This window comes from Stenotrophomonas oahuensis (genome assembly GCF_031834595.1).
In the GTDB taxonomy this organism is placed as follows: domain Bacteria; phylum Pseudomonadota; class Gammaproteobacteria; order Xanthomonadales; family Xanthomonadaceae; genus Stenotrophomonas; species Stenotrophomonas oahuensis.
On sequence record NZ_CP115541.1, the window covers coordinates 3919554 to 4034047 of the forward strand.

Consider the following 114494-nt stretch of genomic DNA (forward strand, 5'->3'; position numbering starts at 1 on the left):
GTGGGGTCCGTGCGCCGCGCCGGGCGCCCAGTACAGCAGGAAAGGTGCATCAGGCGCGTAGGCTTCGTGCTGGCGCAGCCAGGTGATCGCCTTGTCGGCAAGGTCCTCCGACAGGTGGTAGCCCTCGTCGCGCGGCGGCTCGACCGGATTGGTGTTTTCGTACAACCTCGGCTCCCACTGTGAGGTCTCGCCGGCAATGAAGCCGTAGAAGTGCTCGAAGCCATGCCCTGTGGGCCATCGATCAAACGGCCCCATCGCCGTGGTCTGGTCGGCCGGGGAGTTGTGCCATTTGCCGAACGCGGCGGTCTTGTAGCCGTAATGGCGCAGCACTTCGGCGACGGTGGCGGTGTCTTTGCCGATCACGCCGGTGTAGCCGTTCCAGTCGACCGCGCGCTCGGCGATGGTGCCGGAGTGGACGCGATGATGGTTTCGACCGGTCAGCAGTGCTGCCCGCGTAGGCGAGCAGATCGAGGTGGTATGGAAGCAGTTGTAACCCAGCCCGGCCTCCACCACGCGGCTGAAGTTGGGCGTATGCACCTCGCCGCCCACCGTATCGGCCAGGCCGAAGCCCACATCGTCCAGCAGCACGATCAGCACATTGGGCGCATTTTCCGGCAGCCGCCGGGGCACGGCGCGACGCTTGTGGGTGGACTCGGCCAGCGTGTAGCCGGCGGTGCTGGCCGAAGGCGTGGGCGGGAACGGCAGTACCGACCCATCTGCTGGCGACATATCAGACATTGGCCTTCCGCTCCCATGGTGTCATTGCTTGCGCAGGTACGCTTTCATCTCGGCCTGCTGGTCGATTACGGGCTCGCCGCTGACGTCCACGATCACCCGTTCGAGTTGTCCGGTGTAACGGAATGGCGGGGTGTACTCGGGATTGACCGGTGCGCCGCTGTCCTGTCCGACCAGCATCGCCCCGCCCTGCCCCAGCCGGATCCGAACCGTATACGGCAGTTCGCCCAGCATCTCGAAGTACTGGGTGAGGTGGACTTCCGGTGCGCCGACATCGTTGAAGGTCGACAGCAGGCTGACACCCTCGATCTGCGATTGGCTGATACCGCGCAGCGCGGCAGGGGCGTCGATTCCCAAGGCGTCCAGTGCGGTGGGCACCATGTCGATCAGGTGGCAGTACTGCGTGCGGATCTCGCCCTTGGCACGGATGCCCTTCGGCCAGGCGATGATGAACGGATCGGAGCTGCCGCCGCGATAGGTCTCCCGCTTCCAGCGCCGGAACGGCGTGTTGCCGGCATGCGTCCAGCCCCAGGGGAAGTGGTTGAAGGTGGTCGGGCCGCCGATCTCGTCGATGTGTTTCAGGCCATCTTCGACGGTGTCGGCTTCACCGATGTAGTAATCGGTGTGCTCCAGGAAGCCAGCGAACACCTCCATCATCCTCGCATACAGGCGGCGCTCGTCCTGCGACAGCGCGCTCCACTGCTGCACGTCCGGATCGTCGGCGGGCAGCTGGGTCTGGGCCGGAATGATGCCCAGCGCTTTCTGCCGCGCAAAGACCTGCTCGCGGTATGCCTGCCAACCCGAATCGAACGCGCCTTGGTAGCGGTCGGCCCATTCCTTGGGCACGTGATGCGGCGAGTGCATCGCGCCCAAGGCGAAGTAGCAGAAGAACGGCTTCTGCGCTGCGATCTGCTTGGCGTCGGCGATGAAAGCCTCGGCCTTTTCGACCAGGTCCGGGGTCAGGTGGTAGCCCTGCTCCGGCGTGGTCGGCGGCTCGACCTGGTGGTTGTCGTGGACCAGCTCCGGATAGTACTGGTGGGTGTCCCCGCCCAGGAAGCCGTAGAAGCGTTCAAAGCCGCGTCCCAGCGGCCAGCGGTCATAGGGGCCGGCCGCGGTGTTGGTTTCCTCTGGCGACAAGTGCCATTTGCCCACGCAGTATGTGCTGTAGCCAACCTGCTTGAGTATCTCCGAGAGCATGCCGTTCTCAAACGGCATGTAGCCATCCGTGCCGGGGAAGCCGGTCGAGCCGTTGGACAGGCAGCCCATGTGGTTGGAATGGTGGTTGCGCCCGGTCAGCATCGAGGACCGCGACGGCGAGCACAGCGCCGTGGTGTGCATGTTGTTGTACAGCAGACCATCGGCGGCGAGCGCGTCGATGTTGGGCGTTCGGATCGGGCTGCCGTAGCAGCCCAGGTGACCGTAGCCGGTGTCGCCCAGCACGATGAACAGGACATTCGGTGCGCCGTCCCTCGCGCGCACCAGCGCCGGCCAGGCCGGCGAGGATACCTCGGGAGTGCGGCCGATGATGCCGGGAAAACGGGTTCCGGCGGGATACTCCCTGAGTGCCATGGCTAGTCGTGGCCCTTGGCCATGAACTGTTCCACCACGTTGGACATGTCGAAGCTCTTGCCACCCTGCACCGGCGGGTACCTGGCAAGCGTGCCCAGATGTTCCTTCATCAGTTCACCCAGCGGGCCGGTCTGCCACGACACTTTCTGGATGAGATGACCGTACGAGTCGCTGTTGTCGTAGCTCTCGAACGGGTCCATGCGGATATTGAACACCAGGGGTTTGCTGCGGCCGGTGATGGTTCCGTAATAGTCCTCGGAAGTGGAGAAGTGCCACTTCCAGGGGCCCATCCTCAACGCGGTCAGCTTGGACTCGTTGTAGTGGAAGATGTGGTTGCGCGCGGACTGATCCGACTTGCCCAGCCAGTAGTCCAGGTTGTCCACGCCGTCGATGTACTGTTGCTTCTCGTCCAGCACCTGCTCACGGACATCCTCGACTCCGGCGGCGGCAGCCAGCGTGGTGAACATGTCCTGATGGGCCTGGATGCCGTTCTTCAGCTGCAGGGGCGCAATGACGCCCGGCCAGCGCAGCATCGAAATCACACGCACACCGCCCTCATAGGTGGTCATTTTCTCGCCGCGCCACGGCGTGGTGGCACCATGCGGCCAGGACGAGTGCTCCGGCCCGTTGTCGGTGGAGTACCACACAATGGTGTCCTCCTCCAGGCCGTTCTCCTTCAGCCAGTCGAGCACGATGCCGATGTCGTGATCGTGCTGCAGCATGCCTGAACCATGCAGGTCGGCTTCGGACGTGTACTTCTCGGCCGCGTAGCGCCACTTGTCGTTCAGGCGGGTGTACAGGTGCATCCGGCTGGTATTGAGCCATACGAAGAACGGCTCGTCCGCATCCCGGGCCTGCTGCATGAACGCCAGCGCCGGGGGGATGAACTCCTTCTCGTCCACTTCGTGCATGCGCTCCTGGTGCAGGGGTCCGGTGTCGACGATCTTCTGCTTGCCGACCCGTCCAAAACGCGGGTCCTCGGTGGCGTCGTCCTCGTCGGTGGCCCAGCTGTGGATCACCCCGCGCGCGCCGAACTTCTTCTCATAGGCATCGAGGCTGCCGGCATACTTCTCGGCAAAGTTCCGGTAGTCACGCTGCTCGTCTTCCTCGGACACGTTCAGGTGATAGAGGTTGCCGAAGAATTCGTCGAAGCCGTGGTTGGTGGGCAGGTGCTCGTTACGATCGCCCAGGTGGCTCTTGCCGAAGTGTCCGGTGCGATATCCAACCTTCTTCAGCACCTCTGCCAGACACGGCGACTCGCGCTTCAGACCAAGAGGATCGCCCGGCTGGCCGACCGTGACCATGCCCGAGCGGATCGGGTACTGACCGGTGATGAAGGCCGCACGCCCGGCCGTACAGGACTGCTGTGCATAGTGATCGGTGAAGCGGATGCCCTCGTAGCCGATGCGGTCGATGTTGGGCGTGGTGTATCCCATGGTGCCAAGGCCGTAGGCGCTGACGTTCTGCCAGCCGATGTCGTCGCCCCAGATGACCAGGATGTTGGGCTTCTTGCGGGTTTCAGATTTTCCGTTCATGGGAGCACCCTGGAGATGTGTGGCGGATGGACGTCCCTCCATTCTCAAGACCAGATCCGGTTGCTCCTACGGTAAATGCACCAAGGGGATAGCCAGTACTTTTACTGCAGCGCCCTGCGGGGCTGATGCCACGATATGCAGACACCTAGCTGTCTGGAAACGCGCGCCGTGACTGACCTTCGGGATGTAAAAGAAGCGCTGGCACTTGAACCTCTTTCCTTTCTGGGGCTGGGCGTCAGCGTGGGTGATGCATTGGCAGGCCTTGTGGCGCTGCTGGTCACCTGGCTGCTTGCCAGCATGGTCCGGCGCGGTATCCGGCGCTATGGCACCCGTCATCCCGACGCGAATCAGGCCACCCTGTATACGTTCTCCCGGCTGCTGCATTACGTGATTCTCGGGTTTGGTGCCCTCGTGGCCCTCCAGGTGGCAGGGGTTCCGCTCAGCCAGTTCGCGGTGTTCACCGGGGCCATCGGCGTGGGTCTGGGCTTTGGCATGCAGGCCATCTTCAGCAATTTCGTGTCCGGGCTGATCCTGCTGTTTGACCGCTCGTTGAAGGTCGGCGATTTCATCGAGCTGGACAAGGACACCCGGGGTGTCGTGAAGTCCATCGACATCCGTTCCACCCTTATCACCACCAACGACAATATCGATGTGCTGGTGCCGAACTCGGAATTCGTGACCAAGCGGCTGGTCAACTGGACCCACGGCTCGCTCAATCGCAGGATCCGGATCGCGTTCTCGGTGGATCTGGACGTGGACAAGGAACTGGTCAAGAAGGCCGCATTGGATGCAGCCCTGCAGGTGCCCTTCACTCTTGCTGCTTCTGGGCCCAAGCGGCCGCAGCTCTGGCTGATGGGGGGTGAAGGCAGTTCGATGGACTACATCCTGGCGGTTTGGCTAACGGAGGCGGCGTCGCGACGGAACTCGGCGGTGCGGGCGGCGTACCTGTGGGAGCTGGATAGTGCCTTCAAGCGGCATGGGGTGGTGAATGCCCTGCCCCGTAGTGAGATTCGTTTTTCGAGGGGTGCTGGGCGTGGGGCTGATGGGATCGTTGAGGACCACGAAGCGATTTCTGTGAATGACGCCAAAGAAGAAGCCCAGCGTGCGGTTGAAGAGGATGCACGACGGACGTAGAGCCGGGCTTGCCCGGCTGCTCTTGGCGGTTTTGTGCGACGTGGCGTGGCGATTTGGCAGTTAAAAGCAGCCGGGCAAGTCCGGCTCTACGCTATATGTAACGCTGTGTGTTACATATTGGGCATCGCACCTTTTACCGAGCCCTTATGTCCACGTTCCAAGACGCCGCCGCCGTCAGCCGCTATCAAGAAACCGCCCTGGCCAAGGTGCCTGGCATGGCCGCCCTCCACCGCATGACCCATATGCTGCTCGCCGAATCCGTCCCGGCAGACGGCGAGGTGCTGGTGCTGGGTGCAGGCGGCGGATTGGAGCTCAGCGCCTTTGCCCAGGCGCATTCTGGTTGGCGATTTGTGGGTGTGGACCCCTCCGCGCCCATGCTTGAACTTGCGCAGGAGACGCTAGGGGCTGGGGCTTCGCGCGTTGAGCTGGTGGAGGGGTTTATCGAGGACGCGCCGGTCCGCCAGTTCGATGGGGCGACTTGCCTGCTGACGCTTCACTTTCTCGACCGCGAGGGACGGTTGCGGACTTTGAGGGAGCTGTTCCAACGGTTGAAGCCTGGCGGTGTGTTGGTGGTCGCTCACCACAGCTATGCGCCCGAAGAGAGCCTGCATTGGCTTCGTCGCTCTGCTGCCTTTGCTTCGGCAAGCGGTGTGGTGAGCGAACAGGATGAGGCGGGGATTGCTGCGATGGCGGCCAAACTGCCGGCGCTTTCCGCGCAAGATGAGGTGGCGTTGCTTGAGACGGCTGGGTTTGTGGATGTGGAGCTGTTCTACGCTGCGCTGAGCTTCCGGGGTTGGGTGGCGCGGAGGCTCTTGTAGAGCCGGGCTTGCCCGGCTGCTCTTGGTGGTCATTCCTGGCGTGGCGAATTGTCAGCGAAAAGCAGCCGGGCAAGCCCGGCTCTACGGGGCAGGTCACGCGTGACAGACACCGCGGGTCACTTGTTTTCAATCCGGGCATAAAGCTCGCTGACCCACTCCACAAACACGCGCACCTTCGTGCTGAGCTGCCGGCTCGGGGCGTACGCGATGTACACGTCCAATGGCGCGGGCCGCCATTCCTGCAGCACAGGCACCAGTTCACCGCGCTCAATGGCCGGCCGGACCATGAAATCCAAGGTGTGGATTACCCCAAGCCCAACCAGTCCCGTCGCCAGATGGGCGTTGCTCTCATTGACCATGACCGCACAGTCGGGAGCGACCTCCAGCGGCACGCTGTCGTCCAGGAAATGCAGCGGCGGTGCCCTGCCCGTGTGCGCGGAAAAGTACCCGACAACTGGAAACCGAGGTTCCAGCAACTCCTCAGGATGAGTCGGCACCCCATAGCGTTCGAGATACGCGGGACTGGCGCAGGTAGTCCAGTCCAGGCGGCCGATTTTGCGGGAAATCAGTGCACCATCGTCCGCGTTACTGCGGATCGCACAGTCGATGTTCTCACCGATGACATCCACGGTCCGGTCGGTCACACCCAGATGCACCTGGATGTCCGGATAGCGGGCCCGGAACTCCGGCAGTGCCGGGATCAACAGCCCGCTGGCGGTCGAGCCGCCTGTGTCCACGCGCAATTTGCACTTGGGGCTGCGTTGGGCGCGGCCGAGGGTGGCCTCCACATCATCCAGTTCCGTCAGCAGGTGCCGGATGCGCTCGTAGTACGCGGCGCCATCGTTGCTGACACTGACCCGGCGCGTGCTGCGCTCCAGCAGCTTCACCCCAAGGTGCTTCTCAAGCGCGGTGATCGACTTGCTCAAGGTGGCGTTGGGCATCTGCAGCGATTCCGCTGCGCGATTGAAGCCGCCGGTCTCCACGACACGGGCGAAGGCGCGTATTGCCTGTAAGTGGTCCATGCTGGGCTCCGGGTAGGTAGCTGATTATTCACCCGGGGAAATAAAGAATCAACGAAACATGTATTTATATCCGAATGGCACCCCAATAGAGTGGCACCCATCGCGGCACTCGCCGTCCACTCAAGGCAAAGACATGCAAACCCAGGAACTGGTCAACGTCCACACCACGAAACATGCCGGCAAGGTGGCCCTGGTCACCGGCGGCAGCTCGGGCATCGGTCTGGCCACCGCCAAACGCCTCGCACTCGAGGGTGCAAAGGTGATCATCAGCGGGCGCCGCCAGTCGGAGCTGGATCGCGCGGTCGCCGAGATCGGGCATGGTGCGGTTGCCGTCCGCGGTGACATCTCGGTGGCTGCAGACCTGGACGCCCTGATGGAGAGCATCCGCGCGACGCACGGTCGCCTGGATATTCTGATTGCCAACGCGGGCGGCGGTGAGTTCACCCCGCTTGATGGCATTACCGAAGCGGGTTTCGACAAGTACTTTGGCATCAACGTCAAAGGCACCTTGTTTACGGTGCAGAAGGCGTTGCCGCTGATGACCGCTGGCGGTGCCATTGTGGTCACGGGGTCTATCGCCGCCAACCAGGGCGTGCCTGCCTTCGGTGTTTATGCCGCCACGAAGGCTGCGCTGCGTTCGTTCGTGCGGACATGGGCTTCCGACCTCAAGGGTCGGGATATCCGGGTCAACCTGGTGGCACCCGGTGTGGTGGTGACCCCGGCCTACAAGTCCGAGCTTGGCATGAGCGACGCGGACATCAGCGCCTACCTTGCTGATGTTGCCCAGAAGGCGCCGCTTGGCCGTGGGGGTAGTCCGGATGAGATTGCCAAGGCGATGTCGTTCCTGGCGTCGGAGGAGGCGTCGTACATCAGCGGTGCGGAGCTTGCGGTGGATGGTGGTTTGACGCAGGTTTGACCATTGGTCATTGCACGTAGAGCCGCGCCCTGCTTGGCTGCGCTTTGATCTGGTGCCGCGAAGCCACGCAGGGCGTGGCTCTACGGGGGCAGCACGTGTAGAGCCGGGCTTGCCCGGCTCTACGTCCAGGGCGACCCGATGTATCCGTGGGCGGCCATGCTACGCTGGGCTGTTGCGTCTACCCTGCCCCGTCAATGACCGCCAAGCAAAAGCCCCGCTTTGATTCCCCCAATGCCGGAGCTGCCTTCCGCACGCTTTGGCCTCTGTTGGCGGTCATGCTGTTCTTCCTGGGCAGCGGCTTCCTGGCCAGCAAGAACATCAGCACCATCCGCGAGGGCAGCGCCGCGGTCATCCGCTCCCAGGAAACGATGACGGCCCTGAGTGACGTCCTTTCCTCGGTCCAGGATGCCGAGACCGGTCAGCGTGGTTACCTGCTGACCGGCAATGAAAGCTATCTGGAGCCGTACGAGACCGCACTGCAGAGTGCCAAAACCCAGCTGCAGGCCATGGAGCAGGCGCTGGGGTACGACCCGGCCCAGACCGAGCGGCTCAAGCTGCTGGCCCGCGGCGTTCAGGCCAAGCTGGAAGAACTGCACGAAACCATCGAGCTGCGGCGCACCCAGGGGTTTGAAGCGGCCTTGACCGTCGTCAACTCCAATCGCGGCAAGGCCGCCATGGATGACATCCGCGCACGCCTGACCGCCATGCGCACCATCGAACTGGACAAGCGCGCCGAGCGCCTGGCCGAGATGGACAAGGCGTACAGTGCGGCGCTCACCACCGGTGCCGCCACCGCCGTGCTGGGCATCGTGCTGACCACCCTGATCGCCTTCCTGCTGCGTCGCCATGCCCGGGCGCGCGACCGCAGCGCCTGGCTGCAGCAGGGCCGGCTGGAGCTGACCACGGCCACCGGTGGTGACCTCGACAACGCTGTGCTGGCCAAGGCCAGTCTCGGATTCCTGGCCCGCTACACCGGTGCCGAGGCCGGCATGCTGTTCGTGCCGACGGATTCGGGGTTCCAGCGGATTGGTGCCGTGGGTACCACCTCGGTCGTGGACATCATCGAAGGCGGCGCGCTGCGCCCGGCCGAGTCCCTGCTTGGCCGCGCCGTGGACGAGAAACGCGTCCTGCTGGTGTCGGACGTGCCGGCCGGCTACTTCACGGTCGGCTCGGGCTTGGGGCAAAGCCAGCCACGCCATCTGGTCATCGCCCCGGCGGTGCACGAGGGCGAGGTCACCGGGGTCATGGAACTGGGCTTCTTCGGCCCCGTGCCCAGTGAGGTGGTCGAACTGCTGGAGCTCGCCTCCGGAGATATGGCCGTCGCCCTGCGCTCGGCCGCCTACCGGGCCAAGCTCTCCGAACTGCTCGCCCAGACCCAGGCGCAGTCCGAAGCCCTGCAGGTGCAGAGCGAGGAACTGCGGGTCTCCAACGAAGAGCTGGAGGAGCACAGCCGCGCCCTGCGTGCTTCCCAGGCCGAACTGGAAGAGCAGCAGGCGGAGCTGGAACAGACCAACAACCAGCTGTTCGACCAGTCGCTGCAGCTGGAAGAGGAACGCGACAAGCTCGCCCGCGCCAATGCCGGCATCGTGGCCGAAGCCAGCAAAGTGCAGCGGGCCAGCCAGTACAAGTCCGAGTTCCTGGCCAACATGTCGCACGAGCTGCGCACGCCGCTCAACTCCGCGCTGATCCTGTCCAAGCTGCTGGGCGACAACCGCGACGGCAACCTCACCGAGGAACAGGTGAAGTTCGCGCGCACCATTCACTCTTCCGGCTCGGACCTGCTGAACCTCATCAATGAGATTCTGGACCTTTCCAAGATCGAAGCCGGGCATATCCAGGTGCATGCCGAGCCCTTCAGTGTGGAAAAGCTGCTGGCCGACATCGGCACCCTGCTGGGGCCGGTTGCTGCCGAGAAGGGTTTGACCCTGAACGTCTCCATGGCGGACGGCTGCCCGCCGGTGATCGAGTCCGATCGCCAGCGCCTGGAGCAGATTCTGAAAAACCTGCTGTCCAACGCGCTCAAGTTCACCGAGCACGGCGGCGTTTCCGTGACAGCATCGGCGGCGCGCGACGGCTTGGTGGTGTTCTCGGTGACCGACACCGGTATCGGTATCGCACCAGACCAGCAGACGCGCATCTTCGAAGCGTTCCAGCAGGCCGACGGCTCGATCAGCCGCCGTTACGGCGGCACCGGTCTGGGGCTGTCCATTTCCCAGGAGCTTGCGCGACTGCTGGGCGGCCACATCACCGTGGACAGTGAGCTCGGCAAAGGCAGCAGCTTCCGGGTGCTGGTTGCAGCACGACTGGTCACCGCAGAGCACGCAGTTGCGCCTGTGGCAGAGCGCATGCCGGTGCCGGCGCAGGAGACCCGCCCGGTGCCGGTGGCCACGCGCAACAACGGACGCGGACTGATTCTGATCGTCGAGGACGATATCGCATTCGGCGAAATCGTCCGCGACCTCGTCACTGAAATGGGCTTCAGCGCGCACCTGGTGCACAACGCCCGCGACGCGCTGGCGGCGACCCGCGCGGAGCTGCCGCATGCGATCGTGCTGGACATCGGCCTGCCCGACCAGTCGGGCCTTTCCGTATTGGATATCCTCAAGCACGACATCCGCACGCGGCATATTCCGATCCATGTGGTGTCCGCGATGGACCACTCGCACAAAGCGCTGTCGCTGGGTGCCGTGGGCTATCTCGGCAAGCCGGCCACACGCGAGCAGCTGGCCGAGGTGCTCGATTCGCTGGAGCGCCGCCTCCTGCAGCGGCCGCGTCTGGTACTGGTGGTGGAAGACGATGTCGTTCAGCTGGACGCCGTACGTGAGTTGCTGGCCGGCGCCGACGTGAAAACGGTGGGTGCCGGCTCTGCCTCGGAATGCCTGGAGGCGCTTTCGCAGCACACGTTTGACTGCATGGTTCTGGACCTGACCCTGCCCGACGCTTCCGGATTCGAGCTGCTGGAACTTCTCAGCGAGAAGAGCACGTACGCCCTGCCCCCGATCATCGTCTATACCGGCCGTGTGCTGTCGCCCGCCGAAGAAGTACGGCTGGGTCGCTACTCCAACTCCATCATCATCAAGGGTGCCCGCTCGCCGGAGCGCCTGCTGGATGAGGTCACTTTGTTCCTGCACCAGGTGGTCAGCAACCTGCCCGAATCCAAGCAGGGCATGATCCGCGTCGCGCAGCGTCGTGATAGTGCGATGGAAGGCAAGCGCGTGCTGGTGGTCGAGGACGACGTGCGCAATATCTACGCGCTGATGAATGTGCTGGAGCCGCAGGGCTGCAAGGTGTCCATTGCGCGTAATGGGCAGGAGGCCATCGATGTTTTGAAGGCTGCTGTCGATGGGCCGGGGGCTATCGAGCTGGTATTGATGGACATCATGATGCCGGTGAAGGATGGGCTGACGGCCACGCGTGAGATTCGGGAGGATGCGCGGTTCCGTGATCTGCCGATTATCGCGTTGACCGCGAAGGCGATGCCGGATGATCAACAGCAGTGCATTCAGGCCGGGGCCAATGACTATGTTGCCAAGCCGTTGGATGTGGACAAGCTGATCTCGCTGGTGCGGGTGTGGTTGATGGCGTGACACCCTGATGCGCGGGTGATTGATGGCCTGACACCGTAGAGCCGGGCTTGCCCGGCTGGCGTGATCATTCGCCAGCAAAGAGCAGCCGGGCAAGGCCGGCTCTACATAACTTGCGCCTGCAGCGCATTGCGGCGACGATGGGCGATGCGCCCTGTCTGGGCGTGCCAAACGGGGATGAACATGGAACTGTTGACGCTGGAACACTTCGCTGGTTGCGTAAACGAAACGTTCGCCGCCGAGTACGACGGCATGTCGATGGAATTTGTGCTGGTGGAGGCCCGTCCCCTGCCCCATTCGCATCCTTCGGCGGAACGCGCGCCTTTCTCGTTGCTGTTCCGCAATGGCGCGCCGGTTGTGTTCCCGCAGAAGATCTACCCACTGCGGCATGCGAGGGTGGGTGAAGTGGGTATCTTCCTCGTACCGATTGCCCAGGAACGCGCCGGTTTTCTGTACCAGGCCGTCTTCAACTAAGCCCTAAGCTGCCAGCGCATCGGCACATACAGGCCGTCTTCCGGTCCGGCTGTGATCTCAAAACCCAGCCGTGCATACAGCCGCTGCGCGGCGATGTTGTGGGCCATTACATGCAGGGTCAGGCCGCGCCCTCGTTGTGCAGATGACCCTTGCTGGCGTTGGATCAACGCGCCGCCAATGCCCTTGCCGCGCCACGCGGGGAACAGGCTGATGTCCACCAGCAGGTCGTCCGTGCCGCTTTCGTCAATGTAATAGCGCCCTGCTGCTTCGCCGTCGTACTCGATGGCCAGGTACTGCGCCTGTGGGTACTGCGCCAGGTAATGCTGGTGCTGCGCGGTGAACTGCTGCGCCAGGAATGTCTGCTTGGCTGCGGCAGGCCAGGGCACGGCCTGCAGTTCCAGTTCGCGGGTGCTGGCGTATAGCGACGGCAACCAGGCCAGGTCGCCCTGCCCTAACGCACGCAACTGCCATCGCGCATCAGGGGGTTCCGTCAGCGCGGGGCAGCGCGCTGACGGAAACGGTGCCAGGTGGCTGAAGGGCGTCATGAGAAGCTGGGAAAGACACCATTCAGCGCGATGCAGAAGTTCACCGCCAGGTAGGGCTGTTGGTTCGGATGCGGCAAACCGCCGTTAGTCACGGGCTTGAGCATGGTGGGCGACATTGGTGTGTTGGGCGCGGCGGTGCTGAAAGGCTTGACTGTATTTGCACCGGGCTGGCACAAACCGCCGCCGGAGGTTGGCGTGCCGCTGCGCTTGGTGGCATCGCTTTGCTGGAAAACGGTGATGTCGTGTTGATGCGTGGGCATCTGGCTCTGGTTGAGCGTCACCGCGAAGTCACCGAAGGTTTCGCCCATGTCGCGTGGGGTCAGACCCGGGCCTTGGCCCATTGAACAGGCCGCACGCGACGTCAGGTTGGGCAGCATGAAGGTGGATGTGCCATTGCCGCCGTAAGCAACGCCCAGCAGGGAATACAGTGCGGTGTTCTGCTGGACGGCCATCGTGGCGCCGTTGCAGTACGCCCACCCGTAAGGATTGTAATCAAAGCCGAACATCTGGATCTCACCAATAAATGGCTCGGTCATAGTGATCTCTCTGCGCGTATGCGGCGGTCAGGACTGCGAAGGGTAAATGCCGGTCCAGGCAATGCAGTACTGCACTGTCAGGGTGGGCATGCAGTTGGGATGGGGCTGGTTGCCGCCACTGAGGGATACGGCCGCCGGCTGCATCTGAACGGCGGTGACGCCAGTGCTGACATCGCCGACATAGAAGGTTTCGCCGCTGACCACGCCGGGCAAGGTGGTGGGCCCCGGTGTATCGAGTGTTGCAGCCGCGGTGGTGGCGACCAAGGCGTGGGTGTGCGCAGGCATCTGCTGTGTGGTGAGCGTTACCGTTTCCGTGCCGCCGCGCTGGCCAAGGGTGCGTGCCGTCAGCCCAGGGCCGGTGCCCTGGTGGATGGGTAATGCACCGCGCAGGTCCGGTACGCCGAAGGTGGTGATGCCATCGCCGCCATAGGTGGTACCCAGCAGGGCGAACAGCACTTCGTACTCGGCAATGGACTTCAGTGTGCCGTCGCAGGTAAACCAGCCATTGGGCAACCGCCCAAACCCGAACATGCGAATTTCACCGACGTAAGGTTGACTCATCTGGTCGTGCTCCTTGTGTGAGACCGGGCCACGGGCCCGTTCAGTGCAATCAACTGCGCGGCGGGAAAATACCGCTGAGCGCGACGCAGAAATTCAACGTGGTGTACGGCTGCATGTTCGGATGCGCCTGGCTGCCGCCTTCCGGGGCCACCGAAGTGGGTGCCAGCACGACCTCTGCGCCACCCTGCGCTGCATAGAACTTGACGCCACCGTTGGTGCTGGCAAAGGTGCGGTTGGTGGGATTGCGGTTGTCGCCAGGGGTGGTCACGCCCCGAACCTCGTGCCCGTGCGGTGGCAACTGGTTGGGAAGCAGGGTCACCGCCTCCGTGCCGCCCAATTGACCGAGCGGTGCTGCCGGCGGCTGCCAACTGGGGTCAGCAGAAGGGCCGTAAGCCACGGGTACCCGGCCGCGAAGATCCGGAAGCCCGAAGGTGACGGAGCCATTTCCTCCGTAGCGCGTACCCAGCAGCGCAAAAAGTGCCATGTTCTGCTGGATGGCCATGATCTGCCCGTTGCATTGCGCCCAGTATTTGGGGGCAAAACTAAAACCCGACATCATTATCTGACCGACAAAGAATTCGCTCATCTGATCCTCCTTGGATGCTGAGCGGTGGCGCGGGAGTAGCGCGCTCCTACTCTGAACGTCATTAACTCTGTTCACAAGTCCCGACGCGCATGCTCTTCCATCGGCCTGATTACTCTGTTCCAATGACGCACAAGGGGGGAGGCGTGGAATGCCTGCCGCTGGCAGCGTCAAAGGATTGACGGAAGCAAGCAGCTTCCGAGACAGCCAGCAAAGGACGCGCACCTCGATGTTGTTTCACATCCAGGTGGAATCTTTCCAAGGGGGAAAGGTCATGGCGTACCTTTGGGGCCGCGCGCGCTTCGCGCGACTGTTCGCAATTTCGATGTTCCTGTTCTGTGCCGCACTTATCTGGCCGGGTGCCGCGTGGGCGGCGCACACCTCGCCGGTGTGTGCGGAGAAGTTCGCCACGGTCACCAACGGCGGCTCGGTCACCGTGGACGTGACCGATTGCGGCCAGGGCGCGCAGAACTTCGGCGATGGCCCGGTAGATGGTCCTGCCCTCCCCCAGAACGGCACCGCGAACCTGCGGATCGTGGGCAACAGCTGGTTTGTCGACTACAGCCACAGCGGCAACAACACTACATCCGACGCCTTCGAGTTCACTGATGGCGAGGCCAGCGGCAATGGCGGCGCGGTGCGGGTGAACATCACCGTAACTCCGGCCAACACGGCGATTGTGGTGGCACCGTCTTCGCTGCCGACCCTGACCTCTGGCGTCTCCTTCACGCAGACCCTCAGTGCCACGGGCGGTACGGCACCGTACTCGTATGCCGTGGTTGGCGGCGCGCTGCCGCCGGGCATCACCCTGACCGGGGACACGCTCAGCGGTACGCCCACCCAGCGTGGTGCATACACCTTCACCGTGCGCGCCACCGACAACGCGTCTGACACGGTCGACAAGTCATACAGCGGCACCGTGCAGAATCCCAATCTCACCCTCACGCCGGCCTCGGCCTCGGCCATCCAGGGCGTGCCGTTCACGCAGACGCTGAGCACCAGCGGCGGCGTGGGCACCATCAGCTACGCCCTGGAAACGGGCAGCTTGCCGGCTGGGATAACCATCAGCCCTGCCGGCGTGGTCAGCGGCACCACATCGGCAGCGACCGGCAACTACCCGGTCCAGATCCGCGTGACCGACGGCAGCACCGGTCCGGGAAGCTACTTCGAGGTGGAGAATTTCACCCTCACGGTGAGCCCTGCGCCCAGCGTCAGCATTGCCGTGTCGCCGGCAAGCGTCTCCGAGGACGGGGCGACCAACCTGGTCTTCACGGTCACCCGCAGCCTCAACCTGAGCTCGCCTACGGTGGTCAACCTGACCACTGGCGGTACCGCAACCAGCGGCGTGGACTACACCGGTGGCGTATCCACCGTGACCATTCCTTCCGGTGCAACCACCGCAACCGTGGTCATCGACCCTGTCGCGGATACCGTTGTGGAGGCCAACGAAACGGTCATCCTCACCGTTGCCGCCGGCAGCGGCTACACCGTGGGTGCCCCGACCAGCGCCACCGGTACGATCCTCAATGACGACGTGCCCAGGGCATCGATTGCCGTGTCGCCGGCCTCGGTCAATGAGGACAGCGGCACGCCGCTGGTCTACACCGTCACCCTGGACCAGCCCGCCCTTGGCGCAACCTCGATCAACTTCAACGTAGGCGGCAGTGCTACCAGCGGGTCCGACTATGTGGCCGTCAGTTCGCCGCTGGTCATTGCCGCTGGTGCCACCACCGGCACCATCACGGTCACTCCCACCACCGACACCACGGTGGAAGGCAACGAAACCGTTGTGCTCACCCTGGCGGCGGGCGCCGGCTACGTCGTCGGCACGCCGTCTTCGGCGACCGGCACAATCCTGGATGACGACCAGCCGACGTTGAGCGTCATTGACGTCACCGCCAACGAAGGCAACAGCGGCACAACCACATTTACTTTCATTCTGTCGCTCAGCGCGCCCGCTGGCCCAGGTGGCGTAACTCTTGACATTGCCACCGCTGATGGCACCGCTGTCGCTGGCAGCGACTACATTGCCAGGGCGCTGACCGGGCAGGTCATCCCGGCGGGTAGCAGTGGCACAAGCCTTAGTGTCCAGGTCAACGGCGACACCTTGAACGAACCGAATGAAACCTTCTTCGTCAATGTCAGCAACGTCAGCGGGGCGACCGTTGCCAAGGCGCAGGGCGTGGGCACCATCGTCAACGATGACCCGCTGCCGTCGCTGTCGATCAACGACGTCTCGGTGACCGAGGGCAATGCCGGGACCACTTCAGCTTTGTTGACCGTGTCGTTGTCCGCCGCCAGCGGGCAGATGGTCACCGTCAACTACGCCACCGCCAATGGCAGCGCCGTTGCGCCTACTGACTACATCGGAGCCGTGGGCACCCTGACCTTTGCGCCAGGTGTCACCACCGGCATCATCACGATTCCGGTCAATGGCGATACCACGCCGGAGGCCAACGAGACTTTCACCGTCAACCTGTCCGGGGCCACCAATGCCACGGTGAGCGATGCGAGCGGTACGGTCACCATCGTCAACGATGACCAGCCGGTGACCGTGGCACCGTCCACACTGCCGGCACCGACGGTGGGCGTGGCGTACAGCCAGACGATCGCCGCCACGGGTGGCAGTGGCAGCTACACCTTCTCGGTGTCAGCCGGCGCGTTGCCGAACGGCTTGACGCTCAGCTCGGGCGGCGTGCTGAGCGGCACGCCCACCGCGAGCGGCTCGTTTGCCTTCACCCTCAGAGCCACCGATACCAGTGTGGCACCGGGGCCTTATATGGGTGATCAGCCTTATGTGATGACCTTGGGGGCACCCACGCTGCAGTTGCCAGCGGGCGCGATGCCTGCTGCAACACGGACGCAGCCCTATAACGCCTCGGTCGGTCCTGCCAGTGGCGGCACCGGGCCGTACAGCTACGCGTTCGCCAGTGGTTCCCTGCCGCCGGGTTTGAGCATGAACACCTCGACCGGCGACGTTTCCGGTGCGCCGACCGCTCTGGGCACCTTCAACTTCATCATCACCGCTACGGACAGCACCACCGGTACCGGCGCGCCTTACATGGTCAGCTCGTCGCGATCGATCACCGTTGTCGACAGCGTGCCGGTGGCTGGCAATGTCAACGCGACCTTTGTTTACGGTGCACCCGCCACGCCGGTGACACTGGCACTTTCAGGCGGTGCAGCCACCTCTGTTGCGGTCGATACCGCGCCTTCGCACGGCACCGCCACAGTGACCGGGCCGACGACCATCAGCTATCAGCCGGCGGCGGGCTTTGCTGGCGCTGACAGCTTCACCTATATCGCCAGCAACGCCAGCGGCGATTCCGCGCCGGCCACGGTGAGCATCACCGTCAACAATCCGTCCATCACGGTCAGCGCCAATGGCGTGCTTTCAGCGGTGGCAGGCACGACATACAGCCAGACCTTCACCTGGGACGGCGGTGCCGCACCGTACAGCGGTTATCAGGTGAACAACCTGCCCGCTGGCGTGTCGGTCAGCAGCAGCGCGGCCAACAGCGTGACGGTCAGTGGTACGCCCACGCAGGCCGGCAGCTTCACCCTGCAGGCTGTGGCCACCGACAGCAGCACCGGCAACGGGCCGTTCACCGTGGGCCAGACGTTCACGCTGACTGTCACCAGCCCGACCCTGGTGGTGACCCCGCCGACGCTTGCACCGGCAACAGCCGGAACGGCCTACCAGCAGGTGGTCACCACCGCAGGCGGCGTGGCGCCCTACAGCTACGTGCTGAGCGGCGCGCTGCCCAGCGGCGTGAGCTTCGATGGCAGCAGCGGCACGTTCTCTGGCACGCCGACGCAGGCAGGCGGCTTCGCGTTGACGGTGACTACCACCGACAGCACCACCGGTACCCCGGGCAGCGTGGTTCAGAACTACACGCTGCAGGTGGCCAGCCCGGCACTGAGCCTGACCCCGGCTGCAGGTGCTCTTCCGGCCACCACCGCCGGCAGCACTTACCAGGTGGCTTTTGCTGCCCGTAACGGCGTGGCACCGTACACCTTCGCGATGAGTGCCGGATCGCTGCCTGCTGGATTGGTGCTGGATGCTGCCAGCGGACGTCTGGCCGGCACGCCGACCGCAGTGGGCAACTTCAGCTTCAGCATTACGGCCACGGACAGCACCACTGGCACTCCGGGCACCGTGACCCAGGCGTACACGGTGAATGTGGCCGCCCCGGTGCTGACGCTGACCCCGGAAACCCTGCCGGCAGGTCTGTTCGCCAATGCCTATCAGCAGCAGCTGTCCACCAGCGGCGGCACGGCACCTTACAGCTATGCGGTCACCACCGGTGCTCTGCCCGGCGGCCTGACGCTGTCCTCTGCGGGTGCGGTTTCCGGCGCGCCGACCGCAGCTGGCGCGTTTGCCTTCACCGTCACCGCGACCGACGCACTTGGCTTCACCGGCACGCGCGATTACACCGTGGAAGTCACCCAGCGCCCGGACCCGACCCGTGATCCGGAAGTTCGCGGGCTGGCCTCGGCGCAGGCCGATGCGGCCCGCCGCTTCGCTACGTCGCAGATCGAGAACATCCAGCAGCGCATGCAGCGCCTGCACGGTGCCAGCCGCAACAACGGCTTCAGCAACAACCTGAGCCTGGCGTACGGTGCGCAGCGCTGTGAACCTGCAGTGGGCAGCCTGCCCGGTGCCGACTGTGATGCACAGCGGCGCCAGCCGTTCGACCGTGAGCCCGGCCTGGACGCGCCGGCTTCAGTGGACAGTGCTTCGCAGGCACCGCTGGGTCTGTGGGTGGGCGGTACCGTACGCACCGGTCGCAGCAACGGGCGTGGCAGTGACGGCGGTGATTTCAACACCGACGGCGTCACCGTGGGCAGCGACCTGCAGGTAACCCCTGCCCTCGCGGTGGGTGCCGGCCTTGGCTACGGCCGCGATCGCACCGACGTGGGCGAGAACGGCAGCCGCAGCGATGGCGAGGCGTTCTCCATGATGCTGTACGCCAGCTACAGCCCGGGCGAGCGTCTGTTCGTGGACGCGCTGCTGGGCTATCAGCTGCTGGACTACGACCTGCGCCGTTACGTGACCAGCGATGGCAGCTTCGCGCATGCTCGTCGCGACGGCAGCCAGTGGTTCGGTTCGCTGTCCTTCGGTGCGGATCTGTTGCGTGGCAACTGGCTGGTGACGCCCTACGCGCGCATCGACGCATCAAGCGGCACGCTGGACCCGTACGCCGAAGATGGCAGCGCTCTGTTTGCCCTGCGCTACGGTGACCAGGATGTGGAAAGCACCACCGGCAACGGCGGCGTCCGCATGGAAATGCGCAACACCACGGTGTGGGGCGCGTGGACCCCGCAGTTGCGCGTGGAATACCAGCACGACTTCAAGGGCAACGGTACGGCGACGATGCATTACGCCGACCTGGTGGGCGTGCCGTTCTACCGCACCTCGGTGGATGGCTTCGACCGCAACCGCTGGATGATCGGTGCCGGGCTGATGTTCGATTTCCGGCGCAACTGGGGTCTGCGGGTGGACTATCGCGGCCTGATTGGCAGCGGTGAAGACCGCGACCATGGGGTGCAGATCAGCCTGGACAAGCAGTTGTAGTTACAGTTTGGCACCGCCCGATAGTGGCGGTGCCAACTCCGCGCGTGACGCAGCGTAGAGCCGGGCTTGCCCGGCTCTACGGAGCGGATGTTTCAAGCTCGCGCGCGAGGAAGGGTGCTGTCCTGCTTTCTGGCGCGCGGGCGACCTCAGGCGGCGTTCCTGTCGCCACGATGGTGCCTCCCTCGCCTCCTGCGCCGGGGCCGACGTCTATCACCCAGTCCGCCTGCGCGACAGACCGCATGTCATGTTCGATCATGACCACGGTGTTGCCCGCATCCACCAGGCGCTGCAGCTGTACCAGCAACCGGTCCGCATCTGACGCATGCAAACCGGTAGTGGGTTCGTCCAGCACGTACAGCGTCCGCCCGCGCTGGCTGCGCTGCAGCTCGGTGGCCAGCTTGATGCGTTGGGCTTCACCGCCTGAAAGCTCAGTGGCTGGTTGGCCCAGCCTCAGGTATCCGAGACCGATTTCCTGCAGCAGCTGCAGCGGACGGGCAATGGCGTCCTCCTCGATGAAGAACGCATGCGCATCGTCCACGGTCAGCTGCAGGACCTCGGCGATGTTGCGGCCGTTCCACTGCACCTTCAAGGTGGCTTCGTTGTAGCGGGCACCGTGGCACGTAGGACAAGGGGCATAGACGCTGGGCATGAACAACAGCTCGACGCTGACAAAGCCCTCGCCCTCGCAGGTCTCGCACCTGCCCTTGGCCACGTTGAAGGAGAAGCGCCCTGCGTCAAAGCGGCGACGACGAGCTGCCGGCGTCGCCGCGAACAGCTTGCGCACATGGTCGAATAGCCCGGTATAGGTGGCCAGGTTGGATCGCGGCGTACGGCCGATGGGCTTTTGATCCACCTGCACCACCCGCTGGATATCGTCCACATCGCCTGTCATCTGGCCTCGCGTCGCCTCGATCACTGACGGGCCTTCCAATGGCGGGTCGCCGGCGGCGTCGTCCACGGGTTCGTGACCCAGATGCAGCAGCATCAGCTCGGGCAGCGCCTGCGCCATCAGGCTGGACTTGCCCGACCCTGATATGCCGGTCACCGCGGTGAGCAGCCCAAGCGGCACCTGGGCATCCACACCTTGCAAATTGTGGCGATGGACTCCCCTCAGCTCCAGCCACCCACTTGGGCTGCGCTGCCTGCTGGCCGGTGCGGGCACCTGGTCAAATAAATAGCGGGCAGTGCGGGAATCCTCAACCTGCCGCAGCCCGTCGGGCTCACCACTGTAAAGAACGCGCCCACCGCGCTCGCCCGCCTCGGGGCCGACATCCACCAGCCACTGCGCGCGGCGCATCAGCTCCAGATCATGTTCGACAACGAATACCGAGTTCCCTCCGTCACGCAGCCGGTCCAGCGCGTCGTACAGCGCCTGGCTGTCAGCAGGATGCAAGCCCGCTGACGGCTCATCCAGCACGTAGAGCACACCGAACAGCAACGAGCTCAGCTGCGTGGCCAGCCGCAAGCGTTGCAGTTCGCCGGCAGAAAGCGTCGGCGTGGCGCGATCCAGCGACAGATACCCCAGCCCCAGGTCGCGCAGCTGCCGTATGCGTGCCATGACCCCGGCGGCGAGGCGCTGTGCGGCCAGGCGTTTCTCTTCGGTCAGGGACGAGGATCGCCGCCCGCGGCTATGCCCAGTGAAATCACCTTCTGCGATGGGTTCCAGCACGTCTGCCAGTCGGTCCAGTGGCAGGCGCATGAACTCACCTATATCAATGCCTCCAAAGGTTACCGAAAGGGCCTCCGGCTTCAGTCGCTTCCCATGACAGGCGGGGCACAGTTTGCCTTCCATATAACGGGAGACGCGCTTCTTCATCAGCGCGCTTTGGCTGGTGGCGAACGTGTGCAGCACGTAACGCCGCGCACCGGTATAGGTGCCCATGTAGCTGGGCTCCAGCTTCCGCTTGAGGGCGGCACGCGTCTCGGCAGGGGTGAATCCGGCATAGACCGGCACGCTTGGCGTTTCCTCGGTAAACAGAATCCATTCCCGGTCCTTCTTTGGCAGCCTCTTCCAAGGCACGTCGACGTCGTAACCCAGCGTTACCAAGATGTCGCGCAGGTTCTGCCCATGCCATGCCGGCGGCCAGGAGGCGATGGCGCGCTCACGGATGCTCAGCGACGGATCGGGAACCATGAGGGCTTCGGTGACCTCGTACACGTGCCCCAGCCCGTGGCAGGTGCTGCAGCTGCCCTGCGGTGTATTCGGTGAGAAGTCCTCGGCGTACAGCATGGGCTGATTGGCCGGGTATGTACCGGCGCGCGAGTACATCATGCGCACAAGGCTGGACAACGTGGTCACGCTGCCCACCGACGAGCGTACGTTGCTGGCCCCGCGCTGCTGCTGCAGGGCGACCGCCGGCGGCAACCCTTCAATCGCGTCCACGTCGGGCACGCCCGCCTGATCAATAAGGCGTCGGGCATAGGGGGCGACGGACTCGAAGTAGCGCCGTTGCGCTTCTGCGAAGAGGGTGCCGAAGGCCAGGGACGACTTCCCGGAACCTGAAATGCCGGAGAACACCACCAGCGCATCACGTGGGATTGAGACATCCACGTCCTTCAGGTTGTGCTCGCGCGCGCCGCGGACCTCGATGCAGCCAGTGGTGGCTGAAGGGCGTGATGAGGCATTGTTCTTCAACATTGTGATTGGTCAGCTTCTGATGCGGGATGACCCGCTTCCGATGCGGGATGACCCGCTTTCGTAGAGCCGGGCTTGCCCGGCTGCTTTTGAACCGAGAAGAGCAGCCGGGCAAGCCCGGCTCTACCCTGCCAGCAGATGGGGTTCCACAACGCCGGCAACAAGATCCATTCCCGTGGCGTTGGTTGCTGCAGCGTCGCCCCTTTGCTTGAAACCGACCCAGTTTGCTTTGGCAAGCCCACTGACCTGGGCGCGGTCAGTCGGAAGCCAACGCATCGGCCAGAATGGAAGCAGCCGACGACCCACCAGCCCTCTCTGCAGTTCGATCACATCATGGTGGCTGCTCGCACCGAGTACGCGCCCATAGGCGACATGAAGGCCATCTTCCGGCCCCTCCATGTACTGGAAGAACCGCCTGCCATCAAACAGCAACACACCCGTAACGCCCGCCTGGCGATTGAAGCGGGCCGCGCCTTCCACCACCGCATCCAGCTTTCCAGAGCCGATCCCAAGTGCATCATGCTCTGCTATTTCGCTGCACGCGGTACTTACGTACGCCACGGCACGGATCGGCATTATCAAAACTCCTCAGTCAATGACTCCACCATACGCTGGAGATTCGTGCACGGTGTTACCTCAGCGTGCAGTAGATCACCCTGCCATGAACACATTTACGCCTGTTCCTGCTTGAGGATGGTGATTTCGCCAGAAGTCTCGAGCACCGCCAGCGCGATCTGATAATGCCCTTTGCATCCAGAACTGCGCATCGCAACATCCAGATCCTCCGGTGAGACATTGCAGCGCCGCAACTGGTCCCAGAACACCTTCCCTTCACGCGCAAGCATGACGGGCGTACCCTCAGTCAACGCGTGAAGCCTTCTGCTGCGGGCGGTAGCAAAGCCCATGAGCCAGTTGAGCAGCAATAATGTGGCGGCGAGGATAAGGCCACCAAGCAATGATGTGTCCTCTCCAATCAGCGAGTTCTGCACCGCCGTACCCAGCAGCACAATGACGAGCATGTCAAAAGGCGTGTGCTGACCCACAGAGCGCTTTCCGCTCATGCGGGTCAGAAGAAACACGACGAGATAGACCGCCGTAGCGCGGATGATGAACTCAAACCAGGGCATTCCCAGATCGAACAGGTCTGACATCGTCATGCCTCTCTCAAGGTGTGAGAATCACCTTTCGGCAGTCCTCTTCCTTCCGATCGAAGATCTCATAGCCGCGCACGGCGTCCTCCAGAGAAAGTCGATGGGTGATGATCACACCCGGGTCCAAAGCGCCCTCGCCGATATAGTCCAGCAACTCGGGCATCAGCCCCTGGACGTGGGTCTGGCCCATCTTGAAAGTGAGCCCCTTGTCGAACGCATCACCCAGCAGGAAGCCGTGGAGGAAGCCGGCGTATACGCCGGGAATGCTCACAGTGCCGCAGCGGCGTGTGGCGGCGATGCATTGGCGAATGGCCACACCGCTGCTGCCTTCGACCTTTAGCGTCGTGAGCGCCGACTCCAACGCGCTGCCTTCCGCTTCAAATCCAACTGCTTCGATCGAGGCGTCCACGCCACGCCCGTTGGTCTGGGTGACGATGTACTCCGCCGGGTCATCAATCTTGCTGAAATCCACCGGCGTCACACCGTACGTCTGTGCGGCAAAGGCCAGTCGGTAAGGGAGATGGTCGACCATGAAGATGGTCTCGGCCCCCAGCAGGCGGCAGCAGGCCGCGCTCATCAGTCCGACTGGCCCTGCACCGAAGATCGCCACTGTGGAGCCCGGCTTGACCCCCGCATTGATGGCGGCCTGGTAGCCGGTGGGAAGAATGTCCGAGAGGAACAGCACCTGCTCATCGGGCAGCGCATCGGGAACTCTCAGCGGTCCCACGTTGGCTTTCGGCACACGAACGTATTCAGCTTGCCCGCCAGATACCCCGCCGTATAAATGGCTGTACCCGAACAGCGCCGCCGGCGGGCGGATGCCCTTCTGGTTCACCGCCGCGCCCTTGCCGGTATTGGTGGTCTCACAGGCGGCATGTTCTGCCAGACGACAGTGGAAACATTCACCGCAGGCAATCACGAACGGCACCACCACGCGATCACCCGGGCGCAGATCTGTCACTCCGCTGCCGACCTCCTCGACGATACCCATGAACTCGTGACCGAGTACGTCACCTGTATGCAGGTCGGGAATCTTGCCGCGATAAAGATGCAGATCGGAGCCGCAGATCGCGGTCGCCGTGACCCGCAGAATCAGATCATCCGCAGCGGCCAATGTGGGATCGGGGACGGTGTCCACCCGGACGTCTTTGCTTCCGTGGTAGGTCAATGCTCGCATTGAGGGGGCCTCGCTTCGTCATGTGGACGTAGCAATAGCCCCACCCACGTCCGGTGAAGGTGACTGTCGCGTAACGGATTTGTGCACCTGATCCACACTTGGCACTCATGACAGGAAGCGCAGCATGCGCACAACCCCAGATGCGGAGCGCAAACATGAACGAGAAACTGCCCCTCAACCCCGGCGCGGACGTCGACGATCAGAAGAAGGCCCATACCCCGGACAAACTGCGCAATGACGAGGCGAAGTGGAAGGAAAAGGACATGCCGGATGCCGAGCACACTGCAGAACCTGATGACTACGAACGTCCGCCCAAGCCTTGAAACCCTGCTCTTGACTTTACGGAGAATGACATGGCTCTGATTCATTCGATTCTGATGGGTGCGGTTGCCGGCATGCGTGCCATGACCCCGCTTGCAGCGGTGACCAACGCAGCCCGTACCGGTCAGCTGCCAGCCGATAACGGTGCGCCCCGCCTGCTGGGCAATAAGTTGGCGTCGGCCGCCATGCTGGCGCTGGCCGGCGGCGAACTGGCGGGCGATAAGATGAGGTCCGCGCCGGATCGCATCGTTCCGGCGGGTATGGTGGCGCGCGTTGGTACCGGTGTGATTGCCGGAGCCGCATTGGCTCCCTATCGCCAGCGCAAGCTGGGGGCGGTGCTGGGTGCTGCTACTGCAGTGGGGATGGCCTACTTCACCTTCAATCTTCGAATGCGGGCGATTGCGCGCTATGGGCAAACCAGTACCGGCGCAGTGGAAGATGCCATCGCGGTTGGCAGTGCGGCGCTGATCACACAATGGGCGTCACGTAGCGAGCAGGCTCGCCGATCCAGGCGATAGCGCCACAATCCGGCAGCGTTGCGTGCACGGTGCATCCACATCATCGGGCCGCCGTGTTTACCTGCGGCCCCGCACACTGGCCTCACTTTCACCGCAGAGGTCCAGACGATGCCTGTTCCCAACTACTCGAAGCCGCCCTTCAAAGCCCAGCAGCAGTCGTTCCCGGGCAAGACCGACAAGATGGAGCCGCGCCCGGATCACGGGGAGAAGAGTTATGTCGGCCATGGGCTGCTGAAAGGCAAGAAGGCACTTATCACCGGTGGGGACAGCGGCATCGGCGCAGCCGTCGCCATTGCCTATGCGCGCGAAGGCGCGGATGTAGCCATCGCCTTCCTGAAGGGTGAGGAGAAGGACGCCCAAAGCATTGCCTTGATGATCGAGGAGGCGGGCCAGAAGGCCGTCCTGTGTCCCTGCGACATCAGCAACGACGCCGAAGCAAAGGCGCTGATCGGGAAGGTCACCGGCGAATTGGGTGGTCTGGATATCCTGGTCAACAACGCCGCCTACCAGCGTTACTACGAGTCGTTTGACGACATCACTCTGGACGACTGGCGCAAGACGTTCGATACCAACGTGCATGCGGTATTCAACCTGACCCGCCTGTGCGTTCCGCATCTTCAGGACGGTGGCTCGGTGATCAACACCGCCTCGGTCAATTCCAAGAAGCCCACCCCCAATATTCTGCCCTACTCCGCCACCAAGGGTGCGGTCGCCAACCTCACCATCGGGCTGGCTGGGCTGCTGGCGGAAAAGGGCATCCGGGTTAATGCCGTGCTGCCCGGCCCGATCTGGACCCCGTTCATTCCTGCCGGCATGGCCGCCGAGGAAGTGGAGCAGTTTGGCAGCCAGACGCCGTTCGGTCGCCCAGGACAACCGGCAGAACTGGCCTCGGCTTACGTGATGCTGGCCGCTGACAGTGCCAGCTACACCTCCGGTGCACTGCTCACGGTGTCCGGTGGCGCGGTCACGCTGTAAGCGGTGGTGACGCCACAGATTGAAGTTGCTGAAGGCGCGAGGCCTATGCGCGACGAGGACGGTTACGCCCCCATCGATTCGTACGCCGCCATCGGTGATGGGCGCTCCAGCGCGCTCATCGCTCCTGATGGCAGCATCGACTGGTGGTGCGCACCCTGCATGGACGCGCCGCCTCTATTGGATCGGATGCTTGACGCGCCGAACGGCGGCCGCTTCGTATTGGAGGCGCGTGAGCTGCTAACCGTGCAGCGACACTACCGAGAAGCCAGCAACGTGCTGGAAACACCGGTGTGCACGACCACCGGGACCGCCTTGGTTACGGAATCCCTCAACAGCGGTCCCGCCGGTCGATTGCCGTGGTCGGAGCTGGCGCGGCGAGTGGAGGGTCTTGAAGGTGAGGTCACCTTTGACCTGGTGTACAAGCCGGGGACACGCGCTGGCACCTGCTCGCCGTGGATGAGCGACACGCCCAACGGTCGTGTACACCACGCCGGTCCGGTGATGACGATGCTGCGTTACCCCGCGCATACCCAGATCACCCACTGCGATGACCGCGAAGTCCGCGGTCATCTCACCCTGCATGCGGGCGAGCGCGAGGTTGTCGCGCTGCTGGCTTCCCAGGACGAGGTTCTGCCGGTGCCGCCCTTGGAGGAGATCGATACACGCATCGACCGCTCGGACCGGGAATGGCAGCAGTGGGTGGATGACCTGCACTGCGCAGCAAGCCGTCGTGCAGAGGTGATCCGCTCGGCGCTTGCCCTGAAGTTCCTGTGGTTTTCGCCCACCGGTGTCATCGCTGCGGCAGTGAGTGCCTCCCTGCCCGAGCGCATCGGCGGCGACAAGAACTGGGATTACCGGTTTGCCTGGGTGCGTGATGCGGCCTATGTCATCAAAACCTTCCTGCGCGTGGGTGCGCTGCCCGACGCCAAGGCCGGCTTCAGCTGGTTGATGACCACCATAGGCAAGCACAGGCCGGGCCTGGCTCCGTGTTTCACTCTACGGGGTGAGCGCGTGGACGAGGAGCGCTTCATCGACGTGCCAGGCTATAGAAACAGCCAGCCGGTGCGCATCGGCAACACCGCTACCGACCAGCTGCAGACCTGCGCTTACGGGGACGTGCTGGAAATGGCCAGCCGCATGCTGGAGGCGGGGCACATCTTCGACCCCACCACCGCCCGCCTGTTGTTCGAGCTGGCCGACGAGTGCGCGGACAGCTGGATGCGCAAGGACAGTGGCTTCTGGGAGCTGGAAGCGGTGCAGCACTACACCATGTCCAAGGTGGAATGCTGGATGGCGCTCCGCCGTGCCTGCGAACTGGCCGAGGCCGGGCACATCACCACGGCACGGCTGCCCCGCTGGCAGAGGGAGCGGGACCGCATTCTGGAATGGATTGACGCGCATTGCTGGGACGAGGCCCGCCAGACTTACGTGATGTACGCCGGCAGCGATCGCCTTGATGCCAGCCTGATGCTTGCCTCGCGGTTTGGCCTGGCTGAAGCGCGACGCGAGCGGCTCCTCTCCACGCGAGAGGCAATTCGTCGGGAACTGGCCGACGAGAGCGGCGACCTATTGTGGCGCTACAGCGGCATGCGCGACTGCGAGGGCACGTTCATCAGTTGCGCGTTCTGGATGGTGGAAGCCTACGGGCTGCTGGGCGACACGGAGGAAGCCGGCCGACTGTTCAGCAGCCTGCTGGCCCGGGTGCAGAACGATGTCGGGCTCATGCCAGAGATGTGGGATCCACTCACCGAACAAGGCCTCGGCAATACCCCTCAGGGCCTGAGTCATCTTGCCCTTGTGCATGCAGCGTTTGCCGTGGATGGGATCTAGCTGCGCTGCTCAATACATGAACAGTTTATGTAAATGCGGTGCGATTACCTTGGCGCGTTATTCGATTTTGTTTTCACTCCGTCTAGCCCTTTGCACTACGCCGGCCGCGATAGGTTATCCACTCACTTTAGAGGGAGCGCCTGTCATGGCCATCAAGACCGCAGAAGACCTGTTCATCCACGAACTCTCCGATATCTACAGCGCTGAAAAGCAGCTCACCAAGGCCCTGCCCCGCTTGGCCCGTGCATCCTCCAACCCGGATCTTGCCACGGCGTTCGAAACCCATCTGGAAGAAACCCAAGGGCAGATCGAGCGCATTGACCAGGTGGTGGAAATCCTGGGCATCCGCCTCAAGCGCATCAAGTGCGCCGCGATGGAGGGCCTGGTGGAAGAAGGCAAGGAAGTCATCGATTCCATCGAGGAAGGCCCGGTTCGCGATGCGGCGCTGATTGGTGGCGCGCAGAAGGTCGAGCATTACGAAATTGCCTCCTACGGCACCATGGCCGCACTTGCAAAGCAGCTGGGCTACAAGGATGCGCTGCCGCTGCTGCTGGAAACTCTGGAAGAAGAAAAGGCCACCGACGAGAAGCTGACCATCCTCGCCAAGAGCGGTGGCAACGCCAAGGCTGTCCAGGCAGCTTGAGCCGGAAAGCACCATGGCGTCCAGAACCGCGCTGCTGATCATCGATGTTTTCAGCCTGTTTGACTTCCCCGGAGCGGACGAACTGGCCCCTGCTGCGATAGACGCAGCCAAAGAGGCGGCGCGCATTCGCCGGGAGTTCGACAAGCGCCAGTTGCCGGTGATCTACGCCAACGACAACTTCGGCGACTGGCAGCGGGACTTTCCACAGCTGGTGCGGGACTGCCGCCACAACGGCGGCAGTTCTGCCGAGGTGGTGAAGCATATTGGCCCTGGCGCGGGCCACTACTTCGTATTGAAGCCAAAGCACTCCGCCTTTCTCGCCACCCCGCTCGCCATTTTGCTTGCCAAGCTGAAGGTCAACCAGCTGGTGCTGTGCGGTATGGCGCTGGACTCCTGCGTGCTCGCCACCGCATTGGACGCCAACTCGCGGGAGTACCGAACCGTGGTTGCCAGACAGGCGGTGGCCGCACTGCCGGATCGGCGCAAAGCGGCACTCCAGGTGCTTGCGCACTCAGGCGCGGCCAAAGTCCTGGATACGCCGGAACTGATCAAGGAATGTCTGGGCTGAAGCAGCCCGACTCTCTCACGGACAAGAAACATGCAGAACAAGCCATCACCCACCTGCCCTTCCGTCAGAATCCTGCTGGTGGAAGATGACCTGCATCTGGCGGGATTCGTGGAACAGGCGATCACCGACCTGGGCCATGAGGTCACCCACGCCTACAGCGTTCTGGACGCGTTGGGGCAGCTTGAAAGCGGAACCTTTGACCTGGCGGTACTGGATGTGGAACTGCGCGACGGTGTGGTATTTCCGGTTGCTGACCGGCTTGCGGCGGCAAATACGCCCTATTTGTTTGCTTCAGCCGTTTATGACCAGCTGGTGCCTGTTCGTCACCAGCATGTGCGATTTGTGGCCAAGCCCTTTCATGTGGAGGAGTTGCAGACGGCCGTGCGGGAGATGCTCATCGCGGCGGCATGATGGCAGTGGATGGCCGCCTGCCGATGTTGATCGCGGCGGATGGCCGGCCGTAGAGCCGGGCTTGCCCGGCTGCTCTTCGCTCGCAGATCATCAAAGCAGCCGGGCAAGCCCGGCTCTACGGGTATTCGGCCAGTTCATCGCTTCCTGGGCGACACCCACATCGAGATGACGGCCTTGAAGACAGCTTCTCCGCCGGCATCCGTAACGGAAACCTCAACCAGGTACTCCCCTGCCACCGCCCAGTCGAACGACGGGTTCATCGGTCGTGCTGTGGCGGTCACGCTTGTGGTGGCCTTCTTCAGGTACTCCACGGTCATGCCGCGTGGAATCCAACGAACACTGGCCGGAATGGACACCTCCGTCATCACCCCGCCCGCCAGTTCGGCCGCGTTGCACATGGCGATGGCGTGGACGGTGCCGATGTGGTTGAGCACGGCGCGGCGCTTGCGGACGGGGACGACGCAGTGACCCGGTGCCAGTTCCTTGAATCTGGGGGCGATGGAGCGGAAGTACGGGGCTTTGAAGCACAGGAGCTGGGAGAACAGCCAGCGGCCGGAGGCGGTGGCTGAGAGGCGGGTCCAGAGGTTCAGGGTGCTTTGGTTTGCCATGGGAGGTCGCCCCGGGTATTTGCCATACGCTTGAGTATGGCAGCCTCTGGGGATTGTGAAAAGCAGCCGGGCAAGCCCGTCTCTACGCGGCGCTGGCGTGCAAGCGGGCTCAGCCCGGCACAATTGTTATGGATCATTATGAAGAAAATCATAATTATGATTTCTCTCATAATTGTTCATAACTTCCGATGCTTTAGCGTCCAACGAGCATCGCGCCTTAGGAATGAAGGCGTTAGCGACAGTCTCCATTGCGGGGCTAAAAACATGGGCGTATACACAGATATACACCTATCTCCGGAAGTCACCATGGGTACCGTTCGTTGGAACGTTGCTGTTTCGGCCGACATTGACAAATCACTGCGAATGTTCTTGGCTAGCCAGGGCGGCGGCCGGAAAGGCGATCTCTCACGCTTCATTGAAGACGCCGTTCGCGCATACATCTTTGACTTGAGCGCGGAACAAGCCAAAGCCGCCAACGCGCATTTGAGCGAGGCGGAAGTCGCCAAAGCTGTTGATGAGGCACTTGCTTGGGCACGTAAGCGCTGATGCGGGTTGTGCTGGACAGCAACATCCTCTTCAGTGCCCTGATTTCGAGCAAAGGTTCCCCGGATGTGATCTACCGTGCGTGGCGTGCCTCGCGCTTTGAGGTTGTCACGTCCCGGATGCAACTTGACGAGATTCGCAGGGCGAGCCGATACGCAAAGTTTCAGGCTACCCTCCGACCTGCCAAGGTGGGTGCCATGATCAACTATCTACGCAGGGCAGTTGTTCTAGAGCGACTGAACAATCTGGCGGAAACAGATGACCCCGATGATGCCTTCCTCTTGGCCATGGCGCTCGAGGGAGACGCGGATTACCTCGTGACTGGAGATCACCGGGCTGGAATTCTGCAGTTGGGGCATATTGGCCGTGCACGGATCGTCACGCCGACGCAGTTTCGCGAAGAGGTGTTGTTATCAGTTCTTCAGCCACGCCCTAGCCGCATGTCCAGCTTTTGGGGGTCACCTCAACGGCGTGGCTCTACGGGATGGTGGCCAGAACCTGGGCGGTCCGTGACAGCAGGTGGCGGGCGGCGACGCGGGTGGATTCGGTCAGCGGCCCGGGCAGGTTGTGCAGGGAGAACCAGCCGAAGTCTGAGTGCTTCTCTGGTTCGATCAGGCGCGGGGTGCCTTCGAACTGCGTTGCCAGGTAGACCGGGGCGACCCAATGCTCAGGACCATCAGCGTCGATCAGGTCAACGACACACAGAAGCTCGACATCTCCCAATTGGATACCAAGTTCTTCATCGACCTCACGCTTCACTGCGTGTTCCACCGTCTCCAGCAAATCCACCTTGCCGCCCGGCAGGCCCCAATGATCTGCCTCAGGTGAGCGTAGGCGCTTGATGAGCAGCAGCTTCCCATCTTGAAGGATGGCTGCACCGCAGCCCAGGCGTGGTTCTTGTGTCATGAGGCGTCATCCATCTGGAAACGCAGCGCCAGTGGCGACGTGCAATGTAGTGATTATCCAGCCCGGGAAGGTTCGGAGCCAACCTTCGACAATGAGCCGATGACATCGGGCGGCGGCGCCACCGCCCCACTCATCGGAGCCCTATCGTCAGCTGGCCGGGATCAGCTTCCAGCGATCCCCCGTTCCCTGAAACCGCACCACGACCTTTGACAGTGCGTCCGGCGAGGGATTCGCCGCCAGCAGGATCAGCTCCTGCCCGGTGCCCAGATACATCCGCCGCCCCGGCTCTACCCCGAGATCGCGAATCCACAGCCCGCGCGTTTTCATGCACGGCACGCTTGGGCAGCCGGGATAGGTCTCCTCCATTCCTTCATGGTGAAGTGCGTTGATCATTACGCTTTTCGGTGCGCGCCAGAAGCGCCGGCGGAAGGCCCGCTGCTCGTCGGTCAGGTTGGCCCAGTCGTTGTCCATCATGGTTCTCCACTTGTGCTGCTCCCCCGCCAGGATGGCGAGGGAGCCGGGAGGTTCAGAACCGTGGTAACGGATACGGTGCGACGTATTTCCGCGAGGGTGTTGTATTTCGTCACCCTCCCGACACAAGCCGTCCAACATGCAAACCGTTACCGGGTTCTGACACCCGGGGCACACCATGCGACAGATGGGAGGATAGCGGAATCGGCAAAGATTCCATCGGGCTCGTGGAGCGTGCAGTGTGTTGTCGCAAACAATCCATATCCGCCGAATGGGATCGAAACAGCGCTATTCATGGGGACTTGCATCACGTTTTCTGTTTCGCGGTGCAGCATGCAGTACACGTTGTGGCCGAGCATGCGCCTGTGTCGCTTCCAGCGCAGATGGCGCTGGGCGTGCACCCCGTAGAGCGGGGCTTGCCCCGCTAGCCGGGCAAGCCCGGCTCTACATGGAGCCGCATCGGCACCAGAAGCCACACCGGCATTCGGACCCGCATCGGCACCCAAAGCCACATCGGCATCCGAAGTCGCATCGGCGTGGCCGCCAACACGCCAATGTTTTCAGGTGCATAATCGGACACCGTTTATATCCCGGATGCATCAATGGGCATCGAGAACTACGACCAGCTGGCCATCTTCGTGCTGGTGGCGCGCGAGCGCAGCTTCACGCGCGCCGCCGCCCAGCTGGGCATGTCCCAGCCGGCCTTGAGCCGGTCCATGCGTCAGCTGGAAGAGCGCCTGGGCGTGCGCCTGCTCGCCCGCACCACCCGCAGCGTGTGCCCCACCGAGGCCGGCGAGCAGTTATTGAACGTGATCGCCCCACGCTTTGAGGAGATCGACACCGAACTGGCCCAGCTCAATGCGTTCCGTGACAAGCCGGCCGGGCGCATCCGCATCACGGCAGGCGAGCACTCGGCGCTGACCGTCATGCAGCCGGTACTGGGCAAGCTGCTGCCTCAGCACCCGGACCTCCACATCGAGGTCACTGTCGACTACGGGTTCACTGACATCGTGGCCGAAGGCTATGACGCCGGCATCCGCCTGGGCGAACAGGTGGCCAAAGACATGATTGCCGTGCGCGTGGGGCCGGAGCTGCGCATGGCGGTGGTCGGTTCGCCGGCTTACTTTGCGCGCCACCCGAAACCGAAATCGCCGCACGACCTTACCCAGCACAACTGCATCACGATTCGCCTGCCCACTTATGGCGGCATCTACGTCTGGGAGTTCGAAAAGAAGGGCCAGGAACTGAAGGTACGAGTGGAAGGCCAGCTGGTGTTCAACAACATCGCCATGCGCCTGGGCGCGGCGCTTGAAGGACTGGGGCTGGCCTACATGCCGGAAGACCTGGTGCGCCCTCATGTGCAGGCGGGCGCACTGGTGCAGGTGCTGCAGGACTGGTGCGCGCCCTTCCCCGGCTATCACCTGTATTACCCGAGCCGCCGGCAGTCATCGCCGGCGTTTACGCTGTTGCGGGATGCGCTTCGCTACCCCGTGTAGTTCTCAAGGCGAGATCGGCGGGGTCTGTTCAAGTGCCTGCAGTGCGCGGGTCGATGCCGCGGTATCACCGCTGCTCGCCAGCAACTGCGCCACGTGCTGCAACTGCGCGCGGCTTAAACCCACGCGTTGGCTGGCTGCCATATGCGAGCGCAGCTGTGATTCCACGCCCGGCATCGCCGCGAGTGCGCCCACCGTAGCCAGCTCGCGGCTTTGCCAGTCCAGGTTGTCGCGTTCGAAGATGTCGCCGAACAAGTGCGTCTGCAGGTACTGGTTGATGATGGGGGCGAAGTCCATCACCGGCCCCTTTACCGGCGCACCGGAGATGCGGGTCTGGTTGGCGGTGCCCACCTTGCGCAGTGCCTCACCCACCGGCACCTCGCCCGTGGGTGGCTTACCGGCCTCGGTGGCCACGCCCCTCGCCTTCCGGTCGTCGACCACCTTCATCAGCTCGGTCAGCGCATTGAGACTCTTCGGGAAGCCGGTGTAGGCATACATCTGCACCAGCACTTCCTTCGCCTCGCTGACGGTGAGACCGGCATCCAGCCCTCGATTCAACGCGGCGCTCAATTGAGGCAGGTTGCTGGTGGCGGCTGCGGCGGCGATCAACGGGATGGACTGCTGTTTGGCGGACAGCGGTCCCGGCACCTTCGCCTCGACGCTGGCTGCGGCCTCGGTGTACTGCGCCTCACTCACCTGCTCCATCCATGTCACCGCCTTGCCGTCGGCGACGCCGGTCACGGTGAGGTGGGTCATGCCGCTGTGCAGCGCGGCGCCGTGCCAGTGCTTCACGCCCGCCGGGCAGACGACGACGTCACCGGCTTGAATCTGCTGTGCGGGCTTGCCCCACTCCTGGGTGAGACCAACGCCGGAGGTCACGACCAGGCGCTGTCCTGCCGGATGGGTGTGCCAGGCGGAGCGCGCGCCGGGTTCAAAGGTGACGTAGGCGGACGAGGCTGGTACTTCGGCATCGGCTGGGAACAGCGGGTCCACTTGTACCTTGCCGGTGAAGTTCGCAGCAGGTCCGGTCGTGGTCGCCTGCGTGCCCGCCCGCGTGATCTGTTGGCCTGGGGTTTCGGCAGCGCCTGCGAACGGAGCGGCCATGGACAGCGCAGCGCCCAGCAATGCGTTGCTGGCAGCTTTGGTACGGCGTGCAGTCATTGCAGAGTCCTTGCGTAGAACGGGGTGAGCTTCGCCACGGCGGCGTCCACGTACTTCGGCACCCAGTAGGTTTCGATGTGGGTGGCACCGTCAATCAGCGCCATTTCCTTGTCGGTGGTGCCGGATGCGGCGGCGTACGCGGCCACGGTCATGTACAGGCTGTCGGCCTTGCTGCCGGCGATCATCAGCAGCGGCTGGTTGATCAGCGCCATCTGCTCGGTGGCATCGAAGCGCATCAGATCGAGCAGGCTGCTGGTGGTGTAACGGAACGTGGACCCAGGATGGGCATGAGTCTTCCAGTAGTACTCGTAGCCCTGCCGGTACAGATCGAACGGCAGCTTGGCGATCTGCTCGTCGCTGAGATTGGCGTCGCCGGAGTACAGCACCTCGCCGCCGGCGGCTTGCTGTGCGCGTGCGGCCGATGCCTGCTGCAGGCGCTGCTGGATTCTGTCCAGCTGGGTGTCCTGATAGCCGTTGCGGCGCACGCGGCCTGAATTGAACATGCTCAGCGTGGCCACGGACTTGAAGCGCTTGTCGGTCTGGGCGGCCGCCAAGGCGTAGCCGCCACCGCCGCAGATGCCCAGTAACCCAATGCGCTCGGCGTCCACGCCCGGGTAAGTAGAAAGGTAGTCCGCCATGCCGTGGATGTCTTCGACGCGATGCACAGGCATGTCCACGTTGCGGGGCTCGCCACCGCTGCCGCCCTGGTAAGCCGCATCGGCGGCAATGGCGATGTAACCCAGCTCGGCAAGGCGCTGCGCGTACAGGCCGGCGACCTGTTCTTTCACCCCGCCGTTGGGGTGAGCCACCACGATGGCCGCGTACTTCTTCGTCGCTGCGTAGTTGGCCGGGGTGTACACATTGGCCGCGATGCGGATGCCATCCAGATCGTAGGTCACTGGGTGGATGTTGACCTCGCCGGGCGCGTTCTCTGTAAGCGCGCCTTCATAGGCCAGGGTAAAAGGGTTGAGCCGGTAATTGGCGGCGGATGCACTGCCGGCAGCAAGGCCGAGCGCGGTCGCCAGCGCTGCAGCCTTCAAGGCGTTCCTCATCGGGAAGTCTCCAGGGTCCAGAGTTGGACCCAAAACTATCCCGTGGCCACTAATAGAAACAGATCATCAGCTGGATATCAGTCATGCGCGTGAGATATGAATGACTGGATCAGGTCAGCATCAACCAGAGGCCGTACAGGCTGATGAGTGCGCCCGCACCCAGCATGGCCCACGCCACGCCATTGAAGCGGCGAAACACCTTCGCCAGGCCAAACCCCAATGCGATGGCGGCAAGGCCGAAGCCCAGCCACACCACTGCGGCAACGTTGTCGGGTGAGTTCCAGAAGGACCCAGGCGCACCTACCGCAGCAAACAGAAAACTCAGGCCCATGGACGGATCCTCGAAGTGGACGACTGGGTGAACACTAGGAAGTTGGCTGTCCGGGCCGGGTGAAGACGCAGCAAGATCCCGCAAACGCCCTGCCCGCCCCTGCGGTACGCTCTTGACCAGTCAACGACACGGAGCAGCCGTCATGGGTGCGGCGCGCAAGGCCCTTTGGTTCATCGAGAGCCACTTTGCCGAGAATCCCTCGCTGGCCCAGATCGCGGCGGCGGTTGAGCTTTCGCCGTTCCACCTGTCTCGGCTGTTCCAGGTCAGTACGGGTACGTCGATGGCGCGCTACCTGCGGGGCCGTCGACTGAGCGAGGCAGCCCGTACTTTGGCCGGTGGTGGCACGGCCATTCTGGATGTGGCCCTGGGAGCCGGTTACGCCTCGCATACGGCCTTTACCCATGCCTTTACCGAGCAGTTCAAGCGGGCACCCGAGCAGGTTCGGCGCGAGGGGCTGGACGGGCTCAGGCTGGTGGAGGCGATGCGGTTGGACGCCCCTCCCCTGCCTTGCGAGGTGAAGCCGGTGCGCCGCCGGGTGGCGGGATTCCGGGTGGCGGGCGTGTGCGCGCGGCATACGTCTGCCACGGTGGCTTCGATTCCTTCGCAGTGGCAGCAGCTGGCGCTGACCCGGGAGCTGGGGCGGGACATTGCGTATGGGGTGTGCTGCAACCGGGATGCTGAGGGGGCGTTTGACTACATTGCCGGGATGGAGATCGGGGCCAGTGCGGCCGTGCCTGTGGCCTGGGGTGCGGTGACTGTTCCGGGTGGTGAGTATCTGGTGGCTTGGCATGCCGGGCATATTTCTGCCATTCGGGAGACGTGGTTCTGGTTGTTGAACGACTACCTTCCGGGGTCTGGGCTGACGTTGGCGGATGCGCCGGACTTTGAGCGGTATGACGCGCGGTTTGATGACCGCAGCGGGAATGGTGGTGTGGAGATATGGATTCCGTTGGGTGAGATGGGCTGACTTCTGGGAGAGATTCTGTGCGGATGATTGCGGCTTTTGTTGCGGTGTTTGGCTTATTGGTTGCGCCGATTGCCGAGGCGAAAAGCAGCCGGGCAGAGCCCGGCTCTACGGGTTCCGTGGCATCCAGCGGGCACGTGGTGGGTGAGGTTCATGGTGTGGCGCATACGCCTAGTGCTGCGATTCGTGATGCGGAGCGCAGTGATGAGGTGCGGTACACGGTGTGGTATCCGGCGCAGGCCGGTGCGAAGGAGGCGCCGATTTCGATCGGGCCGCCGGGAAACCCGCTGTTTGACGTTGGATCTTCGGCTGCGGATGCGCCGGTTGCAGCGGGGCGCTGGCCGGTGCTGCTGCTGTCGCACGGTAACGGCGGCACTGCGCGGATGATGGGGTGGTTCGGTACCGCCCTGGCCCGTGCGGGTTATGTGGTGGTGGCGGTGGATCATCCTGGCAACAACGGCATGGACGCGATGACCGCCGCCGGCAGCATTCTGATGTGGAACCGGGTAGATGATCTGGCGGCTGCCCTGACGGCGGTGCAGGAGGACTCCAGGCTCACCGCGCATGTCGATGCCGAGCGGCTGGGACTGGTGGGTTATTCCGCCGGCGGCTACACCGCGCTGGTGGCCGCCGGTGCTCGGCCGGACATGGCGCGGCTGGTCGCTTTCTGCAAAGCCAATCCCAAGGATGGCGTCTGCGCGCCGCAGCTGGAGAATCCTGAGTTCACCTTTGAACGACGGATGGCGTTGGCGGCCTCGCCGCAAATGGCACCCTGGGTGGCCAAATCAGGGGAAGACCGCCGCATTCCAAACGTGCGCGCCGTGTTCCTGATGGCACCGGCGATTGTGCAGGCGTTCGATCCAGCTGAGCTGGCGAAGCTGGAGGTGCCGGTGTCGGTGCTCGTGGGCGAGGCGGATACGATTGCCTCACCAGGCACCAACGGTCAGGCCATTGCCGCAGCGAACTCCAAGGCGCGACTGGAATTGCTTCCGGCCGTGGGACACTACGATTTCCTGTCAGCATGTACCGAACTTGGCCGACAGCGTGTGGGACCGTTGTGTGAGGGTCGTGCGGACAGGACGGTGACGCATAAGGCGGCAATTCGGCAGGCCGAAGAGCTCTTCAGGTCAACGATGGGATCTGACGGGGCCCGATAGGCTTTGACTTCTGACGCAATGCTTCGGCACGCAGTGCGGCGAATTACTTGAGCATTCCAATCAGATTTCCGAACAGCTTCGCCACCTCGGCACCTTCGCTCCAGGCAAACCAAATGATACCCAGCACGACGAGTGCAAGAAGGTCCCGCCTTCTGAATCTTGCATGGCGCTGTATCTGGCAGGCAAGTGTTACGTCCCAGCCGGGCAAGCCCGGCTCTACGACCTACCGTGCCATGCCACCCATCGCGGGCTCTACCGCGTCTCGAGCCAGTGCCTGCTGACGTTGCTGATCCTGCTGCAGGCTGGTGTCCTGCCCTGCTCTGTCGATCTTCTGGTCGGAAACGGCCACCGGGGTCTGTTTGGCCTGCTCGATATCGAAGGGGATCCGGCGCTGGTCGTGCGCGTTGCTGCCGTTCTCGACCAGGAACGCGTAGCCCTTGGTGCCGATGACCACGGCGTCTACGTGAGACATGTCGCGGCTGTCCTTCATGCTGGCCAATGCGGAACGGCTGAACTGCTCACGTTCGGCGTCGCTGGCAAAACTGATCTGCCCGCCACGCTCGGCGATCTGAACCCCTTCTCGGATGCGCAGCAGTGACGAGTGGCTGGGATGCTCGGGCGAGTCCGGGCTGGGACGTGGCGGCGCTGTCCAGGCCATGTCGCGCTGCACGGCCTGCTGGACCAGGGCCTGCAGTTGCGCCCGCTCGACTGCATCAATCGGGATGGAACGGTACTCGAACTGCGACGCGAGCCTCTGATCGACCGGCTCGGAATCACGGCAGGGATCGACAATCTTGCAGTTGGCCAGCTCATCACGCAGATTGCGCTGACCATCGTTGTCCAGCTTCAGGCCGAACACGGCTGTGGCACCGCCGGCCTGATAGACGGTGATCGACGAAAGGTCCGTGGGCACGGGGCGCCTCTCGAACAGCGGGCGGTCGCTCAGCTGATTGAGGTAGTCGAAGGCTGCATTGCCGGTGAGGATTTCCAGCCCGGGCTCCTTGTTGCCGCCACCTACGTTGGAGTGACCGCCCGGCGCAGCCACGTTGATCGCGAGGCGATCTGGTGTGATGCCTGGATCGTTGATGGTCTGATGCGGGAACAGTTCCCGGCGCTCATCGGCGGCGAGAATGGAGACACGGGAGATGACGCTGGGTGGCAGGCGGGCGTCGTAGTTGGTTGGCATGTGGGTGGCGACGGGGTCCAGATGCAAGGTGGCCTGCACCGCCTGCCCCGGTGCCACCAGCGCGGGGAGCTTGCTCATGACGCTGATGTTGCCGTTGGTGTCCTTGCCAAACTCCAGGCTGGCGGGGTTGGCAATGCCGTACGCGTCAACGAGACGGGCAAGGCCCGCCACCTGCACGGCGCCGCGGCTGTAGCCGGCACTGACCAGTCTGATCTGTGCCTCAGGGTCGCCCTGCTTCCATTGCTGGGCCTGGTCTGCCAAAGCCCGGTAGGCTTCCTTGATGCCGTCGTCCCACGAGTAGGCAAATGCCCCATCCAGTGCACGTCCGATGGCATTCTGCTGGGTACCGATGCCTCGGGAGTAGTGCGTGCCGATGCGACTGTCTGGCTCGTTGGCCTTCTGCTCGACCTGCTTGAAGGCGACCCCGATCGTGGTCGGTTCGCCCAGTTTCGGATTGTTGAGATCCTGCCCGGTGCCATCCAGGAACGCATAGAACAGATATTCATGAGAATTGCTGCGATTCTGCAGCAACGGCACAGAGAGCTGTGCCATCTGCTCGCGCAGCGATTGTTGAAGCCGAAGATCTTCTGCGCTGGCGGGACGGCTTCCGGTGCTGGAGTTCAGCTCACCCATGGGGTCCTTCCTTTGGCTCAGTAGGTATACGTCTTGACCAGAACGGGGTCTCTACGCACCGCCGACAGCGGATTGCCCGGCATCTGCAGATGTCGGGTCGGAACGAACGCCTTCATGTAAACGCGTAGGGTGCGGTCATCCACTTCAAGCAGAATCGCGGGATTCACGCTGATCTGGCCGTTCGGCACTTCGGCCACCTCTTCCCGCGGCACGTAGTGCCGGACGAGTTCGTCGGCGAATATCTGACCGATATCAATCTCGGCCTCGTGCGAGCTGCCGTCCTTGGATGTCCATGCCACCTTGGCCGGCGGCGGGAAGTTGCGGATTCCTCCATGCCCGCCGTTCCAGTCCTTGAGATGATCGGGGCCATAGGAGGCTCCGGACGGCGCTGGCTTGTCGGATCCGTGATGCACGCCGTCGTAAACAACGTTGCAGGACACCGTGTCGAAGCAGCGCGCAGAGAATGTGTGCTTGTCGAAGCGCAGCGGCCATGCGGGAGCCTTCTCGTTCATCGCTGCCGCCTTGGCAGGATCGCCGGCCGGGGCCAGTTCTCCGCTTGTCAGCACCGGTGTCTCCGGGTAGGTATATCGCGCGTGTTCCATGGGCGCACTCTCCTGGATCTGTGTCGTTGCGGGTTCCGCGCTCCCGCTGGTAGCGCAGGCGGACAGGGCCAGACTGGTCACCGCAGCCATCTGCATGGGAAGTCTGCGCATGGGTGTTCCTCCCCGTGGTTCGGGCCCTGGCGGGCTGAATGGCTACCGACGTTATCACAGGTCGCGGACATGGACCGACAGGCAGAGTGTTAACTGCCAATCACGACGCATTGCATCCCAATCGGCGATGATGCGGATCTCGAGCTCGATAAGCAGGAGACTTCCGCATGATGCGTCGCACCTTCGACCGCTTCCGGCACACTCGCTTTTCCTACGCTGCGATGGCTATCGCAGTAGCGCTAGGCGTGGCCACAGGCGCTGCATCCGCGCGTGATGTCGGGGCACCCAGCTCCGCCTGGCAGACGCTGCAGGCCACCGGCAGCGCGCAGGAGCGTCACGAAAGCTCGGCTGTCGTCATCGGCGATCGCCTCTACGTGATGGGCGGTCGTGGCGATCGTGCGTTGCAGGCACTGGACTTGAGTACGCGCAAATGGAGCACCTTGGCGACGCCACCCCTGGAGGTGCATCACGCACAGGCGGTTGCGCATGCTGGGAAGTTGCTGATCATCACCGGATTCACCGGTGGATTCCCGGATGAGACGCCGCTTGCCAACGTACTGATCTACGACCCGAAGGTGGATCGCTGGACGGCCGGGGCGACCATTCCAGAAGCGCGCCGCCGTGGTGCAGCAGGTGTAGCGATTGAAGGGGATATCGCCTACGTGGTCGGTGGCAATGCCAAGGGTCACAACAACGGCTATGTCCGTTGGACCGACGCCTTCAACATCGCGACCGGCGAATGGAAGGAGCTCGCCGACGCGCCCAATGCGCGTGATCACTTCCACGCTGTGGCGATGGATGGTCGCGTCTATGCGGCTGCCGGGCGCGAATCCTCCCACAACACAGGCGAATCCTTCTCCAGAACGGTGAAGCCGGTGGACGTCTACGACATTGCCAGCAATACCTGGCGCACCCTGCCCTCGCCCATTCCGACCCCGCGCGCCGGGACTTCGGCAGTGGCGACTGCCGGCAAGGTGCTGGTGCTGGGGGGCGAAAGCGCCAGCCAGAAAGAGGCGCACGATGAAGTCGAGGCGCTCGACCCCGCGACCGGTATGTGGACCACCGTGGCGTCACTCAGACAGGGACGCCACGGATTCCAGGCCGGACAACACGGTGGTTCCGTGATCGTCGCAGCAGGCAGCGCCAACCGGGGCGGCGGGCCAGAGCTCAACAGTGTGGAGACGCTGCACGTCGAACTGGACTGACAAAGCCCGTCACTCTTCGTCAGGCGCTCGCGCCTGGAGGTGCACCACGCGCCTGCCATGCAGACGGGCATCCACCGAGATCGCACCCGGCCCCATCAATGCAAGGGCGATGAATACACACAGGTGTAAAGCCCAGACTTCCGCCAGTGGCAGCCGCAACAGCGAAAGGAGTGCAAACCCGCATGCAACAAGCGCGGCGACAGTGGTGACCAGACCGACCAGCAGTGCGAATGCAGTCAAGGATGCAAGCATGCACACCAGCAGCGCGGCCGCACCTGACAGCTGCATCGCCAGTACCGTGCTGATGAGTTCAAAAGTGCCCGCCAGGCGCAGGAACACCAAGCCGACGCCTGCGGTGCCGCCGGGGAATCTGTAAACGTATCCAGTCATGCGCCACGATAGCCCGAAAGGCAGGGGCGACAAGACTCGAAAGAAGGGTGCCAGCCTATCTGAACGGGGGTATGATCCGGCGGATGTGGCTGCCTTCGCGCCTAACGCTCTGTCTGTTTCTGCTGGTGTCTGCCTGTGCCCACGCCGGCCAGGGTGCCGGCATGAGTCGTTACGTGCATCAGCGTTGGCTGGAAGGCAATGACGCACCGGTGCCGGTGGTTTCGATAGCGCAGGGACGGGACGGTTTCATCTGGCTGGCAACGGGGGATGGCTTGTACCGGTTCGACGGCCTTCGGTTCGAGCGGATTGACGCCGAGGTGCCCCTGAAAAATGATGCGCCCAGTGCCCTGTTGGCCACCCGGTCCGGCGGCATATGGGTCGCCTTTGAAAGCTCGCATCGGTTCGGTGTGTACCGCAACGGCGCACTTCGTCTAATGAAGGGACCCCCTGCCCCGGACCGGGTGGTCAGCATGGCCGAGGGCAAGGATGGTGCAGTCTGGGCCCTGACGGCCAACTACAATGCGCAGGTGGTTCGGCTGAAGGACGGCGCAAGCCGCGTATTCGACGCGCGCGATGGCCTACCCGAAAGCAATGCGTCGCACCTGCTTGTGGCCGGCGACGGCACCCTGTGGGTAGCCGCCAGTGAAGGGGCTGCCTGGTTGCGGCCCGGTGAGGACCGATTCAAGGTTCTGAACGCGGGGTTGCCCACCCGGCTCTCGCGGGATGCGCAAGGAGCCATATGGGCGTCGGACCGCACGGGTACCTATGCGTTGCCGGCGGACCCCGACCGCAGCACGGTGGCCGCTTTTTCCCCGCGCTACCCCACGGACGAGCTGGATGTCCGCGGCATGCCGGTGTTCGACCGCAAGGGAAACCTGTGGGTGGTCACGCGCTATCAGGGCGTGCGCCGCTATCAGGCGGTGAGCAGCGAGTACCCATTGCAGGCTCCCGCAGAGACCCTCACCACCCAGGAGGGTTTGTCTTCCGACATCGTGCACGCCATCTTCGAAGACCGCGAAGGCAATGTCTGGATTGGCACGGAAGGCGGACTGGATCGACTGAGGGAAGCGGCCTTCGTCCGCGAGCCATCGCTGGCCTCCCCTGCCCGCTTTGGGGACAAGTTGCTCGCAGCCCATGACGGAACTGTGTACATCGGACAGGCGAACACCGTCTTCCGCGTACCTGCGCACGGGGTGCCCGAACCCATCATTGAGAACATCGTCGAGCCTGAAGCTCTGTGCGAATCTGCCCAGGGAAGCGTTTGGGTTGTTCTGCGCACCGAGGTGCTTGCCTGGTCAGAGCGGGCGCCGCTGCGGCGGCTGCAGCGTCCTGATCTGGAAGCCCGCCACAACATCGCCTATGACTGCGCCTTCGACGCCAAGGGCGGGTTCTGGCTGTCGTCCGCTGGCGGTGGCGTGCATGTGCTGCGCAAAGGACAGTGGCAGAAGGTGTTCGATGCTGGCAGCCATGCCGCGACCTACCCGACGACGCTGACGTCCACCCCCAATGGCGGCATTGCATTTCAGTCAGGCGAGCGGCTGATCCGGTATGAATCAGGTCGCATGTCAACAACACCCCTGCGCTTTGGCGGCAGCCCGCCGAAAGTGCTCACGCTGCAGACGACGGAAGGCCATCTATACGCGGCAGGTGCCTTTGGGCTGACCCGTCTGGACGATAAGGAGGGTGTCACCGCCTGGACCCCCGACATCACACCCGCCAGCCGGATCAATGGTTTGGCCCAGACGTCCGGAGGGGACATGTGGGTGACCTACCCGCGCATGCTGGCGCGGATATCCAAGGAGGAGCTGGAACAGGCGTTCGCGAAAGGGAGGCTCCAGCCTCCCGGCTTTTCGCTTGGCCGCGGCGACGGGCTGGCAAGCCGTGCCCATTCGCATTCACAGCGCGCCCTGGTCATGGGAGGAGATGGCCGGCTATGGATTGCCACCCAGACCGGCACGCTATGGCTGGATCCTGCCGCGTTGGAAAATAGCGACGTTGCCCCGGGGGTTTCGATCACCGCCTTGAGGGATGGGACGAACGTGCATCGAGACCCCGTCAGCGTCAAGCTCCCCGCCGCTACGTCCAAGGTCGAGATTGATTACGCGGTGCTGACCTTTTCCGACCCGCAGCGTGCCCAGGTGAAGTACCGCCTGCAGGGTTTCGATCAGGATTGGGTACATCCTGGGCAGCGGCGCCAGGCCTTCTACACCAACCTGACGCCGGGCAACTACCGCTTTGAGGTGATGGCGGCCAACAGCGATGGCGCCTGGACCCCGGCCGCCGCATCGTTGGATTTCGACATTCCGAAGACGTTCTTCCAAACCGGCTGGTTTCCGTTGCTGTGCCTTGCGGCGACGCTTCTTGTTCTGTACGCACTGCATCGCCTGCATCTGCGGCAGACGTCGAATCAGATACGCACCCGGCTTGAAGAACGCAACGCCGAGCGGGAACGCATCGCGCGTGAACTTCATGACACGCTGCTGCAGGGTGTCATGGGCCTTGTGCTGCGCTTCCAGGCGGTGGCCAATACGATGCCCAGGGAAACGCCGGTCGCCCGAAAGCTGGATTCCGCGCTCGTGGCGGCAGACGCGGTTGTGACCGAGGCGCGAAACAGCGTCCACGATCTGCGGGGCGCGGACGAAGGTGAGGACCTGCTTACCACGCTCAAGCGCATCGCGGCTGAAACAGCGTTTTCCCCGCCGGTGTCGGTTCGCCTGCTGATTGAAGGGCGGCCTCGCCGGCTGCATCCGCTGGTGGCTGAGGAGATCGCCAAGATCGTCAAAGAAGGCCTGTTGAACATCGCGCATCACGCCCAGGCCAGCGAAGTTGAGATCGCCGTTGACTATGCGTCCCGCCATCTGGCCGTCAGGTTGCGCGACGATGGCGTCGGCATTCCCGAGGACGTGCTTGAGCAGGGCCGCAAAGCGGGCCACTTTGGGCTGGTCGGCATGCGCGAGCGCGCGGAGCGGATCGGCGGCATCCTCAACATCATCAGTGTGCGCGGAGATGGCGTCGAACTGACGCTGCTGCTTCCGGGGAAGCTCGCCTATGGCGAACGCCATGCACGCAAAGCTGGCTGGTGGAAACGAATTTTTGGGAGAGAATCCAATGACTGAAAACAACGTACGCGTGCTGGTGGTGGATGACCACCCGGTACTGCGAGCTGGCGTGTGTGCCCTGTTTGAGGATCGCACCGATATCACGATTGTCGGTGAGGCTGACAACGGCCAAGACGCCCTTGTCCAGTTCCGGCTACTGAAGCCGGATGTGGTGCTGATGGATCTTCAGATGCCGGGCAGCAACGGGCTGGAAGGCATAACCGCCATCCGCGCGGAGTTTCCTGATGCGCGCATCATCGTGTTGACGACCTATCAGGGCGATGCTTCCGCCGTGGCCGCGCTCAAGGCCGGCGCGATGGGCTACCTGCTCAAGAGCGGCCTGCGGACGGAACTGGCAGATGCGGTACTGAACGTGTCCCGAGGCAAGCGCCATGTGCACAGAGAGGTCGCCGATGAGATCGCGCTGCATGTGGGTGATGGCATGCTTACCGATCGGGAGGTCGCCATTCTGAGGCTGGTGGCCAATGGAAAAGCCAACAAGCAGATCGGGTCTGAGTTGAATCTGACCGAGGCAACCGTCAAGGGACATCTGAAGAGCATCTTTGCCAAGCTGGGCGTGGCCGACCGCACCCATGCCGTCACGATAGCGGCACGGCGCGGCATCATCGACCTGTGACCGGCGTCAACTGGAACGGCGTATGGCATCCAGTGCATGGCGGCCGGGCCCGGTCGCGAGCAGTAGCAGGCTTCCGCCGGCGATGGACAGGTTCTTGTAGAAGTTGACGGTATCGGCGTACTGCTGTGCACCTTCGGTCGCCCAGTATGGGTGGCCGATCAGGGCGGCCACCAACGCGTAGATCGCAAGCAGGCATGCGACCGGCCGGGTCCACAGACCCACCACGAGTGCTGCGCCTGCGCCGAGCTCGATCACGGCGGCTGCCATGGCGGCCAGCTCGCTGGCCGGGACGCCGAGCTGATCCATATAGGCAGTTGTGCCCGATATGTCCATCAGCTTGTTCCAGCCGAACAGCAGGAACAAGGCGGCCAGCAGCAGACGTGCGAGCAGAATCACGGCATCTTCCGCCTTGCCGAGACCGCGATTGGGCGCAATCCATTCGGTATTCATGTCAGTGTCCGTGTTGGATGGGGGTGGTGAGTACGGTGTCTGTCTTGTCCACGACGAAGACCGCCAGCAGGCTGGCCGGCTCGGTCTTGCTTGCATTGGCACTGACGTCGTGGCGATCGCCGGGTAGCTCGGTAAAGTTCTGACCCTTGGTGAAGGTGCGCAGCGGCCCGCCGTTGAGTTGATTCAGAACCGCGCCCTCCAGGACGGTGGCGTAGATCAATGCGGACTTGGCATGGTAATGCGGCGCATTGACCCCGCCCGGCTCGTACTCCACCAGGATGCCGCGCACGACCTTGTCTGGCAGGCCGGGCACTTCGTGCTCGTAGACCTGGGTGACTTTGGTTCCTTTGTATTCCTGCGCTGCTGCAGATGCGCAGAGGAACGCAGATAGGATCCCCGCAAACGCAAGGTTCAAACGAGTGACGACAGCTCGCTTTCTATTCATCTTAGTATCCTGAAGGGTGGGCGCAGGCGGACGCTGTGCCGCAGGGGGAAACGCGCGACAGCCTGAGCGCGTATCGGCGCGGCGTCGTACCAGAGATGCGTCGGAATACCTTGTTGAAGTGGGCCTGGTCGCAGAACCCCAGTTCGGTAGCGAGACCCGCGAGTGGGACCGCCGGATCCCGCTCCAATGCGGAACGGGCGGCTTCAATGCGCCGACGCGCTATGTACTCCACGAAGGTCATGCCCATCGACATCGTAAAGCAGCGTGAGAAGTGGTATCGACTTACGCACGCGGCGTTGGCCACATCGTCCAGGCGTAGTGGAACAAAGAGGTGGTCGTCGATGTAGTGCTGCGCTCGAGCAAGCGCACCGGTCCTCAGCCCTGGGGCGGTGCGGATTGCCATGGAGGGTGCCGCTGCAGGCGTGCGGTGGCTGTGTTCCAAAGTGCTGGACATGGGTCATTCCCAGGCGTTGGACAAGGGTCAAGATGGACTGCCTGATCAGAATGGTCGTGCCGCACCGATTGCGAATCCCCCAATGGCGCTACTGCAGGCGTCTCGTTCGGAGGGTTGGCGACCCCGCCATTTGGGCGGCGGCGCCAGACACCGAGCTTACTTGCCGGGGATGTCAACGCCCTCCCAGCGAGCGCTCAGCTCCCAGACCATAGGCCTGCATGCGGTCGTAGGGGCGCTGGTGGTAGTCAATGTCATCGAAATCAATGTCACTCAGCATGTGGCCGCGAGACGAGAGCACCACCACACGGGCACCGCGCGCGGCGACCAGCGCGGGCCAGAGCCGGCAGACAAGGCGGAAGTGGCCAAGATGGTTGGTTGCAAACTGTCCTTCGTGCCCCTGTACGTCACGGAACAGCGGTGGTGCCATGATGCCTGCGCTGAGCACCAGCAGATGAAAGGGTTCGCGCCGCGCAAGGATGGCGGCGGCGAACGCATCAATGGAAGCGCTGTCCAGCAGATCGAGCGGCATTACCTCTGCCGACGGCACCTCAGCGAGCACATTGGCAGCAGCGCGCTCATTGCGGGCAGGGACAATCACATGTGCACCCCTTGATGCGAGAACACGTGTGGTCTCCAGTCCCAATCCGGAGGCACCACCCGTGATGATGGCAAGGGTGCCAGAACAGTCGATACCTTCGGCGACTTCCTCGGCGCGACTTGCAGCACCGAAACGTGTGCCCAAGGGGTGTTGTTGTGTGCTGTGGTTGCTCATGGGAGGCTCCTCGTTGAAGCACACAGGATGTCAATGAGCGCGCCTTAGCCCAGGCAGCGGTGTCCACCGGATTGGATGCGCGCGGGGCCTGGGCCTTGAGCGTGTCACCTGCACAGGTGCTGAAGTGCAATGTGTCACGAACCGGGCAATGCTGCCTGGATGCGGGCGGCACGCAGTGGCTGCTTGAGGCGGGCGATTGCTTCCTTGTTGCGCCCGGTCAGGTGTTTGTTCTGGTCTCGGATCTGTCACTGCCGACGATTCCAGCCGAGCAGGTGTTCGCCGGTTCTGGCGCTTCCCCGTTTGCCAGACTCGATGGTGGTGCGGGCGCTGACTTCCGAAGCCTGGGCGGGCGAATGGAGCTTCCCGCTGCCGCCGAATTGTTGATCTCGGCACTGCCGTTCGTCGCGGTTCTGCGATCGGACAGCCAGGCGGCCCAGCGCATCCGCTGGCTGTTGGATCGGCTCGAAGAGGAATCCAACCAGGTATCACCCGGTCGCGCAGCGGTGTCATCGGCGCTCATGCAATTGGTGTTCATCGAACTCTTTCGCGGGCTTCCCGATGTCCAGACAAGAGGCTGGTTGGCGGCGTTGGCCGATCCCCGCCTGGGGCCCGCCTTGCAGGCCATCCATCGTGAGCCAGGCAGATCGTGGAAAGTGACCGATCTGGCGGACGTCGCCAGCTTGTCCCGATCACGCTTCGCACGCCGGTTTCATGATGTGGTCGGGCGCTCGCCCATGGACTATGTGCTGCACTGGCGCATGGCGCTTGCAACGCGTCGGCTTGCCGAGCCCGGCAGTACCGTCGCCGAAGTAGCGGAAGAATTGGGATACAGCTCTGAAAGCGCATTTGGTGCAGCGTACCGGCGCGCTACAGGCCATTCGCCACGCGGCCAGCGCATTTCGCGCTGACGGTCGCGCAAACAATTTCTATTTCCGCTGCATCTGCCGGCGGATAGTCGCCCTGTCACCACGAACAGGGCCTATGCCATGAGCGATGTAAATGATCCGGAACTCGCCAATCCTGGGCGCCGCGACGTGATGGCGCTCGGTGCTGGCATTGCGACCTTGATGATGGTCGGCGCGCTGCCGTTCTTCTCTGCTGCCTCCCCCGGCGCTCCCTCCCCCACGATTGGAGACGATGTCATGTCAAGTGTCACCACGAAAGACGGTGTGGAAATCTTCTACAAGGACTGGGGCCCGCGCTCCGGCCAGCCCATCGTGTTCCATCACGGCTGGCCGCTGAGCAGCGACGAGTGGGACACCCAGATGCTGTTCTTCATCAGTCACGGCTATCGGGCCATCGCCCATGACCGCCGCGGGCATGGGCGGTCTTCGCAGGTGAATGAGGGCCATGACATGGACCATTACGCCGACGATACGCTGGCGGTGGTGGAACACCTGGATCTGCGCAATGCGGTTCACGTCGGGCATTCCACAGGCGGGGGCGAGGCGCTTCACTATGTCGCGCGGCATGGCCAGAAGCAGGGGCGCGTCGCGAAGCTGGTGCTTATCGGCGCGGTTCCGCCTACCATGCTAAAAAGCGCCGCCTATCCCGGCGGTCTACCCATGGAAGTATTCGATGGGTTCCGCAGTGCCTTGGCCGCCAACCGTGCACAGTATTACGTTGATCTTCCTGCTGGGCCCTTCTACGGCTTCAACCGCCCGGGCTCAAAGACCATTCCCGGCGTGGTGCAGAACTGGTGGCGCCAAGGCATGGCCGGCGGGGCCAAGGCGCATTACGACGGAATCAAGGCATTCTCGGAAACGGACTTCACTGAAGACCTGAAATCCGTGACCGTGCCGGCCTTCGTCATGCACGGCGACGACGACCAGGTTGTCCCGATCGGCAACTCGGCACCGCTGTCGGCCAAGCTCCTGAAGAACGCGAAGCTGAAGATCTACCCGGGCTATCCGCATGGGATGTGCATGACCCATGCGGACGTCGTCAATGCGGATCTGCTCGCGTTCATCAAGAGCTGAGCTGGAGCAGGCGCTACTTTGCTGCTGGAATCTTGATCGCCTTGACGTTGACGAACTCCTTCAATCCCTCCGGCCCGTGCTCGCGCCCGTAGCCGGAGGCCTTCACGCCACCGAAGGGCATGCTCGGGGACGCGACGTCGAAGCTGTTGATGCAGACCATGCCGGTGTCAAAGTACTTGGTCGCCAGTTCGCGGGCACGCTTCACATCGCGACTGAAGATGCCTCCGCCCAATCCGTAGCGGCTGTCATTGGCGATACGCATGGCGTCTTCATCGTCCTTGGCGCGGATGATGGCAGCGGCCGGCCCGAACAGCTCAACCGCGTAGGCGACCTGGCCCGGGGCCACATCCGCCAGTACCGTGGCCGGGTAGAACCAGCCGGTGCGATCCGGCACTTCGCCACCGACCAGCAGGCGTGCATCCTGCGAGACGCTCTTGCTGACCTGCTCGTGCAACTTGTCTCGCTGCGCTTCAGAGACCATGGGTCCGAGTTGGGTGTCTTCGGCGTTCGGGTCGCCGATCTTGATGGCTTCGAATTTCTTCGCGTAGGCGGCGACGAACGCGTCGTAGTTCTTCCCGGTAACGATGAAGCGCTTGGCGTTGACGCATGTCTGGCCGTTGTTGAACAGGCGGCCCTTGACGCAGGTGTCCACGGCCAACTCCAGGTCTGCATCGTCGAGCACCAGGTAAGCGTCATTGGAGCCCAGTTCCAACACGGTTTTCTTCAGCGCCTCTGCTGCCTTGGTGGCCACGGTGCGCCCTGCGGCCTCGCTGCCGGTGAGGGTGACGGCACGCACAAGGTTGTTCTCCACGATGGCGTTGGACTGGTCGTGGCTGATCAGCAGCACCCCGAACAGGCCCTTGGGGAGCCCGGCACTTTCATAGATGTCACGCAGCAGCAGGCCGCTGCCAGTGCAGCTTTCGGCATGCTTGAGCAGTACGCCATTACCGGCCATCAGGCTGGCAATCGAGTAACGGATGGCCTGATAGGCGGGGAAGTTCCATGGCTGGATGCCGTAGACCACGCCAATGGGGGAATGAGTGACGATGCCGCTGGCACCTTCCACCTTTCGTTCTTCATCAGCCAGCACCGTTGGTCCCTGCTGGGCGGTGTAGTCGCAGATGGCGGCACACAGGTCGATCTCGGTGCGGCTGTCCTTGATCAGTTTGCCAACCTCGTTGGTCATGAGCTGGGCGAACTCTTCCTTGCGGTCACGCAGCGCCTTGGCGATCGCGGCGACAACCTTGGCGCGCTCATCCAGGCTGCGCAGGCGCCACTGCAGGTAGGCTTCGTGACTGGCCTTGACCACGGCAGTGGCTTCTTCATCAGACATGTAGTCATACGTGGCCAGCACCTCCTCTGTCAGCGGGTTGATGGTGGTGAGCTGCTTCTTTGACATGAACAAAATCCTTCGCTTTGGGGGGAGAGGTAGGAGCGCGGCAGGCGCTACAGATGGGCTTTGCGGTGGCGCTCCAGCGTCGGCTCCACGTCTGTCAGGGCGCGTAGCACTTCGCGTTGCCAGTCACCCGGCTGCAGCCGACGCACCGCCGAGTGGGCGGCGCACACGGCCGGGGTGTCGGCCCATCGAGCGGCCAAGGCTCGTGCCCAGCTGGCGAATGCATCGGCTGCTTCTGGAGTAGGCTTGAGCGCCTTGCCTAGCATGGGATGGAACTTCAGCCGCGACTGCGGCAGCAGCTTCCCCAGCCAGCCGGGAGCCGCCAGCACGTTCAGGGTGTCATCCACATGCACGATGCCGGTGCGGCGATGGCGGACCAGCACCGAGGCGGCGTGGACCTTGTCGTCAGATGTGACCAGATCCAGCCCGTCGGGAGTCGAGAAGTCCAGGTCTTCACGAAACTGCTGCTGGGTAGCGGGATCCTCAATCACGGCGGGGTCCCATCGCACCGTCGGAGCGTGTTGTTGATGCCGACGCGTGCCGATCATCCGCGCCCGTGGCAGCAGCTGGTGCATGCTGTAGCAGTGCAGGGTGTGGAACGGGTGCACGTTGATGATGGCTTCAACCAGATCACCGTTGCCTGTTTGTGCCAGCAGGCGGGCGCGGTCATCCTCGTCTACCGCGTAGCTGTCGATCAGCAGATAGCGACCGTTTGCGCGGCGGATCAGCGACATCTGCGTGCCGACATCGAGGACGCCGGCAATGCGATGATGGCCGCGGAAGTTCCAGAAGTCTTCGGCCAGTTGTTGCATGGGAATTGAGATTCCAGCGTGGGGGCTGAGGCATTCGATGATCGGCCTCTGCCGGTTCCCACGTTGTGAATTCTGTGGCGCTGCGTCTCACTTGGGTTTCACCGCATCAGTGCCCTGTCGGGCACCGGGCCACGCACAGCTTGCGTTAGAGTGGGTCTTCGATCTGCTCTGCCCTCGCCTATGCCCACCTGGTTACGACACATTTCCACCCTTCTCATCGCCGCGCTTGCGACTGCCACGGTCGCCAGCGTGCTGCAGACACAGATCAATCTTTACTCGATCACGCAGTTGGGCGTGCCGGTCACCATGATGGAGCGAGCCGAGGTGACCGCGGAGGACCTTGCGCGGTTCGGGCCGGTGATGTTCGGCTTTGCGCTGGCGGCGGGCGTGCTGGCATCCATGCTGCAACCCTGTCTGCGGCGCTTGCGGCTGGGGGCCCTGCCCTGCGTGTTGTTCGCTGGTTTGCTGGGGCTGTGGATCGTACTCGCACTGCTGCGCAGCGTAATCCCAATGCCGGCGATTGCCGCAACCCGCGCGATGTCCGGTTTGGCGCTGATGAGTCTGTGCGGGCTGGTGGGCGGGTATGTGAGTTATACACTTTCCTCGCGCATGTCGCGCCCCTCCTCCGCGGGCGCGTGGGCCTACCTGGTGCCAGTGGCTGCACTGCTTCTGCCGGCGGGCTCGTTCCTGATGATGCGCCCAGTGCCGCAACAGCCTGTGCCGCCTGCGGGAACGGGGTATTCAGTCACGACTATTGCAAAGAACCTGCAATGGCCCTGGTCGATGGCGGAACTGCCTGACGGCCAATTGATCGTCACGGAAATGGCTGGCCGACTGAAGCTGATCGACCGCGCGGGCCTCACGAAAGAGGTCAACACCGTGCAGGTGCCTGCACCCTATCAGCGTGAGCGCGTGATTGGACGGATGGAGGTCGCGCTTTCTCCAGATTTCCAGAATGACCGCTACATCTATCTGACACATGGCTATCGCGACGCACGCGGAGCAGGAGTACTGCTGCTTCGTGGCGTGCTGACCGAGGCTGCTGGCGAATGGTCAGTAGGTCAGGTCAAGATCCTGTTTGAATCCACACCCAAGGCCAGCGATGGCAACAACGGGGGCCGTCTGGCGTTTCTGGACGCCAACACGCTGTTGATGACCGTGGGCGACGGCAGCGAACGACGGGAGGAGGCGCAGAGCCCGGGTAACTCTCTGGGCAAAGTGATGCGCATTGATCTTTCCCCTGCAGCAGGTCGCGCCGTCGTGCACACCTCCGGCCACCGTAACCCGCAGGGCATCGTGCGTGATCCGGTCACCGGGGCGGTGTATGTGAGCGAGCACGGACCGCGTGGCGGTGATGAACTCAACCGGCTGCGGCCGGGTGGCAACTACGGTTGGCCCATCGTCAGTCACGGAATTGACTACCCATTCGCACGAGTAAGTCCGTTCACCCGACTCGATGGTTTCGAGGATCCGGAGCTGGTCTGGTCGCCCTCTATCGCGCCCTCAGGCTTGGCGGTGTATCAAGGCGAACTGTTCAAGAGCTGGCAGGGAGACTTCTTGGTGCCCGCCTTGCGCGAGCGTGGCATCCGCCGGCTCGTCCGCGAAGGTGGCCGTGTCGTGCGTCAGGAGCTGGTTCTTGGTGAGCTGGGCGAGCGCATCCGTGATGTCAAAGTGGCGACGGATGGTTCGATCTACGTGCTGACGGACGGGGTGGACGGGAGGCTGCTTAGATTGGCACCGACTGCGGAAGTTGAATCCGGCTAGCATCAATTCGTCGGAAGCAACCCATCGCTTGGATCTCCGCCGTAGTCCCTTAATCCCGGTCGGCCGAGTAAGCCACATGTCGCCCGGCATGAAGATCCTCCATCCGGGCAAGCAGCGACCGCTCGATGTTCTGAAACGCTGCACTCCCCAACGCCAACCGCCGGCGTGGCGCTGCTTCGTCTGCATACGCAATCATGGCCGCCACCGTCCGCTCTGCATCGCCCTTGATCGCGAAGCTGCCATCTGCCACACCCCGGCGCACGTCCCCCGCTGGTGTGGCGTCATAAGCATCCATGACGGTACCGTGGTCGAGTCCGGCGGCAAAGCCGGTAGCGGTGGGACCCGGCTCGGCAATCAGCACTTCGATGCCGAGCGGCAGCACCTCCTGCGCCACCGCTTCAAGGAAGCCCTCAATACCCCACTTGCTGGCGTGATACAGGCTGAAGTTCGGGTAGGCCACCTGCCCGCCCTCCGAGGATACCTGCAGGATGCGGCCGCCTCCCTGCGCACGCAGATGCGGCAGCACTGCCCGCACCAGTTGGATCGATCCGGTCAGGTTTGTGGCGAGCTGCCGCTCAATCTGGGCGTCGCTCACTTCCTCGGCGGCACCAAACAGGCCGTAGCCGGCGTTGCTGACCACCACGTCGATTCGGCCAAATGCCGCGAAGGCGTCTTCCACCGCCGAACGCATTGCGGCGGTATCGGTGATATCGAAGCGCGCCACCATCAGGCGGTCACCGTGTGCCTGCTGGAGGTCTGCAAACGGCTCGGTGCGGCGGCCAGTCGCCACCACGCAATCGCCACGTTCCAGCAGCACGCGGGTCATCTGCAGGCCCAGGCCGGAGGATGCGCCTGTAATCAGCCAGGTCTTCATTGGGGAAGCCTCGTTTGGTTGGAATGCCCACAGGGTAAGTGGCAGCCGCCTGCGTGATAAGCTGCACCAATTAGCATGGGCTGGTGAGGAATCTGCACCAATGGCGGACGTCAGTCTCTCGGATCTCAAGGCCTTTTCGGCCGTTGCCCGGCACCGTAGCTTTCAGCGGGCGGCAGACGAGCTCGGCGTGTCGCGGTCCTCACTGAGCCACGCAGTACGGGCGTTTGAGCAACGCCTGGGTGTGCGTCTGCTGCATCGGACGACCCGCAGCGTGGCAACCACCGAAGCGGGCGAGGCGCTGTTGCGGCGGCTGAATCCGCTGCTGCAGGAGCTGGACGCCACCTTGGACGAAGCACGCCATGGGCAGGACACTGTGGCCGGCACCCTGCGCATCAACGCCGGTGCTGGCGCAGCGCGCTGGCTGCTGGAACACGTCGTGCCCACCTTCCTGCAACGGCACCCACATGTGGCGCTGGATATCGTCAGTGAAGGTCGGCTGGTGGACATCATTGCCGAAGGCTTCGATGCGGGCGTGCGGCTGGCCGAATCCGTACCCAAAGACATGGTGGCGGTGCCGTTTGGTGGTGCCCTGCGCTTCATTGCGGTGGCCTCTGCGGACTATGTGGCAGCGGCAGGCCGCCCACGTACACCAGAGGATCTGCAGGCGCATCGGTGCATCCGGCAGCGCCTCCCCAGTGGCAAGCGCTACCGCTGGGAGTTCAGCAAGGGCCGCCGTGAAGTGGCTGTCGACGTGGCCGGTGCTCTCAGCCTGGATGACAGCGCGTTGATGGTGGACGCCGCCCTCAATGGATTGGGTATTGCCTTCGTGCCGGAGCCCTTTGCGCGTGACGCGCTGGACGACGGACGACTGGTGCTGCTGCTTGAAGACTGGTCGCCCCCGTTCGAGGGGTTATGCCTGTATTACGCGAGCTGGCGGCAGGTTCCGGCGCCGTTGAAAGCATTCATTGCCGTGCTGCGTGAGAACGACAGTCGCAAACCCTGACAGCGTGCGCGCAACCTGCGCGCGCTATCATGACGCCGATTCAGGAATACAAGGCACAAGGATGAGCAGATACGTTGGCGCAAAAGCACTGCTGTTCATGGCACTCACCCCGTTCATGGCGGCTGCTGCAGAACCTGCGACCTTTGTACTGCAGGCCAGCGGGTTTGAGGATGGCATTGTGGCCAACGAGCAGGGTCGTCTGGTGCAGGACTGGCCCGGCAAACCGCAGTTGCTGGTGCCGGGCCGCTGGGTCGCCGTCGATTTCGAGAGCCAGCGCAGCGTCTGGTTTGATGATGCCGCGGGGATTGGGCGCGCACTGCGCATCCGCAACGCTACAGTTGGCGCGCGCGCACGGCCGGCGAACGGATGTTTGATCAGGACGGCCGCGTACGCCTTCAACTACTGCCGAATGAGATGCGTGCGGCCGGTCCTTTTGCAGGCCGTACGGATTACCTGATCTGCGACATGTCTGACGAGGGTGCGTGTGCCCTGCGCGACGAGGACGGAACCACAGGGCCCGCCGTGGAACTCGACGGCATGTTGCCACTTCAGAACGGCGGTTGGCTCGGCCGTCAGGGCAATGCATGGCGGCACACGGACGCCAGCGGGCAACTGGCGGGCGATCAGACCCGCATCTACACGGACCGCGGGTATTTCGCCCGCCTGCGCGAATGGGCGGATGACGAGGTGCCGTCCTGGCCGCACTGGATGACCGAGTATCGTATCCAGCGCAACAGCGACGATACCCTCGCAGTGCAGGAGGACAGCGCCACCAACGGGCTCATGCAGGCCACTGGACAGTTCGTCCCCGTACCGGGTGCATCTGCGGCCCGCCAGGTCTGCCCCGGGGTGTGGCGCTTCACGATGAAAGATGGCGACCGGCTGGGGGGCGGTGATGGGCAACTGGGCGCGCGTATCGACGACTACGCGTGGGCCGAGATCGAATCGCGGCCGGATCTGAGGGTGTCCATCGCCGACAACAGCCACAAGACGTTGATTGATTGCCAAGGGCGGCGCGTGGTGGATCTGCCAGCACTGAGTGGGCTGACTTCCGACGGCGTGGGCTTCATCGGGACGCTTGCGGATGAGGATCAGCCGCGCCTGTGGCTGGATGCAGCGCTGAAAGCGCACCTGCTGCCTGAGGGGAGTCGCATGGAAGCGTCCAGCGCTGACGGCAGCCTGCTCAGTGTGCGCGACGCTCAAGGTGGAATGCGGCTCTTCAACGTGGCGCATCAGCGCTTTGTCGGCAGCGCGTTCACCGACATGGAAGCGTTGCTTACGGTTGGGGCGGTCTTCTTCCGTGACGGGTACTACGGTTTCATGGACAGCGATGGCAACGAGCGATTGTCCCCGCAGTACAACACGGTCCTGCCTTGGGGCACTGATCGGCTCTGGACGTCGCGTTATGTGGAAGCCGGTGGCGAGAATCGAACGCAGGTCACCCTGCACCGTCTGGATGGCTCAGTTGTTGCGCGCTGGATGGATGCCACGCCGGGCACCAGCCCAATGCTGCGGGACCTGCCTGGCCAGGGTCCGGTTGCGGAATTGCTCGGCCGCACCGTGGAAACAACGCAGGGAAGCTACTTCGGGCAGCAATGGGTGGACCGCGAGGGCCGCACGCTGTTTCTGGCGGTGGATTGCCAGGGAACGAGCGGAGAGGCCAGGGGCGGCGTTATTGAGCCGTTGCAGGGTAAGCCGCGCTACCACGGTGCGCCCTGCGCGATTCCCGATGTGGTCAGGGCGAGTATGGCGAAGCTGCCTGATCCGGCATCGTAGAGCGGGGCTTGCCCCGCTGGGTGGGCGCGCGCGAAGAGCAGCCGGGCAGGCCCGGCATTACGTGGTTGCGTTCTGGATCACGGCGACCGTGCGGTCGATGGTATTCCGGTCCACCTGCCAGTGGGTCACCAGCCGCATCTTGCCGCCATACGGGCCGTTGGCGCGGATGCCTTCGGCGGCCAGCGCGGCGGTGAGCTGGTCTGAATCAACGGATTCGGGCAGCGCAAACCAGACCATGTTGATGTGCACGTCGTCCGAGTCGACGGTGATGCCGGGTATGGCGGCCAGGCGCTCGGCAAGGTAGCGCGCATTGGCGTGGTCTTCGCCCAGCCGCTTTGTCATTTCGGTCAGGGCGAGGATGCCCGGGGCAGCCAGCACGCCGGCCTGACGCCAGCCGCCGCCCAGAAGCTTGCGGTTGTAGCGGGCGCGTTTGATGAAGTCTGCCGGGCCAGCGAGGATTGAGCCTACCGGTGCTGCCAGGCCTTTAGACAAGCAGCACATGACGGTGTCGACGTGCCGGGTGATCTCCTTGACGTCACAGTTAAGGTGGGTGGCGGCGTTGAAGACCCGGGCACCGTCCAGGTGGATGGGGATGTTGTGCCGGCGGGCGATGGCGGCAGTTTCGGCCATGGTTGCCAGCGGAATCACCCGGCCATTGCCGTGTGCGTTCTCCAGGCAGATCAGGCCGGTGCGGGGGATGTGGATGTCCTCCCCTACCCGGATGCGCGCCTCGATTTCCTTTGGAGGGACGACGCCGCGGTCGCTGGCGATGGTGCGCATCTGTACGCCGCTGATCACGGCGGCCGCGCCGTTCTCGTGCCAGACCAGGTGGGAGTCGTCGCCGGCGATCACTTCGTCACCGCGGCGGCAGTGGGTGAACACGGCCAGCTGGTTGCCGAACACGCCGGTGGGTACGAACAGGGCGGCTTCCTTGCCCAGCATGTCAGCGGCGAGCTGTTCAAGTTGGATGACCGTGGCGTCGTCGCCGTAGACGTCGTCGCCGACCTCGGCGCTGGCCATGGCCGCGCGCATCGCGGGCGTGGGTTGGGTGACGGTGTCGCTGCGAAGGTCGATCCACTGCATGTTCGGGGTGTCTGGCTGGGTGAGTACCGTGGAAGTATCGTTCATCCAGACCGGTGGTGGCGGGTGAATTCTGGTGTGGGACGTAGAGCGGGGCTTGCCCCGCTGCCGTTTGCGCAGCGAAGAGCAGCCGGGCAAGCCCGGCTCTACGGTGCATCGGCGATTTACCTAGAAGGTGTACCGCACGCCCAGAACCATGCTGCGGCCGCGCAGGGGTGACTGGTCCTTGACGAACGAGGTGTGCACATAGGCCTCCCTGTTCAGCAGGTTGGTGGCGCGGACGTAGAATTCGGCGGCCTGCCGCTCGGTCAGCTCCAGGCGGTACGCGAAGGTGGCGTTGAGCATGTCGTAGCCCTTGGTTCGCGTCTCGTACGAGGCAATCCGGTTCTGCGCATAGGTGTGGTAGTACTCGGCATCCAGCGAATACGGCCCACTGGACCAGGCATGGCGTACGCCGAGACGCCCCGGCGGAATACGCGGCAGGTTGTCGTCCTCGCTCTTGAGGTCGGCGCGCACATAGTCGCCGAACAGCGTGGTGCGGTGGCCGGCACCGTACTGCAGGCTGATCTGGCCATCGACGCCCTCCAAGGTCGCGTCGGCGGCGGTGTACAGCAGGTAGTTGTGCGGTACGCCGGTTTCGTTCTCGGTCTCGATCAGGCGCGCGAACACGTAATCCTTGATGTCCTGGTGGAACACGCCCACCTCGTACTCCAAGACCCCGCCGACCTTGCAGAAGATCAGATCGACCGATCGGGTCGTTTCCAGTACATCGGTACGGCTGTCCGGGAAGGTGTCGGACACGCTGCCGGATCGGACCAGGCCCACTTCGTAGCTGTTGGAGGCCAGGTTGTTGCCGTAGGCGTAGAGCTCGCGGACGCTGGGTGCGCGTTCGGTGCGGGCGATGTTCAAAGAAGCCGAGTAGCCGTCACGGATGTTCCAGGTGGCACCGAGCGACGCGGAGAACGGATTCTGGCGCGTGGTCGGGTTCCTGGTCTGGAAGATCTCCACATCTGATTCCCGGATGACGTTCTTCCAGTCCGGGCCGTACCAGCTGGCGAACAGCTCCTCATAGAACGGCGTGAAGTTGACCCGGAACTCGGGCACGGGAACCCGGATCTCACGCCAGTCCTTGCGCAGACCGATATCCAGGTCGATGGGACCGAACGAGCGTGATTCGCTGAGGAGGACGGCCTTGTTGCGGGTCTTCTGGTAGTTCGGCGGCACGAAGCCGTAACCGTTCTCCGGGAACGCCACATGCAGGTTGTTGACGTTGAGGCCGCCAAAGGTGCCCTCGGTGTACTGGACCCCGAAGGTACCGGTGAACCCGAACAGCGGCTTGTGGGTCAGTTCGATGCGGCCGTCGTCCACCTCGTTGGTGTAGCGATTGAACAGCGCCGGGCCATCGATTTCGTCGTGCTGGTAATCGGTATGCGACAGGCGCAGGCGGATATGGGCAAAGCCCGGCATCGGGTCGTCGTAATCGGCGCGGATGTCGGTTCGTTCGCTGCGCACCTTGATGTAGGCGGTGTGGTCGTCCGACGACCCGAACGGATCCTCATAGGAACCGTGCGCTTCGCAGTGCAGGTCGATGCCGTGGGTGTGGCAGACGCCGTTCTTGTGTGAGTGCCCCGGCAGTCCGTATTTGCTGTCCTGGCGGGTGAAGGCTGCGCCAATGTAGCCGCGTTCCGTGATCCAGGATGCACCTGCCGAGGCGGTGGTGCCTTCGGCGAAGGAGTCCTGCAGGGTCCCGCCGGGAATGTCGTAGTCATCGGCGTTGTGGCGGGCGACTTCGGCGTGCAGGCCGACCTGCCCTACTCCGGCGGTGATGCGGCCGACACCGGTCTTTTCCTGATCGCCCGAGCCGAGGCGCACTTCTGCGGCACCGGTGACGCCGTTTTCAGGCAGCCGGGTGGGAATGCGGCCGTCAATCAGGTTGACGGCACCGTTCATGGCACTGCCGCCGTACAGCACGGCGGCGGGGCCGCGGATGACTTCGATGGCGTCCAGCAGCAGCGGATCGGTGCCGATGGCGTGGTCCGGCGACACCGAGGAGGCGTCAAACACGGGGGCACCGTCGCTCAGAATTTCGATGCGTGGCAGGGTCTGGCCACGGATGACCGGGCGCGACGCGCCGCCGCCGAAGTTGTCCAGATGCACGCCGGGAAGACCGGCGAGGGTTTCGCCCAGACCGCCCTGGCGCCGGTGCATCAGGGCGTCGCCGCTGAGGATGTCGGTGGGCAGTGGGGCAAGTGCGGTTCTTCTGCCCTTTTCGGCGGTGACGCGTAGTTCGTCGAGTTCTACCGGGGTTCGAGTGACGGTGTCCTCCGCGGAGGCGCAGGCGGGGCGAACATCAGGCTGGCAATGGCGGACGACAGGACGCGGTGCTTCATCGGGCTCGTTCGGGATGATGTGAATGTAATAGCATAACATCACATTCACACGAGCCGCGTAGAGCGGGGCTTGCCCCGCTGGGGGTGCACGCGAAAAGCAGCCGGGCCAGCCCGGCTGGGACAACCTAGCGCGCAGGTTTAAAGAAACATCGCCCGGAGCGGCGTTACAGCTCGCCGCGCACGATGGCGGCACCGGCGGCAAGCGCCTGCAGCTTGCCGCGGGCGACGCTTCGGGCCAGCGGGGCCATGCCGCAGTTGGTGCTGGGATACAGTTTGTCCGCATCCACGAACTTCAGCGCCTTGCGCAGGGTGTTGGCTACCTCTTCCGGGGTCTCAACGGTACTGGACGCCACATCAATCGCCCCCACCATCACCTTCTTGCCCCGCACCAGTTCGATCAGGTCAATCGGTACGTGGGAGTTGTGGCATTCCAGCGAAATGATGTCGAGGTTCGACTGCTGCAGCTTCGGGAACGACTCTTCGTACTGACGCCACTCCGAACCCAGTGTCTGCTTCCAGTCGGTGTTGGCCTTGATGCCGTAGCCATAGCAGATGTGAACTGCGGTCTCGCACTTCAGGCCTTCAATGGCACGCTCCAGCGCGGCAACGCCCCAGTCATTCACCTCATCGAAGAACACATTGAAGGCGGGCTCGTCGAACTGGATGATGTCCACGCCGGCGGCTTCCAGCTCGCGGGCTTCCTGATTGAGGATCTTCGCGAACTCCCAGGCCAGCTTTTCGCGGCTCTTGTAGTGCGCATCGTACAGGGTGTCGATCATGGTCATCGGACCCGGCAGCGCCCACTTGATCGGCTGCTTCGTCTGCCCGCGCAGGAACTTCGCGTCGTCCACGAACACCGGCTTTGGCCGGCTCACCGCGCTCACCACGGTGGGCACGCTGGCGTCGTAGCGGTTACGGATGCGCACGGTCTCGCGCTTCTCGAAGTCCACGCCGCTGAGGTTCTCGATGAACGTGGTCACGAAATGCTGGCGGGTCTGCTCGCCGTCACTGACGATGTCGATGCCGGCGTGCTGCTGTTCCTGCAGCGACAGGCGCAGTGCGTCCTGCTTGGCTTCAATCAGCGCGTCGCCTTCCAGCTTCCAGGGCGACCACAGCTTTTCAGGTTCGGCCAGCCACGAGGGCTTGGGCAGGCTTCCGGCGGTCGAGGTGGGCAGAAGTGTGTTCGTCATGTGCGTGGTTCAGGCCTTTGCGGTGGATGCGGGCCAGGTGGCGGCCCACTGGTTGAGCGTGTTCTGGTAGGGTTTGATGAAGGTTTCCTCGGTGAACCGGCCCTGTTTGACCGCCAACTGGCTGCGCTCTTCGCGGTCATACACAATGCGGGTGGCCGAGTAATCCTCGTGCTTCAAGCTGGGCTGGTAGACCTTCCCCGCCGTGGAATTGGCGTTGTAGATCTCAGGCCGGTAGATCTTCTGGAACGCTTCCATCGTGGCGATGGTGGCGATCAGCTCGGCATTGGAGTAGTCGCCCAGCAGGTCGCCCTGGAAGTAGAACGCCAGCGGAGCCACGCTGCGCGGCGGCATGAAGTAGCGCACGCGCAGACCCATCTTGCCGAAGTAGTCATCGGTGGGCGAGAACTCGCTCTGCTTGTACTCCACGCCCAGAATCGGGTGATGGTTCTCGGTGCGGTGGTAGGTCTTGCTGCTGGAGACGCTGATGCAGATCACCGGCGGCTTGGCGAAGTTGGCCCGGTACGCGTCCGAACCAAGGAAGTGCCGGAACAGCTTGCCGTGCAGGTCGCCGAAGTCATCCGGTGCCGAGAACGCCGCCTTGCCTTCGTTGTGCTGGGGCAGCAGCACGCTGAAGTCGTAATCGCGCACGTAGGACGAGAAGTTGTTGCCGACGATGCCGTCAGTGCGCGCACCGGTCTGCTTGTCGACGATGGTGGTCTTGAGCATTTCGATCAGCGGGAAGGTTTCGCTTTCACTGCCCTGCTCGACCTGCATCTCCACCGTGATGATGTCCAGCTCTACTGCATAGCGGTCCGCGTTGGGGTTGTCCCAGTGGGCCAGGTCGTTGAAGCGGTTGTCGATCATGCGCAGGGTGTTGCGCAGGTTTTCCTGGCGACGTTCGCCCCGGGCCAGGTTGGCGAAGTTGGTGGTGATCCGGGTGCCGTCGGCCGGACGATAGTTCTCGTCGAAGGCGATGCGCTTGATGCTGAAGGTGAAGTCGTGGCTCATGGTGACCTGCCGTGGGGGTTCGTTAGGTTCGGAAAGGCTCAGGCGGCGGCGACCGCGCTGCTGGCGTGGGGTTCAACGCGACGCGCAAGCTCCAGCAAGGGAAGCGCCCGTTGCACTGCAAGGCGGGAGCGCTCCAGCAGCGCCTCGTTGTGCAGGCGACAATCGAGGAAGTCGCTGTCGGTGGCGTACACGCCCAGCGGCAAGGTGCGCGCCTGGAAGAAGCTGAAAAGTGGCCGCAGCTGGTGGTCGATCACCAGCGAATGGCGTTCGCTGCCGCCGGTGGCGGCGAGCAGGATCGGCGTGTCGGTCAGCGCGTCCTGGTCGATGAAATCGAAGAAGTGCTTGAACAGGCCCGTGTACGAGCCGCGATAGACCGGGGTAGCGACCACCAGCACGTCGGCCTGCTCCACCGCCGCCAGTTCCTGCTCCACCGAGGCGGGCAGCTGGCTGCGCCAGGTGGCACCGGCCAGTTGGGGCGCGACCTGGCCGAGCTCGACCAGGTGCCGGTCACAGGGAAGCTGTTCCCCGATCAGGTCCATCAGGTGCTGGCAGAGGGCGGCGGCGCGGGAGGTGCGCTGCAGGCCCCCGGAAACGGCGACTACGCGAAGAGGTTGTGTCATCGAATCGATGCTAGCGACGGGCTCCCATGACGTAAAATGGTATTACTTCACGTATCCATGAGCGGAATTCATCATCATGCTGGAGCGCATCCACCTCAGCATCGTCCAGCAGGTTGAGCAGCAGGGGTCGCTGACCGCAGCGGCCGGCGTACTGAACCTGACCCAGTCGGCCCTCAGCCACAGCATGAAAAAGCTGGAGCAGCAGCTGGGCACCCCGATCTGGCTTCGGGAAGGCCGCAGCCTGCGCCTGACCCAGGCCGGACAGTACCTGCTGGCGGTGGCCAACCGGGTACTGCCGCAGCTGGACCTGGCCGAAGAGCGGCTGGGCCAGTTTGCCCAGGGCGAGCGCGGTGCGCTGCGCATCGGCATGGAGTGCCATCCCTGCTACCAGTGGCTGCTGAAGATCGTCTCGCCTTACCTGGCCGCGTGGCCGGACGTGGACGTGGATGTGAAGCAGAAGTTCCAGTTCGGCGGCATCGGCGCCCTGTTCGGCTATGAGATCGACCTGCTGGTCACCCCCGACCCGCTGCTGAAGCCGGGCCTGCGCTTCGTGCCGGTGTTCGATTACGAGCAGGTGTTGGTAGTGGCCAGGGACCATCGGCTGGCCAAAGCGGCGTTCGTCGAGCCGCAGCAACTGACCCAGGAAGTGCTGATCAGCTATCCGGTGCCAATCGAGCGGCTGGACATCTACAACCAGTTCCTGCTGCCGGCCGGGGTGAGCCCACGGCGGCACAAGGCGATTGAAACCACCGACATCATGATGCAGATGGTGGCCAGTGGGCGCGGTGTGGCCGCCATGCCGCGATGGCTGGTGGAAGAGTACGCGGCAAAGATGCCGGTGGTGCCGGTGCGGCTCGGTCCGAGCGGCATTCCCAAGCAGATCTATCTGGGGGCCCGGGAAGCCGACGTTGATGTCGACTATCTGCGCGCGTTCGTCGAACTGGCCCGGCACAGCGACACCAGCGGTGTTCGCTCGAGCGCGGCCGGGTGACGGCGGCGCCTTTCGTAGAGCGGGGCTTGCCCCGCTGCTTTTCGCGCGCGGCATGGGTCGTCGGTTGTTCAGCGGGGCAAGCCCCGCTCTACGGGGGGGGCGTGGTGTGCCGCGCCGTTTGTTCAGCGGGGCAAGCCCCGCTCTACGGGGTGGGTCGTGGTGTGCAGGGCTGGTAGTCGAAGCGGATTTCGTGTTGTTTGCCGTCCTCGACCGGACCGGAAATAACCGCCTTCAGTGCATCCCCTTCCCTTCGATACTCAATGCGATTGGGGAAATCGTGCGCCGGGTTCTCGAACACCACCCATCCCCTGCCCTGGCTGGAAATGGTGAACAACGTCGCCGGCACACCATTGGGCTGCACATGAAATCCCGCATCGTTGCCGGACGGCACCAGCCGCATGAACTCAAAGGATTCTGTACTGTCGCCGGCCAACGTACGCGACATACCCAGCAGTGCGCCCCCGGCCTGGGGCAGCCAGACTTCCTCGATCTGCCGCTGTTCCGTGCCGCCACACCAGTGACCGGCCAGCCAGTCGAACGCTGGGCCGGCAGCATTGGCCGGCCCACTCCCAAGTGCCAGACCGGCACCCAGCATCGCCATCGTCGTCTTGATCATGTACCCGCTCCCTTGGTCTGGTGAGCGCAGGCTAGCCGGATCCCGCAGGGTCCGCTTGTAAAAAAGCGCAGCCTGCGCTCCGATGGCGCATGGACTACGCCGAGTACCCTGCCCCTACCGACCTGCGCCGCCATGTGCGGTGCCTGTGGCAGTTGCGCGACGACACGCCCAGTGACGAGATCCAGGTGATTTACCCGGATGGCTGTTGCGAGCTGCTGGCCGAACTCGGGACGCCGCTGCAGATGCATGCCGTGGATGGCGAGGTCCGGTCCGATCAGCCGTTCTGCTTCGCCGCACAGCAGCGCGGGCCGGTACGCCTGCAGGCGGTCGGTCCGGTGCTCTGCATCGGTGTCCGCCTGCAGCCGGCGGCCAGCGCATTGGTCGCTGGTCCGCGCCTCCCTGGCCTGCGCGACCATGCGCCGGATCTGCATACGCTTGATGATCCATTCGCGAAAGTGTTTGCAGCGGCTGCCCGGGCCAGTGCCGAGGCGTGTGATCCCGAGCCGCTGTGGCAGTTTCTGCGTCCGTTCTGCAACGCCTTCGCACTGGACGCGAGGATCGAGAAAGCCGTCGCCCTGCTGGACGCGGCGGAGGGCGATCTACGGATCAGCGCACTGGCGAAGACGCTGGGCGTTTCGTTACGCACGTTGCAACCCGGATTTCTTGCCGCCGTGGGCATGACACCCAAGGAGTACGCCCGCGTGCGGCGGCTGCAGGCATTGCTGCGGTCGCTGGATGAAGCGGAGCCTGACATCGCCGCCGCGGCGGCACGGCACGGATACAGCGACCAGGCGCATGCCACGCATGACCTGGTGCGCTGGACCGGCAGCACGCCGGCGGCTCTGGTGCGGGCGTTGCGTGGCGATCGCAACAGCAGCGACGCGCTGGCACTGGCGGCCGCGTTCGTACGCGGCACCAGCGCCGGCCGAGGTCAGGGCGTGTCGCGTCGGATGCCCAAGGCAACCGCCTGGGTGTAGGAGATCCGCAGCAGGTCACCGCGCTTCACATTGGGCAGTTTGGCGCGCAGATCCGGGCGTTCCACCGCGATCAGCTGGGTGTTGCCACTCTCTCCGCGCAGGGCGATGGTGCCGCGCTCTGGATTCACCGCGGCCACCTCGGTAACCAGGCTGATCGTATTGGAGCGCGCGCCACCGGGAATGCTGCCCCGCTTGGGTACGGTGCGGGACTGGGTGGCGGTCGCGCCCAGTGGTGCACTGCCTGCGGGCTCCAGTTCAAGCGCAACGGCGGCGCGGTAGTCCAGCGCGACCTGATCACCTACCTTTAGTTGGCTGAAGTTGCGGATGTCGGGGCCGGCCACGATGTCCACGCTGCTGCCATCGGCACCGGTGACGGTTACTTCGCGGGTGCTTGTGTTGAGCGCTGAGATCCGGCCCAGCAGCGTGGCGCTGGTGGATGCGGCGGTTACCGGGCCTGGGACGTTGCGCGGCGGCGGAGGCGGTGCATCGGCCGTTGCGGCGAAGGTGGCCTGGCTGGCGGTGGCGGCCAGGGCGAGGATGAGCAGTGTGGAGGGGGACGTCAGGACGGGCTTGCGCATGAGGTGCTCCAGGTGGGCTCTTGGGACCAGTGCCTGGTATTGCAGCAGGTGGGGGGTGTTGGTGCGCCAGTAGTAGTACTGGCGCTTGGGCCGAAAAGATACCGCATGGGGTCGGCTGTTCCGCCGTGAAATGGTGATCACGCCCGGATCGCCAGACTGTGGACTCTGGATTGCCACGTCGATGAGGTGGGACCGAGGGTGCGGACAATGAAGGCATTGATCAGCGTAGACGAAGCGATGTCCATCATCCTGGCCGATGTGCGCTCGACCGGCACGGAGGTGATCCGGCTGGAAGAGGCCGGGGGAAGGGTGTTGGCACAGACTGTGCTCGCTGAAGGTCCGCAGCCACCGTTTGATCGCATCATGATGGATGGCATCGCGCTGCGCTGGCAACCTCGGTTCCCAACGATCTTTCCGGTTGCCGGCGTACAGATGGCCGGTGGAGACCCGGTTCGGCTGGAAGATTTCAACTCCTGCATTGAGGTGGCCACCGGGGCGGTGCTGCCGGAAGGCTGCGACTGCATCATCCCGTTTGAGCACGTCCAGCGCACGGCGCAGGGTTACCAGTTGCGCGCGTCGGCAGCACCCACGCCCGGTCAATTCATCCACCGCCGCGGTAGCGACTGCATTGCCGGCTCGCGGGTGCTCAAACCCGGCTGCACCATCGGTGCCGCTCAGATGGAACTGCTGGCCGCGAACGGCGTGGCCTCGGTGACCGTGGCGCGACTGCCCTCCGTGGCCATCGTCGCCACCGGCGACGAACTGGTGGACGCGGGAGCCCCGCTGCCCGCAGGCCGCATCCGCCGCTCCAATGACCTGGCGTTGATGACAGCGCTGCAGGCTGCAGGGCTTGGCCGTGCCTCCCGCCATCACCTGCGCGATGACCCGGACCTGCTTGGACCGGCATTGGCCAGGCTGTTTGAAAGCCACGACACCCTGGTGCTGTCGGGCGGTGTTTCCATGGGGCAGCGTGACTACCTGCCTGACGTTCTGAATTCGCTGGGCGTAACATGCCGCTTCCACGGAATTGCGCAACGGCCCGGCAAGCCGATGTGGTTCGGCGTGGGTCCGGACGGACAGATGGTGTTCGCCCTGCCCGGCAACCCGGTGTCCTCTCTGGTCTGCCTGCTCCGCTATGTGCGACCGGCCTTGTTGTCACGCCTGGGCGCGGTGCCAGACCTGCCAGTACAGGTCAGGCTTGCCACCCCGCTGCCGGCGTTTACGCTGGCCCAGTTCATACCGGTGACACTGAAGCCGGATCCCCAAGGCGATCCGGTGGCAGAGCCGGTGAGCTCGCGCAACTCGGGCGACTTCACGGCACTGGCCGAGACAGCGGGCGTCGTTGAACTGGCGGCCGGAAGGGCTGCCGAAGCAGGTCAACCACTGCGGCTGCATCGGTGGTGACGTGAACGCAACCACTCACACCTTTGATCGTCGTGGACGCCCGCTGCGTGACCTGCGCATCTCGGTGATGGACCGCTGCAACTTCCGCTGCACCTACTGCATGCCGGCGTCGACCTACGGTGACGACTACAGGTTTCTGGATAACGCACAGCGGCTGGATTTCAATGAGATTGAGCGGGTCTGCCGGCAGGCGGCGCGGCTGGGGGTGAGCAAGCTGCGCCTCACGGGCGGCGAGCCACTGCTGCGTCCGGGTTTGCCAGAACTGGTACAACGCCTGCGTACCATTGACGGAATCGATGACATCGCGCTGACCACCAACGGCGTACTGCTGAATCGCCACGCCACCGCGCTGGCCGAGGCGGGGCTGGACCGGGTAACGGTGAGCGTGGACACGCTGGATCCGGGGCTGTTCCGGCAGCTCAGTGGTGGTCGGGGCGATGTGGAGAAAGTGCTGCGGGGACTGGAGGTGGCCCGTCACGCGGGCTTCCGTGATGGCGTCAAAGTCAACGCGGTGCTGCAGCGCGACCTGAACGACGCGGGGGCTCTGGACCTGGTCCAGCACTTCCGCGGCACGGGCATCGTACTGCGCTTCATCGAGTTCATGGACGTGGGAAACCGCAATGCGTGGTCGGCCGATGCCGTCGTCAGCTCGCAGGAGCTGCACGCGCGAATCCAGGCGCGGTGGCCCCTGCAGCCGCTGCTGCCGCGCCACCCTGGCGAAGTCGCCACACGCTACCGCTTCGTGGACGGAGCCGGGGAGATCGGACTGATTTCGTCAATCTCCAAGCCATTCTGTGGAGGCTGCACCCGCGCCCGGCTGTCATCGGAAGGCCAGCTTTACACCTGTCTGTTTGCCGAGCGCGGCACCGACCTGCGTGGGCTGCTACGGGCCACCGATGACGACGCGGCGCTGCATGCGGTGCTTGCTGGAGTCTGGAGCGCGCGCACCGACCGCTACAGCGAACTGCGTGGAAAGCCCGTGGCTGTGTCTGGCCGTCGAATCGAAATGCACTACATAGGTGGATGATGCAGACCCCTTCCCTCACCCTTTCACATTTGGATGCCGACGCGCGACCGCGCATGGTGAACGTAGGTGGCAAAGCCGCGACGCAGCGCATGGCGCACGCGCAGGCGCGTGTGCGCTTCCCGCCTGAAGTTGCCACGCAGTTGCGCGATGCCCGGTTTGTACTGCCCAAGGGTGCGGTACTGAGCGTGGCTCACATTGCGGGTGTGATGGGTGCAAAGGCAACGTCCCAGCTGATTCCGCTGTGTCACCCGCTTGCCCTGCAGCGCTGCGACATCGTCATCGACATGGACGGCGACTGTGCCGTCATTGATTGCACGGTAGGCTGCCATGGCACCACCGGTGTGGAGATGGAAGCGCTTACCGGGGCCAGCATTGCCGCCCTGACCCTATACGACATGTGCAAGGCGCTGTCGCACGCCATCGTCATCGAGGAGGTCCGGTTGATCTCCAAACAGGGCGGAAAATCCGACCTGGAGCTTCCGGCATGAGCGCCCCGTTGTTCGCGCTGCTGCTGAGTGGGGGCAACAGTCGTCGCATGCGCACCGACAAGGCCCTGTTGGAGTATGCCGGCCGGCCACAACTGCTGCGTACATGGGACATGCTGCAGCAGGTCAATGTCGCCAAGGTGGCGGTCAGCATCAACCCGGATCAGCGCGAGGAGGCCGTGCGTGCCGGGCTGCCCACCCTGGTTGACCGCTTTGACAGTGTCGGCCCGGTGGCAGGGCTGCTCAGCGCGCAGCTGGCCGAGCCGGACGCGGGTTGGCTGGTCGTCGCCTGCGACCTGCCCTTGCTAGACGTCGCCACACTGGAATCACTCATCAAGGCGCGAGCCCCGAACTGTGACGCCACCGTGTTTGACAGCCGCCACGATGGGCTTCCGGAACCGCTGTGCGCCATCTGGGAACCTTCGTCGACCCAGCTCCTGAAGCAGCGCTACGAGGCTGGGCTGTACTGCCCGCGCAGCGCCCTGCTGCAGCTGCGCACCCAGCGTCTGCCCTCGCCCGGACAGGCCCTGGACAACGTCAATACGCCTGAGGAACTGATTCAGGCACAGCGCCAACTGGAGTTGAACTGATGCCACAACTGGAACTTCGTTACTACGCACAGTTGCGCGACCAGGCCCGGATCAGCACGGAGCGGGTGGAGACCGGTGCCACTTCGCCAGCATCGCTGTATGAGCAGCTGCGCGAGCGGCACGGATTCAGCCTGCCGGCTTCGCTGTTGAAAGTGGCAGTCAACGCCCGCTTCTGCGGTTGGGACCAACCCCTGCGTGACGGGGACACGGTTGTATTCATTCCACCGGTCAACGGCGGATGAACAGTTCCGTGATGTCCGGTTTCTCGGTCAGCGCCCTGCCCTTGGACGTCACCACGCTGCGAAGTGCGCTGGCGAATCCAGCGCATGGCGGGTTCTGTGCCTTCGAGGGCTGGGTCCGCAACCGCAATGATGGCCGGGAGGTCGAAGGCCTGGAGTATGAGGTTTACGCGGAACTGGCACTGGCGGAAGGTGAAACCATTCTTGCCGAGGCCCGCGAACGCTTCGGCACCATCGAAGCGGTGGGCGTGCATCGCACCGGCACCCTGCAGGTGGGCGAACTTGCGGTGTGGGTAGGCGTGTCCTCCCCACATCGGGACGCCGCGTTCCGGGCGTGTCGTTACATCATCGATGCATTCAAGCATCGGTTACCGGTGTGGAAGAAGGAACTGTACCTGGACGGGGATACGCAATGGGTGGTCTGCTCGCATGGCAGCGCTGAAACGCCGCACGCCACCGGGTTCGAGCCGGACTACTCGCGCCAGACCCGGCTGCGTGACGTCGGCGAGCAGGGCCAGGCCAGGCTCGCCGCCGCCCGCGTGCTGGTGATAGGTGCCGGCGGGCTGGGCAGCCCTGCCCTCACCTATCTGGCGGCCACCGGCATCGGCACCTTGGGCATCGTCGACGGCGACCGCGTCGAGGCCAGCAACCTGCATCGGCAGACCCTGTACACCGCGGCGGACATCGGGCAACCCAAGGCCGTCATGGCGGCCCAACGCGTGCGCGCGCAGAACCCGACGCTGTCGGTTAAGGTCTTCACCGAACCGCTGGGTGCCGACAACGTGGTGGACGTCTTCCGGCAGTTCGACCTGGCACTGGAATGCACTGACGACATGGAGAGCCGCTATCTGAGCAGCGATGCGGCGCAGATGGCCGGCATTCCGCTGGTTCTGGCCAGCGTGCATCAATATGAGGGGCAGTTGCAGGTCATCCTGCCGGGAGGTCCCTGCCTGCGTTGCCTGTGGCCGGAGCCTCCCGACGCGGGCCTGCTGGGCAGTTGTGCGGAATCGGGCGTACTGGGCACCGTCCCGGGCGTGCTCGGTACGCTGCAGGCCCATGAAGCGCTCAAACTTCTGTTGGACCTGCCGGGCCGTCGCCCGGGAGAGCTGCTGCTGGTTGATCTGATGGACACCACCCTGCAGCGCTTGCCCATTGACCCGGCGGCGGGCTGCGCCCTCCATGGAGGGTGCGCTGACGTCGCTGCACGTGCGCTGGAAGCGCGGAGCGCGGAAAGCGATCTGGAGCGCGCGTTCGACTCACTGGCAGCCGCCGTATCAGCCGGGTTTCATCTGGTCGATCTGCGTGAAGCAGATGAGCGAGCGGCGCTTCCCAGTGGCGTAGATGCCCTGTGCAGGCCGTACTCCAGTTGGAGCGCGGACCCGTTCACGGCACCTGCCTCCGGCCCCGTCCTGCTGTTCTGCGCCACTGGCAAGCGCAGCAATGCGGCGGCGCGCTTCCTGCGCGAGCGTGGGCACGCCGAAGCGTTTTCACTGCAAGGCGGCCTGCGCCGGCTGCAGCAGATGCACTCCGCACGTGAAGACGCGCTTCACCATCCGCCAACCGGCTGTTCCGCATCATCAGCGTGTCGGCACGCATGATCAGCGCCGTGCCCCATCCCGTGAGCCAGGCTGTACCAGCCAACGAGGAGCCCGTGCATGAGTACCCCGCCCTACCTTTCCCTGTCACGTCGTGACGTACTGAAACTCGGCGCAGGGTCGGCCACCAGCATGGCATTGCCTGCAGTCGTGGCCCAGGCGCAGACTCCCGCCGATGCGCGCCCGCCGGTAACCGCACGCGTCGCTTTCGAGGTGAACGGAAAGCCGCGCAGTCTGGAGGTGGACACCCGCGTCACCCTGCTGGACGCGTTGCGGGAACATCTGCAGCTCACCGGAACCAAGAAGGGCTGCGACCATGGCCAATGCGGTGCCTGCACGGTGCTGGTGGACGGTCGCCGCATCAATGCCTGTCTCACCTTGGCGGTAATGCACGAGGGTGCAAAGATCACCACGATTGAAGGACTGGGTTCGCCGGATGATCTGCACCCGATGCAGGCGGCCTTCGTGAAGCACGATGGATACCAGTGCGGCTACTGCACGCCCGGCCAGATCTGCTCGGCGGTGGCGGTCCTGCAGGAACTGCGTGACGATATTCCCAGCCACGTCACCGGCGATCTTGACCGGCGCGCGGCCCTGTCCGGCGACGAGATCCGCGAGCGCATGAGTGGCAACATCTGCCGCTGCGGCGCTTATTCCAACATCGTCGAGGCGATCGAAGAAGTCGGGGGCCGCGGCGCATGAAGGCTTTCACCTATGAACGCGTCAGCACGCCTGCCGAGGCGGCTGCGGCCGCCGCCCGGACCCAGGGTGCGCGATTCATTGCAGGCGGTACCAATCTGCTGGATCTGATGAAGCTGGAGATTGAAACGCCGGCACACCTCATCGATGTCAACGGGCTGAAGCTGGACACCATTGAGCCGACCCCCGAGGGCGGCCTGCGGGTCGGCGCGCTGGTGCGCAATACCGACCTGGCCGCCGACCGCCGCATCCGCCGCGACTATGCCCTGCTGACCCGTGCGCTGGTCGCCGGAGCCTCCGGGCAGCTACGGAACAAGGCCACCACCGCAGGAAATCTGCTTCAGCGCACCCGCTGCCCGTACTTCTACGATACCGCGCAGCCCTGCAACAAGCGCCTGCCCGGCAGCGGCTGCGGTGCCATCGGCGGCATCAGCCGGCAATTGGCGGTGGTGGGCACCAGTGCCTCCTGCATCGCCACCCACCCCAGTGACATGGCGGTGGCGATGATGGCGCTGGATGCCATGGTTGAGACGCTGCGGCCCGACGGCAGCAGCCGCACGCTGGCGTTGGATTCGCTGTATCGCGCGCCCGACAGCACGCCGCATCTGGAAACCACGCTGGAGAAAGGCGAGCTGATCGCTGCGGTCCATCTGCCCCGCCCCTTGGGTGGCACCCATATCTACCGCAAGGTGCGCGACCGCGCCTCGTATGCGTTCGCACTGGTGTCTGTGGCGGCGGTGCTCCAACGCGATGGCAGTGGCCGCGTGGCACTGGGCGGCGTTGCCTACAAGCCGTGGCGGAAGCCGGAGGCGGATGCACTGCTGCCGCAAGGGGCCGCCGCCGTCGTGGCGAAGCTGCTCGAGGGTGCCAGCCCCTCATCACAGAATGCATTCAAGGTGCAGTTGGCCGAGCGCACGCTGGCTTCGGTTCTGCTGGAAGCAAAGGGGTAAGCCATGAAGTTCGACACGCCCGCTGGGACCAACCCGATCGACCAGCTCAAGGTGGTGGGGCAACCGCTCAGTCGCATTGATGGCCCGCTGAAAACCACCGGCCACGCGCCTTATGCGTACGAGCACCACCAGGCAACCGAGTCACCCGCGTATGGGTACGTCGTCACCGCTGGCATCGCCAAGGGGCGCGTCAGCGCCATGGAACTGGATGACGCGCGTCGCGCACCCGGTGTCATCGCCATCGTCACTGCCGAAAACGCAGGGCCGCTGCAACAATCCCAGCGCAATGCCGCACCGCTGCTGGGCGGTCCCGACATTTCCCACTATCACCAGGCGTTGGCGCTGGTGGTAGCAGAAACCTTCGAGCAGGCACGCGCTGCCGCAGGTTTGGTCCGGGTTCGCTACGCCACACAGAAGGGCAGCTACGACCTGGCCGCAGCGAAGCGCGCGGGGGGCAATCTGCAGAAGACAGATCCCGACGCCCGCGTCGGCAACTTCGAGAAGGCCTTCGGCGAAGCACCCGTCACCCTGGATGCGACGTACCACACCCCCGACCAGTCGCACGCCATGATGGAGCCGCACGCCACGCTCGCAGCGTGGGAAGGCAACAAATTGACCGTGTGGACGTCCAACCAGATGATCGACTGGGGCAAGACCGACCTGGCCAAGACGCTGGGGCTGCCCAAGGAGGACGTCCGCTTGATCTCCCCCTACATTGGCGGTGGGTTCGGCGGCAAGCTGTTCGTGCGTTCGGATGTGGTGCTGGCTGCGCTGGGTGCACGTGCCGCCAAGCGGCCGGTCAAGGTCGCGCTGTCGCGCCCGCAGATCGCCAACAACACCACCCACCGGCCCGCCACCTTGCAGCGTATCCGTCTGGGCGCTACCGCCGAAGGCACCCTCACCGCCATCGGGCACGAATCCTGGTCGGGCAATCTGCCCGGTGGGTCGCCCGAAGAAGCGGTGCAGCAGACCAAGCTGCTGTATGCCGGTGCCAACCGCCTCGCCGGTCTGCGCCTGACCCATCTTGATCTGCCCGAAGGCAATGCGATGCGCGCTCCCGGGGAAACGCCCGGCCTGATGGCGCTGGAGATCGCCATGGACGAAATGGCGGAGAAGCTCGGCTTGGACCCTATCGAGTTCCGCATCCGCAATGACACGCAGGTCGACCCGGCCAATGCCGAACGCCCGTTCTCGCAGCGACAACTCGTGCAGTGCCTGCGCACCGGTGCCGAGCGCTTCGGGTGGGACAAGCGCAATGCACGTCCCGGAATGCAGCGCGATGGGCGCTGGCTGGTCGGCATGGGGGTCGCAGCGGGTTTCCGCAACAATCTGGTGATGAAGTCCGGCGCGCGCATCCGCCTCGACGCCAAAGGCGGAGTGACGGTGGAGACCGACATGACCGACATCGGTACCGGCAGCTACACCATCATTGGACAGACCGCGGCCGAAATGCTGGGCGTCCCGCTTGAACAGGTAACGGTCAAGCTGGGTGATTCCAGTTTCCCGGCCTCGGCCGGATCCGGCGGCCAATGGGGCGCGAACAGTTCCACCGCCGGTGTATTCGCTGCATGTACCCGGATGCGGGAACTCATTGCCGGCAAACTCGGGCTTGACCCGGCTACGGCCACGTTCTCCGACGGTCAAGTCAGTGCCGGCGGCAGGAGCTTCGCGCTTGCGAAGGCCGCCGCCGACGGCGAGCTGGTCGCCGAGGACACCATTGAGTTCGACAAGCTGGAGGAGCGCTTCCAGCAGTCCACCTTCGCCGCCCATTTCGTCGAGGTCGGTGTGGATGTCGCCACCGGCGAAAGCCGCATCCGCCGCATGCTCGCCGTGTGCGCAGCCGGCCGCATTCTCAATCCCAAGACCGCGCGCAGCCAGGTCATCGGAGCCATGACCATGGGCGTGGGTGCTGCGCTTTCCGAAGAACTCGCCGTGGATACCCGGCTGGGCTTCTTCGTCAACCACGACCTGGCCGGTTACGAAGTGCCAGTTCACGCCGACATCCCGCATCAGGACGTCGTGTTTCTGGATGAAACCGATGCCGTTTCTTCGCCCATGAAAGCAAAGGGCGTGGGCGAGCTTGGGCTGTGCGGTGTCAGCGCGGCGGTGGCCAATGCGATCTACAACGCCACCGGCACCCGCGTCCGCGAGTACCCGATCACGCTGGACAAGCTGCTGGCCGGCCTGCCCGCACTGGGATGAGCGCACACGGGCACCCTGCTCCGCTGGATGTGGAGGAAGGCAATCCCGCCCGGGTCCTGCGTGCAGCCGTGGAGGCCCTGCACACCGGACAGCGGGCAGCCCTGGCCGCAGTACTGGAGACTGAAGGGTCCACCTACACCCGCGCCGGCACGCTGGCGCTGTTCACCGACCACGGGCATGTCGGCTGGCTCAGCGGCGGTTGCCTGGAGCCTGAGATCGAGCGCCGCGCGATGCAGGCGGTGGACCGCGAGGCACTGGAATGGCTGGAAATCGACACGCGTGACGATGACGCTCTGTTCTCCGGCAATGCGGTCGGATGCCGTGGCCGGCAGCGCGTCGTGCTGCTCCCGCTGCCCGCACTCACCCGACTGGAACCCCTTTTCAGCGCGTGGCTGCACGGGGATGGGACGCTGGATATGACGGTCCAGACCAATGGCGCGGTTACATGCCAGTTTGCCGACGTGCGGATGCGTGAGCAGGTGCATGGCAGCCCGCCAGACTGGCCCGGCATACTGGACGCGTGGACGCTTCGCTGGCGTCGCCCACCACGCGTTCTGATATATGGCGCAGGCCCGGAGGCGGTTCCATTGCGGCCGCTGCTAGAGGGTCTTGGCTGGTCGGTATCGATCAGCGAGCCACGCGCCGCCTGGCGCGCACGGGTACCGGATGCTTCCTTTACCGAAGAGGCGTTGACCCGGTTGCGGCCAGATGCCGCCCTGGTGATGCATCATAATTTCGAACGCGACCTCGAGGCCCTGCAGCTGTTGGCGGTGTCGACGGTCCCCTTCATAGGCCTGCTCGGGCCCGAGCGCCGGCGGGAAGACCTGTTCCAGGTGCTGCCTGAATCCCTGCGGATCCTCCTGCTGCCTCGCCTGCGCTCGCCCATCGGGATGCCGCTGGGCGGACGGGGGCCCGAGGCGATCGCGCTGAGCATCGCGGCACAGCTGCAGGCGTGGCGCCACGGCGTGCACGGTGAACTGCAATGAACGACTCACGACCCCACGCGCATGCGGCCGTGCTCCTGGCTGCCGGCGTCAGCGAACGTCTTGGCCAGCCCAAACAGTTGCTCCGTCGCGCCGGTGAAACGCTGCTGCATCGCATGGCACGGCTGGCCGCTTCCACCACACCGGCGACGCTGGTCATTGCACTGCCTGCGCACGCCCACGCCATGGCTGGGATTCTGCGCGATCTCCCAGGACTGAAGATCGTCCATCCCCAGCCAGGCAAGGGAATGGGTGCAAGCCTGCAGGCAGCGGCAGCATCCGTGAAGGCATTCCAAAGGGTCCTGGTGCTGGGCTGCGACCAGCCCGCACTTGAATCCCCGCATCTGCACGCGCTGCTGGACGGCGCGACGAATTCGGAGTCCGGGTGTGCCGCCACCGTACTTTCAGGAACAGTCGGCGTACCCGCTGTTCTGCCCGGCAGCTGGTTCGAAGAACTTGATCCTGGGTCCGGCAACGCGGGATTCCGCGAGCGCCTTCGTACCCTGCCCCGCCAGCACCTGGCCTTGATTCATGCGCCGGGCTTGGCTTTGGATATCGATACGCTGGAAGATCTGGTTACTGCGCGCAGCCTGGGATTGATTGATCCCCCTTGATTCCGGCTTACCCGGGGTCTGACGTCAGCCTGCGGCCGTCACGAAGGCGCAGTACTTCACCGCCGAACCGATTCACGTCTTCCGGGTCATGTGTGATCAGCACCACCGGAATGCCCAGCGTGTCCAGCAGGTGCTCCAGTCCCTCGCGGGTGGCCTGGCGGTTGGCGTGGTCAAGCGCCGCGAACGGTTCATCAAGCAGCAGCGCACGTGGCTGCGCCACCAACGCGCGGGCAACAGCAGTACGCTGTCGCTGGCCGCCAGAGATGTCACGCGGGTACTGGTCGCCCACTGCGCCAAGATTCAGCCGGTCCACCCAGTGTTCGACCGCCGCGGAGCGGCTACGTCGGCCTGGGTTGAACAGCCCCGCAGCGAGCGAAAAGGCGATGTTCTGACGAACCGTCAAGTGCGGAAACAACGCATAGTCCTGGAAGACATACCCCATTCGCCGGTTCTGCGGCGGAAGGTCGATGCCGCGCGTGCTGTCGAACAGCGTCTCCCCGTCGACACGTATCCAGCCCGAATCGGGCCGCAGCAATCCGGCAATTGCGCGCAGCGTCAGGCTCTTGCCGGCACCGGATTCGCCGAAAACCACAACGCGCCGGACCGCTGTCTGCAGTGAAACGTCGAGCTCGAAGTGGCGGCCAGGCGATTGCAGCTGCATGCGCACGCAGAAGTCGATGCAGGTCATCGGCGTGGACTCCCTTCGGACGGCCCGGATGCGAGTCGACTGGCCAGCAGCAACGCCCCCATGCAGATCACCGATGTGACGACGACAAGAAACAGAGCGCGGTCGTCCTGCCCGGCCTGCACCGCTTCATAAACCGCGATGGAGAGCGTCTGGGTCTTGCCGGGAATACTGCCGGCAACCATCAGGGTCGCGCCGAACTCCCCCATTGACCGGGCGAAAGCCAGCAGCAGGCCTGGAAGGATGCCGCGCCAGGCGAGTGGCAACGAGACGCGCAGGAACACGCCAGCCTCGCGCACTCCCAGTACCCGGGCGGCCTGCTCAAGCTCGGTATCCACTGCTTCAAATGCGGCGCGCGCCGGCTTGAACACCAACGGGAATGAAACGATGGCCGCCGCAAGCACCGCCCCCTGCCAGGTGAAGATCAACTGGACGCCCAGGGTAGTGTCCAGCCAATGGCCGATGGGCCCGTTACGTCCCACCAGCACCAGCAGGTAGTAGCCCAGTACCGTGGGGGGCATGACCATCGGAAGCGTCAACAGGGTGTCCAATGTCTCACGGCCTGGAAACCGCCAGCGAGCGAACGCCGCACCCGCGGCCACGCCCAGCACAAGATTGATCAGCGTCGCAGAGCCGGCGACCTTCAACGACAGCAGCACCGCTGTCCAATCCATCTCCATCTAGCGCGCGTCGGCGGCGCTGAAGCCGTAGCGGCGCAGGATCTCCTGCGCGTCCGCGGAACGCACGAAGGTAACAAAGGCGGCCGCCTGCGAGGCATTCGCGCTTCGTGCAACCGGTGCAATGGGATAGTTGACTGGCTGCGGCAACGGTACCGTGAATGCCGTGCGCACCCGCTGTTTGAACGTGCTGGCGTCACTGCCATACACGAAGCCTGCATCCACTTCGCCGCGCGCCACATAGTCCAGCGCTTGGCGCACGTTCTGGGTGGTGATCAATTTCGGTGACAGAGGTTGCCACAATCCTGCTGCCTCCAGTGCCGCTTTCGCGTAGCGGCCTGCCGGTACGGACTGCGGATTTCCTACGGCAATCCGCTCCACGTCGGTGCCTGCCAGCGCCTGCAGCCGCGACGGCGATGCGGAGGCATTGATCGGCACCACCACCACAAGTGTATTGCGGGCGAACACATGGCGCTGCGACGCATCGATCAATGAGGCACGGGCGGCCTCGTCCATGGTGAACTCATCTGCCGAGGCGAACACATCCACCGGCGCGCCATTACGAATCTGCTGCAGCAGGACGCCAGAGGCGGCTGTGTTCAGATGTACCTGCGTGCCCGGGTTTGCCTTTTCGTACGCCGCGCCGATTTCCCGGAACGCATCCAGCAGGCTTGCCGCCGCCGATACCGTCAATTCGGCGGCGTGCGCCGTGCCTGTTGTCAGTAACAGCAACCCCAAGCCCAGCCCGATGCCACGCATAGATTTCCCCACAGTGTCCGACCGGGTGATTGTGAACAGGCAGCCATGGAGGCGACGTGATGCCCTGCCGTTGTCAGCTTCGGCGCAGCAGGATCATCTTCTCCTGGGACATGTCGCGCATGGTGTACGGAATGCCGCCGGTGCCGTAGCCGGATTCGTGGCGGCCGGCGAAGGGCATCCAGTCGGTGCGGAATGCGGTGGGGTCGTTGACCATCACCGCAGAGGCATCCAGGCGGTTGGCCGCACGCATCGCGACGTCGATGTCCTGGGCAAAGATGCTGGCCTGGAAGGCCGTCGGCAGTGAATTGGCGCGTGCTATGGCGTCGTCGAGGTCGCTGTAGCGGTACACGGCCACGACCGGGCCGAATACTTCCTGCGTGGTGACGCGTGCGTCAGCCGCGGGATTGAGGAGCACCGTGGGCTGCAGCGTCGTTTCAGAAAGCCGCTTGCCGCCGGTGGCCAGTTGCGCCCCACCCTTCACCGCTTCGTCGATCCACTCGGCCACCCGGTCCGCTTCGCGGATCTGGATCAGCGGGCCGACTTCGGTGTCCTTCAGGGTGGGGTCGCCGGTGCGCAACTTCTCCACCCGCGCAATCAGCGCCTGGGTGAAGTCATCGGCAATCGCGTCGTGCACGAAGATGCGCTGGGTAGACACGCACACCTGCCCGGCGTGGTAGTAACCGCCCTTCACAATCGGCTCGATGATCTTGCCGAGGTCGGCGCTGCGGTCGACGATGGCCGGTGCCACCCCGCCGTGCTCCAGTGCCGAACGCGCCCCGTGTGCCAGTTTGGCATGCAGCGACCAGCCGACTTTGGCTGAGCCGATGAAGCTGAGGAACGCAACGCGCCTGTCGGTGGCCAGTGCTTCGGCCAGCTCGTTGCCATCTGGCAGGAAGGTCTGCGCCCACGCCTCCGGCAGGCCGGCCTCGTGGGCCATGGCGACGAACTCCAGGCACGACAGCGGCGTGGACGAGGCCGGCTTGATGATCACCGGGCAGCCCACGGCGATGGCCGGTGCCACCTGATGCACGATCAGGTTCAACGGATGGTTGAAGGCTGAGATCGCCGCCACGATGCCAATCGGCTCCTTGGTGGTGAAGGCCCAGCGATTGTCCGCCGCTGCCGACAGGCCCATCGGAATCTCGCGGCCGGCGAAGTTGCGCAGTTCATCGGCGGCGTTGTGCACGCCATCAATGGCGCGGTTGGTCTCAACAATGGCGTCCGGCAGCGGCTTGCCGCCTTCACGGGCGATCTGCATGGCCAGATGGTCGCGTTTGGCCTCCATCAGCCCGGCCAGTCGGCGCAGGATCGCAATGCGCTGGTGCGGCGGCAGCCAGCCGTCACGGTTCTTGAACGCCTTCTCGGCGGCACTGAGCTTACGCTCCAGTGCGGCAGCGTCATCAAAGGGGACTTCCGCGATCGGAGCGCGGTCGAAGGCCTGTACTACGCTAAGCATGGGGGATTCCTTGGGTTACGCACAGCCGACATCGGGCGTGCGGTTGCGCAGTTCGTTGACCAGAACGCGGGTGTTTTCGGAGTAGTCGATCGGCACGTCCAGCAAATGGACGCCACCACCAGCGAATGCCGCTTCGATGCTGGGCACCAGGTCTTCCACGGCGGTGACGCGGGTGCCCTTGGCTCCATAGGCTTCGGCATAGCGCACGAAATCCGGATTGCCGAAGCGCATGCCGAAGTCCTCGAAGCCATCTACGGCCTGCTTCCAGCGGATCATGCCGTAGGCGCTGTCGTTGAGAATCAGCACCACCAGGTTCAGGCCCAGCCTTACGGCGGTTTCCATCTCCTGCGAGTTCATCATGAAGCCGCCATCGCCGCACACGGCCAGCACCCGGCGCTGCGGATACAGGATGGACGCCATCATCGCCGACGGCAGTCCGGCCCCCATGGTGGCCAGGGCGTTGTCCAGCAGCAGCGTATTGGCCACGTGGGTGCGGTAATTGCGCGCGAACCAGATCTTGTACATGCCGTTGTCGAGGCAGACGATGCCGTCCTCGGGCATGGCCTCGCGCACGTCGTGCACCAGCCGCTGTGGGGTGACCGGGAAGCGGTCTTCCTCGGCGCGGTCGTTGAGGCGCGCCAGGATCTTCTGGCGCAGCTCCATCATGCCGCCGTCTTCGGTCAGCTTGCCCTCCAGGCGATCCGCCAGCGCACCGACGGTGCTGCCTATGTCACCGAGCACTTCGATATCCGGCTGGTAGACCTGCTCCACCGTGGCGGACTGGAAGCCCACATGGATCACCTTGGGCCCACCGCCACTCTTCATCAGGAAGGGCGGCTTTTCGACCGTATCGTGACCCACGGCGATGATCAGGTCGGCGCGTGCCACAGCCTCATGCACGTAGTCGCCTTCGGACAACGCCGCCGTGCCCATGTACAGGTTGGAGCCACCGGTGACCGCGCCCTTGCCCATCTGCGTGTTGAAGAACGGCAGCCGGGTCCGGCTCACGAACGCGGACAGGTCGTCGGCCAGCCAGGGTCGGCTGCCGGCGGCGCCGATCATCACCAGCGGTCGCTTGGCGGCCAGAATAGCGGCAGCGGCACGGTCCAGCGCTGCCGGTGCGGCAATGGGCCGCTCCAGTGGGTGCACGGGCACCACCGGCACGGCCTCGACTTCTTCGCCCGCGATGTCCTCCGGAAGCTCCAGGTGCACCGGGCCGGGGCGCTCTTCCATCGCCACGCGGAAGGCGTCGCGCACGGTGGCGGGAATCGCGGCTGCGTTGACGATCTGGCGCGTCATCTTGGTCAGTGGCTTCATCGAAGCCACGATGTCCACGATCTGGAAGCGCGCCTGCTTGGCGCTCATGACCGCCTTCTGGCCGGTGATCAGGATCAGCGGCCACGCGCCCAGGTGGGCGTAGGCCGCACCGGTCGAGAAGTTCAGCGCGCCAGGGCCCAGGGTGGCCAGGCACACACCAGGCCGCCCGGTCAGCCGGCCGTGGGTGGCGGCCATGAAGGCCGCGGCCTGTTCATGCCGGGTGAGGACCAGTTCGATGCGGGAGTTGCGGAGTGATTCCAGGAAATCGAGGTTTTCCTCGCCTGGAACGCCGAAGATGCGGTCGACGCCCTCGTTTTCCAGGGCGGCGACGAGAAGATCCGAGCCTTTGGGCATGGTTTCGATCCGTGTGAGGGATGGAAACGACTATACGCCCGGGGGTGTGGTCAGGGCGGCAACAGAGTGTTCCTGACGGGCGTGGCTCTACGGCTGGGCAGGGTCTGCCTGGGTCGAAGCAACGCAGGGCGCGAAGGTCATCTCGAAGGTCAGGTACAGACACTGGCCCGGCTCAAGCCGGTTCGGCATCAGCGTGAACCCATCGGGCGGCCCGGTCTGTGGCTCCACGCAGGTGGCATGCGCCGCCCCGTCATACACCACCCAGTGGTTGGAGTCAGATCGCAGCCGAAGCCGCTGCCCGTCCCGCTCAAGCACAACATCGCGACGTGAGATGAAGCAGTCATCCCACGAGCCCGGCGTGGGCACCACTGTCGGATACACCGCAATGCCCTCCTCGTCCCGCGGATACATGGCATCCGGAGCAAACTCCATGCGCTCCGGCTTGCGAAACCACGGATGCCAACCCAGCACGGCGGGCATGGCGTGCGCACCGGCCCGAACCTCCAACTGCAAGCGCACGCTGTCAGGCATGAGCTCGATCACCTGCGTGGCGATGCCACCAAAAGGCCAGTATTCGTCCTCCGGCAGCGCCAACGAAAGCGTGGCGACGTCTGCCTCAAGTGGGTCGATTCGCCACGGCCGTGAGAAGCCGACACCGTGGATCGCGTGCGCTTCAAAGTTGATCGGCAGCACGAAGGATCTTCCGCCAAAATCGAATCGCCCACGCCGGATCCGTCCCGCCCACGGCACCATCGGGTAGCAACCCCAGGCAATTGTCGCGGGCCAACCGTCCTCCGGACCCACCAGCCAGTCCACGCCTTGGTACCTCAACTGGGCGATGCGCCCACCAGCCTCCGGGGCCAACGCGACCTCCAGCGCGCCGCACCGCAACCAGTGCAAGGGGCCGGCCGGCATCGGGGCCTGCGCGTCGTCCACCGGCGACACCGGCTTACGCTCCATAAGGATCAATCGTCTGGATGGCACCATCTGCGTCCATCTGCAGCGGTGTGCACTTGACCGAACGCAGGTGCGTAACCCCGCCCGACAGCAGCGCGTCGTGATAGAACAGCCACCACTGCCCCTCGAACTGGCAGATGGAGTGGTGCGTGGTCCAGCCGACCACAGGCTTCAGAATCACGCCTTTGTAGGTGAACGGCCCGTACGGACTGTCGCCCACGGCGTAACACAGCAGATGCGTGTTGCCGGTGGAGTACGACAGGTAGTACCGGCCATGGAACTTGTGCAGCCACGGCCCTTCGAAGAACCGCCGCGCGTGGTCGTCGGCGCGCAGTGGTTGCCCGTGTTCGTCCAGAATGACCACTTCGCGCGTCGGCTCGGCCAGCTGGATCATACCGGCTTGCAACCGCCCTACCCGCGGGCCCAACGCAGGCGCGTCGCCCGTTGGCTCCTCGTGAGCTGGATCAAAACGGTTGTCACGGTACTTCTGCAGCTGGCCGCCCCAGATCCCGCCGAAGTAGAGGTAATGCTCCCCGTCTTCGTCCTCGAATACAGCCGGGTCAATGGAGTAAGTCCCCTCCATCGGCGTAGGCTCCGCCGTGAACGGACCCTCCGGGTGGTCGGCCACCGCCACGCCGATGCGGAAGATTCCCTGCGGATCCTTGGCGGGGAAATAGAGGTAGTAGCGTCCGTCACGATACGCCGCATCCGGTGCCCACATCTGCTTCTCGGCCCACGGCACGTCGCGCACGTGCAGGGCGACGCCACAGTCGACGGCCTCGCCCGCAGGCGAATCCATGCGCAGCACGTGATAGTCCTCCATGCCGAAGTGTCCGCCGTCATCGTCGAACGGTGCGCCGGCATCGATATCGTGCGAGGGGTAGATGTACAGCTTTCCATCAAACACGTGGGCCGAAGGGTCCGCAGTGTAGATATGGGTCACCAACGGCTGTGAGATGGCGTGCGCGGCAAGGTGCCCCAGATCGTCACCTTCACGGCGCTGCTGCAGCTCATGTTCAATGCGGTTTTCCATGCGCTTGTCGATCTCGTAGAGGAACAGCAGGGCCACCGCCACCAGGAACGGGATGGAGCAATAGATGCTGACGGTCAGGCGGATGCCGTCAATCACGCCTTGCGGCTGCTCCGCCGCGCCAGCCTGATAGCCGTAGTGCGCGAGAATGCCGGCCACCAGGGCACCGCCGACGCTCAGGCCGACCTTCAGCCCGCATAGCATCGCGGAGAAGATTATCGCGGTGGCACGGCGATGGTTCTTCCACTCGGAGTAGTCGGCCACGTCCGCAATCATCGCCCACAGCAGCGGAATGGTGATGCCGTAGCAGAACCCATGCAGCATGAATGACACGAAGGCCACGGCGACCGCCGTGGGCGGGAACAGATAGAACACCAGCAGGAACACGGTGGACGCCAGCAACGCACCACCGAACACGTCGCGCTTGCCGAACCGATCCGCCAGCCGTCGCGAGACGCCGATGCCGAGAATCATGCAGATGATGCCGCACGCGTTGAACAGGCTGAAAGCCGAGGTGGCCGGATCTTCCGGCCAAGTGAAACCCGCCAACCCTGCGCCGCTGACCGCCGCGTTCAAGCCGTGAATGAAGCCATTGAAGCCGGTGCTTTGCAGGAAGCCTGCCAGCGCAGCCTCACTCATGTAGTACTGGAAGTAGTAGATGTACGTGCCGCCCTTGAGGGCGAGGTTCATGAACACCAGGATCGTCAGCGCCAGCATCACCTGCCATGGGCGGTTGTGCAGCAGGTCCTTCAGATCCTGCAACACCCCGCTGGATTGTTCCTTCGCCGGTACGATGCGCTCGCGCGTGGTGGCGAAGGTGATCAGGAAGAACACCGTACCCACCACCGCAAACACCGTCATCACCCGCTCGAAGCCCAGCACGCGGTCGCCGTCGCCAAGAATCAGCACGAACGGCAGCAGCAGCACCTGGATGATGAACTGCGCAATCATCACCGCCACGAAGCGATAGGCTGACAGGCTGTTGCGCTGGGCCATGCTGCCGGTCAGCACGCCGCTCAGCGCGGAGTACGGCAGATTGTTGGCCGCGTACACCAGCATCAGCAGGCCGTAGGTGGCCAGCGCATAGGCCACCTTGCCACGCTCAGCGAAATCCGGCGTGCTGAACGCCAGCAGTGACAGCACGCCGAACGGGATTGCCGTCCAGAGAATCCACGGACGGAACTTGCCCCACCGCGAGTTGGTGCGGTCTGCGGCAATGCCGATCAACGGGGTGAACACAAACGCACCGAGCAGGCCGATCACGAAAATGATGGTGGCGGCCGTGGCCGGTGGCAGCCGGAACACATCGGTGTAGAAGAACGCCAGGTAGGTGACCAGGGTCTGGAAGATCAGATTGGCCGCCAGATCCCCCAGGCTGTAGCCGAGCTTCTCGCGGATCGAGAGCAAATGTTCAGTCACGCGCGGCCTCCACCTCGAACCGGGCCTGCACGCGGGCATCGGCGCTGGAACTGCCTACCCGGACCTCGTAGCTTCCGGAAGGCACCGTGTAACGGCCGCCGGCCTCGTCGTACTGCCGCAGGGCCTGTTGTGCGTCCAGGTCGAAGGCTACGGTGCGCTTCTCACCAGGGGCCAGGTGCACACGCTGGAAGCCGCGCAGGTTCTGCTGCGCATCGCCGGGTGCAGCTTGTTGCCGCCGCACGTACAACTGCACCACTTCGTCCCCGGCCTGCTTGCCGGCATTGGTAACGTCCACCTCCACCTTCAGACGTCCGTCAGCACTGATGCGCGGCACCTCGAGACGCAGCTTGTCGTAACCGAAGCGGGTGTAGGACAGGCCGTGTCCGAACGGATACAGCGGCGTTCCGCGGAAGTAGCGATAGGTACGCCCCTCCATCGTGTAATCGTCGAATGCCGGCATCTTCTGGTCTGCGGTATAGAACGTCACCGGCAGACGTCCACCGGGATTGACCTCGCCAAACAGGGCCTGGCCCACCGCGGTGCCGCCGCGTTGGCCCGGGTACCAGCTCATCAGGATGGCCGACAGCTTGGCTGGCTCCACCGCCAACGCGGAGCCACCGGTCAGCACCATCACCACCGGCTTGCCGGTGGACTGCAGTGCCTCCAGCAGAGTGCGCTGGGTGGCGGGCAGGCGCAGGTCGGTGCGATCACCGCCGGCGAAGCCGGGATAGTTGACCTTCATCTCCTCACCCTCGACATCGCCGGTGAGGCCACCGACGAACACCACGACGTCCGAACTGCGTGCAGCGTCCAACGCCTCCTCGAACGGCTGCTTGGCCCCGGGCATCCGCCAGCCCAGTCGTACGCCGGCGTCACGCTCGGCATCGAAGTACTCCAAGCGCAGCTCGTAGGCGCGCCCGGCCTGCAGCTCCAGCTCCACGCCGTCGCCGCGCATACGGTCGCTGGGGGTCCAGTGGTCCAGCACCTGCTTTCCATCCACGTACAGACGGAAGCCATCGTCTGCGGCCGCCTCGAGCCGATAGCGCCCGGACACCGGCGGTAGGAGCTGGCCGCTCCAGCGGATGCTGAAGTGATCGTTCGGAACCCCCTGCCCCGGCCCTGCCTCGCCCCGGGCCATCAGGTTGTCCGTGGGCGAGCCCCGGTCCCAGCGGAACCCAATCTGGGCGTCGGTGCGCACCAAAGATGGTGTGCCGGATAGATCGGCCGTACGGAAGTACTCGCCGCGCAGACCACGTTCCGGCGAATCGGCGGATGGTCGCAGATAGGCGGCCTCGATCAGGGGCGTGGCACTGGGATCGTCGCGTCCCTCCACCAGGTCCACGCCACGCGCGTAACGCACCTCAACGCCCTTTGCGGCATCGCGGATGCCCTGCAGAATCGTCACCGGTGCGGCCGGGGTGCCAAAGTAGTTGCCCAGCAGTGCCATGGTGTCGTCCGCGGTCGGGCCCACCACGGCAATGCGCTTGACCGTAGGCGCAAGCGGCAGCACACCATCGTTCTTCAGCAGGACCAGCGATTCCTGCGCCGCCTTCAATGCGAGCGCGTCGTGCGCCGGTGCCTGGTTCACCGACGGCGGAATACGCGCCCAGCGCACGCGCTCAGGCGGGTCGAACATACCCAGCCGCATGCGTGCAACGAACAGGCGCGTCACCGCATCATCGATCTCGGCTTCGCTGATCAGGCCCTGACGCACCGCCGCGGGCAGCGTGGTGTACTCCTGTCCACATTCCAGTTCGGTGCCGTTCTTCACCGCCAGCGCTGCCGCCGCCTCGCGGGAGGGCTCGATCTTGTGGTTCTTCCAGATATCCACGATGGCCCAGCAGTCGGACACCACATAGCCCTTGAATCCCCAGTCGCGGCGCAGCACGTCGCGCAGCAGGAACTGACTGGCACTGGCGGATTCGCCGTACACGCGGTTGTAGGCCCCCATCACCGCATCCACGTCGCCCTCCTTGATCAGCGCCTCGAACGCAGGGAAGTAGGTGTCATACAGATCACGTTTGCTGGGGCGGGCGTCGAAATGGTGGCGGTCGGCCTCGGGCCCGCTGTGCACTGCGAAATGCTTGGCGGTGGCGTCCAGCTTGCGATACACCGGGTCATCGCCCTGCAGGCCGTGCACGAAGGCCACGCCCATGCGCGCGGTCAGGTACGGGTCTTCGCCATAGGTTTCCTGGCCCCTGCCCCAGCGCGGGTCGCGGAAGATGTTGATGTTCGGTGACCAGAACGTCAGCCCCTGGTAGCGCCCGTGCTGGTTTTCGCGGATGAACTGATGATGCTTGGCGCGTGCTTCATCGCTGATGGTGGTGGCCACCTGCTGCATGAGCGGCACGTCGAAAGTGGCGGCCAGTCCGATGGCCTGCGGGAACACCGTCGCCTGCCCTGCCCGCGCCACGCCATGCAGACCCTCGTTCCACCAGTCGTACGCTGGAACACCCAGCCGCTCGATGGGCGGGGCGGCGTTCTGCATCTGAGCCGCTTTCTCCTCCAATGTCATCTGTGACACCAACGCCGCAGCGCGGGTTTCAAACGAGGCGGAGGTGTCCAGCCACGGCTGCGGTTGCGCCGCATGAACAGCGGTGGCCATCGCGATGGCGGCGCTCAGGGCCAGCGTGCGATACAGCGAACAAGGGTTCCGCATCATCATCTGCTCCTCGATGCGCGCTCGTCGCGCGCGAATGGTCCCAGCAGGGTGCCGACAAAGCCCCCTGCACGATCGGTACTCAAAACGGTGCCGTCGACGTCGCCTTTCAGCGTCCGCCAGCCGCGTCCATCGTCGCTATCGAACGAAAAGGCGTAGCGACCTTCGTCGCCTGTGATCTTCAGGCGTAGCGTCGCCGATGCTGCCAGTTCGCGGCTGGCCAGCGTCTTCGTGACGCCACCGCCGTCGCGTCCTTCAGCGAACACGGCCATGCGATTTCCTTCCAACTGACGAACGCCAAAGAAGTACCAGTAGTCCTCGCTCTGGTACGCCGCCAGTCCAGCCGCGACACCCTTCGAAGGCAGCGTCATTTCGGTACTGGCATCGAAGCGGAGATGCTGCTGGCGGCGGCCGAGGAACGAAGGATTGCGGCGCGTATCGAGATCCTCGCGTAGTGGATGCACGCCGAGGCTGCCGGTGCGGCTGCTCAGGTCGACCCACGTCCTGGTGGGAACCCGCACCTGCAACCACTCATCTGCCGGCTTCGCCCCGTTGAAGTCATCGCGCATCACGAAATTGCCGGTGCCAGGTGCCTGTGACAGCCCGTCCTGCAGCCAGGAAGGTCCCTTCACCACATATGGAATGGCCTGCCCAGGCGGCAGGATGATCGGCCAGCCGTCCTGCCACTGCACCGGCAGCAGGTAGGTTTCACGGCCGGTGTTGTAATGGCGTTGCTGGTAATTGCGGCTTGCCAGAAACACGGCCCACCAGGAACCATCGGGTCCTTCCACCAGATCGGCATGGCCGGCGTTGGTGATGGGCAGCGGTCTGTCTGCCGGGAGGTCGCGCTGGGTCAGGATGGGATTGCCCGCAAACGGCACATAGGGACCCCAGATGTTTCGACTGCGCAGCACCACCTGCGAATGCTGCGGACCGGTGCCGCCCTCTGCGGCCGACAGGTAATACCAGCCCTCGCGCTTGTAGAGATGCGGGCCTTCGATCCAGATCGGCTTGGTGGTCGGGTCCACGCCGCCGTCCACCAGCACCTTGCGCGGCCCAACCGGATTCAGCGTGGCCCGGTCGATCTGCTGCATCCAGATCGCCCGATGCCCCTCGTAACGCGGCGTCCCGTCTGGCGCGTCATTGTTCACCAGGAAGGCACGGCCGTCCTCATCGAAGTACAGCGACGGATCGATGCCGCCGACGCCGGGCAGCCAGTGCGGTTCCGACCACGGGCCGGCCGGGTCGCGCGCGGTGACGATGAAGTTGCCGCCACTATCGACGGCGGTGGTGACCACGTAGAACAGGCCGTCGTGATACGAAATGGCGGGCGCGAAGATGCCGCGGGACACGCCCAGGCCATCGAAATTCAGTACGCCCGGGCGATCGATGACGTTGCCGATCTGCTTCCAGTGCACCAGGTCGGTGCTTTCGAACACGGGGATGCCGGGGAAGTACGCAAAGCTGGAGTTGACCAGATAGAAGCGGCCGTTGGCGGCAACAACGCTGGGGTCGGCGTGAAAGCCGGCGAGCACCGGATTGCGGTAATGCCCGGCCGGCACCGGGCCGTCGAAGGCCACATCGTGGCCGGCGTACTCGAACCAGTCAAAATAGACCGGCTGTACCGGTTGCGGCACACGCGCGAGACCCATGGCGGCCAGGATCAGTACGAGCACCACGATGCGTAGTTTCATCATCGTGTTGCGCCCTCATCAATGACCAGCTCGAACGGACCGGCCGGGGCACCGCTGCGGTCGCGCAGCGTGCAGACCGGGCCGTCTGCCCAGCAGTAGCGCACGCGGGCCGCCGTCTGCGAGGCTGGGCCGTGTAGAACGACGTCGTGCCCGTCGATGTCCGCATCGACATAGGTACATGGCGAGCCATCAGCAGCGCAGAGCTCGAAGCCGATGGGCCGCTGCGCGCCGGTGGTCACCAGTGCGCCACTGACGCCGTCAAAGTGCACCCGCACTTCGGAAGACGAGCGTGTCGCACCACGTGCGCTCGGGCCGGAAGGAGGCACCCCTGCTTCGCCCTGCACGACGTAGCGGGCCAGCCGGGTCAAACGCCGGCCAAGCTCCTGCTTGTTCGGCGGGTGGATGTCGTAGGCGTCGCCGATGTCGATGGCGACCGCGAGCCCGCTGTGCGGGTCTTCCGCAGCCACACGACGTTGTGCTTCGCGCACCTCGGCCCAGCCGCTTTCCACCGGAGCCACCGGCGGCTGGCCGTAGCCGGCCAACTGCACGATCAGCAGCGGTGTGTGCGCGCCGAACTGCCTGCGCCAGTCGTCACGCAAGGTCCGCAGTCGCGCCGCGTATGCTCGGCCGTCAGCCGTGTTGGACTCGCCCTGGTACCACAGCATGCCGCGCAAGGCGGGACTTCCGAGCGGTGCGATCATGCCGTTGTACAGGGTCGACAGCCCGGTGGCGGCATGCCACGGCGCCAATGGCGGTGGGCCTTCCCCAGAGGCTGGACGATACTGCCAGCCTGCATCCAGAACTACGCGCGTGCCATCGTCAAAACGCACTGCGTGCGCCGACGCCGGGCCGGCCAGTCCACCGTCGGCCCAGGTGTCCAGCACGTTGATCACGATGTGATTGGTGCCTGCTTTCAGCAGGCCGGGGGGCAGCGGATACGAACGTGGCTCGCCCGGTGCGTACCGGCTGCCCACGCCCCCCCCGTTCACCCAGGTCATGTCGGTTTCATCAACCGGTCCGAGTTCAAGCGTGGCTCCCTGCGTTGACTGCGCGGTGGTCAGCGTCACCTGGGTGCGATACCACACCATGCCATTGTAGTCAGCCAGTGTGGGCACGCCCCAACGCTCCCATGCACCCAGCGAGGCCGGTGCCTCGCGCCAATCCCCACCTGCACCTGGCTGCCAGGGGGCATCTTCCGGTGCGGCACCGGGGCGTGAGGTCCACCACTGGGCCCAATGCCTGCCCCACTCCGCGTTGGCGGCTGCGCTGTCCTGGGTCGACAGCGCCAGCAGATCCAGTGCCGTATCCATGCTCCCCTGCGCACGCAGTGCCTCGGCACTTGTCCACGCTTCGATCCGCGAGCCACCCCAGGCGGCCTGGATCAAGCCCATCGTCACCTTCACCGTCTTCTGCAGCTCCCGCGCAAAGTAGAAGCAGGCAGCAGAGAAATCACGCACGGTGTCTGGCGTCACCGGCGTCCAGGCGACGGAATCGTGGAAGCCCTCCTGCGGCGCCGCAGCCGCGTGCTTCGGTGCCGTGAACAGACGGATGTTCGGATGGGTGGCAGCGGCGATCTCACCGTCTGCGTTGAGCGCACGCCACACCGGCAGTTCCATGTTCGACTGCCCGGAGCACAGCCATACATCGCCGATCTGCAGGTCCTGCAGGGTCTGGGTACGCTGGCCTGCCCGTACGGTCATCTGGTAGGGACCGCCTGCCGCGAGCGGGCGCAGGGTTGTGCGCCAATGGCCGTTGGCGTCCGGGTGCGCGGTTACGTTCTGGGTAGCGAATGTCACCGTTACTGGAGTACCGGGTGCGGCGCGGCCCCATACCGTGATCGGCTGGTCGCGTTGCAGGACGGCGTGGTCCTGGAACAGCGGATGCAGCAGCGGTGTCATGGATTCCTGTGCGATGGCGGGTGCTGCGCAGCAGGTCGCGATGGCGAAGAGGATTCGCGCGAAACAGGCGGCGTGGCGGGTCATCGTCCGTCTCCTGGTGCGGAGGGGAACTGGAGGGATTGGTAGTACAACAGCGGGTGTGGGGGTGCGGACTCGCCTGCTGGCAATGGCCTGCTGCTGATGGACTGGAAGTAGGAGACGCTGGCGTCGCGCCACCATTGGGCTTCGCGGCGTTGGATGTTGAGGTAGGCGGCGATCTGGGCGTGGCGTTCGGGGTCTATCGCCAAGGGCAGCCGGGCAAGACCCGGCTCTACGGGGTTGAGGGTGGCCCAGGTTTTCTGCATGGCCTGGACTTGGCGGACGCCTTGCGCATAGCGGGCAATCAGCTCATCCCATAGCGGGCGGCCGGAGGCCATGCGGTGGTCCCACGGGACGTGGTGGAACCACAGCAGCAGCGCTTCCGGAACCTGGTTGATGTCTCCATAGCGCGCCGCGACGGCCGGTGCGTACTGCGCCACGGCATTGCTGCCGCTCGCGGTGCGGTCGAAACCGATGCCGCTTCCATCTGCCCGGTGGTAATACACAGAGGTCCAGTCTGCGCGTGGGCCGCCGTCCACCCAGGGGCCGGGGCCGTAGTGGTGACCGCGTGCCATCAGATGGTGCAGGCCCAGCGGGGTCATGTAGTTCACCGCCGCTTCGCGCGAACCCATCATCATGTCGACGATCGGCTGCACCACGGCCGGATCCGGCGAGAACGTCATGGCGGCCCAGTCCGCAGCGATATCGCGGGCGGATTGATGCGGATTCCAGGCCAGCCGACCGAACGCGTACCAGTTCGCCTGGTCGAAATGCGAGCCAGTCCAGGTTCTGTCGTTGCCGATATTGGCCACGCCGGCCATGCCGGTCAGTGCATGCCCTTCCAGCGTGCCATCGATCACCTGTGCCACAGTGGAGCCCGGGCCACGCGCGTGGGTGTCCGACTGCAGCACTTCCTCGTACAACGGCCCCAGGTACACCAGGTGCGTGGCGAAGCCGAGGTACTCCTTGGTGATCTGGAACTCCATCATCAGCGGCGTGCGCGGCATCGCACCGAACAACGGATGGAACGGCTCACGCGGCTGGAAATCCAATGGTCCGTTCTTCGCCTGCACGATCACGTTGCGACGGAACGCCCCATCGAGGCCTTTGAACTCCGTGTACGCCTGCGTGGTGCGGTCCGCAGGCACGTCGTGCGCGTAGACAAAGGCCCGCCACATCACCACGCCACCATGAGGTGCCAGTGCGTCCGCCAACAGGTTGGCTCCCTCCGCATGTGAGCGGCCATAGTCCTGTGGACCCGGCTGCCCTTCAGAATTTGCCTTGACCAGGAAGCCGCCGAAATCCGGTATGTACGAATAGATCTCGTCCACCTTGCGCTGCCACCAGCGCTGCACGCCGGGATCCAGCGGGTCGGCGGTGGTGAGCCCGCCCAGTTCGATGGGGGCGCTGAACCGCGCACTCAGGTACACGCGGATCCCATAGGGCCGCAGCACATCGGCGAGCGCCGCCGCCTTGACCAGATAGTCTGGAGCCAGACTCCAGGCGCTGGCGTTGACGTTGTTCAGCACCGCCCCGTTGATGCCTATCGAGGCGTTGGCACGCGCATAATCGGTGTAACGCGGGTCGCGCCACTCCGGCAGGCTTTGCCAGTCCCATAGCGAGCGTCCGGCGTAACCGCGTTCGACATACCCATCGAGATTGTCCCAATGATCGAGCACCCGCAGCGCTACCCGGGGCGATTCGCGAACGTCCAGGCGATCCAGCGGCGCGCCGGTCTGTAGCATACGCAGCAGATGAAAAGCGCCGTACAGCACGCCGATGTCCTGCCGCGCAGCGACCAGAATCACGTCACGCCCGTCCCGCCGCATGCGCCTGATCAGGTAGCCCCCGTTGCCCAGCTCAGCCAGCTCGTCCTGCAGCGGGGCAATCAACGACGACGTCTGTGGTGTGCCCAGAATCAGCCCGCTGTCACCGGCGATGGTAGTTCGCAATGTGGGGGCATGCCCCAGCAGGCCGGTGAGACCACGCACCAGTTCCTCGCGTGCGGCGCGTTGGGTAGGCGTGCCGTCGGGCGCAACAATTTCCTGCAGCTGTTCGCTACGTTCTGCAGCCAGTGCGGATGGCAGTGGAACGTAGCGCATCCACAGCGCATAGCCGTCTTCCGCGCGTGCGCTGCCGGTGAACACCAGCAGTGCAGCAAGCACCACTGCACTCCAATGACACCGCGCGACAAGGCGAGCGGCCGGCAGCGTGGCAGATAAACGCGGTAAGCTGGGGCCGTGCGCAGGGTGCGCCATCATCCGCCCTCGTTGCAGCGCGGCAGCGTCACGAAGATCGAAGGGAACGCGTATTGGACAAGCCGAAGAAATCGGTCCGCCGCAAAACCAGCGGCGTGACGATCGACGAGGTGGCAGCACGGGCCGGCGTGTCGCCGATGACGGTGTCGCGGGTGATCAACCAGGGCAAGGTGCGCGACACCACACGCGAACGCGTGATGGACGCGGTACGGGAGCTGGGTTACACGCCCAATCTGGCCGCCAGCACCCTGGCCGCTGCACAGCACACCCGGGTCGCGCTGATCTACACCAATCCCAGTGGTGCCTACCTGCGCGAGCTGCTGGTCGGCCTGCTGCGTGTCGCTTCGAATGCGGCCATCCAGCTGGTGATCGACTACTGGGACACGCTGGAACCGGCAGCCGAGCGCAAGGCCGCCCGCGCGTTGTCCGGCCGCGTGGACGGCGTGATTCTGCCGCCGCCGCTGTGCGAATCGCCGGCAGCGGTGAGTGAGCTGGTAAAGGCCGGCATTCCGGTGATCGCGATTGCCTCGGGCCGGCTGGGCGACGGCATCTCCTGCGTCCGCATCGACGATTTCCACGCCGGCAAGGAGATTGCCGAACACCTTATCCAGCACGGCCACACCCGCATCGGATTCATCTGCGGGCGCCACGACCTCAGCGCCAGTGCACGGCGCTACGAGGGGTTTGTCACCGCGTTGGATGAGGCCGGACTGGAAGTTGAATCCGGGCTGGTCCAGCACGGTGACTACACCTACCGTTCCGGACTGGACGCGGCGGAGAAACTGCTGTCCCACCCGCGCCCGCCCACCGCGGTGTTTGCCAGCAACGACGATATGGGAGCGGCCGTCATCTCGGTCGCGCACCGGCGCGGTCTCGATGTGCCGCGCGACCTGTCGGTGGTGGGCTTCGATGACAGCTCGGCCGCCACCACAGTGTGGCCGGAGCTGACCACGGTGCAGCAGCCAATCGGTGCCATGGCCGATGCCGCGCTTGAACTCCTGCTGCGCAGCATTCGGCGCAAGGGCGAAGCGCCCCTCGAATTGACCGACCACCTGGTCCCGCACCGTCTGGTGGTGCGGGACTCGGTGGCGAGGCCGCCGAAGCGTCGATAGCGCCGCGGGCATGGTCACTTGCCCGGGCATGCAACCGTGACTTCGGCTTCGTTCAACGCCCCCAGCGCCACGCGCGAGACGGACACCGTCATCGCCCCGGCGGTGCCCAGCGACCAAGGCCGGTCCAGCTTGCTGACATCCGCACCGGCGGTGGTCAGGCATTTCAACGGAATGCCCACCTGCTTCCATTCACCCACCGGTAGTGCCGCCAGCGTCGGACCCACGTCAACACGGGCCGAACACCCGGTGCCGCAGCCGACCGCCAGCCACGCATTGCCCTTGGGCGCAGCGTCAACACGCAGCGTGGTCAGCAGCATCAGGTCACCGTTGCTTTCGCGCTGAACGTCCAGCGGCGTATGCGATTGCAAGGCAACGGTGGCCTCGCCCTTGCCCGACCAGGCCAGACGGCGCCCGTCTTCCTGCGCAAGGTGATCAACCCCCGTGACCTTCAACAGATCGCCGTCGAGGGATTCCGGCACTTTGGTGACGGTCACGCCCTGCCCCGTCGGGTTTTCCAGTCGCAGGGCAATGCCGGAACCGGCGTCGCCGCGCGCGAAGTACACGCCCACCGCACCTTCATTACCGGTTACGCCCGACTCTTCCGGCAGTGCCGCCAGATCGCCCTTGTCGGCGTAGGTGAGGCCGTAGCCGAAGGCAAACTGCGGGTTGTAGTCCTTCTGTCCGACATTGTTGGCGTACTGCGTCGCAGTGCGCGGCCAGCTGAAGCTCAACTTTCCCTTGAAGTCGTGCTGCACGCTGCCATCCGGCTTGCGCAGCAGGACGTCGGCAATGCCTGCACCTTCCGAACCGGGCAGCCAGGCTGCGATGAACGCATCGGACGCGTTGATCTCACGATTCACCCACAGCGGGCGGCCACTCAGGAACACCGCCACCACCGGAATGCCGTCCGCCTTCAAACGCTTGAGCAGTTCCAGGTCTGCATCATCGCCCGGCTTGTAGGCCAGTGTGGGCAGATCGCCCTGAAACTCGGCATACGGGTTCTCGCCGAACACGACCACCGCCACATCCGGCTTGGTGGTGTATTTGCCGTCCACCGCCAGCACCGCCTCACCGCCCGCCGCCTTGACCTGCTTCGCGATACCTTCGTAAATGGTGTTTGCGTTCGGGAAGTCCTTGCGGGTGGTGCCGGTACCCTGCCAGTTCAGCGTCCAACCGCCTGCCTGCTTACCTACATCATTGGCACCGTCACCGGCCACCAGGATGCGCTGCTTCGGCGACAGCGGCAGTACGGCACCCTGGTTCTTCAGCAGCACCAGCGACTCGCGCACCGCCTGCCGGGCCACCTCGCGATGCTCCGGTGCACCGATCAGGGCAAACTGCCCGCCCACGGCGCGCGTGGAGGGCTTGCCGGCTTCGAACAGGCCCAGGCGCATCTTCACCCGCAGAATGCGCCGCACCGCTTCGTCCAACCGCTCCTGGCTGATGGCGCCGTCCTTGACTGCCGCCAGCGTGGTTTCGTAGAAGCCTTTCCAGCTGTCCGAAGCCATCGCCATGTCCAGGCCGGCGTTGATCGTGGCCGGGCAGTCGGTGGTGGTGCAGCCCTTCACCTGGCCATGGCCGTTCCAGTCGCCGACCACGAAGCCGCCGAAGTTCATGCGACCTTTCAGCGCGTCGGTCAGGTACGGCTTGTGACCGTGCATCTTCTCGCCGTTGACGCTGTTGAACGAGGCCATCGCGGTCTGCGCACCGGCTTCAATCGCTGGCGGATAGCCGGCGTTATGGATGCGCACCAGTTCGGCCTCGCTGATCTTCGTATCACCCTGGTCCTTGCCGTCGGTGGTGCCGCCGTCACCAAGGAAATGCTTTACCGAGGCGATCACATGCCGGCCATCCAGGAACTCTGGCGAACCGACCTTGCCCTGCAGGCCTTCGACCATCCGGCCGGAGTAGCTGGCCACGACGTCCGGGGATTCGGAATAGCCCTCGTAGGTGCGACCCCAGCGGTCGTCCTGCGGTACCGCCACGGTGGGAGCGAACGTCCACTCCATGCCGGTGGCACGGGTTTCCAGCGCGGTGATCTCGCCGATGCGATGCAGCAGGTCCGGATTACGGGCGGCACCCAGGCCGATGTTGTGCGGGAACAACGTGGCCCCGACGATGTTGCTCTGCCCGTGCACGGCATCGATACCGAACAGCACCGGAATCGCCTTGCCGCCCTGTGAGGTATCCATCGACGCTTCATAGAAGGCATCGGCCAGCGCCAGCCACTCGGCCGGCGAGGCGTCATATCGGCCGCCCGGGTCGGAGTTGCCGCCGGCCAGGATCGAGCCGAGCCGGTACTTGCGCAGATCGTCCGGGGTGATGCTGGCAATATCGCCCTGCACCAGCTGACCCACCTTCTCCTCGACGGTCATGGTCGCCATCAGGTTGGTGATGCGCCTTTCCATCGCGGCATCTTCGGCCAACGGCCAGGTCACCTGTGGCCAGGGGTTCGCATCGGCCTGCGCCGGTGCGGGCGAGGCCGCCTTGTCATCGCCCTTGCAGGCCGCCAGGGCCAGCAGCAGGGCAACCATCAGTACGCCGCTACGGCGCGTCGAGTAGTGGTGGGTCATGGTGGTCGTCCTTGTGGGCGCGCTCAGCGCAACAGGTACTGGTTGATCAGGTTTTCGTAGCGTTCCTGCTTGCCGCTGATCTGCTTCGGCTCGCCGCCCTTCGCACCGAGCGCCGCCAGGTCGACAAGACTGAGTGCGCCACGCTCGAACTGCTGGCCGGCACCGCTGTCGAAGCTGGCGTAGCGCTCTTTGCGCCACTGCTCCCACGGCGAGTCGTTCAGCAGGCCATGCGCCACTTCCAGCCCGCGTGCGAACGCATCCATGCCGCCGATGTGGGCAATGAACAGATCGTCCAGATCGGTCGACTCGCGCCGCACCTTGGCGTCAAAGTTCAAGCCGCCTTCCAGCCCGCCCTGGCGCAGCACCACGAGCATTGCGCCCACTGTGTCGTACAGGTCGGTCGGGAACTGGTCGGTATCCCAGCCGTTCTGGGCGTTGCCGCGATTGGCGTCGATGCTGCCGAGCAGGCCGTGGTCGGAGGCCACCTGCAGGTCGTGCTCGAAGGTGTGGCCGGACAACGTCGCGTGGTTGGCCTCGATGTTGAGCTTGAAGTCCTTCTCCAGCCCGTGCTCCTTCAGGAAGCCGGCCACGGTGGCGCTGTCGAAGTCGTACTGGTGCTTCATCGGCTCCATCGGCTTCGGCTCGATCAGGAAGTTGCCCTTCAAGCCGATGCTGCGGCCATAGTCGCGGGCCATGGTAAGGAAGCGGGCGAAGTGGTCGACCTCCCGCTTCATCTGCGTGTTCACCAGCGAGGCATAGCCTTCACGGCCGCCCCAGAACACATAGTGCTCACCGCCCAGCTCGACGGTCGCTTCCAGTGCCGCCTTGACCTGCACGGCGGCGCGCGCGACCACGGCGAAGTCCGGGTTGGTCGAAGCACCGTTCATGTAGCGCGGGTGCGAGAACAGGTTCGCCGTGCCCCACAGCAGCTTCATGCCGGTGGCCTCCTGGCGGGCCTTGGCCAGGCCGACCATGTGCTTCAGGTTCTTCTCGTACTGCGCCGGGTCGTCAGCATCCGGGGCCAGGTCAATGTCGTGGAAGCACCAATACGGCACGCCCAGCTTGGTGAAGAACTCGAACGCCGCATCCACCTTGGCTTCAGCAGTCGCCATGGGCGAGCTCGATTCCCACGGGAAATGGCGGGTACCCGGACCGAACGGATCATGCCCGGCGTTGCAGAAGGTATGCCAGTAGCACACGGCGAAACGCAGGTGCTCCTGCATGGTCTTGCCGCCAATGACCTTGTTGGCGTCGTAGACCTTGAACGCCAGCGGATTGTCCGAGCCGCGACCTTCGAACGGGATGCGGCCAATGCCGGGGAAGTATTCCTTGGCGCCGATGTAGGGCTGCGTGCTCATGGTGCATGTTCCTTTGGTTATGCGAGGTGTCGCGAAAAGTGAGATCAGCCGCGCTGCAGCGGCGTGATGGCGTCGAGGTGGCGCAGATAGCGTGTGTAGGCGCTGGCATAGGCCTGGCTGCGTGCCGGGTCCGGGCGTGCCGAAAGCGATGCCTCCAGCGCGACGTGCCGATCGGTGATGTCGTGGATGGAGGCCGCATCGCCGCGCGAACGGCCCAGCGCCCACAGTGCCTGCAGCGCAGCACCGAACGCTGCGCCTTCGGCCTGCACTGGCACCTCCACCGGCAGGCCGAATACATCGGCGACCAGCTGGCGCCACTCGGCACTGTTGCTGCCGCCGCCGGTCAACACAATGCGGTCGAACTGCATGCCGGCACGCACGAATGCGTCGTAGCCGTACTTCAGGCTGTACGTAGCCCCTTCCATCGCCGCGCGGTAGAGGTGCGCCGGGGTCATGTTGGTGGTATCCAGGCCCGCCAGAACGCCTTTACCGTGCGGCAGATCCGGGGTGCGCTCGCCGTTGAGGAACGGCAGCATCACCAGCCCCTCGGCACCTGGCGCGGTGGCGCGCAGGTGCGCATCGCCATCACGGGTGCTGAATCCGAAGGCCTTGGCGACCTGCTCGGTCACCACCGTGCAGTTCATGGTGCAGATCAGCGGCAGCCAGCCGCCGGTGGAGGAACAGAACGCGGCCCACGCGCCTTCCGGGTCCACCACCGGGGTATCGGAGTAGGCAAACAAGGTTCCGGAGGTGCCGAGGCTCATGGCCAGACGCCCGGGGACGACGCACCCGGTACCAATGGCAGCCATCATGTTGTCGCCGCCTCCGACCGCCACTTTCGCGGCAGCCGGGATGCCGAGTGCAGCAGCGGTGGCAGGATCCACGCCGAACAAGGCATCAGGCCCGGCGATGGGCGGCAGGCATTCCGCAAGGTCCCGATCCGGATCGGTGGCACGCAGCAGTTCGTTGGACCAGGTGCGGGTGCGCACGTCCAGCCAGCCGGTACCGGAGGCGTCCCCGTATTCGCAGAAGCGCTGGCCGGTCAGCACGAAGTTGAGGTAGTCGTGGGGCAGCAGGATGGTCGCCAGGCGCGCGTAGGCTTCAGGGCGATGCGCCTTGGTCCACGGCAGCTTCGACGCCGTGTAACCGGTCAGCACCGGATTGCCCGCCAGTTCAATGGTGCGGGCGGGTCCGCCCACCGCGTCCATGATCTGCACGCACTCGGCCGAGGTGCTGGTATCGCACCAGAGTTTGGCCGGTGCCAGCACCTCCCCCGCCGCATCCACTGGCACGAAGCCGTGTTGCTGGCCCGACACCGCCAGTGCGGCGATGTTCGCGCGTATGCCGGGGTCCAGTGCGCTGAAACACGCATGCAGCGCCGCAACCCAGTCGGCTGGCCGTTGTTCACGGCTGCCATCGCTGCCGCTGCTCAGTTCGAGCGGCGCGCTTGCAGCGGCCACGATGGCCTGCCCGGCCGCGTCGTAGACCACCACCTTCAGGCTTTGCGTACCCGCATCAATTCCCGCAACCAGATCCATCAAAACACCCTTTGAAAAATTAAAGTTAGCGCTACCTTGAGCGGCCGGCAGAAGGCCGCGCGGCGGCTATGCCATGGCCACGCGCGACGGCCACACGTCCGGTGCCGCCCTGCAGTACTGCTCGATGAACCTGTCCTGCGAGGGCATCCGGGCAACCGCCTGATGCAGCGGCTGCTGGATGCGCGTCAGCAAGGTGCGCAGATCGGGGTCGCTCAGGGCACGCGCCAATGGATGCGGGGCACCGGGCTGGATCCCCTGCCCCATCAATACACTGGTCCAGGAATCCACGCGGAACAGTTCGCCCGGGTCCTGCCACGCGTGCGCCCGCTCGCGCCAGGCACGCAGGCGGATGTCCAGCGAATCCGGCAGGGCCATCTCGCGACATGCCTTCCACATCGGCTCGTCGCGCTGGGTGGCGTGGTAGTGCAGGATGATGAAGTCGCGCACGTGCTCCATTTCCTGCTGGCTGACCTCGTTGAACAGCCGCACCAGCGACGGGCTGATGCCATCGGACGGGAACAACTGGATCAGCCGTACCACGGCGCTGATGGTCAGGTGGATGCTGGTGGACTCAAGCGGCTCGATGAAACCGCTGGCCAGGCCCAGCGACACCACATTCTGGTTCCAGGCCTTCAGCCGGCGCCCGCTGCGGAACGGCACCAGCCACGGGTCACGCAGTGGTTCGCCGTCCACATCACGCAGCAACTTGGCATGCGCCTCGTCGTCGGACATGTGACGGCTGGAAAACACCAGCCCGCAGCCGACCCGGTGCTGCAGTGCGATATGCCAACGCCAGCCCGCTTCATGTGCGATCGCGCGCGTATACGGCACCGGCGGTGCCACCGATTCGGTCTGCACGGCCACGGCGCGGTCACTGGGCAGCCATTCGTGCCAGTCCTCGTAGCCGGTCTTCAGTGTCTGCTCGATGAGCAGGCCGCGGAAGCCGGTGCAGTCGATGAACAGATCGCCTTCGATGACCTGCCCGTCCTCCAGCACCAGTGCCTGCACCGAACCGTCATGTGCGTGCTGCCGGACTTCGCGGATCTTGCCTTCCACGCGCCTCAGCCCTTGCGCTTCTGCCCTGCGCCGCAGGAACTTGGCGTATAGCCCGGCATCGAAGTGGTAGGCGTAGCTCACCTGCGGCTGGGTATCCAGCGAGAACTGGTCCCCGCGCGAGGCCAGGCTCTCCAGGCAGAAGTCGCCCAGGTCCGACGGCATGCCGCGACGCAGGCTGTCCAGCCAGAAGTGATGGAACGGCGTGGCCCAGGTGTTCTGGCCGATGGTGCCGAACGGATGGAAGAACCGTTCGCCGGGCCGACGCCAGTTCTCAAATGAGATCGAGAGTTTGAACGTGCCGGCCACTTCGCGCAGGAACTCCTGTTCGTCGATCTGCAGGAAGCGGTGGAAGGTGCGGATGGGCGGTACCGTCGACTCGCCTACCCCCACAGTTCCAATCTGCTCCGACTCCACCAGGGTGATCTCCAGCTGGTCACGGAACTGATGCGACAGCGCGCAGCCGGCCAGCCAGCCAGCCGTGCCACCGCCGGCAATGACCACCCTGCGGATCCGTCCTTCGGTTGTCTCAGCAGCGTTCAATGCTTTGCTCCCCTCAACGATTGAGTCGACCCAGCAGCTGGGCGCGCACACGGCGTGCCTGCGACTCGTCGAACGGTGCCAGTTCCCCGCGTGCGGCCTCGGGCAGGTGCTGCCCCGCCCGCTCGCCAGGACCGAAAACGTAGTACTCGAAGATCTTTGCCCACGCCTGCTTTTCCCGTTCCGGAAGATCGCGCAGTGCCCACATGGCGTGCTGCAGCGCAGGCAGAGGTGAAGACAGGAAGGCCGGCGAGCTGCGCCACCAGTAATTCACCAGCACGTTGAACGGCTCGAGGCTGCGCACGTGATGCCACCACATGCTGGGAATGAAGATCCCATCGCCGGGCTCCAGCACCGCGCTCTGCGCGCTTGCCAATGCTTCACGGAAGCGTGGGTGGCGGTCGAAATCCGGCTGGTCGAAATCCACTACGCTGACCACCTGTCCGCCTGGGGTCGGTTCCAGCGGCCCCGGATAGAGGTTGTCGATCTGATCCGGTGGAAACAGGGTGAACCGGCGCCGGCCGACGGCGCAGCAGGCCAGGTTGTCCGGTGTGTCGAAATGGCAGGAGGCGGTGACCCGGTTGCCGATCCAGATGCTGGCCGACGCATTGATGCCCAGCGCTGCAAGGCCGGCGTCGTTGTCCTGGGCGAAGCCGGGCAAGGCCCGCTCGATCAGCAGCGAGGCCACATAGTAGGTGGGTGGGCGCGGAACGTCGAAGGTGCCGGCAATCTCATCCAGCACCGCGCCCAGCACCCCGCGCCGGACCTCGAAGTTCAACTGGGTGAAGTCTGCGTTGTAGAACGGGCGGCCGTTGATCTCGGGCGCGCCGAATGAATACTGCACCGGTACGCCGGCGTCGAAACCCCGAAGATAATCCAGCGCGTCTGCAGTGGACCGTCGCCCTGCCTGGACCAGCGCCCAGTCCCGTGCAATGCCGCGCAACACCACCGGCTCACCGGCGGCCACCAGTGCCTCCATGGGCAGCGCGGCGGGATCCAACCCGTCCAGCGACCGCATGGCAACGCCGTGCAGCATCGGTCAGTTCCTGCTGGACATGGCAGCGTCCTGCACGCGCAGGCGTCGCTGCTTCTCAGCGATCAGGCGGCGCATGTTGTGCAGCGACGCCAGCATCAGATACACCCCTTCCAGATAGCCGGCACGATTCAGTTCGGCCAGCGCCGCGCCGTCCAGCTGGGCCAGCCGATCCCGGTCGATGGCATGCAGCCCATTGACGTTCACCCGGTGCTGCGGGTCGAGCTGCACGTCCAGCGCCACCGGCTGGATCAAGCCCTTGGCATCGAGCGTCGCGAACATCTGCGTGCCGTATGCATGCCCATCGTGGATGCCGCGCAGCACGCCGGCAATATGGTCGAGATAAGGTGTATTGCCGCCCTGCGGCAGAAACACCGGCTCACCCTGCACCGCGGACACCCGCGGATGATCCAGATCCACGTGGAGTACCGCCTCCTGGGTCAGCGCGCCGTCGATGCGCTGCTCCTGAAAACCGATCAGGAACGGCCCTTTGGCTGCCGCGCCAGGCAGGTAGGACGCATTCCAGCGCCCGTCCTGCAGGTACAGATTCTCGTGCTGTTCGAAACCGAGCAGCGCTACCGACTGCCATTCCCCGGTAGCGGCGTCTTTCCTCAGGAAGATCGGGTACTCACGCTGCAGCTCCGCGAACTCGCTTGGGTACGCCGGCACCATGCCCACCGCGTCACCAAACTCGGGCCCGAAACCGGTGGCCACGCGCAGGTCCCGGTGGGCAATGTTGTTGAGCATTTCGTAACGCGCCATCGTCTCATCCAATCCCATCAGAGCCTTGCGCGGGTGCCACCGCACATGCAGTGGCACCCGTACCCGATCAGAACCTGTAGCGAACGCCCAGCATGTAACGCGGACTCTGGTCAGCCAGTTTCACGATCATCTGCGAAGTGCGCGAACGCCAACGGACGTCCTCACCAGTCAGGTTGATTGCTTCCAGTCCGAACGACCAGTTGTCATTCAGCGTGTAGTTCACGCTGAGATCCCACTGATCGTACTCTTCCACATAGTACGGGTTTCGGCTGGCGCCCTGGTTGGCCAGGATCAGGTACTCGTCGCGCCAGTTCCAGGCCAGGCGGACCGACCAGCCATACTTTTCATACATCAGCATCACATTGGCGGTATCGCTCAGGCCAGTGAGCGAGAACTGGTCGATGTTCGGATCACCTGCATCGTTGTAGCCCACGTCGCCGTTGACGATGGTGTAGTTGGCCAGCACGCCGAACCCGGTGTCCCCGAAGAAGTACTGCCCGCCCAGTTCCCAGCCGTGCAGCTTGGATTCGTTCTGGTTGATGGGGCGGTTGACGTTGAACTGGTACAGCGGGTCGGCCGCCGTGCCATACAGGTCGTAGGCCGCTTCGGTGGCCAGAACCTGTGCATCTGTACCGTTGTAGGCTCCCAACCCGGCCGGGTTGTTGCGCAACAGCGCCAGCGCGGTGAACAGCGCGGTGTCATTGGCATTACAGGCCGCTGCATTGGCCGCGCCCACCTGGCTGACGCATGCGCCACTCGTCAGGAAGGCAAGCGCCGCCTGTGCATCAGGACCAGAGGTAGGATCACGCAGGCCGTACAGATTCTCCTGCACAATGGTGTTGCCGATGAAATTGGCCACCTGCTTGTTCCAGTACGTCACCGACACGTAGCTTGCGTCGGCGAAGTACCACTCCAGCGCCAGATCCAGGTTATCCGATTCCAGCGGCTTCAACTGCGGGTTCTGTGCCGTGCCGCTGGCTCGCACAGAGGGGTCGATCAGCACCGAGCCAAACGGTTGCTGTGCGGTCGGGCCTGCGTACAGGTTGCCGATCGGCGCGCGCGCGATGCTCTTGCCGAACGAAACGCGGCCCTTCAGATCGTCCATGAGGTCGATGCTGAAATCGAGATTGGGCAGGATGTAGCTGTACTTATTCTTCTCGGTGAACGGCTGCTGCTCATCGGACAGAACCACGCGGAAGTCGTTGTTCGACTGCCACTCGATCGCCTCGGGAATGGCGATGATCGACGTCGACACCACGTCGGTGGTTTCATAGCGCACGCCCAATCGCGTATTGGTGCGCATGCCGCCCAGTTCGCCGTCCAGCTCGATCTGGAAGTAAGCCGACTTGGTCTTTTCCTCCACCCGGTTGTCGGCCGCATTCTGCGGGCTGACGCCCAGGTTGGCACCGTAATTGGCTGCCGCCCACTGCGCGAGCCGGCCGGCATCGCCGCGCCAGGCGGTGAAGCTGTTGGCGCTGTAGTCGTCGAACAGGCCTACGATGTTGACCGGCTGCAGCAGGTCCATCAGCCCGTTGGCCACATCTCCGTCAACATTGGCCACGCCCCAGTCGCCCAGGGTGTTGTAGTTCTCCGCGGCCTGGATGCGGTGGGTGGTCTGCTTGCTGGAATCGACGCCAAACTGGAAACGGCCTGAGTCGAAGCTCCATTCACCGTCAACGCGACCCTGCTTGATCTCGCTGATCTGGGTCTGCGAGTTGATGCGCAGCACCTGCGAACCGATTTCACCCGACTCGAAGGCGGGATTGACCACTCCGTTGGTGCCGGCGATCGCATCGGCCGTGGTCGGATACCAGACCTTGGTGCCTACCGGCAGACCATTGTTGAACACCATCTCCTGCACATAGGAGCCACCGCAATGCGGCCCGGTGGTGCAGTTGTTGGTGCCGGCGATGCTGGAGAAGATGGAGCCGCCGCCGGTCAGCGGATCGTTCGGCCGGCTTTCGTTCTTCGAATTGTGCGCGTCAAAGCTCAGCTTGAACCGGTCGGTGACGTCCCACTTGGCATTGAAACCGAGCGAGCCCAGCTTGTACTTCTGCATGCTGCGCTGCTGTTCAAGCCCGAAGTCCTTGGTGCCGGCGATTTCCCGGATGTACACAGGCGTGGCAATTGCACCGCTGGTATCGAAGGTGACGTCGGTGTAGTTGCTGTTCTGCAGCCACATGCCCTGCTCGCCACGATTCTCTTCGATCTCGTTGGTCGAATAGGTGTAGTCCAGGGTCAGGGTCACCGCGTCGGTGGGAGCAAACTGCAACACCGCCTGACCATTGATACGCTCGCGTTCGAACTCGGAGAACGCATAGCGAAGGTCATTCGGGCGCGCATACAGCGCCCCAATGGCCGGCGCATTGGTCACGGTCGGGTTGCCCGGCAGGGTGCCGGTCCACGGCTGGATGTTCCAGTAGTTGTTGGTGGCCTGCACCGAACCACCCTTGCGCTTCTGGTAGCTGGCGCTGACCCCGACGCCCCAGGTCTTGTCCGGATTGCTGTAGCTGAAGATGCCGGACAGTTCCGGGGTCAGGTCGTTGTCGAACGGCTGGCTGTCGTCGTAGACCGCCTTTGCTCCGGCACTGGCGACCAGGCCGTTATGATCGAACGGACGCGCCGTCAGGATGTTGATGGTGGCACCGATGCCACCGCTGGGCACATTGGCCTGGCTGGTCTTGTACACCTCGATGCCGTTGATGGCCTCTGCGGCCAGCTGGGCAAAGTTGAACGCGCGGGTACCGCCATCAATGCCGCCGATGGCCACCTGCCCTGCCGCACCGAAGGCGTCCGCACCCGGCATCTGGCGCCCGTTGAGGGTCACCATGTTGAACTGCGGGCCGAAGCCTCGCGCGGTCACCTGGGCGCCTTCGCCGTCACGACGCTCGATCGAGATGCCGGTGATGCGTTGCAGCGACTCGGCCAGGTTGGTATCAGGGAACTTGCCGATGTCCTCGGCACTGATCGCGTCGACCACGCCGGCCGAGTCGCGCTTGATATCCATGGCCTGGCTGAGGCTGTTGCGGATGCCGGTGACCTGCACCGTGTCCAGCTGCGTCGGGCTGGACTGGGCCTGCTGCTGTTGCGGCGCAGGATCCGCGGTGGTGGCGTCCTGCGCGAACGCCGGATTGATGACCAGGATGCCACCCACGAAGGTGAACATGGCCCGGGATTTGAACTTCGCCAGCTTGCGGCTCATGAACGGGCCCCCAGCTGCGCGGTACGGCGAAACGTACAAGCACTCATGACGCTCCCCTCTGACATACGATCGAATGGATGTATCGCCCCTTCCGGGGGCCACCTACGGGCGATGCCCGTCTTCCACACTGAACATCGCAGTGCGCTTTGCACGAACTGCGACTCAACTCGCTTTCAGAACTGCCAGATCGACCGCATGGCATTGGGGGGCACATTTCTGAGTCTTACCCTGGCTCAGTGGTAGCGCTACCATCTCGTCAGGGCGCAGACTAATCACCCGGTCACACGGTTGTCATCATGCAGCGCAGCAAAGGAACCCATTGCGTGAAAAACAGCAGCAAGGCGGTCCGACGGAAAGCGAGTGCAATCACCATTGATGAAGTAGCCGCGCATGCAGGCGTGTCTGCGATGACGGTTTCGCGTGTAATGAATGGGCACGCCAGCGTGCGCGAAAGCAATCGCGACCGGGTACTGCGCAGCGTGCGTGAACTGGACTATCGCCCCAACCCCGCGGCCAGTGCACTGGCTGCCGCACAGCATGTTTCCATTGCGCTGATCTACACCAATCCCAGTTCAAGCTATCTGCGCGAACTGCTCGTCGGTGCGCTGCGCGGCTCTACACGGGCTGCCGCGCAGCTGATGATCGCCACCTGGGACGGGTTGGACGCCAAGGCACGCCGCGAGGCCGCGCGACAGCTCGCCGAGAATGTGGCGGGTGTCATCCTGCCACCGCCGCTATGCGAATCACGCGCCATCGTCATGGAGTTTGTTCAAGCCGGCATTCCAGTGGTGGCGATTGCCTCGGGCCATCTGAGCGACAAGGTGTCCTGCGTGCGCATCGACGATCACCGCGCCAGCTACGACATGGTGACGCATCTGATTGCACAGGGGCACCGGCGTATCGGCTACATCAAGGGCGACCCCAACCAGACCGCAAGCGCGCATCGCTGGCTGGGGTATCTGGATGCCCTCTCAGCGGCGGGTATCCAGTTCGATGACAGCGTTGTCCAGCCAGGTCATTTCACCTACCGCTCCGGGTTGCAGGCCGCGGAGCGGTTGTTGTCACTGCGTAATCGGCCCACAGCGATCTTTGCCAGCAACGACGACATGGCCTCGGCGGTGGTTTCGGTCGCGCACCGGCGCGGGCTGGACGTGCCCGGTGATCTTTCGGTGGTGGGGTTCGATGACACGTCGGCCGCGACCATGGTGTGGCCGGAACTGACTACCCTGCATCAGCCGGTGGCGGAGATGGCGGATGCAGCGGTTGAGATTCTGCTGCGGGAGATACGGCAAGCGCCGGGTTCAGGGCGCGGCATCGTCAACCGGGTGTTGCCGCACCGGTTGATCCTGCGCGGGTCGGTGTCCAAACCGTCCGGCTGATAATGCGATGTTCGATGTAGAGCCACGCCCTGCGTGGCTTCGACCGTGTCTGACACCGAACACAGCCACGCAGGGCGTGGCTCTACGGATTTGGGTCACTTGACCGCCCTATACTCCGGCTGCTGCACCCCTGCAGCCAGCCGGATGAGGTAGGCCATGCCTGTAGTGCGGATTGACCTGATCAAGCGCGACGACCCGACGCTGGGCCGCCGGATTGGCGAGGTGGTTTACGCGGCCATGCGCGAAACCATCAACGTGCCCGACCGTGACAACTTCCAGTTGATCACCGAGCATGATGCCGCGCATTTCGTGTTCGACGACAGCTACCTGGGCATTGAGCGCACCGACGCGATGGTGTTCATCCATCTCACCATCAGTGAAGGCCGAAGCGTCGAGTTGAAGAAGGCGCTGTTCCAGGCGATTGCCGACGGTGTCCACGAGAAGATCGGACTCCGCAAGGAGGATGTCTTCATCTACCTCGTGGAGGTCAGGAAGGAGAACTGGTCATTCGGCAATGGTGTGGCTCAGTATGTGACCTGATCCGCTTCATCGCGCATCGGTCAGGGTGCAGCCACGCAGGGCGTGGCTCTACGGGTGCCTAGAAGCTCATGGAGAGTTCCGCCTTGGCGGTGGTCTGGCGGTAGCCGCCATTGCCTGTGTCGCGGCGCAGGCCGATCTCTGCACGCATATTGGTCGACAGGCGGGCCTGCACACCTGCGCGGAACTGCGTGATCTGCTCCGAGCCATCGATCTCCACTTCGCTGCCGTCCATCAGCAGCGATGTCTTCGAGCCCTGCCGGATCAGCTGTGCTCCGATATAGGGCTGGAACCGAATGGCCTTGCCCGCGTGGAAGTCACCCATGACGTCCAGGCCCACCCTGCTCCGCAGCGGCGCGCTTCGTTCAAACCTCAGTTCGGTGCCATTGGCCTCGGTCAATGCCGACGGACCCGAACGGGACCACTCCAATCCAACGTGCGGTCGCAGCACCACCTTGCCGTCCAGCGAGGCGTTGAGAGCGAAGCCATAGCCGGCCTCGGCCGAGGTGCTCCAGTCCGTGCTGCGGAAACGCTCCTGGGCCAGGCCGTCGCCCTGAATGCGGTGACGCATCCGGGTACCGGACGAATCAAACGCCAGACTCAAGCCGGTCGCATCATCCAGCGACTGCCGATAGTCCGCATAGACCCCCAGCATGACGCCAGTCGACCGCCCCCTGGCGCGGTAGCCGGTGCTGCGCGAGGTGGAATCCACGTCGTACTGCCCCTGTCCGCCCTTCACGCCCACCGACCACTGGTCGCTGAGCATCTGGCTGGTGCCGACCTGCAGGGTCTGCCAACGCCCATCCACGGCTGCGCCACCGGACGCATTGAAGCGGTGCTCGTTGCCGCGCACGCTGGCCCAGATATCGCGGTGGCCTTTGTCTCGCCAGCGCGTGGGGCTGTAACGGTCACCCGTAACGCGGCCCGGCCGGTCATCGTTGAACATCGAGCGGGATGCAATGGCGCTGGCCAGATAGGCAGCGGCCTCCGGGCGCAGCATCTGCTGGCCGTCGCCCGGCAGCGGCACCGGCTCTGCCGGCATCGGCGAAGGCACGGGTTCGACCGGTGCAGGAGACGGTTCCGGGGTCGGCACTGGAGTCGGGGTGGGTTCCGGCGTCGGCGTCGGCATCGGTTCGGGTACCGGTACCGGCACAGCTTCAATGCTGCTGCTCAGATACCAGTTCCTGTTGGCTGCATCCGCGCTGTTGGCACCGCCACGACGCAACTGATAGTCGTAGGCACCGGCCACGACGCGGCCAGCCTGCACGAACTCGGCGCCCGACGTGCCGTCCACCTGGATGACCTTGTGCCCCCAGGACTGTGCCTCGGTCCGGGCGATAAGTCCTCCCGGACCACCGGCGTTGTCGATGCTCACCTGGGTACTGCCAGTGCTGCTTCCGCCAATGTGCAGCAGCGCCGTTTCGGTAGTCGCGGCATCGGCGAGGTAAGCATCCACCCACAGCCGGCTGAGATCCTGACCGGCGTAGTCACCCAGTACGTCGAATTCAGTGCCACGGTGTGGCAAGGCGAGCGTACCGGCATTGTCCAGCGAGCCCACGGACATGCCTTGCGTGTTGTCACCCGCCTGCAAAACCGCGCCGGGTGCCACGGTGAATGCCGCCTGGTTGTTGGTGCCATTGACCACCACCCTGCCCGCGCGCACGTTGCCGCTGCCGCGGTAGGTGTTGTTGCCGTTGAGCACCAGCGTGCCCGAACCGGTCTTGTCGAAGCCGCCGGCCAACGTGCGGCTCACGCCGCCCAGGCTGGCCGCATCATTGTTGTAGATGCCGGTGGTGACGGTGTCAGCGCGGTCGTCACCAATGTTGTTGTCGAAGTACGCGGTAACGCCAGCCGGGATATCCAGCTTGCTCTGTCCCCAGGCAAACTGGCCGTAGCCACCCAGGGCGGCATCCGGATTGATCTCGCCCCAACCGGAATACGCGTTGATACCGGCCAGCAGGTTCGCATTTGCGCTGCGGTCGGTGGTGCTCATGTCGGTGGCGGTACCCAGCACCACTTCCATCAGGTTGCGCGCGGACATCCACGGGTAACGCTCGGCCACTAGCGCGGTGATCGCATTGGCATTGGGTGCCGACCAGGAGGTGCCGCCGGCCAGGCTGTACGACCAGTGGCCGTTCGCCGCGCGCAGGATATTGCCACTGGCATCGCGTTGCAGGGTGCCTTCCACCGCCGCCAGACACCAGTACATGGCATGGCCGCAGTTCTGCCGGCTCCAGTTGTACTGGCCCGTGGTGTTGCCACCCGGCGTGGCCACGACAACCACGTAGTTGCCGTAGTACTGCGCATCTTCCAGTGGCACGGTGCCGTACACGAACGGCTGAACTACCTGGGTATTGCCGCTGCCGCTGTTACCTGCGGCCAGGAGGATCAGGGCATCGTTGTCCTTGATCTCGCGCCACGCATTGCGCCAAGACGTGGGCACGGAGTTCAGCCGATCATCGGTGATCTGCGACGGGTACCACACGAAATAGGACGCGCTCATGGTGCGCGCACCGAAGCCATCCGGGTCGCTGGCGGTCGCGAAGGCATTCCACCAATCGTCCACCGTGCTGCCACTACCGGTAAGCAGCGTGGCGTCCGGCACAATGTGCAGCAGCGAATAGCTCATCCACGCGCCGTGGCCACCGCCGTGCAGGGCCTGGTAGGACATCTGGTTCTCGACCGTCTGCCCGTTCTCGGTTTTTGAGAACAAACCGACGTACTGACCGTCGACCTTGAGCACGTTGTCTGCGAAGCCGGTCATGTCCGGTTCGCCCAGTGCGGTCGCGGCGTCCGCGTCCGTCAGCGAAAGCGGATTGATGCCGGTGTCGTAGTGGAAGATCCGGATGCTTTCCCCGTCCAGCCCGTTGAGCTGGTCGTCGGAAGCCTTCTGGTAGGTGGACGTGCTGGGTGCTGCCGCCGCTGTGCCGGTGAGGCCGGTCAGTGTGGCCGCGCCCATCAGCCAGGCCTTCGGCAGCCGTCGGGCTACGTCCTGCTCCGCTGCAGCCGTGTAATCGAGCACAACATCAAATCGGCCCGTTGCCCTGTTCCAGGCAATGCGCTTCGTGTACGCCATGTTTTCCCCAAGAGCAGTTGAAACAAGCTGATCTTCGGCTCCCCAGCCGGAGGGTTGGACCCTCAAGGCAGCCGTGGCTGCCTGATCAGTGGCGCATCGTACTACATCGTCCCGGGCCAAACTTCACAGTCGCTCACAGTCCGGACATGGCGACCCGTTCGTCAGGTACCCGGCTGAATCTCGGCTTCACGCGCTAACTGGACTGCATCGCGCAGGTTGAGCTTCAGCATTGCCTCGCCGCCAATGAATCCGCCCAATGCTTCGTTTGCACGCGCCTCGATCTCGTTCGCATTGGTCAGACCACGTCTTACCAAGGCAACAATATCTTCCCGATCGTTCTCAGCGAATCGCGCAATCTTGCTCACCGCGAGATCCACCGGGGAAAGCACCCGCACGCGGAACTGCTCCACTCCAAGATCTACAGGAATCGAATCATCAAGGTAGTCCTCATGCATCAGAGCAAACGTGGAGTTGTAGTTGGTATCCAGATACACGACCTGCTGCGTGCCGTCCTCCAGAGATACCTCCACCATGAGGTCGTTTGGAAGGTATATGCGCCCTCCAAACTCTGCATCCACATCGGTCGTAACTCGATTGGCTGTATACAGATGAACCGCCATCCCACCGGCCAGATACACGTTAACCGGACTCGTTAGACCAAGACGCCCCGCGAGTTGCTTGAACAACTCTCGGAGCCCTTCGGCAAGTGCGGTGCGAGTGTGGAAGGTCTGGGACGTCCCCATGAATTCACTTCCCGCCC

Annotated in this window: 98 protein-coding genes and 3 pseudogenes (2 of these 101 cut by a window edge); 43 read left to right on the top strand and 58 right to left on the bottom strand. The window is 64.2% G+C overall.

Annotation, left to right across the window (positions count from 1 at the left end; translation table 11 throughout):
- The 3 genes in view from PDM29_RS17455 to PDM29_RS17465 are tightly spaced (at most 21 nt apart) and all read right to left on the bottom strand, a layout consistent with a single transcriptional unit that may run on beyond the window.
- A protein-coding gene (locus PDM29_RS17455; RefSeq protein ID WP_311191312.1) for an arylsulfatase crosses the window boundary here: on the bottom strand, window positions 1-738 show its start. 1578 nt of this gene lie to the left of the window's left edge; 738 of the gene's 2316 nt are visible here — the first part of the coding sequence; its start codon is at window positions 736-738; the stop codon falls past the left edge of the window.
- Between the two features lie 21 nt (window positions 739-759).
- On the bottom strand, window positions 760-2304 hold the full coding sequence (locus PDM29_RS17460; RefSeq protein WP_311191313.1) for an arylsulfatase: 1545 nt from the start codon (window positions 2302-2304) through the stop codon (window positions 760-762).
- Between the two features lie 2 nt (window positions 2305-2306).
- On the bottom strand, window positions 2307-3839 hold the full coding sequence (locus PDM29_RS17465; protein ID WP_311191314.1) for an arylsulfatase: 1533 nt from the start codon (window positions 3837-3839) through the stop codon (window positions 2307-2309).
- A 168-nt stretch (window positions 3840-4007) separates the two neighbouring features.
- Here PDM29_RS17465 and PDM29_RS17470 point away from each other — a divergent pair, with 168 nt between their 5' ends.
- Window positions 4008-4973: a mechanosensitive ion channel family protein gene (locus PDM29_RS17470; RefSeq protein ID WP_311191315.1), complete on the top strand. Its 966-nt coding sequence runs from the start codon at window positions 4008-4010 to the stop codon at window positions 4971-4973.
- Window positions 4974-5119: 146 nt separating this feature from the next.
- A complete protein-coding gene (locus PDM29_RS17475; RefSeq protein ID WP_311191316.1) occupies window positions 5120-5791 on the top strand; it encodes a class I SAM-dependent methyltransferase in 672 nt (223 codons plus the stop codon).
- Window positions 5792-5907: 116 nt separating this feature from the next.
- Here PDM29_RS17475 and PDM29_RS17480 read toward each other — a convergent pair whose 3' ends face one another.
- Window positions 5908-6813, bottom strand: coding sequence for a LysR family transcriptional regulator (locus tag PDM29_RS17480; protein WP_311191317.1), 906 nt, complete (start codon window positions 6811-6813; stop codon window positions 5908-5910).
- A 133-nt stretch (window positions 6814-6946) separates the two neighbouring features.
- On the opposite strand from PDM29_RS17480, the gene PDM29_RS17485 reads away from it, so the two are divergent.
- The 3 genes from PDM29_RS17485 to PDM29_RS17495 all read left to right on the top strand — a co-directional run bounded on the left by PDM29_RS17485 (window position 6947) and on the right by PDM29_RS17495 (window position 11787).
- Window positions 6947-7729, top strand: coding sequence for a glucose 1-dehydrogenase (locus PDM29_RS17485; RefSeq protein WP_311193822.1), 783 nt, complete (start codon window positions 6947-6949; stop codon window positions 7727-7729).
- 194 nt (window positions 7730-7923) lie between these two features.
- Window positions 7924-11316 carry a response regulator gene (locus tag PDM29_RS17490; protein WP_311191318.1) on the top strand — a complete coding sequence of 1131 codons (3393 nt, stop codon included), beginning with the start codon at window positions 7924-7926 and terminating at the stop codon, window positions 11314-11316.
- A 180-nt stretch (window positions 11317-11496) separates the two neighbouring features.
- On the top strand, window positions 11497-11787 hold the full coding sequence (locus tag PDM29_RS17495; protein ID WP_311191319.1) for a DUF6916 family protein: 291 nt from the start codon (window positions 11497-11499) through the stop codon (window positions 11785-11787).
- Here PDM29_RS17495 and PDM29_RS17500 read toward each other — a convergent pair.
- The 4 genes from PDM29_RS17500 to PDM29_RS17515 are packed head-to-tail and all read right to left on the bottom strand — an operon-like array spanning window position 11784 to window position 14015.
- A complete protein-coding gene (locus PDM29_RS17500) occupies window positions 11784-12332 on the bottom strand; it encodes a GNAT family N-acetyltransferase (protein WP_311191320.1) in 549 nt (182 codons plus the stop codon). The two genes, PDM29_RS17495 and PDM29_RS17500, sit on opposite strands and share 4 nt — an antisense overlap.
- Window positions 12329-12868 (bottom strand): phage tail protein, encoded by a 540-nt coding sequence (locus PDM29_RS17505; protein WP_311191321.1) that lies wholly within the window; start codon window positions 12866-12868, stop codon window positions 12329-12331. The genes PDM29_RS17500 and PDM29_RS17505 overlap by 4 nt, the downstream gene beginning before the upstream one ends.
- 27 nt (window positions 12869-12895) lie before the next feature.
- Entirely contained in the window at window positions 12896-13429 is a 534-nt protein-coding gene (locus PDM29_RS17510; protein ID WP_311191322.1) for a phage tail protein, read from the bottom strand.
- Window positions 13430-13478: 49 nt separating this feature from the next.
- The gene (locus PDM29_RS17515) at window positions 13479-14015 is read right to left on the bottom strand and encodes a phage tail protein (protein ID WP_311191323.1); all 537 of its coding nucleotides are present in this window, start codon (window positions 14013-14015) and stop codon (window positions 13479-13481) included.
- A gap of 271 nt (window positions 14016-14286) precedes the next feature.
- On the opposite strand from PDM29_RS17515, the gene PDM29_RS17520 reads away from it, so the two are divergent.
- A complete protein-coding gene (locus PDM29_RS17520; RefSeq protein WP_311191324.1) occupies window positions 14287-19590 on the top strand; it encodes a putative Ig domain-containing protein in 5304 nt (1767 codons plus the stop codon).
- Between the two features lie 76 nt (window positions 19591-19666).
- Here PDM29_RS17520 and PDM29_RS17525 read toward each other — a convergent pair whose 3' ends face one another.
- The 4 genes from PDM29_RS17525 to PDM29_RS17540 form a co-directional block, all read right to left on the bottom strand.
- On the bottom strand, window positions 19667-22228 hold the full coding sequence (locus PDM29_RS17525) for an excinuclease ABC subunit UvrA (protein WP_311191325.1): 2562 nt from the start codon (window positions 22226-22228) through the stop codon (window positions 19667-19669).
- 120 nt (window positions 22229-22348) lie between these two features.
- Window positions 22349-22801, bottom strand: a complete 453-nt coding sequence (locus PDM29_RS17530; protein ID WP_311191326.1) for a BLUF domain-containing protein — start codon at window positions 22799-22801, stop codon at window positions 22349-22351.
- Between the two features lie 95 nt (window positions 22802-22896).
- On the bottom strand, window positions 22897-23376 hold the full coding sequence (locus tag PDM29_RS17535) for a DUF421 domain-containing protein (RefSeq protein WP_311193823.1): 480 nt from the start codon (window positions 23374-23376) through the stop codon (window positions 22897-22899).
- A gap of 13 nt (window positions 23377-23389) precedes the next feature.
- Window positions 23390-24553, bottom strand: coding sequence for a zinc-dependent alcohol dehydrogenase (locus PDM29_RS17540; RefSeq protein ID WP_311191327.1), 1164 nt, complete (start codon window positions 24551-24553; stop codon window positions 23390-23392).
- Window positions 24554-24708: 155 nt separating this feature from the next.
- Here PDM29_RS17540 and PDM29_RS17545 point away from each other — a divergent pair, with 155 nt between their 5' ends.
- The 7 genes from PDM29_RS17545 to PDM29_RS17575 all read left to right on the top strand — a co-directional run bounded on the left by PDM29_RS17545 (window position 24709) and on the right by PDM29_RS17575 (window position 29819).
- Complete coding sequence (locus tag PDM29_RS17545) at window positions 24709-24876, top strand: hypothetical protein (RefSeq protein ID WP_311191328.1); 168 nt, start codon at window positions 24709-24711, stop codon at window positions 24874-24876.
- 30 nt (window positions 24877-24906) lie between these two features.
- The gene (locus tag PDM29_RS17550; protein ID WP_311191329.1) at window positions 24907-25392 is read left to right on the top strand and encodes a DUF4126 domain-containing protein; all 486 of its coding nucleotides are present in this window, start codon (window positions 24907-24909) and stop codon (window positions 25390-25392) included.
- Between the two features lie 108 nt (window positions 25393-25500).
- Entirely contained in the window at window positions 25501-26367 is an 867-nt protein-coding gene (locus tag PDM29_RS17555; protein WP_311191330.1) for an SDR family oxidoreductase, read from the top strand.
- Between the two features lie 45 nt (window positions 26368-26412).
- The gene (locus PDM29_RS17560; RefSeq protein ID WP_311191331.1) at window positions 26413-28197 is read left to right on the top strand and encodes a glycoside hydrolase family 15 protein; all 1785 of its coding nucleotides are present in this window, start codon (window positions 26413-26415) and stop codon (window positions 28195-28197) included.
- Between the two features lie 145 nt (window positions 28198-28342).
- Window positions 28343-28840, top strand: coding sequence for a YciE/YciF ferroxidase family protein (locus tag PDM29_RS17565; protein WP_311191332.1), 498 nt, complete (start codon window positions 28343-28345; stop codon window positions 28838-28840).
- 13 nt (window positions 28841-28853) lie between these two features.
- A complete protein-coding gene (locus tag PDM29_RS17570) occupies window positions 28854-29408 on the top strand; it encodes a cysteine hydrolase family protein (protein ID WP_311191333.1) in 555 nt (184 codons plus the stop codon).
- 30 nt (window positions 29409-29438) lie between these two features.
- Window positions 29439-29819 (top strand): response regulator, encoded by a 381-nt coding sequence (locus tag PDM29_RS17575; RefSeq protein ID WP_311191334.1) that lies wholly within the window; start codon window positions 29439-29441, stop codon window positions 29817-29819.
- Window positions 29820-29953: 134 nt separating this feature from the next.
- On the opposite strand, the gene PDM29_RS17580 is transcribed toward PDM29_RS17575, so the two are convergent.
- Window positions 29954-30427, bottom strand: coding sequence for a hotdog fold domain-containing protein (locus PDM29_RS17580; RefSeq protein WP_311191335.1), 474 nt, complete (start codon window positions 30425-30427; stop codon window positions 29954-29956).
- Window positions 30428-30733: 306 nt separating this feature from the next.
- On the opposite strand from PDM29_RS17580, the gene PDM29_RS17585 reads away from it, so the two are divergent.
- Window positions 30734-30973 carry a ribbon-helix-helix domain-containing protein gene (locus PDM29_RS17585; RefSeq protein ID WP_311191336.1) on the top strand — a complete coding sequence of 80 codons (240 nt, stop codon included), beginning with the start codon at window positions 30734-30736 and terminating at the stop codon, window positions 30971-30973.
- A pseudogene (locus PDM29_RS17590) lies at window positions 30973-31290 on the top strand (putative toxin-antitoxin system toxin component, PIN family); the annotation flags it as partial. The gene PDM29_RS17585 and the pseudogene PDM29_RS17590, both read left to right, overlap by 1 nt.
- Before the next feature lie 157 nt (window positions 31291-31447).
- On the opposite strand, the gene PDM29_RS17595 reads toward PDM29_RS17590, so the two are convergent.
- Both PDM29_RS17595 and PDM29_RS17600 read right to left on the bottom strand, forming a co-directional pair.
- On the bottom strand, window positions 31448-31876 hold the full coding sequence (locus PDM29_RS17595; protein ID WP_311191337.1) for an NUDIX hydrolase: 429 nt from the start codon (window positions 31874-31876) through the stop codon (window positions 31448-31450).
- A gap of 147 nt (window positions 31877-32023) precedes the next feature.
- Window positions 32024-32347: a hypothetical protein gene (locus PDM29_RS17600; protein WP_311191338.1), complete on the bottom strand. Its 324-nt coding sequence runs from the start codon at window positions 32345-32347 to the stop codon at window positions 32024-32026.
- Between the two features lie 602 nt (window positions 32348-32949).
- Here PDM29_RS17600 and PDM29_RS17605 point away from each other — a divergent pair.
- The gene (locus tag PDM29_RS17605) at window positions 32950-33843 is read left to right on the top strand and encodes a LysR family transcriptional regulator (protein WP_311191339.1); all 894 of its coding nucleotides are present in this window, start codon (window positions 32950-32952) and stop codon (window positions 33841-33843) included.
- Between the two features lie 3 nt (window positions 33844-33846).
- Here PDM29_RS17605 and PDM29_RS21090 read toward each other — a convergent pair whose 3' ends face one another.
- The 4 genes and pseudogenes from PDM29_RS21090 to PDM29_RS17620 form a co-directional block, all read right to left on the bottom strand.
- The gene (locus PDM29_RS21090) at window positions 33847-34536 is read right to left on the bottom strand and encodes a carboxymuconolactone decarboxylase family protein (protein ID WP_425508759.1); all 690 of its coding nucleotides are present in this window, start codon (window positions 34534-34536) and stop codon (window positions 33847-33849) included.
- Window positions 34510-35001: pseudogene (locus tag PDM29_RS21095) on the bottom strand ((R)-mandelonitrile lyase); the annotation flags it as partial. The gene PDM29_RS21090 and the pseudogene PDM29_RS21095, both read right to left, overlap by 27 nt.
- Window positions 34998-36053, bottom strand: a complete 1056-nt coding sequence (locus tag PDM29_RS17615; RefSeq protein ID WP_311191341.1) for an alpha/beta hydrolase — start codon at window positions 36051-36053, stop codon at window positions 34998-35000. The pseudogene PDM29_RS21095 and the gene PDM29_RS17615, both read right to left, overlap by 4 nt.
- A 109-nt stretch (window positions 36054-36162) precedes the next feature.
- The gene (locus tag PDM29_RS17620) at window positions 36163-36384 is read right to left on the bottom strand and encodes a hypothetical protein (RefSeq protein WP_311191342.1); all 222 of its coding nucleotides are present in this window, start codon (window positions 36382-36384) and stop codon (window positions 36163-36165) included.
- Window positions 36385-36526: 142 nt separating this feature from the next.
- Between PDM29_RS17620 and PDM29_RS17625 the strand changes: the two genes are divergently transcribed.
- Together PDM29_RS17625 and PDM29_RS17630 are read left to right on the top strand one after the other, a co-directional pair.
- Window positions 36527-37351, top strand: a complete 825-nt coding sequence (locus PDM29_RS17625; protein WP_311191343.1) for an AraC family transcriptional regulator — start codon at window positions 36527-36529, stop codon at window positions 37349-37351.
- 23 nt (window positions 37352-37374) lie between these two features.
- Window positions 37375-38505, top strand: coding sequence for an alpha/beta hydrolase family protein (locus tag PDM29_RS17630; protein ID WP_425508760.1), 1131 nt, complete (start codon window positions 37375-37377; stop codon window positions 38503-38505).
- A 223-nt stretch (window positions 38506-38728) separates the two neighbouring features.
- On the opposite strand, the gene PDM29_RS17635 is transcribed toward PDM29_RS17630, so the two are convergent.
- Both PDM29_RS17635 and PDM29_RS17640 read right to left on the bottom strand, forming a co-directional pair.
- Complete coding sequence (locus PDM29_RS17635) at window positions 38729-40324, bottom strand: DUF2235 domain-containing protein (RefSeq protein WP_311191345.1); 1596 nt, start codon at window positions 40322-40324, stop codon at window positions 38729-38731.
- A gap of 17 nt (window positions 40325-40341) precedes the next feature.
- Entirely contained in the window at window positions 40342-41037 is a 696-nt protein-coding gene (locus PDM29_RS17640; RefSeq protein ID WP_311191346.1) for a hypothetical protein, read from the bottom strand.
- A 170-nt stretch (window positions 41038-41207) separates the two neighbouring features.
- On the opposite strand from PDM29_RS17640, the gene PDM29_RS17645 reads away from it, so the two are divergent.
- Window positions 41208-42242, top strand: a complete 1035-nt coding sequence (locus PDM29_RS17645; protein ID WP_425508761.1) for a Kelch repeat-containing protein — start codon at window positions 41208-41210, stop codon at window positions 42240-42242.
- Between the two features lie 9 nt (window positions 42243-42251).
- Here PDM29_RS17645 and PDM29_RS17650 read toward each other — a convergent pair whose 3' ends face one another.
- The gene (locus PDM29_RS17650) at window positions 42252-42581 is read right to left on the bottom strand and encodes a hypothetical protein (RefSeq protein WP_311191348.1); all 330 of its coding nucleotides are present in this window, start codon (window positions 42579-42581) and stop codon (window positions 42252-42254) included.
- 212 nt (window positions 42582-42793) lie between these two features.
- On the opposite strand from PDM29_RS17650, the gene PDM29_RS17655 reads away from it, so the two are divergent.
- A complete protein-coding gene (locus PDM29_RS17655) occupies window positions 42794-45748 on the top strand; it encodes a sensor histidine kinase (protein WP_311191349.1) in 2955 nt (984 codons plus the stop codon).
- Entirely contained in the window at window positions 45741-46367 is a 627-nt protein-coding gene (locus PDM29_RS17660; protein ID WP_311191350.1) for a response regulator, read from the top strand. Before PDM29_RS17655 ends, PDM29_RS17660 begins: the two co-directional genes overlap by 8 nt.
- A gap of 6 nt (window positions 46368-46373) precedes the next feature.
- On the opposite strand, the gene PDM29_RS17665 is transcribed toward PDM29_RS17660, so the two are convergent.
- From PDM29_RS17665 to PDM29_RS17675, 4 genes are all read right to left on the bottom strand, one after another.
- Complete coding sequence (locus tag PDM29_RS17665) at window positions 46374-46817, bottom strand: DoxX family protein (RefSeq protein ID WP_311191351.1); 444 nt, start codon at window positions 46815-46817, stop codon at window positions 46374-46376.
- 1 nt (window position 46818) lies between these two features.
- Window positions 46819-47262: a cupin domain-containing protein gene (locus PDM29_RS17670; RefSeq protein ID WP_311191352.1), complete on the bottom strand. Its 444-nt coding sequence runs from the start codon at window positions 47260-47262 to the stop codon at window positions 46819-46821.
- 1 nt (window position 47263) lies between these two features.
- Window positions 47264-47716 (bottom strand): helix-turn-helix transcriptional regulator, encoded by a 453-nt coding sequence (locus PDM29_RS21100; RefSeq protein WP_425508687.1) that lies wholly within the window; start codon window positions 47714-47716, stop codon window positions 47264-47266.
- Window positions 47717-47888: 172 nt separating this feature from the next.
- Window positions 47889-48488 carry an SDR family NAD(P)-dependent oxidoreductase gene (locus PDM29_RS17675; protein ID WP_311191353.1) on the bottom strand — a complete coding sequence of 200 codons (600 nt, stop codon included), beginning with the start codon at window positions 48486-48488 and terminating at the stop codon, window positions 47889-47891.
- A gap of 59 nt (window positions 48489-48547) precedes the next feature.
- Between PDM29_RS17675 and PDM29_RS17680 the strand changes: the two genes are divergently transcribed.
- Together PDM29_RS17680 and PDM29_RS17685 are read left to right on the top strand one after the other, a co-directional pair.
- The gene (locus PDM29_RS17680; RefSeq protein WP_311191354.1) at window positions 48548-49396 is read left to right on the top strand and encodes a helix-turn-helix transcriptional regulator; all 849 of its coding nucleotides are present in this window, start codon (window positions 48548-48550) and stop codon (window positions 49394-49396) included.
- Window positions 49397-49630: 234 nt separating this feature from the next.
- A complete protein-coding gene (locus PDM29_RS17685; protein WP_311193824.1) occupies window positions 49631-50467 on the top strand; it encodes an alpha/beta fold hydrolase in 837 nt (278 codons plus the stop codon).
- Window positions 50468-50480: 13 nt separating this feature from the next.
- Here PDM29_RS17685 and PDM29_RS17690 read toward each other — a convergent pair whose 3' ends face one another.
- Together PDM29_RS17690 and PDM29_RS17695 are read right to left on the bottom strand one after the other, a co-directional pair.
- On the bottom strand, window positions 50481-51866 hold the full coding sequence (locus PDM29_RS17690; RefSeq protein WP_311191355.1) for an NAD-dependent succinate-semialdehyde dehydrogenase: 1386 nt from the start codon (window positions 51864-51866) through the stop codon (window positions 50481-50483).
- Between the two features lie 47 nt (window positions 51867-51913).
- Entirely contained in the window at window positions 51914-52675 is a 762-nt protein-coding gene (locus PDM29_RS17695; RefSeq protein WP_311191356.1) for a hypothetical protein, read from the bottom strand.
- A 180-nt stretch (window positions 52676-52855) separates the two neighbouring features.
- Between PDM29_RS17695 and PDM29_RS17700 the strand changes: the two genes are divergently transcribed.
- Complete coding sequence (locus PDM29_RS17700) at window positions 52856-54439, top strand: PQQ-dependent sugar dehydrogenase (protein WP_311191357.1); 1584 nt, start codon at window positions 52856-52858, stop codon at window positions 54437-54439.
- 49 nt (window positions 54440-54488) lie between these two features.
- On the opposite strand, the gene PDM29_RS17705 is transcribed toward PDM29_RS17700, so the two are convergent.
- Window positions 54489-55313 carry an SDR family oxidoreductase gene (locus tag PDM29_RS17705; protein ID WP_311191358.1) on the bottom strand — a complete coding sequence of 275 codons (825 nt, stop codon included), beginning with the start codon at window positions 55311-55313 and terminating at the stop codon, window positions 54489-54491.
- Between the two features lie 100 nt (window positions 55314-55413).
- On the opposite strand from PDM29_RS17705, the gene PDM29_RS17710 reads away from it, so the two are divergent.
- The 3 genes from PDM29_RS17710 (at window position 55414) to PDM29_RS17720 (ending at window position 58092) form a co-directional block, all read left to right on the top strand.
- Window positions 55414-56316, top strand: coding sequence for a LysR family transcriptional regulator (locus PDM29_RS17710; protein WP_311191359.1), 903 nt, complete (start codon window positions 55414-55416; stop codon window positions 56314-56316).
- A 97-nt stretch (window positions 56317-56413) separates the two neighbouring features.
- The gene (locus tag PDM29_RS17715) at window positions 56414-56773 is read left to right on the top strand and encodes a hypothetical protein (RefSeq protein ID WP_311191360.1); all 360 of its coding nucleotides are present in this window, start codon (window positions 56414-56416) and stop codon (window positions 56771-56773) included.
- Window positions 56774-56781: 8 nt separating this feature from the next.
- Window positions 56782-58092 carry a hypothetical protein gene (locus tag PDM29_RS17720; RefSeq protein WP_311191361.1) on the top strand — a complete coding sequence of 437 codons (1311 nt, stop codon included), beginning with the start codon at window positions 56782-56784 and terminating at the stop codon, window positions 58090-58092.
- Window positions 58093-58149: 57 nt separating this feature from the next.
- Here PDM29_RS17720 and ltaE read toward each other — a convergent pair whose 3' ends face one another.
- From ltaE to msuE, 5 genes are all read right to left on the bottom strand, one after another.
- Window positions 58150-59220 (bottom strand): low-specificity L-threonine aldolase, encoded by a 1071-nt coding sequence (ltaE, locus tag PDM29_RS17725; RefSeq protein ID WP_311191362.1) that lies wholly within the window; start codon window positions 59218-59220, stop codon window positions 58150-58152.
- A 120-nt stretch (window positions 59221-59340) separates the two neighbouring features.
- A complete protein-coding gene (locus PDM29_RS17730) occupies window positions 59341-61845 on the bottom strand; it encodes a TonB-dependent receptor domain-containing protein (RefSeq protein WP_311191363.1) in 2505 nt (834 codons plus the stop codon).
- Window positions 61727-62752, bottom strand: a complete 1026-nt coding sequence (locus tag PDM29_RS17735; protein ID WP_311191364.1) for a methionine synthase — start codon at window positions 62750-62752, stop codon at window positions 61727-61729. The genes PDM29_RS17730 and PDM29_RS17735 overlap by 119 nt, the downstream gene beginning before the upstream one ends.
- Before the next feature lie 9 nt (window positions 62753-62761).
- Window positions 62762-63760: a DUF1852 domain-containing protein gene (locus PDM29_RS17740; RefSeq protein ID WP_311191365.1), complete on the bottom strand. Its 999-nt coding sequence runs from the start codon at window positions 63758-63760 to the stop codon at window positions 62762-62764.
- Window positions 63761-63798: 38 nt separating this feature from the next.
- Window positions 63799-64380, bottom strand: a complete 582-nt coding sequence (gene msuE / locus PDM29_RS17745; protein WP_311191366.1) for an FMN reductase — start codon at window positions 64378-64380, stop codon at window positions 63799-63801.
- A gap of 76 nt (window positions 64381-64456) precedes the next feature.
- Here msuE and PDM29_RS17750 point away from each other — a divergent pair, with 76 nt between their 5' ends.
- Window positions 64457-65371, top strand: coding sequence for a LysR family transcriptional regulator (locus PDM29_RS17750; protein ID WP_311191367.1), 915 nt, complete (start codon window positions 64457-64459; stop codon window positions 65369-65371).
- A 142-nt stretch (window positions 65372-65513) separates the two neighbouring features.
- Here the strand turns inward: PDM29_RS17750 and PDM29_RS17755 are convergent, their stop codons facing one another.
- Window positions 65514-65987, bottom strand: a complete 474-nt coding sequence (locus PDM29_RS17755) for a DUF6265 family protein (protein ID WP_311191368.1) — start codon at window positions 65985-65987, stop codon at window positions 65514-65516.
- 89 nt (window positions 65988-66076) lie between these two features.
- Between PDM29_RS17755 and PDM29_RS17760 the strand changes: the two genes are divergently transcribed.
- The gene (locus PDM29_RS17760; RefSeq protein ID WP_311191369.1) at window positions 66077-66964 is read left to right on the top strand and encodes an AraC family transcriptional regulator; all 888 of its coding nucleotides are present in this window, start codon (window positions 66077-66079) and stop codon (window positions 66962-66964) included.
- On the opposite strand, the gene PDM29_RS17765 is transcribed toward PDM29_RS17760, so the two are convergent.
- Window positions 66919-67542: a hypothetical protein gene (locus PDM29_RS17765; protein ID WP_311191370.1), complete on the bottom strand. Its 624-nt coding sequence runs from the start codon at window positions 67540-67542 to the stop codon at window positions 66919-66921. The genes PDM29_RS17760 and PDM29_RS17765 overlap by 46 nt on opposite strands.
- 207 nt (window positions 67543-67749) lie before the next feature.
- On the opposite strand from PDM29_RS17765, the gene PDM29_RS17770 reads away from it, so the two are divergent.
- Genes PDM29_RS17770 through PDM29_RS17820 form a run of 11 tightly spaced genes read left to right on the top strand, consistent with a single transcriptional unit; the run spans window position 67750 to window position 78330 of the window.
- Complete coding sequence (locus tag PDM29_RS17770) at window positions 67750-68946, top strand: molybdopterin molybdotransferase MoeA (protein WP_311191371.1); 1197 nt, start codon at window positions 67750-67752, stop codon at window positions 68944-68946.
- A 1-nt stretch (window position 68947) separates the two neighbouring features.
- Window positions 68948-69973 (top strand): GTP 3',8-cyclase MoaA, encoded by a 1026-nt coding sequence (moaA, locus tag PDM29_RS17775; RefSeq protein ID WP_311191372.1) that lies wholly within the window; start codon window positions 68948-68950, stop codon window positions 69971-69973.
- Window positions 69973-70461, top strand: a complete 489-nt coding sequence (moaC, locus tag PDM29_RS17780) for a cyclic pyranopterin monophosphate synthase MoaC (RefSeq protein WP_311191373.1) — start codon at window positions 69973-69975, stop codon at window positions 70459-70461. Before moaA ends, moaC begins: the two co-directional genes overlap by 1 nt.
- Complete coding sequence (locus PDM29_RS17785) at window positions 70458-71048, top strand: NTP transferase domain-containing protein (RefSeq protein ID WP_311191374.1); 591 nt, start codon at window positions 70458-70460, stop codon at window positions 71046-71048. Before moaC ends, PDM29_RS17785 begins: the two co-directional genes overlap by 4 nt.
- A complete protein-coding gene (locus PDM29_RS17790; protein WP_311191375.1) occupies window positions 71048-71290 on the top strand; it encodes a MoaD/ThiS family protein in 243 nt (80 codons plus the stop codon). The genes PDM29_RS17785 and PDM29_RS17790 overlap by 1 nt, the downstream gene beginning before the upstream one ends.
- The gene (locus PDM29_RS17795; RefSeq protein ID WP_311191376.1) at window positions 71287-72885 is read left to right on the top strand and encodes a ThiF family adenylyltransferase; all 1599 of its coding nucleotides are present in this window, start codon (window positions 71287-71289) and stop codon (window positions 72883-72885) included. The genes PDM29_RS17790 and PDM29_RS17795 overlap by 4 nt, the downstream gene beginning before the upstream one ends.
- 57 nt (window positions 72886-72942) lie before the next feature.
- Complete coding sequence (gene paoA / locus PDM29_RS17800) at window positions 72943-73584, top strand: aldehyde dehydrogenase iron-sulfur subunit PaoA (RefSeq protein WP_311191377.1); 642 nt, start codon at window positions 72943-72945, stop codon at window positions 73582-73584.
- Window positions 73581-74531 carry an FAD binding domain-containing protein gene (locus tag PDM29_RS17805; protein WP_311191378.1) on the top strand — a complete coding sequence of 317 codons (951 nt, stop codon included), beginning with the start codon at window positions 73581-73583 and terminating at the stop codon, window positions 74529-74531. The genes paoA and PDM29_RS17805 overlap by 4 nt, the downstream gene beginning before the upstream one ends.
- 3 nt (window positions 74532-74534) lie before the next feature.
- On the top strand, window positions 74535-76733 hold the full coding sequence (paoC, locus tag PDM29_RS17810; protein WP_311191379.1) for an aldehyde oxidoreductase molybdenum-binding subunit PaoC: 2199 nt from the start codon (window positions 74535-74537) through the stop codon (window positions 76731-76733).
- Window positions 76730-77719: an XdhC family protein gene (locus tag PDM29_RS17815; protein WP_311191380.1), complete on the top strand. Its 990-nt coding sequence runs from the start codon at window positions 76730-76732 to the stop codon at window positions 77717-77719. Before paoC ends, PDM29_RS17815 begins: the two co-directional genes overlap by 4 nt.
- Window positions 77716-78330, top strand: coding sequence for a nucleotidyltransferase family protein (locus tag PDM29_RS17820; protein ID WP_311191381.1), 615 nt, complete (start codon window positions 77716-77718; stop codon window positions 78328-78330). Before PDM29_RS17815 ends, PDM29_RS17820 begins: the two co-directional genes overlap by 4 nt.
- A 7-nt stretch (window positions 78331-78337) precedes the next feature.
- Here the strand turns inward: PDM29_RS17820 and PDM29_RS17825 are convergent, their stop codons facing one another.
- The 12 genes and pseudogenes from PDM29_RS17825 to PDM29_RS17880 all read right to left on the bottom strand — a co-directional run bounded on the left by PDM29_RS17825 (window position 78338) and on the right by PDM29_RS17880 (window position 95571).
- Entirely contained in the window at window positions 78338-79018 is a 681-nt protein-coding gene (locus PDM29_RS17825; RefSeq protein ID WP_311191382.1) for an ATP-binding cassette domain-containing protein, read from the bottom strand.
- Window positions 79015-79695 carry a molybdate ABC transporter permease subunit gene (gene modB / locus PDM29_RS17830; RefSeq protein WP_311191383.1) on the bottom strand — a complete coding sequence of 227 codons (681 nt, stop codon included), beginning with the start codon at window positions 79693-79695 and terminating at the stop codon, window positions 79015-79017. The genes PDM29_RS17825 and modB overlap by 4 nt, the downstream gene beginning before the upstream one ends.
- Window positions 79696-80451: a molybdate ABC transporter substrate-binding protein gene (gene modA / locus PDM29_RS17835; protein WP_311191384.1), complete on the bottom strand. Its 756-nt coding sequence runs from the start codon at window positions 80449-80451 to the stop codon at window positions 79696-79698. It abuts the gene before it with no gap.
- Between the two features lie 73 nt (window positions 80452-80524).
- Complete coding sequence (locus PDM29_RS17840) at window positions 80525-81907, bottom strand: aldehyde dehydrogenase family protein (RefSeq protein WP_311191385.1); 1383 nt, start codon at window positions 81905-81907, stop codon at window positions 80525-80527.
- 15 nt (window positions 81908-81922) lie between these two features.
- Window positions 81923-83578 (bottom strand): acetolactate synthase large subunit, encoded by a 1656-nt coding sequence (locus PDM29_RS17845; RefSeq protein WP_311191386.1) that lies wholly within the window; start codon window positions 83576-83578, stop codon window positions 81923-81925.
- A gap of 87 nt (window positions 83579-83665) precedes the next feature.
- The gene (locus PDM29_RS17850; RefSeq protein WP_311191387.1) at window positions 83666-84538 is read right to left on the bottom strand and encodes an aldose epimerase family protein; all 873 of its coding nucleotides are present in this window, start codon (window positions 84536-84538) and stop codon (window positions 83666-83668) included.
- A complete protein-coding gene (locus tag PDM29_RS17855) occupies window positions 84528-85544 on the bottom strand; it encodes a glycoside hydrolase family 43 protein (RefSeq protein ID WP_425508762.1) in 1017 nt (338 codons plus the stop codon). The genes PDM29_RS17850 and PDM29_RS17855 overlap by 11 nt, the downstream gene beginning before the upstream one ends.
- Window positions 85518-87023: pseudogene (locus PDM29_RS17860) on the bottom strand (MFS transporter); the annotation flags it as partial. The pseudogene PDM29_RS17860 and the gene PDM29_RS17855, both read right to left, overlap by 27 nt.
- Window positions 86977-89589, bottom strand: a complete 2613-nt coding sequence (locus tag PDM29_RS17865; RefSeq protein WP_311193826.1) for a glycoside hydrolase family 3 protein — start codon at window positions 89587-89589, stop codon at window positions 86977-86979. The gene PDM29_RS17865 and the pseudogene PDM29_RS17860, both read right to left, overlap by 47 nt.
- Window positions 89590-89645: 56 nt before the next feature.
- On the bottom strand, window positions 89646-91295 hold the full coding sequence (locus tag PDM29_RS17870; RefSeq protein WP_311193827.1) for a glycoside hydrolase family 43 protein: 1650 nt from the start codon (window positions 91293-91295) through the stop codon (window positions 89646-89648).
- Between the two features lie 41 nt (window positions 91296-91336).
- Window positions 91337-93319, bottom strand: coding sequence for a sialate O-acetylesterase (locus PDM29_RS17875; protein ID WP_311191388.1), 1983 nt, complete (start codon window positions 93317-93319; stop codon window positions 91337-91339).
- Window positions 93316-95571 carry an alpha-glucuronidase family glycosyl hydrolase gene (locus PDM29_RS17880; RefSeq protein WP_425508763.1) on the bottom strand — a complete coding sequence of 752 codons (2256 nt, stop codon included), beginning with the start codon at window positions 95569-95571 and terminating at the stop codon, window positions 93316-93318. Before PDM29_RS17880 ends, PDM29_RS17875 begins: the two co-directional genes overlap by 4 nt.
- 53 nt (window positions 95572-95624) lie before the next feature.
- Between PDM29_RS17880 and PDM29_RS17885 the strand changes: the two genes are divergently transcribed.
- Complete coding sequence (locus PDM29_RS17885) at window positions 95625-96683, top strand: LacI family DNA-binding transcriptional regulator (RefSeq protein WP_311191389.1); 1059 nt, start codon at window positions 95625-95627, stop codon at window positions 96681-96683.
- A gap of 14 nt (window positions 96684-96697) precedes the next feature.
- On the opposite strand, the gene PDM29_RS17890 is transcribed toward PDM29_RS17885, so the two are convergent.
- From PDM29_RS17890 to PDM29_RS17920, 7 genes are all read right to left on the bottom strand, one after another.
- Window positions 96698-99256, bottom strand: coding sequence for a glycoside hydrolase family 3 protein (locus PDM29_RS17890; RefSeq protein WP_311191390.1), 2559 nt, complete (start codon window positions 99254-99256; stop codon window positions 96698-96700).
- 23 nt (window positions 99257-99279) lie between these two features.
- Window positions 99280-100614 carry a xylose isomerase gene (xylA, locus tag PDM29_RS17895; protein WP_311191391.1) on the bottom strand — a complete coding sequence of 445 codons (1335 nt, stop codon included), beginning with the start codon at window positions 100612-100614 and terminating at the stop codon, window positions 99280-99282.
- A gap of 44 nt (window positions 100615-100658) precedes the next feature.
- Window positions 100659-102152, bottom strand: coding sequence for a xylulokinase (gene xylB, locus PDM29_RS17900; RefSeq protein ID WP_311191392.1), 1494 nt, complete (start codon window positions 102150-102152; stop codon window positions 100659-100661).
- A 66-nt stretch (window positions 102153-102218) separates the two neighbouring features.
- Window positions 102219-103748, bottom strand: coding sequence for a tryptophan halogenase family protein (locus PDM29_RS17905; protein WP_311191393.1), 1530 nt, complete (start codon window positions 103746-103748; stop codon window positions 102219-102221).
- A 13-nt stretch (window positions 103749-103761) separates the two neighbouring features.
- Window positions 103762-104781 (bottom strand): cupin-like domain-containing protein, encoded by a 1020-nt coding sequence (locus tag PDM29_RS17910; RefSeq protein WP_311191394.1) that lies wholly within the window; start codon window positions 104779-104781, stop codon window positions 103762-103764.
- Between the two features lie 3 nt (window positions 104782-104784).
- The gene (locus PDM29_RS17915; protein WP_311191395.1) at window positions 104785-105540 is read right to left on the bottom strand and encodes a SapC family protein; all 756 of its coding nucleotides are present in this window, start codon (window positions 105538-105540) and stop codon (window positions 104785-104787) included.
- A 67-nt stretch (window positions 105541-105607) separates the two neighbouring features.
- Complete coding sequence (locus PDM29_RS17920) at window positions 105608-108742, bottom strand: TonB-dependent receptor (protein WP_311191396.1); 3135 nt, start codon at window positions 108740-108742, stop codon at window positions 105608-105610.
- 323 nt (window positions 108743-109065) lie between these two features.
- On the opposite strand from PDM29_RS17920, the gene PDM29_RS17925 reads away from it, so the two are divergent.
- Both PDM29_RS17925 and PDM29_RS17930 read left to right on the top strand, forming a co-directional pair.
- Complete coding sequence (locus tag PDM29_RS17925; protein WP_425508688.1) at window positions 109066-110121, top strand: LacI family DNA-binding transcriptional regulator; 1056 nt, start codon at window positions 109066-109068, stop codon at window positions 110119-110121.
- Between the two features lie 156 nt (window positions 110122-110277).
- A complete protein-coding gene (locus PDM29_RS17930) occupies window positions 110278-110661 on the top strand; it encodes a tautomerase family protein (protein WP_311191398.1) in 384 nt (127 codons plus the stop codon).
- A 58-nt stretch (window positions 110662-110719) separates the two neighbouring features.
- Here the strand turns inward: PDM29_RS17930 and PDM29_RS17935 are convergent, their stop codons facing one another.
- From PDM29_RS17935 to PDM29_RS17945, 3 genes are all read right to left on the bottom strand, one after another.
- The gene (locus tag PDM29_RS17935) at window positions 110720-113734 is read right to left on the bottom strand and encodes an autotransporter outer membrane beta-barrel domain-containing protein (RefSeq protein WP_311191399.1); all 3015 of its coding nucleotides are present in this window, start codon (window positions 113732-113734) and stop codon (window positions 110720-110722) included.
- Window positions 113735-113895: 161 nt separating this feature from the next.
- On the bottom strand, window positions 113896-114477 hold the full coding sequence (locus PDM29_RS17940; protein ID WP_311191400.1) for a DUF6036 family nucleotidyltransferase: 582 nt from the start codon (window positions 114475-114477) through the stop codon (window positions 113896-113898).
- A 4-nt stretch (window positions 114478-114481) separates the two neighbouring features.
- Window positions 114482-114494 carry the 3' portion of a hypothetical protein gene (locus PDM29_RS17945; RefSeq protein WP_311191401.1) on the bottom strand. It continues 278 nt past the right edge of the window, so 13 of the gene's 291 nt are visible here — the last part of the coding sequence; its start codon lies beyond the right edge, outside the window; its stop codon occupies window positions 114482-114484.

Bases quoted from the DNA above. Each gene is read 5' to 3' on its own strand.
- PDM29_RS17460 (WP_311191313.1), bottom strand. From the start codon at position 2,304: ATGGCACTCAGGGAGTATCCCGCCGGAACCCGTTTTCCCGGCATCATC.
- PDM29_RS17465 (WP_311191314.1), bottom strand. From the start codon at position 3,839: ATGAACGGAAAATCTGAAACCCGCAAGAAGCCCAACATCCTGGTCATC.
- PDM29_RS17475 (WP_311191316.1), top strand. From the start codon at position 5,120: ATGTCCACGTTCCAAGACGCCGCCGCCGTCAGCCGCTATCAAGAAACC.
- PDM29_RS17480 (WP_311191317.1), bottom strand. From the start codon at position 6,813: ATGGACCACTTACAGGCAATACGCGCCTTCGCCCGTGTCGTGGAGACC.
- PDM29_RS17485 (WP_311193822.1), top strand. From the start codon at position 6,947: ATGCAAACCCAGGAACTGGTCAACGTCCACACCACGAAACATGCCGGC.
- PDM29_RS17490 (WP_311191318.1), top strand. From the start codon at position 7,924: ATGACCGCCAAGCAAAAGCCCCGCTTTGATTCCCCCAATGCCGGAGCT.
- PDM29_RS17495 (WP_311191319.1), top strand. From the start codon at position 11,497: ATGGAACTGTTGACGCTGGAACACTTCGCTGGTTGCGTAAACGAAACG.
- PDM29_RS17500 (WP_311191320.1), bottom strand. From the start codon at position 12,332: ATGACGCCCTTCAGCCACCTGGCACCGTTTCCGTCAGCGCGCTGCCCC.
- PDM29_RS17505 (WP_311191321.1), bottom strand. From the start codon at position 12,868: ATGACCGAGCCATTTATTGGTGAGATCCAGATGTTCGGCTTTGATTAC.
- PDM29_RS17510 (WP_311191322.1), bottom strand. From the start codon at position 13,429: ATGAGTCAACCTTACGTCGGTGAAATTCGCATGTTCGGGTTTGGGCGG.
- PDM29_RS17515 (WP_311191323.1), bottom strand. From the start codon at position 14,015: ATGAGCGAATTCTTTGTCGGTCAGATAATGATGTCGGGTTTTAGTTTT.
- PDM29_RS17520 (WP_311191324.1), top strand. From the start codon at position 14,287: ATGGCGTACCTTTGGGGCCGCGCGCGCTTCGCGCGACTGTTCGCAATT.
- PDM29_RS17525 (WP_311191325.1), bottom strand. From the start codon at position 22,228: ATGTTGAAGAACAATGCCTCATCACGCCCTTCAGCCACCACTGGCTGC.
- PDM29_RS17530 (WP_311191326.1), bottom strand. From the start codon at position 22,801: ATGCCGATCCGTGCCGTGGCGTACGTAAGTACCGCGTGCAGCGAAATA.
- PDM29_RS17535 (WP_311193823.1), bottom strand. From the start codon at position 23,376: ATGTCAGACCTGTTCGATCTGGGAATGCCCTGGTTTGAGTTCATCATC.
- PDM29_RS17540 (WP_311191327.1), bottom strand. From the start codon at position 24,553: ATGCGAGCATTGACCTACCACGGAAGCAAAGACGTCCGGGTGGACACC.
- PDM29_RS17545 (WP_311191328.1), top strand. From the start codon at position 24,709: ATGAACGAGAAACTGCCCCTCAACCCCGGCGCGGACGTCGACGATCAG.
- PDM29_RS17550 (WP_311191329.1), top strand. From the start codon at position 24,907: ATGGCTCTGATTCATTCGATTCTGATGGGTGCGGTTGCCGGCATGCGT.
- PDM29_RS17555 (WP_311191330.1), top strand. From the start codon at position 25,501: ATGCCTGTTCCCAACTACTCGAAGCCGCCCTTCAAAGCCCAGCAGCAG.
- PDM29_RS17560 (WP_311191331.1), top strand. From the start codon at position 26,413: ATGCGCGACGAGGACGGTTACGCCCCCATCGATTCGTACGCCGCCATC.
- PDM29_RS17565 (WP_311191332.1), top strand. From the start codon at position 28,343: ATGGCCATCAAGACCGCAGAAGACCTGTTCATCCACGAACTCTCCGAT.
- PDM29_RS17570 (WP_311191333.1), top strand. From the start codon at position 28,854: ATGGCGTCCAGAACCGCGCTGCTGATCATCGATGTTTTCAGCCTGTTT.
- PDM29_RS17575 (WP_311191334.1), top strand. From the start codon at position 29,439: ATGCAGAACAAGCCATCACCCACCTGCCCTTCCGTCAGAATCCTGCTG.
- PDM29_RS17580 (WP_311191335.1), bottom strand. From the start codon at position 30,427: ATGGCAAACCAAAGCACCCTGAACCTCTGGACCCGCCTCTCAGCCACC.
- PDM29_RS17585 (WP_311191336.1), top strand. From the start codon at position 30,734: ATGGGTACCGTTCGTTGGAACGTTGCTGTTTCGGCCGACATTGACAAA.
- PDM29_RS17595 (WP_311191337.1), bottom strand. From the start codon at position 31,876: ATGACACAAGAACCACGCCTGGGCTGCGGTGCAGCCATCCTTCAAGAT.
- PDM29_RS17600 (WP_311191338.1), bottom strand. From the start codon at position 32,347: ATGGACAACGACTGGGCCAACCTGACCGACGAGCAGCGGGCCTTCCGC.
- PDM29_RS17605 (WP_311191339.1), top strand. From the start codon at position 32,950: ATGGGCATCGAGAACTACGACCAGCTGGCCATCTTCGTGCTGGTGGCG.
- PDM29_RS17615 (WP_311191341.1), bottom strand. From the start codon at position 36,053: ATGAGGAACGCCTTGAAGGCTGCAGCGCTGGCGACCGCGCTCGGCCTT.
- PDM29_RS17620 (WP_311191342.1), bottom strand. From the start codon at position 36,384: ATGGGCCTGAGTTTTCTGTTTGCTGCGGTAGGTGCGCCTGGGTCCTTC.
- PDM29_RS17625 (WP_311191343.1), top strand. From the start codon at position 36,527: ATGGGTGCGGCGCGCAAGGCCCTTTGGTTCATCGAGAGCCACTTTGCC.
- PDM29_RS17630 (WP_425508760.1), top strand. From the start codon at position 37,375: ATGATTGCGGCTTTTGTTGCGGTGTTTGGCTTATTGGTTGCGCCGATT.
- PDM29_RS17635 (WP_311191345.1), bottom strand. From the start codon at position 40,324: ATGGGTGAGCTGAACTCCAGCACCGGAAGCCGTCCCGCCAGCGCAGAA.
- PDM29_RS17640 (WP_311191346.1), bottom strand. From the start codon at position 41,037: ATGCGCAGACTTCCCATGCAGATGGCTGCGGTGACCAGTCTGGCCCTG.
- PDM29_RS17645 (WP_425508761.1), top strand. From the start codon at position 41,208: ATGCGTCGCACCTTCGACCGCTTCCGGCACACTCGCTTTTCCTACGCT.
- PDM29_RS17655 (WP_311191349.1), top strand. From the start codon at position 42,794: ATGAGTCGTTACGTGCATCAGCGTTGGCTGGAAGGCAATGACGCACCG.
- PDM29_RS17660 (WP_311191350.1), top strand. From the start codon at position 45,741: ATGACTGAAAACAACGTACGCGTGCTGGTGGTGGATGACCACCCGGTA.
- PDM29_RS17665 (WP_311191351.1), bottom strand. From the start codon at position 46,817: ATGAATACCGAATGGATTGCGCCCAATCGCGGTCTCGGCAAGGCGGAA.
- PDM29_RS17670 (WP_311191352.1), bottom strand. From the start codon at position 47,262: ATGAATAGAAAGCGAGCTGTCGTCACTCGTTTGAACCTTGCGTTTGCG.
- PDM29_RS21100 (WP_425508687.1), bottom strand. From the start codon at position 47,716: ATGTCCAGCACTTTGGAACACAGCCACCGCACGCCTGCAGCGGCACCC.
- PDM29_RS17675 (WP_311191353.1), bottom strand. From the start codon at position 48,488: ATGAGCAACCACAGCACACAACAACACCCCTTGGGCACACGTTTCGGT.
- PDM29_RS17685 (WP_311193824.1), top strand. From the start codon at position 49,631: ATGTCAAGTGTCACCACGAAAGACGGTGTGGAAATCTTCTACAAGGAC.
- PDM29_RS17690 (WP_311191355.1), bottom strand. From the start codon at position 51,866: ATGTCAAAGAAGCAGCTCACCACCATCAACCCGCTGACAGAGGAGGTG.
- PDM29_RS17695 (WP_311191356.1), bottom strand. From the start codon at position 52,675: ATGCAACAACTGGCCGAAGACTTCTGGAACTTCCGCGGCCATCATCGC.
- PDM29_RS17700 (WP_311191357.1), top strand. From the start codon at position 52,856: ATGCCCACCTGGTTACGACACATTTCCACCCTTCTCATCGCCGCGCTT.
- PDM29_RS17705 (WP_311191358.1), bottom strand. From the start codon at position 55,313: ATGAAGACCTGGCTGATTACAGGCGCATCCTCCGGCCTGGGCCTGCAG.
- PDM29_RS17710 (WP_311191359.1), top strand. From the start codon at position 55,414: ATGGCGGACGTCAGTCTCTCGGATCTCAAGGCCTTTTCGGCCGTTGCC.
- PDM29_RS17715 (WP_311191360.1), top strand. From the start codon at position 56,414: ATGGCACTCACCCCGTTCATGGCGGCTGCTGCAGAACCTGCGACCTTT.
- PDM29_RS17720 (WP_311191361.1), top strand. From the start codon at position 56,782: ATGTCTGACGAGGGTGCGTGTGCCCTGCGCGACGAGGACGGAACCACA.
- ltaE (WP_311191362.1), bottom strand. From the start codon at position 59,220: ATGAACGATACTTCCACGGTACTCACCCAGCCAGACACCCCGAACATG.
- PDM29_RS17730 (WP_311191363.1), bottom strand. From the start codon at position 61,845: ATGCGGACAAACTGTATCCCAGCACCAACTGCGGCATGGCCCCGCTGG.
- PDM29_RS17735 (WP_311191364.1), bottom strand. From the start codon at position 62,752: ATGACGAACACACTTCTGCCCACCTCGACCGCCGGAAGCCTGCCCAAG.
- PDM29_RS17740 (WP_311191365.1), bottom strand. From the start codon at position 63,760: ATGAGCCACGACTTCACCTTCAGCATCAAGCGCATCGCCTTCGACGAG.
- msuE (WP_311191366.1), bottom strand. From the start codon at position 64,380: ATGACACAACCTCTTCGCGTAGTCGCCGTTTCCGGGGGCCTGCAGCGC.
- PDM29_RS17750 (WP_311191367.1), top strand. From the start codon at position 64,457: ATGCTGGAGCGCATCCACCTCAGCATCGTCCAGCAGGTTGAGCAGCAG.
- PDM29_RS17755 (WP_311191368.1), bottom strand. From the start codon at position 65,987: ATGATCAAGACGACGATGGCGATGCTGGGTGCCGGTCTGGCACTTGGG.
- PDM29_RS17760 (WP_311191369.1), top strand. From the start codon at position 66,077: ATGGACTACGCCGAGTACCCTGCCCCTACCGACCTGCGCCGCCATGTG.
- PDM29_RS17765 (WP_311191370.1), bottom strand. From the start codon at position 67,542: ATGCGCAAGCCCGTCCTGACGTCCCCCTCCACACTGCTCATCCTCGCC.
- PDM29_RS17770 (WP_311191371.1), top strand. From the start codon at position 67,750: ATGAAGGCATTGATCAGCGTAGACGAAGCGATGTCCATCATCCTGGCC.
- moaC (WP_311191373.1), top strand. From the start codon at position 69,973: ATGCAGACCCCTTCCCTCACCCTTTCACATTTGGATGCCGACGCGCGA.
- PDM29_RS17785 (WP_311191374.1), top strand. From the start codon at position 70,458: ATGAGCGCCCCGTTGTTCGCGCTGCTGCTGAGTGGGGGCAACAGTCGT.
- PDM29_RS17790 (WP_311191375.1), top strand. From the start codon at position 71,048: ATGCCACAACTGGAACTTCGTTACTACGCACAGTTGCGCGACCAGGCC.
- PDM29_RS17795 (WP_311191376.1), top strand. From the start codon at position 71,287: ATGAACAGTTCCGTGATGTCCGGTTTCTCGGTCAGCGCCCTGCCCTTG.
- paoA (WP_311191377.1), top strand. From the start codon at position 72,943: ATGAGTACCCCGCCCTACCTTTCCCTGTCACGTCGTGACGTACTGAAA.
- PDM29_RS17805 (WP_311191378.1), top strand. From the start codon at position 73,581: ATGAAGGCTTTCACCTATGAACGCGTCAGCACGCCTGCCGAGGCGGCT.
- paoC (WP_311191379.1), top strand. From the start codon at position 74,535: ATGAAGTTCGACACGCCCGCTGGGACCAACCCGATCGACCAGCTCAAG.
- PDM29_RS17815 (WP_311191380.1), top strand. From the start codon at position 76,730: ATGAGCGCACACGGGCACCCTGCTCCGCTGGATGTGGAGGAAGGCAAT.
- PDM29_RS17820 (WP_311191381.1), top strand. From the start codon at position 77,716: ATGAACGACTCACGACCCCACGCGCATGCGGCCGTGCTCCTGGCTGCC.
- PDM29_RS17825 (WP_311191382.1), bottom strand. From the start codon at position 79,018: ATGACCTGCATCGACTTCTGCGTGCGCATGCAGCTGCAATCGCCTGGC.
- modB (WP_311191383.1), bottom strand. From the start codon at position 79,695: ATGGAGATGGATTGGACAGCGGTGCTGCTGTCGTTGAAGGTCGCCGGC.
- modA (WP_311191384.1), bottom strand. From the start codon at position 80,451: ATGCGTGGCATCGGGCTGGGCTTGGGGTTGCTGTTACTGACAACAGGC.
- PDM29_RS17840 (WP_311191385.1), bottom strand. From the start codon at position 81,907: ATGCTTAGCGTAGTACAGGCCTTCGACCGCGCTCCGATCGCGGAAGTC.
- PDM29_RS17845 (WP_311191386.1), bottom strand. From the start codon at position 83,578: ATGCCCAAAGGCTCGGATCTTCTCGTCGCCGCCCTGGAAAACGAGGGC.
- PDM29_RS17850 (WP_311191387.1), bottom strand. From the start codon at position 84,538: ATGGAGCGTAAGCCGGTGTCGCCGGTGGACGACGCGCAGGCCCCGATG.
- PDM29_RS17865 (WP_311193826.1), bottom strand. From the start codon at position 89,589: ATGGCCACCGCTGTTCATGCGGCGCAACCGCAGCCGTGGCTGGACACC.
- PDM29_RS17870 (WP_311193827.1), bottom strand. From the start codon at position 91,295: ATGGGTCTCGCGCGTGTGCCGCAACCGGTACAGCCGGTCTATTTTGAC.
- PDM29_RS17875 (WP_311191388.1), bottom strand. From the start codon at position 93,319: ATGACCCGCCACGCCGCCTGTTTCGCGCGAATCCTCTTCGCCATCGCG.
- PDM29_RS17880 (WP_425508763.1), bottom strand. From the start codon at position 95,571: ATGGCGCACCCTGCGCACGGCCCCAGCTTACCGCGTTTATCTGCCACG.
- PDM29_RS17890 (WP_311191390.1), bottom strand. From the start codon at position 99,256: ATGACCCACCACTACTCGACGCGCCGTAGCGGCGTACTGATGGTTGCC.
- xylA (WP_311191391.1), bottom strand. From the start codon at position 100,614: ATGAGCACGCAGCCCTACATCGGCGCCAAGGAATACTTCCCCGGCATT.
- xylB (WP_311191392.1), bottom strand. From the start codon at position 102,152: ATGGATCTGGTTGCGGGAATTGATGCGGGTACGCAAAGCCTGAAGGTG.
- PDM29_RS17910 (WP_311191394.1), bottom strand. From the start codon at position 104,781: ATGCTGCACGGCGTTGCCATGCGGTCGCTGGACGGGTTGGATCCCGCC.
- PDM29_RS17915 (WP_311191395.1), bottom strand. From the start codon at position 105,540: ATGGCGCGTTACGAAATGCTCAACAACATTGCCCACCGGGACCTGCGC.
- PDM29_RS17920 (WP_311191396.1), bottom strand. From the start codon at position 108,742: ATGAGCCGCAAGCTGGCGAAGTTCAAATCCCGGGCCATGTTCACCTTC.
- PDM29_RS17930 (WP_311191398.1), top strand. From the start codon at position 110,278: ATGCCTGTAGTGCGGATTGACCTGATCAAGCGCGACGACCCGACGCTG.
- PDM29_RS17935 (WP_311191399.1), bottom strand. From the start codon at position 113,734: ATGGCGTACACGAAGCGCATTGCCTGGAACAGGGCAACGGGCCGATTT.
- PDM29_RS17940 (WP_311191400.1), bottom strand. From the start codon at position 114,477: ATGGGGACGTCCCAGACCTTCCACACTCGCACCGCACTTGCCGAAGGG.